This window comes from Gordonia rhizosphera NBRC 16068, assembly GCF_000298195.1.
Lineage (GTDB): Bacteria > Actinomycetota > Actinomycetes > Mycobacteriales > Mycobacteriaceae > Gordonia > Gordonia rhizosphera.
Genome location: NZ_BAHC01000115.1, coordinates 1 through 95,492, shown reverse-complemented (window position 1 = coordinate 95,492; position 95,492 = coordinate 1). Strand labels below are relative to the sequence as shown.

The window sequence follows — 95,492 nt, the reverse complement described above, 5'->3', positions numbered from 1 at the left end:
CTCCGACGAGGTGCTCGGTGCGATCGTCTCGACGCTTCGGCTCAACGACGAAGAGACAGCGCACCTCTTCGATCTGGTTCGGGCAGCGACCACGAAGCGGAGTCCGCGTCGATCTCGGCCCCGGAGCGGGCGCATGATGCCCGCGGGTGTTCAGGCGCTGATGGATGCCATGGTGACCGCACCGGCGATCGTCATCAACGGTCACCTCGACATCATCGGGGCCAACGCACTGGGTCGCGCCGTGTACGGCCCGCTCTACACGAGAACCGGTTCGACGACACCCAACATCGCCCGATTCACCTTCCTGGACCCACGAGCGGACGAGGTCTTCCCCGACTGGCGACGATCGGCCGACGACGCGGTCGCATTGCTGCGTGTCGAGGCCGCGCGATCACCGGACTCGACGGCGGTGACCGGTCTGATCGGCGAACTGGCCACCAGAAGCGACGAGTTCCGGGTTCGATGGGCGGCACAGCAGGTCAAAGCACACCGCCGCGGTGTCAAGCGATTCATCCACCCCGACGTCGGCGAGCTGACGCTTCGGTTCGAGGTACTCGACCTCACCAGCGCGGCCGGGCTCGCCATGATCGGCTACACCGCCGAGCCCGGATCGACGTCGGAGCAATCACTCCAACTGCTGTCGAGCCTGATCGTGACCGAGCAGAACCGGCACATCGGGTCGGAAACCGATCAGCGGCGACCCGCCGACCAAAAAGCTGACACCCCGTAGGGGATTCGGGAGAATCTGAGCTCATGGAGTCCAGCGAAAGCCCGCCTTCGATGATGACGCCCGGCCTACAGTACTACCGGCACGGGTTGCGCCGGATGACCGGCCGGGACATCGATGAACGTCATCGCGGCGCAAGTGTTCTCGAACTCTTCTTCGACCTTACCTTCGTCTTGGCGTTCGCGGTCGCCGGTTCACAACTCGCACACGGGATCGCCGATGACCACACCGGCTCGGCGACAACGGCATTCGCGATCGCCATGCTCGCCATCCTCTGGGCGTGGACCAGCTACACCTGGTTCGCTTCCGCGTTCGACAACGACGACTGGCTGTTTCGCGTCCTGACGCTCGTCCAGATGGCGGGCGTGATCATCCTCGCCATCGGGATACCGGACATGTTCGCCTCGATCGAAGAGGGCGAACAATTCACCGGCGGCGTCATGGTCGCCGGTTACGTCGTCATGCGGATCGCGGTGGTCGGGCAATGGTTGCGGGTCGCCGCAGATGATCCGGACCACCGGGTCCTTGCGCTGGCCAATGCGATCACCGTCGCCATCGCCCAATGCGGCTGGGTCGCATTCATTCTGCTGCCGCTGTCGCTGCGGGCCGCGCTTGTGTTCATCGTCATCTTCTGGGTGATCGATCTCGCCGGGCCCGTGACGGCCGAAGGTGTCGGAGCTCGCCGCGGAGCCGGAGGCACCCCCTGGCACCCCCACCACATCGCCGAACGATACGGGCTGATGGCCATCATCTCGATCGGCGAGACCGTGACCGGCACCCTCGCCGCCGCAGACGTCATCGCCGAGCAGCGCGGCTGGGCCATCGACTCCATCGTCGTGATCGGTGCCGGCATCCTCACCTCGTTCGCACTGTGGTGGATCTACTTCCTCCTGCCCTCCGGGCCGGTGCTGGCCGTGAACCGTGGCAAGGTGATCCCGTGGGCATACGGTCACATCGTCCTGTTCGCGGCGATCGCCGCGGTCGGTGCGGGCCTGCACGTCATCGGATATGTCTTCGACGAGCACTATCACCTGAGCACGCTGACCGCGATCCTGTCGATCAGCATCCCAGTGCTGATCTTCATGGCCGGCGTGTGGGCAATCCACACCTGGCTGGTCGGCAGCGCGTCCCGCAATCCCGCGCACGCGGTCGCGTTCGGTGCCCCCGTGGTCGCTCCGATCCTCGCCGAGGTGGGTTGGCCGCTGTGGGCCTGCCTTCTGGTGGTGCTCGCCTCACCGGTATCGATCATCGTCTCCTACGAACTCGGCGAATGGCGTTCGCTCGCCCGGCAACTCGACACCGCACTCGACGCCTCCGATGACGGGTGAGAACGTTGATGGTGATCTTCGTGGTGGTGGTGGTGCTCGCCCTCATCACGTTCTGGTTGCACCGCCGGTTGGTCCGCGCCACACGAATGCCGCGTCCCTGGTCGACCGTCGCTGACGTCGCGCTGGTGATCCTCTGTGCCCTCGCGGTCATCGGCGCCGGCAGCGGCATTCTGCTCGATCCTGCCTGGGCACGTGCGCCCGCCTTCGCCGGGTGGGTGTGGCTCGGCGTCGTTTTCTACCTTGCTCTCGGGCTCGTCGTCGTCGGTCTGGTGTCATTGGTATTGCGCACGGTCGGCCAAATCCGTGGCGAAGACCGGCGTGCGGCGTCTGACGCGGTCCGCCTCCGGGTGGTTCGAATCGGCTCGGCGATCGTTGTGGTGACCGCAGTCGCGACTGTCGGCTATGGCGTGGCCGAGGCGGCCCGACCGCGAGTCACCCAGACCGAGATCCCAATGGCACGCCTGCCCCAGCAGTTCGACGGCACGCGGGTCGCCCTGATCTCCGACCTCCATGTCGGGCCCTCCCGGGGACGTGAATTCGTCCAGGGCGTGGTCGACAAGGTCAACGAGCAGAAGCCCGACCTCATCGTGGTCGCCGGCGACTCGATCGACGGCACGGTCGCACACGTGGCCGACGACCTCGCTCCCCTCGCCGACCTCTCGGCACCGCTGGGGGTGTTCGGCGTCAGCGGCAACCACGAGTTCTATGCCGACGACGGCGGCAAATGGCTCGACGTGTGGGACCGCTTGGGCGTCAAGTCGTTACGGAATGAACGGGTGGAACTCACACGGGACGGGGCCACCGTAGACCTCGCCGGCATCCACGACGCGACGGCACCCGAGCCGTACGAACCAGATCTCGATGCGGCACTGGCGGGTCGCGATCCGAGTCGTTTCGTGCTGCCGCTCGCCCATGAGCCGTTGCAGGCGTTCGACGCGTCCGATGCTGGTGTCGACCTGCAGTTGTCCGGACACACCCACGGGGGCCAGATGTGGCCGGTCCGCTATCTCGTGACACTGCAACAGCCGACGCTGCAGGGGCTCGACCGGGTCGAGAACACCACGATCTACACGACCCGCGGCGCGGGCGAGTGGGGACCGCCGGTACGCGTCGGCGCAGCGCCGGAGATCAGCATCCTGACGTTGACCCGCGCGTAGACCACGCCGCTACTCAGGCGTCGACCTCGCTGGCGAAGACCTCGTCCAAGAACCCGATCGATGGTGTGGGCACACTGTCATCCCACCGGCCATCCAGCAGATCCGCCCGAATCTCTTCGACGAGACGCCGGAACCGAGGCCCGCCGTCGAGCGGATAGCGGACCATCCCCACCTCCTCGCACCGCACGAGCATGTGTGCCGCGTGCCGCCTGGCTTCCTCGGTCCGGCCGGCGGCCGACAAGCAAGCCGCCAGAAGTCGCTCGGCGCGCAGCTTCGCCCGTTCCCGGCCGGTACCGGCCAGCTGATCAACCCATTCCTGCGCCCATTTGCAGGCCATATCGCGCTGCGCCGAGGCGTCGTCACCGTCGGCGGCGTCTGCGTTCTCGATCAGCTGTCGAATCGCAATCCCGGAATCGAGTTGCGCCACGATCGCTGCAACGCCGATGGTCGGATGCGGTCGAGTGGCGAAATCCAACCGGGGCCGGAGTGGGCGCTTGGGCGGTAGCGCCTGGACCGAGTACTCCGCCTCGACGAAGGCACGCAGCCGCGGCGAGTCGAGTCGGTCGGCGATATCGATCGCCTCATCGAGAAGGTCGACGGCAGCCTCACGATCGCCGCGTATCAACGCAAGACGTGCGCCGATGATGAAACGCACCTTGATCATGTCGATGACACCTTCGGTCGCACCGATTTGGTAACTCTCGTCGAGCAGCCGGCTCGATTCGTCGATGCGACCCCGTTCGTACAAGACATCCGCCAAGACCGCGCACGCCAGGCGGGCGCCCTGCGACTTGGTGGCCGCTCCTGCGACGACCGACACCCGCAGGGCGTTGCGGAAGCACTCCTCGGCGCGATCGAGGTCAAGTTGCTCGAAGTAGGCGATGCCGTCGAGCGCGCTGCCATACATGACCGCAAAGGGCCCGGTGTTCTGCTGGTGGTACGGAGCCGCCCAATCCTGCCAGCGGTGGGCCTCGTCGAAGTCGAAGTGGAACGTCGCATCGATCGTCGCGATGTTCGCCGCGACCGAGGCCACGAAGGGCGGCAACCCCTCCGGACGCGCAGCCGTGGCCGCGATGAGCTCGTGGAGTCGCTCGTGCCGATCAGAGGTCGCCCGGATACTCGCCTCGGCCACCTCTGCCTCCAGCCGGAGCGCCTCCACCGAGGTGTCGGTTTCCGGCACCTCCGCCAATACCGCCGACGCTCGCTTGACGGCCGCTTCCGCCGTCTCGATCCGGTGCAGAAGGATATTCGCCCACGCGAGTAGCAACTGCAGCCGCACACTGGAGACCACGGAGACCGGAGGCAACTTGTTGACCAGACAGAGCAGCGTGGACACGTGTGCATGCTCGATGAGCTTTTGCCCGTCCCTTTCGACCAGATCCACAGCACGACTCGTGTCGCCGGCGGCCACCGCGTGGTTGACGGCCTCGGCCAGCATGCCGTGCGCGGTGAACCACTCCGACGCCGTGGCGTGGAGCGCGGTGATCGAATCGGGTTGATCTCGCTCCAGCCGGCGGCGCAGGAACTCGAGGAAGAGATGATGGAAACTGAACCAGTCGCCGTCCTGATCCACCCTGCGGAGGAACAGATCTCGCGCCTCGATGTCCTCGAGCAGGGCCTGACCGCGGGGTTCGCCGCTCAATGCGGTCGCCAGGCCCGCACAGATCCGCTCGGGCACCGACACGGTGAGCAGAAAGTGCAGCATCTCGGGTTCGAGAGTCGACAGCACGTTCTCGGCCAGGAAATCGCCGATCGCATGGTGACGGCCGGAGATGTGACTGATCAACTCCGCAGGCGTATCCGAGCCACGTAGGGACACCGACGCCAATTGCAGTGCCGCCACCCAGCCCTCCGTCGAGTTGCGCAGATCGGCCACCTCATCTTTGCGCAGGTCGAGGCCCGCGCAGTCGTGCAGGAACGAGCGCGCCTCGGCGGCATCGAAACACAGTCCGGCGATGTCGATCTCGACGAGTTCGTCCTGCACGCGCATCCGGCTGATCGGCAATCCCGACTGCGACCGACTCGTGATGATCACCTGCAGGTGATGACAGCCGCGCTCGAGCAAGAAGTCCATCGCCCTGATCGATGCGGCGTTCGTGACGCGGTGCCAGTCGTCGACAATGACGGCGAACCGTTCGTGGCGTGCATGGATCTCGTTGATCAACGACGTCAGGACGAACTGCTCGGCCTTGGCGCCATGCTCTTCGACGACCTCGGCCAGGTCGCCGACCACGCCCGGATAGGCCCGTCGGATCGCCTCGACCAGGTTGGCGAGGAATCGCGCGAGGTCGTTGTCGTCGTCGTCGACCGCCAGCCACGCCACGATGACACCGTTGCGCATGAGTTCCTCGCCCCACTGGGCGGCCACCGTCGTTTTGCCGTAGCCGGCGGGCGCGTGGATCAGGATGAGTCGGCGTTTCCCACCCTCCCGGAGAATCTCCATCAAGCGGGGTCGGGGAACCTGCGCGCGGGGACGCAGCGGCGGATGGAACTTGGTCGACGCCGTCGGCGGCGCGGTGTTGAACGATGACCGCTGCCGGCGGTCGGTGCTGCCGAGGCGCCGGCGGTCGGTGTCACCCAGGACCGGGGCGTCCGAGCTCTCGAGCGGCAGCGCCATCTCGTCGACCGCCACACCCAACCGGCGCTGAACCTCACGCAACTCCTCGCCATACTCTGCAGCTGACATGGGCCGATCGGCGGGGTCGCGCGCCATCGCATGTTCGATCGCCTCCGACAACGCGTCGGGCAGCCCCACCGCCCGCAGGTCGGGAACCGGTTCGGCGGCAACCCGCAGGAAGTGCGCCACGACCTGTTCGCCGCTGCGCCGCTCGAAGGCGGCATGCCCGGTCAGCGCGCAGAACAGCGTCGCACCCAAACCATAGACGTCAGAAACCACCGTCGGCGCCGACCCCGTCAGCAACTCGGGAGCGGTGAACGCCGGCGAACCGGTGACCATATCCGCCGACGTCTCGAAACCACCCGAGATCCGGGCGATACCGAAATCGGTCAGCTGCGGCTCGCCGTAGTCGGTGAGCAGGATGTTTCCCGGCTTGACGTCACGGTGCAGAGTGCCGGACCGGTGCGCGGTCTCCAGCGCGCCGGCGACCTTGATCCCCAGCCGCAGCACGTCCGGCCAGGCGAGCGGTCCATGCTTGCGAATCCGCGCGTCGAGCGAGTCATGCGGGTGATACTGCATGACGATGAACGGGAACCCGCCCGGAGTACTGCCCACCTCGAAGAGGTTGACGATGTTCGGATGCCCCGACAGCCGCCCCATCGCACGTTGCTCGCGCACGAACCGCTCGAGATTCTCCTCGTCGAGGTGGTCGGTGAGCACCTTCACCGCCACCGTGCGATCCAAGTCCGGCTGTGTACAGCGATAAACGGCACCGAATCCACCGTGCCCGATCGGCACCGGATCGGCGAAGCCGGCATCCACGAGATCTCCGGCGACGTCGGGTACGACATCGCGCCGGGTCATCTGCGGATCGTACTCGGCCATAACGCTGCCCTCGATCACACTCAACGCCTTCGTCGGTGCCTATCCAGCCTAGCGCGGCGGCAGCACCCGATCGAGGAGCTCTGCCGAGACGCGCTCCACCGACGGATCCGCTTGTCCGGAGGCAATATCCGAACGGATGTCGGCAAGTACCCGAAGGACGCGTTCTCCCCCGTCCATCGGGTAGCGGATCATCCCCACCTCCGCACACCGCACGACCAGGTCCGCGGCGTGGCGCCTGGCCTCATCGGTCCGGCCGGCCGCCGCCAGGCATGCGGTGAGCAGCCGCTCGGCACGCAATTTCGAACGCTCACGTCCGGTATCCGCCAGCTGATCGACCCACTCCTGGGCCCAACGACAGGCGATGTCGCGGTCTGCGGCGGCACTCGCATCCTCTTCGGCATCGGCCTGCGCGAGCATCAGGCGAACCGCTATCCCCGCCTCCATCTGCGCCACGATCGCGGGAACACCGATCGTCGGAAATGTCCGCGTGGCGTATTCCACACGAGGCCGGACCGGTCGCCGCGCTGGAAGTCCCTGGACCACCTGCTCGGCCTCGACGAATGCACGCAACCATGCGGAGTCGCGTCGGTCCGCGATGTCGGCGGCGTCGTCGAGCAGGGTCGCCGCGGCGCCGCGATCACCGCGTATCACCGCGACGCGTGCACCGATGACGAAGCGCGCCTTGATCATCTCGACCGCGCCCTCCTCCGCGCCCAGTTTGAAACTCTCCTCGAGAAATCTGCTCGATTCGTCAACCTGACCACGCTCGTACAAGATGTCCGCGAGGACGGCGGATGCCATGCGTGCAGCCTGCGATTTGGTGGCCGATCCGGTTTTGATGGACACGCGCAGCGCAGCACGGAAACGCTCTTCGGCGCGGTCGAGGTCCAGCTGCTCGAAGTAGGCGATCCCGTCGAACGCGTACCCGTACATGACCGCGTACGAACCGGTGTTCTGCTGGTGATATGGGATCGCCCACTCCTGCCAGCGATGGGCTTCGTCGAAGTCGAAGCGATTCGTCGCATCTCTGGTCGCGACGTTGGCCGCCACCGAGACCACGAACGGCGGCAGCGTATCCACACTCGTGCCTGACTCGGCGATGAGCTCGGCAAGGCGCTGGTCACAATCGGCGCTCACATGGACACACACCTCGGCCACCCTGGCCTCCAGGCGCAGTGCCGCCACCGAGCTGTCGGTATCCGGCATCGCTGAGAGGACCGCGGAGGCCCGCTTGAGAGCCGCTGCTGCCGTATCAATCTTGGCAAGGAAGATGTTCGTCCACACCAGCAGCAGTTGCAGCCGCGGACTGGAGACCACCGATGCCGGCGGCAGCTTCTCCACCAGCCTGAGCAGGGTGGCCATGTGTGCGTCCTGGATCAGGGTCAGTCCGTCGTTCTCGACAAGTGCCACAGCGCGACTCGTGTCGCCGGCGGCGACCGCATGGTTGACGGCCTCGGCCAGCATGCCGTGCGCGGTGAACCACTTCGACGCCGTGGCGTGGAGCGCGGTGATCGAATCGGGCTCATCGCGTTCGAGCCGGCGGCGCAGGAATTCGAGGAAGAGATGATGGAAACTGAACCAGTCGCCGTCCTGATCCACCCTGCGGAGGAACAGATCTCGCGCCTCGATGTCCTCGAGCAGGGCCTGACCGCGGGGTTCGCCGCTCAATGCGGTCGCCAGGCCCGCACAGATCTTCTCGGGCACCGACACGGTGAGCAGAAAGTGCAGCATCTCGGGTTCGAGAGTCGACAGCACGTTCTCGGCCAGGAAATCGCCGATCGCATGGTGACGGCCGGAGATGTGACTGATCAGTTCGGCCGGCTTGTCCGAGCCGCGCAGGGACACCGACGCCAATTGCAGTGCCGCCACCCAGCCCTCCGTCGAGTTGCGCAGCGAGGCCACTTCGTCGTTGCGGAGTTCGAGGCCCGCGCAGTCATGCAGGAACGACTGTGCTTCGGCCGCGTCGAAACACAGCCCGGCGATGTCGATCTCGACGAGTTCGTCCTGGACCCGCATCCGGCTGATCGGCAGGCCCGACCGCGACCGACTGGTGACGACGACCTGCAGGTGATGGCAGCCGCGTTCGAGTAGGAAGTCCATCGCACCGATGCATGCGGCGTTCGTGACGCGGTGCCAGTCGTCGACGATCAGCGTGAAGCGTTCGTGGCGTGCATGGATCTCGTTGATCAGCGACGTCAGGACATAGTGCTCGGCCTTCGCGCCATGTTCCTCGATGACGTCGGCGAGATCACCGACCACCGACGGGTAGACACGTCGGATCGCCTCGACCAGGTTGGCGAGAAATCGCGCGAAGTCATTGTCGTCGTCATCGACCGTCAGCCACGCCGCGATGACGCCGTCGCGCATGAGTTCCTCACCCCACTGCGAGGCGACGGTCGTCTTCCCATAGCCCGCGGGGGCGTGGATCAGGACGAGCCTGCGTTTGCCGCCCTCCCGGAGAATCTCCATCAAGCGGTCGCGCGGGACCTGCGCGCGGGGCCGCAGCGGCGGATGGAACTTGGTCGACGCCGTCGGCGGCGCGGTGGTGATCGATGACCGCTGCCGGCGGTCGGTGCTGCCGAGGCGCCGGCGGTCGGTGTCACCCAGGACCGGGGCGTCCGAGCTCTCGAGCGGCAGCGCCATCTCGTCGACCGCCACACCCAACCGGCGCTGAACCTCACGCAACTCCTCGCCGTACTCTGCAGCTGACATGGGCCGATCGGCGGGGTCGCGCGCCATCGCATGTTCGATCGCCTCCGACAACGCGTCGGGCAGCCCCACCGCCCGCAGGTCGGGAACCGGTTCGGCGGCAACCCGCAGGAAGTGCGCCACGACCTGTTCGCCGCTGCGCCGCTCGAAGGCGGCATGCCCGGTCAGCGCGCAGAACAGCGTCGCACCCAACCCGTAGACGTCAGAAGCCACCGTCGGCGCCGACCCCGTCAGCAACTCGGGAGCGGTGAACGCCGGCGAACCGGTGACCATATCCGCCGACGTCTCGAAACCACCCGAGATCCGGGCGATACCGAAATCGGTCAGCTGCGGCTCGCCGTAGTCGGTGAGCAGGATGTTTCCCGGCTTGACGTCACGGTGCAGAGTGCCGGACCGGTGCGCGGTCTCCAGCGCGCCGGCGACCTTGATCCCCAGCCGCAGCACGTCCGGCCAGGCGAGCGGTCCATGCTTGCGAATCCGCGCGTCGAGCGAGTCATGCGGGTGATACTGCATGACGATGTAGGGAAACCCACCGGGTGTTGCGCCCACCTCATGGATGTTGACGATGTTCGGGTGCCCGGACAGGCGGCCCATGGCACGCTGCTCACGCACGAATCTTTGAAGGTTCTCCTCGTCGAGGTGGTCGGTCAACACCTTGACCGCCACCGTACGGTCCAGTTCATGCTGCGTGCATCGATAGACCGCACCGAATCCGCCGCTACCGATCAGGAGCGGATCAGAGAAGCCCGCGGCCACGAGGTCTCCGGCGATGTCGGGAACGACATCGCGCCGGGTCGTCAGCGGATCGTACTCGGCCATTGGTGCTGCCCTCGATCACACGTTCACACGATTGTCAGTTCATTCTCAGCCTAACTCCGAGTCCCGGGCATCCGATGCGATTCGCTGCTTCGCATGTGCGGTCGGGAACGGGCACCTCCTCGAGGAGCCCCGTCACGGATACCGCCTGTCAAGACGTCAGTACGCCGCGACCCGCCCGTCCTTCGACGCCCGGTACATCGTCCAGAGGAATCGGGGGACGGATCTGATCGGCAACGGGCGCGGCCAGTCTCGTGTACGGATGAGCGCATCGGTGCCACCGTCGACGACGATGACACTGCCGACCAGTGAATCCGCGGCGGGTGACAGCATCATCGCGATCCACTCCGCGATCTGCTCCGGTGTCCCGTAGCGGCGAGCCGGGAGCGGGAAGGCACGGACCTGCGCGCCGTTTGGGCTGTCGAGTTGGGAGCGCAGAAATGGGGTCATCACGGGGCCAGGTGCGATCACGTTGAGCCGGATGCCCACACCCGCCCAGTCGTCGGCCACGGCGCGCTGTCGACACCAGTGCGTGACCGCGATTTTGGACGCCGCATACGCGACCGGTCCCGTGACGCCCATCCGCCGACGAATCCGCCGGACCGCCACATCGACGTCACCGTCGAGGAGCGCGTGCACCGCACCGCGCGGGACCAGCGGGGTCGTCGTCGCGGAATTCGATCCGAGGACCACGACCTTGGCATCACCGGCTGCCGCCAGCGCCGGGCGCCAGGAGTCCAACAGATCGGTGACGCCGAGGACGTTCACCTCGGTGACCATCCGTTCTCGACCCTTGCCCGGTCCGAGTCCGGCCGCGAGCACAGCACCGTCGAGCCGTCCGGCGGCGCGCTCGAGGACGCCGCTCACTGCGGCACTCCGCCCTGCGGCCGACGAGAGGTCGGCGGTCACGTCGCTGTCGTTGCGGTCGACACCGATCACATGGTGTCCGTCGCGCCGCAGCCGTTCCGCGGTGGCCGCCCCGATCCCGGAGGCCGCGCCGGTGACGGCATAGGTTCCCATCGGGCGCCGTCAGGCCTGCGCGCGGCGGGCCGCGTGCTCGTCCTGGTGGGCCAGGGTCCGGTCGTAGGCGTCGTTGAACGCGCGCAGTTCGTGCAACAACGCCTCCGGCGTGCCCGGTGCGAGGTCGGAGAACACGCGGTTGAGGCGCTGCGCGCGCAACCGGCCGTCGTGTTCGAACGCCTCGGCACCCTCGGCGGTGGGACGGATACGTCGGCTGAGCTGTCCCTCGACGGCGAACCGTTCGAGGTAGCCGTGCTTGATGGCGGCATTGACCTGCCGGTTCACGGTGGATTGTTCGAGCCCGAGACCCTCGCTGAGTTCACGCAGGGTGCGGGGGGTGCCGTCGGAGAGAACCCACAGGATCGCGAACGCCGACGTCTCGAGGATCGCACCCGGGGTCACGTTGGTCCGGCGCCGACTGTTGCGCAGCAGCTCCTCGGCCAGCTCAAGGTAGACGGGCGATTCCCACACCGATTCGTCGCCGCCGTACGGCATGACTATGTCCTCCCTGTCCGACCACTGGCCAGAGTACCCACGAGTTGTCTTGTGCATCATACATATGTACCGTACACATCGACAAGGAGGATTCCCCATGCCCACTTCGCCTGCGAGCGGCTCATCTGCGTCGGGTCACGACGACACCGGTTCCGTCGACGCTGTGCACGTCGACGCCCTGCACGTCGACCCAGAACTCACCGACGGCAGGCACACCAACGCCGCGATCGCCGTCGTCGCCGTGCTCTGCTTCGGCGGCCTCGTCGCGTCGCTGATGCAGACGCTGATCATCCCGATCCAGCCGGAGCTACCGCACCTGCTGCACACCTCGATCTCGAACGCCTCGTGGGTGATCACCGCGACCCTGTTGGCCGCCGCGGTGGCCATGCCGATCGCCGGCCGTCTGGGCGACATGTTCGGCAAGCAGCGCGTCATGCTGGTCAGCGCGGCGCTGTTGGTTGTCGGCTCGCTGGTGTGCGCGCTGAGCGCGTCACTGGTCCCGATGGTGGTCGGCCGGGCCATCCAGGGCCTCGCGATGGGCTTCATCCCCGTCGGCATCAGCCTGATGCGCGAGGTCACCCCGCCGCGCATCACGTCAATGGCGGTGGCCGCGATGAGCGCCACCCTCGGTGTGGGCGGCGCGATCGGCCTCCCGCTCTCGGCATGGGTTGCGCAGCAATGGGACTGGCGCGCGCTCTTCTGGGTGGCCGCCGGCCTCGCGGTGATCGTGACCGCGCTGGTCGCCTTGCTCGTCCCGCACCTCGATGACGGCAACGGCGGCCACTTCGACGTCGTCGGCGCCATCGGCCTGGCCCTCGGTCTGTCCGGGTTGCTGATCGCCATCTCGAAGGGCAACGACTGGGGCTGGGGCTCACCCACCACGCTCGGGCTCCTCGCGGGCGGCCTGGCGATCCTGGTGATCTGGGGCGCCTTCGAACTCCGGCATGCCGATCCACTGGTCGATCTTCGGGCCACCGCCCGTCCCGCCGTGTTGCTGACCAACATCGCCGCCATCGCGATCGGGTTCGGCATGATGGCGCAGGCGATCGTGGTGCCGCAGATCCTCGAAATGCCCACGGCAACCGGCGGCCTGGGTCAGACCCTGCTTGCCGCCGGTCTGTGGATGGCGCCCGGTGGACTGATGATGCTGGTCTTCGCACCCGTCAGCGGCACCCTGATCAACACGATCGGCGCCAAGCTGACCCTCGCGATCGGTGCGACGGTGCTCGGCCTCGGGTACCTCAGTGCGTTCTTCCTGATGAACGCTCCGTGGCAGCTCGCGCTCGCATCAGTGATCTGTTCGGCCGGTGTGGGGATCGGCTACGCCGCGATGCCGACCCTGATCATGGGCGCGGTCCCGATCTCCGAGGCCGGCGCGGCCGTGGGGCTGAACGGTCTGATGCGGTCGATCGGCACGACGAGTGCCTCCGCCGTGATGGCGCTGGTCCTCACCAGTTCGACGGTCACCTACGGTTCGGTCGACGTGCCAAGCCATTCCGCATTCCGGTGGTGCTTCCTGATCGGGGCAATTGCCGCCTTCGTCGGGGTCGCGATCACGATGTTGGTGCCCGCTGCTCGACGCAAGGCCGCCTCGGCACCGACGGTGACCGACGAGCGGCCGGTGGCCGCACAGGCCTGATATGTCTTTCGGCGCGACATCCCCGACAATCCCGGGGATGTCGCGCCGAACGCACTCCTGGCCGAGAGGGTCAGCGGTGTGCCAGATGATCCGGTCGCGGCCGCGCCGCCGCGAACGGCTCGGTCAGAGTATTCGACTTCGCATTGAACACAACGAAGAGGTTGCTGCGCGGGTAGGGCGTGATGTTGCCCGACGACGCGTGCATGCAGTTGGAGTCGAAGTAGAGCGCCGATCCGGCCGGGCCCGTGACGGTGTCGATGCCGAACTCGTCGGCGAGCGCTGTGACGTCGTTTTCCTCCGGTGTTCCGACCGGTGGACGGTAGGAGACCAGCGATTCCCGATGGTAGGCGTCGGGTGTGGCACCGACACAGCCGACGAACCGCTTGTGTGACCCCGGGATGATCATCAGCGCACCGTTGTGGGAGTAGTTCGGTGTCAACGCAATCGACACGCTGAGGGCGCGCGGCGCCGGCATCCCGTCCTCCGCGTGCCACGTTTCGAAGTCGGAGTGCCAATAAAAGGGGCCGCCCGCGAAACCCGGCTTCAGGTTGATCCGGCTCTGGTGGATGTACACGTCGTCGTCGAGGATCTGCCGGGCGACTCCGGCGATGTCGTCGCGCGCGACGATCTCGGCCACCACGTCACTGAGGTGATGGACGGCGAACAGCGATCGCACGTCACCGTTCGACGATTCGCGGACCACCCGCTCGTCGACGCCGAGCCGATCGGTGATCGCACGGACCTCATCGAGGCATCTCCCGACGTCCTCGTCACCGAGGACCGACCGGTCGGTGTGATAGCCCCGCTCGTCATACCTCCGGAGTTCCGGTGTGGACAGCGGTCCGGGATTGCTCATGCTCCCCCACACCACCGGATGGGGGCGCGGCTCGATCTGGTTGTGCTGCGACAGCCGTGTGCGATAGACATCGACGGGTCGAGTTGCTGTTTGAGTTGTCACGATCTGCGTTGATCCTTTCCCTCAATCGGCATCTTGCGGCCGGGAATGTTCACTTGTCATGACGCCATGGCGGCGCCCATCCGAGGCTCGCAGCTATGGCGGAGGGAAGCAAACCGCGCCCGAGTTCCGCGCGCACCCGTCACGGTCACGCGCATGTCGCGACGTGCGCGTTCACCAACTCGGCGCGCGTGATCGTCGGCCTTACTCGCAGACCTTGTCCAGAAACTCGAGGCTCAATCCGGGCACGGCCTCGCCGCGACCAGATGCGAGGGCGTCGTCGCGGATCTGTTCGGTAAGCGCCCGGAACTCGTCGCCACCGTCGAGAGGGTAGCGAACCATACCGGCCGCGGCGCATCGCGCGAGCACCGACCGCGCATGGTGTTTCGCTTCATCGTCACGGCCCGCGACCCTCAAGCAGATCGCGAGCAGGCGCTCGGCCCGAACCCATGCCCGGTCCCGCCCGGTGTCGGCGAGTCCGTCGACCCATTCCTGCGCCCACCGGCACGCGGTGTCGATGTCGTCTTCATCGTGCGGGTCCTCGAGCAGCAACCGGATCGCGACCTCTTCGTCGAGCTGCGCCACCACCGATTCGATCCCGGTTGTCGTGTGGCTCCGATGGGTGAAGTCGACCCGCGGTTGCACAGTTCGGCGCGCCGGAAGTCCGAGGATCACCTGCTCGATCTCGACGAAACCGCGTAGTCGCCGCGACCCGAGACGCTCGGCGATGTCGGCGGCGTCATCGAGGTACTGCGCGCCTGCCACGTCGTTTCCGCGTAGAACGGCCAGGCGGGCACCGACGATGTAGCGCGCCTTGATCATGTCGATGACACCTTCCTCGGCTTCGAGATGGAAGCTCTCGTCGAGGAGGTGCGTTGCCTCGTCGAGGTGCCCGCGTTCATAGAGCAGCTCGGCGAGAAGGGCACAGGCCAGTCGCGCATGTTGGGAATGCACGGCCCCGGTTTCCGTGGACACGGCCAGAGCTGCGCGGAAACAATCTTCGGCGCGGTCGAGGTCCAGTTGTCCGACCGCCGCGAGACCGTCGAGGGCATGGCCGTACATCACGGCGTAGGGACCCGCGTTCTGCTTGTGGTACGGGGCCGCCCATCGCTGCCACCGGTGGGCGGCGCTGTAGTCCGAGCGGAATGTCGCGCTGATCGTGGCCACGTTCGCGGCTGCGGAAACCACGAAGGGCGGCAAGGTGTCCGCGTGAGCCAGACATCCGGCAATCAACTCGTCGACTCCCTCGACCTCGTCGCCGGTCGCCCGCCGACATGCCTCCACGACCTGCGCCTCGGTCCGCAGATCGGCGACCTCGTCGGAGTGCGGCATTTCGGCGAGGGCCCGACCGGCCCGGTTGAGCGCGGTGCGCGTGGCGTCGAGACGATGCAGCAGCATGTTGGTCCAGGCAACGAGTAGCTGCACCCGCGGACTGGACACCACCGCGCCGGGTGGGAGTTTCTCGACGAGGCTCAGCAGCATGGCCAACTGCGAATGTTCGATCAGTGCGCGCCCGTCCATCTCGACGAGTTCGATCGCGCGCCCGGCATCACCGGCGGCCAGGGCGTGGTTGACCGCATCGACGAGCATTCCGTGCTGGGTGAACCACTCCGACGCGACGCGATGCAGCGACGGAAGCGACTCGGGCTCGTTCCGTTCCAGCCGGCGCCGCAGGAACTCCAGGAACAGTGGGTGGAAGCGGAACCAGTCCCCGTCCTGGTCGACTCTGCGCAGGAACAGGTCCCTCGACTCGACCTCCTCGAGGAGTGCCTGACCGCGGGGCCGACCGCTGAGCGCGGAGGCCAGCCCCGCGCAGATCCGTTCCGGCACCGAGATGGTGAGGAGAAAGTGGAGCATATCCGGTTCGAGGGAACCCAGGACGTTCTCCGCCAGGAAGTCACCGATCGCGTGATGCCGACCGGAGATATGGCTGATCAGCTCTGCGGGCGCATCCGAGTTCCGCAACGAGAGGCAGGCGAGTTGTAGCGCGGCCACCCAACCATCGGTGGAGTTCCAGAGGTCGTTCACATCCTCGGAGCGGAGGTCGAGCTTCGCGATGTCGAGGAGGAATGACCGCGCCTCAGCCGCATCGAAGCACAGCCCGGCGATGTCGATCTCGACGAGTTCGTCCGAGACGCGCATGCGACTGATCGGAAGTCCCGATCGCGACCGGCTGGTGATGATGACCTGCAGGTGATGGCACCCGTGTTCGAGAAGGAAGCCCATCGCTGCGATTGCCGCCGGGTCGGTGACGCGATGCCAGTCGTCGATGATGACCGCGACTTGCTGACCACGCTCGTGGATCTCGTTGATCAACGAGGTCAGCACGTATTGTTCGGCCTTCGCGCCGTGCTCCTCGATCACCTCGGCCAGTTCGTCGACGACCGCGGGACTGGCGCGGCCGATCGCCTCCACCAGGTTGGCCAGGAACCGTGCGACGTTGTTGTCGTCGTCGTCGACGGTCAGCCATCCGACCAGGACGCCGTTGTTCGTCAGTTCCTCGCCCCACTGGGTGGCGACGGTGGTTTTGCCGTAGCCCGCGGGCGCGTGGATCAGGGTGAGCCGCCTACGCTCACCGGATCGGAGGATCTCCATCAGCCGCGCCCGGGGTACCTGGGCGCGCGGGCGCAACGGTGGGCGGAACTTCGTCGACGGTGTGGGTGGTGCCGTCGTGAAACCGGGCCGGATGCGCCGCCCCGGTCCGCTGGTGACCGGCGTCTCGGTGGGTGCGATGGGCAGGGCCATGTCGTCCACGCCGAGACCCAATCGCCGTTGCACCTCGCGCAAGTGCTGGCCGTACTCGGCGACCGACGATGGGCGGTCCTCGGGTTCGCGTGCCATCGCCCACTCGACGGCCTGCGACATCGGTGCCGGAATTCCCGCCTCACGCAGGTCGGGCACCGGCTCGTTGGCGACGCGCAGGAAATGTGCCACCACCTGTTCGCCGCTGCGCCGTTCGAAGGCCGCGTGCCCGGTCAGTGCGCAGAACAGGGTCGCGCCCAGGCCGTAGATGTCGGAGGCCACCGAGGGGTCCGATCCGCTGAGCAGTTCGGGGGCAGTGAATGCCGGTGACCCGGTGACGATGTCCGAGCCGGTCTCGAATCCGCCGGAGATGCGGGCGATGCCGAAGTCGGTGAGTTGCGGTTCGCCGTACTCGGTGAACAGGATGTTGCCCGGCTTGACGTCGCGGTGCAGCGTCCCGGACCGGTGTGCGGTCTCCAGCGCGCCGGCGATCTTGATGCCCAACGTCAGCACCTCGCGCCAGTCGAGAGGGCCGGTCTTGCGGATTCGCGCGTCGAGCGAGTCGTGCGGGTGATACTGCATCACGATGAACGGGTGTCCGCCCGGCGTACCGCCCGCCTCGAGGATGTTCACGATGTTCGGGTGCCCGGACAGGCGACCCATCGCGCGTTGTTCCCGGACGAACCGTTCCAGATTCGCCTCGTCGAGGTGATCGGTGAGCACCTTCACCGCCACCTCGCGGTCGAGCGCAGGTTGGGTACACCGGTACACGACGCCGAACCCGCCGTGACCGATCAGGGCCGGATCGGTGAAACCGGCCGCGACGAGTTCGCCGGCGATGTCGGGAACGACATCCCGTTGCGTTGCCTGCGGATCGTAATCGACCATATGGCTACCTCGATCACACCCGATGACGTCTCGAGTGCCCGAATTCCAGCCTAACCTCATTCCGCCCTGTCACGTCGGGGATCGAGCGACGGACTTCGCCCGGCTCGCCGCGCGCACGGACACCCGCAGGTGGAGCGCACCAGACCTCGATGACGAGGCCTGCGGGGCTGGTGATAGACACGATGGGAGATCCGTCGCCGAACCCGTGAGGTGTATCGACACATGCCCGACCTATCCACACCGCTGCAGTTGACCCACGGACCGCAGTGGTCCAACCGTGTCGCGCTGGCCCCGATGACCAACCTGCAAAGCAACCCCGACGGCACGCTGAACGACGACGAGTACCGATGGCTGATGCGCCGTGCCGAGGGCGGATTCGGTCTGGTCATGACGTGTGCGGCGCATGTGAGCCGGGCCGGTCAGTCCTTCCCCGGCCAACTCGGCATCTTCGACGACACGCACCTCCCAGGTCTCACCCGACTCGCCGACGGCCTTCGTGCGGCCGGCACCGTGTCGTCGGTCCAGCTGCAGCACGGTGGACGGCGGGCCGACTCCCAACTGTCGGACCGGCCGGTGGTCGCGCCGTTCGACGACGCGGCGAAGGGCGCCACGGCCCTGACCACCTCCGAGGTCGAACAGGTCATCGGAGACTTCGTCGCGGCCGCGGTCCGTGCCGAAACGGCCGGTTTCGACGGCGTCGAAATCCACGGCGCGCACGGTTACCTGCTGACTCAATTCCTCGATGCCCGCAACAACCGCCGCACCGACCGGTACGGCGGCTCACGGGAGAACCGGTTCCGAATCATCCACGAGATCATCGCCGGAGTCCGTGCCGCCACCTCCGAGAACCTTCAGCTCGGGCTGCGTCTGTCGCCCGAGCGGTACGGGATCGTGCTCGACGAGGCGCGTGCCCTGGCGGGCGAGGTCCTCGCCGACGGTCAGTTGGACTACCTGGACCTGTCGCTGTGGGATGCATTCAAGGAGCCCCACGACGAGGATCATCGTGACCGGCGTCTGATCGACTACTTCATGGACCTGCCCCGTGGCAGCACCCGCGTCGGTGTCGCGGGCAAGATCCTCGATGCCGCGGGTGCGCGCGAATGCCTGCAGCGCGGTGCCGATTTCGTCCTCGTCGGGACCGCCGGCATCCTGCACCACGATTTCGCGCGGCAGGTCATCGCCGATCCGACCTACCGGTCCGTGCCGCATCCGGTGCCCGCCGATCATCTCGTCGCCGAGTCGGTGGGTCCGCGCTTCCTGGAGTATCTGTCCACGAACTGGGACGACTTCGTCGCCTGAGCACGCAGTCGGAGTCGGACGGGCTGCTTGGCGTGCTCGAGGATCACGTCGACGGCGCGCGCCGCACTCTGACAGGCACCCTCCATCGTCGTCGTCCAGTCGGTGCGGGTCCAGTCGCCCGCCAGCGCCAGGCCGCGTACCGCGGTCCGCTGATCGGGTCGGATCCCCGCGGTCCCCGGTCGCTGCGCGAACGTCGACCTCGGCATCCGCACGACGTGGCTGTGGACCACCTCGGCGTGCGAGGCCTCCGGGTAATAGCGGCGCAGCATCGCCATCTGAATGTCGGTGATCTCGGCGTTCGACTTTCCGGTGAGCTCGTAGGCGGCCGACACCGTCGTCGAGTAGAAGTGGTTGCGCGACGCGTCGCGGCCGTGCATGCGCTGCCGATCCCACACCTGTTCCAGCACGCCCTCGCCGCCGTAGAGGATCTCGCCCCAGTCGGTCATGCCGATCGAGCGGTCGAGGTACAGGTTCACACTCACGATCGGCACCGGGGTCAACTGCTCGACCGCGGCATAGATCTGCTCGTGGCCGGGAACCTGATCGAGCAAACCCCTGACATTCCAGACCGGGACTGCACAGACCACAGCATCCGCGGCGATGCGTTCACCATCGGCGAGGGTCACCCCGATGACCGCGTCGTCGGCCACGTCGATCGAGCGCACCACCGCCCGATGTCGTACCTGCACACCCAGATCCGCGAACGCCTTCTGCGCGCCGTCGATGAACAACGTGTCGAGGTCGACGGTGGGGTAGCCGATCGAAACCGGGGTCCGGGTCGCCCGCGCGCGCCGGATGCCGGTCACGAGGAGATCGGCCGGCACCTTCGCCGACGAGATGTCGGGTTTGTCGCCGGTCAGCCCGATCACAATGCCATCCCACAGCGCATCACGTGCCGACTGTGGCATGCCGATACGCCGGAACCACTCGTCGGCGGTGATGTCGTCGAGCCACCCGGGCTGCCGTAGTGCCTGCCGGATCAGCGTCGCCTGGGCACGTGCCGTGCGGAGGCGGTCCAGACCGGTCACACCGGGTAGGTCACCGAGTGCGGTGCGCAGGCCGGTGAGGCCGCCGAACGACGATTCCCGAGTCGCACCGCCGGGCATCCGCATCGTCATGTGCCCGGGGAAGGCGACATGCTCGCGGGTTCCAACACTGTCCAGGTAGCGCATCAGATGCTCGTACCCGCTCGCGAAGACGTGCTGGCCGTTGTCGGGCACATCGTCGACCGCCGTCAGCGGCATCGCGATCGTCCGCCCGCCGAGCGAGCCGCGACGTTCGAGCAACGTCACCTGCTGTCCGGCTTCTGCCAGCCATACCGCCGAGGCCAGCCCGGCCAGTCCCCCACCCACGACCACGCAATGCATGCGACGAGATTAGCGGTCAGCGCTGACCGACGCGCGGCCGATCGAGAACCCCGACGCCGACCCGGCACGAACCGCGGAGCAGATCCCGGTGGCTTCCGGCGCCCGCGGGCAGACACACCCGCGCCGCCGACGAGCCCACACGCAAGGCCGCACCGGTGTTTGAATATCGCCATGCCGCACCCCGCCCAGTCCCTGGTCTTGCGCGCCGTGTTTGTTCTCGGCATCCTCCTCGGTCCAGCGATGCTGTCGATACCTCCTGTCGCCCTGGCCCATCCGGGACTCCGATCGCCGCTGCCATCCGCCGACCCGTTCTACCGGTACAGCGGTTCACTCGCCGATGTCGCGCCGGGTAGCGTGCTGCGTTCCCGGCCGATGACGTTCCGGACACCGTCGCTGACCACGCCCATCACCGGCCACCAGGTGCTGTATCGGACCACCGACCAGTCCGGCAGAGGTGTCGCAACCGTGGCGACGGTCCTGCGGCCATTGATCCCGGGTCCGACGAGGCTGATCTCCTACCACACCGCCTACGACGCCCTCAGTTCTCAATGTGATCCCTCGTACACGCTGAGCGGCGGTTATGCCGGCCGGACCGCTCTCGCCGAGCAGGGTGTCATCGCCGGCTACCTCGCCGCCGGCTACACCGTGGTCGTCCCCGACTACGAGGGCGAGGAACTCGAATGGTCCATAGGCCGCCAGTCCGGGAACGCCGCGCTCGACGGTGTGCGCGCGGCCCAGCACTTCCTGACTTTGCCGCGGACCACACCGGTAGGCCTCGCCGGATACTCCGGTGGCTCCATCCCGACCCAGTGGGGTGCCGAGATCGCACCGAAATACGCGCCAGAACTCAACATCGTCGGCGCGGCGGCCGGGGGCCTACCGGTCGATCCCGCCCACAACCTCTCCTACATCGACGGCAGCGCCGAGTGGGCCGGCGTGATCCCCGCACTCGTCGTCGCCTACCAACGCACCTATGCCCTGGACACCAGCCAGTTCCTGTCGGCCCGCGGTCAGCAGGCGGCCAATCAGGTTAGCTCCCAATGCATTTCGCAATTCGCAGGAAGCTTCCCGGGACTCACCAGCGCCGACATGGTCAAGGCACCGTACACCGGCCTGCTCGACGTCGGGTCGGTGGTCCGGGTGGTCAACGACAACATCATGGGCAGTCAGGGCACGCCCCGCGCACCGCTGCTGCTCGCCGTCGGCCACTCCGACGCCATCGGCGACACCCTCATGGTCACCGACGACGTCGTCGGCCTGGCGCACGAATACTGCACCCGTGGTGTCGATGTCACGTACGCCCAGTACAACGGACTCACCCACACGCAGGCGTTCGCGGCTTTCGAGCCAGAGGCGTTCGCGTACCTCGCGGAACGTTTCGCCAACGCTCCGACCCGCAGCAACTGCGCGTCGATCCCGGCGGGCAACAGTCTCGCGCCGACACCGATGCCGTGACGCCGAATCGGCGCCCATCCCTTCTGGAGAGATGGGCGCCGCGTCATCGAGCGATCAGCGGGTCGTCGCCTCATCCCGCTTCGGCAGCACCCACCCCGCCCGCGGGAAGTGGCAGGTGTAGCCGGCGGGAAACCGCTGCAGGTAGTCCTGGTGCTCGGGCTCGGCCTCCCAGAACGGTCCGGCGGGCTCGATGGTCGTGACCGCCTTGCCCGGCCACAGCCCCGACGCGTCGACGTCGGCGATGGTGTCCCGCGCAACCTGCTCCTGTTCCGGAGTCAGTGGGAAGATCGCCGACCGATAGCTCGTCCCGACGTCGTTCCCCTGCCGGTTGCGGGTGGTCGGATCGTGGATCTGGAAGAAGAACGCCAGGATGTCGCGGTAGGTCGTCTGCGTCGGGTCGAACACGATCTCGACCGCCTCGGCATGACCGGGATGGTTGCGGTAGGTGGCGTGGTCGTTGCTCCCGCCGGTGTATCCCACCCGGGTGTCGAGGACACCCGGCTGGCGACGGATGAGGTCTTCCACACCCCAGAAACAGCCGCCCGCGAGGACCGCCGTCTCGGTGCCGGGGCGGAGGGTGATCTGGCCGGTGTCGTTGGTCATGATGCGTCCTTGCCTGTGGTGGTCGGGTCGGCGGTGTCGGCGGATTGCTCGAACAGCTCGAGGTAGTCGCCGTAGCCCTCCTTCTCGAGGTCGGCGACCGGGATGAACCGCAGTGCGGCCGAATTCATGCAGTACCGCTGGCCTCCGGCCGCCCGCGGACCGTCGTCGAAGACGTGACCGAGGTGACTGTCCGCGCCCGACGACCGCACCTCGGTGCGGCGCATCCACAGGGTGCGATCGGACTTGGTGGTCACCGCGTCGTCGCCGATCGGCTTGGTGAAGCTCGGCCATCCGGTTCCGCTGTCGTACTTGTCGGTCGAGGAGAAGAGGGGTTGTCCGGAGACGACATCGACGTAGATGCCGGGCTCGTGGTTGTCCCAGTACTCGTTGTGGAAGGCCGGCTCGGTGCCGTCCCGTTGGGTGACGCGATACTGCGCGTCGGTGAGGTGGTTCAGCGCCTCGGTGGTCTTGCGGTACTCGGGTGTCATGCGATGCTGGTTGGTCACAGTGCTCCTTCTGGCGTCGCTGGCTGCGGCGACACCATGCACAACAACCACCATCCGGAATTTGGTCCCGACCGCCGCGTTCTGATCCCCGCATTTTGCACGCCGCCCGCATACACGTGTGATGAATCTGACTTCAGAACCACTTGCTGAGCACCAATCACCGAAACTACTTTGTATAACTAAATACTTCGTGCGGTACACCCCGAGTCGCGCGTCACCCCCAGCAAGGAGTCCCCACGATGTCCCTACCGACACAGGCGTTGGTCCAGCGCATCGAACACCTCGCCACCCCGATCCTGGAATCGATTGTGGAGAACGAGGGTGTCGAGATCGGTCTCGGCCTCGCGCAGCGGGCCGGTGGCACGTTCAGCCGAACCGTCGAGCGCGGTTCCCGCCGGATCATGCACGCTCTCAACTTGCCTGCGGCCAGCGACATCAACCGGATCCTGACGCAGGTCGCCTCCCTGGAACGCACGGTCCGCGCACTCGACAACCGCGTCAACGACGTTCTCGCGGAGCAGCAGCGATGAAGGTCTCCCTGCCCGTCGTCGGGGACGTCGAAGAACGGATCCGCGAGATCGGGGCGGGTCTCGACTCGGCCGGTGGATACGTCCGGAATGCGCTACTGCACTTCAGTGGCGTCGAGGAGGCGGCTGTGGCCACCACGCCGGCCGAGCTCGTCTGGAGTCGCGACAAGGCGCAGCTGTTCCGGTACGCACCTGACCAGCGTCGCCACACCACCCCGGTGCTGCTGGTGATGAGCCTGGTGACCAGGCCCACGGTCTTCGACCTGACGCCGCGCCACAGCCTGGTGCGCGCGCTGGTGGAACAGGGCCACGACGTCTATCTGCTCGACTGGGGCATTCCTGACGCCGTCGAGTCGGCCAACACGCTCGAGACCTACAGCGACGAGTACCTCCCGCGTGCGATCGCGCGGTGCATCGAGGTCTCCGAGAGTTCGGAGGTCGCGCTGTTCGGCTACTGCCTCGGAGGTGTCTTGGCGTTGCTGACCGCCGCGGCCCATCCGGAGCTGCCGATCGCGTCGATGCTGCTGCTGGCCACCCCGGTGGATTTCAAGGAGCTGGGACCGGCCGTGCGGATGCTGGCGAACGGCCGGGTCGACGTCGACGACCTGGTCGACGTCACCGGGAACGTGCCGCCTGACACTCTGCTCGCCGGATTCAAATTGGTCCAGCCCGCGGGCGATATCGCGACCTACAACTCGCTCTGGCACAGTTTCCGCGACCGGCGCGCGCTGCACGCTCATCAGGCCATCGTGGGCTGGTCGACGGGAAACATCCCGTTCCCGGGTGCGACGATGCGCCAGATCCAGGAACAGTTCCTCCGAGACGGCGAGTTGGCCAACGGCAAGGTCACCTTCGCCGGCCGCACCGTCGAACTTGCCTCGTTGACGATGCCGATCCTGATCATGACCGGGACGCGGGACAAGCTCGTTCCGACCGCGGCCAGCCGCGCGTTGCCGGGACTGCTCTCCGGGGCCGAGGTCGAGGCCCTCGAGTTCGACACCGGGCATGTGGGGCTGCTTCACGGCCGCGCGGCAGTCAAGCACGGGGTGCCCAAGATGTGCGCATGGTTCGCCGGCGATCGCACGGGCGCGTCTGGCATGTCCTCCACCGCGGCTGAGAGTTCTCCGAGCTGACGCGGGGCGACCCGCACCTCATTCACCTACATAGTTGAGGTTTATGCGGCAAGGTCCCCGGGTTTCCCGAGTGGTGTCCACCCGACAAACGAACGCGGCGTGCGAACCTTCCGACGATCAACGTCTCAAGGTTTGCACGCCGCGTCCGCATCTGTCCGCGCCCCGGACCACCGGGCGGTGGCGATTTCGGAGCCGACAGATGCTTCTGCTGCGGTCATGCTCTGCCAGCTCCTGACAGTTCTGGAATTTGGATCAGGACGTACGAGAGCGTCCTGATCGCACGATCGTCAACAACGCGTCTCCGTCCTCGTAGGGCACCAGATGCCCGACGCCGACCAACTCGACGTAGCGGGCGTCGGGAATGAGGCGGGAGAGCTTCATCCCGTTGCCGACCGCCATCAGCGGATCCTCGGTGCCGTGCACCACGGTGGTGGGCATGGCCAGGTTGGCGAGCCGCTCCGGACCGTGCCATCCGGCGATGGCACGCACCTGGTCGAGCACCCGCTGACGCGGTGTCACCCGCCGCGCGATCTGGGTGACCAACTCGTCGATCACGTCGGGGTGCTCGGGGCCGAAGTCCGGACACGCGAACGTCGTCCACATCTCGGCGATGTACTCACGCGTGTCCTGCCCGTCGGCCGGGGGACGCAGCGCGCCGAGGAGCAACGTGGGATCGGAATCGATCTGTGCGGGTCCGGGCGGCCGGGTGCCGACGAGGATGAGTTGGTCGACGAGGTCGGGATGGCGCATCGCCAACTCCTGGGCGATCATGCCTCCCATCGACAGACCCAGCACGGTGGCCCCCTCGACACCGCACGCCCGCAGCACATCGGCAGCGTCGTCGGCGAGATCGGCCATCGTGAAGGGCGCCGGCGCGCACCGTGACCAGCCGGTACCGCGGTTGTCGATACGGATCACGCGGTAACTCTTTTCCAGTTCGGCCACCCACGACAGCGGCCAGACGAGTCCGCTGGCCGTCCAACCGTTGAGCAGCAGCAGCGCCGGTCCGCGGCCACCCTCGTGCCAGTGCACCGCCGGCGTACCACGACCGGTCGTCCCGGGCGCAACCGCGACCATCGGGCGCAGGCCGCGTGCGTCATCGTGTTCCTTCCGACGACGCTGCTCGCTGCGAGTCTTCTTGCCCACCAGGGCCGTTGCGATGCCGGCTTCGGCCTCGAGAACTCGTCGCCATAATGCTTCGTAGCGGATACCCGCTTCGACAGCGACGCTGAATGACCGCGAATTGGCGGCCGGCAAGACCGCTCGGATCAGCTGTTCGGTCACAGCAGGACTCTGTTGATCGGTCGTCATGATCACACCAGCTCTCGTCGGAGTACTTTGCCTGTCGCGGTTCGCGGCAGATCGTCGAGGAACTCGATGGTTCGCGGCACCTTGAACCGTGCCAACCGAGCGGTGACGTACTTCTTCACCTCGTCGGTGTCGAGTGTCGTGCCCGGCCGGCACACGACGAACGCCTTCAGCGCCTGACCGAAGTTAGGGTCGGCCACGCCGACAACGATGGCCTCGTGAATGTCCTTGTGGTGGTTGAGTAATTCCTCCACCTCGCGGGGGTAGACGTTCTCACCGCCGGAGACGATCATGTCATCCTCTCGGCCGTCGATGAACAATCGGCCGGATTCGTCGAAGTGTCCCCGGTCGCCGGAGGACAACAGGCCGTCGATGGCTTCTTTGGTGCCACCGTCGGTATAACCGTCGAATCGTGCCCCGCTCCCGACGAACACGCGGCCGACGGTCGAGTCCGTGACACGGACACCCTCGGCGTCGAGAATCTCGACCCGGACACCGGCGGCCGGGCGTCCGGCGGTGGTCGGTGCCTTGCGCAAGTCGGCGGGTGTGGCGATGGTTGCGGCGGCCACCTCGGTGGAGCCGTAGATGTTGTAGAGCACTGGACCGAACCGGTCGAGCACTTCCCGCGCCAGCCGACCTGGCATCGCGGACCCACTCGCCGCAATGATCTGCAGTGAGTCGACATCGGCCGCCGCGAGGCGTTCCGGCGGCAGCGCGCAGATCCGGGCGAGCATGGTCGGCACTACAGCGAGGGTGCGGGCCCGGTGCTGCGCGACGAAGTCGAGAGTGGCCGCGGCATCGAAATCGGGACTGGTGATGATCGTCGACGACAAGCCCAGGCCGATCATCAGATTCGCCAGTCCCCACGCATGGAAGAACGGTGCCGGGACGACCATGGAATCTCGGGCGCGCAGGGGAATCCGGTCCAGGAGGGCCAGCGCGCCGTCGGCGGACTGACCGTCGGATCCGCGGGCGGCGCCCTTGGGCCGGCCGGTCGTGCCCGAGGTCAGCACGACCAAGCGGCTCGCCTTCTTCGGACGCGGGAGGCTCCGCCGCTGAGCCGGGTCGCTGACGATGGCGGCGATCGCCTCGCTGTCCAAACCCGGGCGGCCCCCCAGCGCATCGGCAAACTCGGAGTCGTAGAGCACGAAGTCGAGCGACTCACCCCGAATGGTGTCGCTGAGCTGTTCCGGACCGTGGCCGGTGTTCAGGAAGACGAGGTCAGCACCGAGTCGAGCACCGGCGAGCAGAGCGATCACAAAGGTGGGGGAATTCCGGCACAGAATGCCGATCCGGCTGTCGGACCCGATGCCGGCATCGGCGGCCATTGCCCCGGCCACCGCGGCCGAGCCGGTCCAGAGCTCGCGATAAGTGATCGAATGCGTCGGCGACACGATTGCGGTCGCCTGTGGATACCGCGCCACCGAGGCGGCCACCGCGCCGAGCATCCCGGTCCCGTATGTGGCGGTGGCCAGCAGCGCCCGCGGAAGTCGGTCCGGTCGCTCGGGCAGCACCGTGTTCGCTTTCATGAGCGTTCTCGCGGCGTGCGCGGTGCGCATCATCCGTGTTGTCGCTACGGGTCGTATCAGCTGACCAGGGGTCACATCTGCCTCCTGAGTGAAACGGCGAATTCGATTGTGCGAGAGATGGAATTGCGGTCGCGTCGATTGATTGCCGAGGCACGGTGGATCGGGGTACGCGACTCCTTGATGATACGTCTAGACACACTGTTAAAGTCAATAGCACCGCGGCGCTCGGAATAGACTGCGATCCTGGCCGGAGAGATTCGGGAAGGAGGACGCGATGGCAACCATCACGCGCAAACAGCAGGCTTCGCGCGCCGAGCGACGCGCCGCGATCGAGGCGTCGCTCCTCGCCGCGACGGGCCGACTGATGGCTGCCGGCGAGTCATTCACCGAGGTGAGCGTGGAGCGACTCGCGGTCGAGGCCGGCATCTCCCGCCCGACGTTCTATGTCTACTTCGAAGACAAGGGCGACCTGCTTCGACGCCTTGGCGAGAAGATCTTCGCCGAACTCGCCGATCCGGCCCGGTCGTGGTGGGAGGTCGCCGACCGCTATGACCGCGACAAGGTGTTCGCCGCCATGTCGGGAATGGTCGCGGCGCATCGGCGGCACCGGGTCTTGATCGCCGCCATCGTCGAGATGGCCGCCTACGACGAGGGTGTCGGCACACGCTATCGACAATTGTTCGACATCGGGATCGAGAATTTGGCGACGGTGATCAAACGCGGCGTCGACGCCGGCACGGTCCGCGCGGTGCATCCGCGCGAGACGGCGTCGGCCCTGACCTGGCTCACCGAGCGATACATCTACCAGAGCTTTTCCACTCCGCGACCGCCGGACGAGGATGACATCGCCCGAACCCTCACCGACATCATCTGCGCGACACTGTATCCCGACCCACCGGAAACACCCGACCCAGACTAGGAATGTACTCCAGTTCCCTCTACGTATGTCTACTGCTTCTCCCAAGCCAGGATGTAGCGCCGTGGATGGACGAAGCGCGAAAGGTCTCGCCGAAGGTCGCACGGCGGAATGGTGGGAGCGAAGCCGGGGTTACGGCGACGTCGACGTCTGACTATTGGCCTAACCGAGTCATTGTGGTCCAAGCAACATTTTGACCCCTTGGCAAATACCCCCTGGGGTATGTAGTGTGGTGGGCGCAAGCAGGTGGAGATGCTCTTGTCGCCACGTGCCGCTCGACCCAATGTTTGATGAACGCCGTAGCCGATCCGGACATGGACACCGCGTCTTTGCCCGATCGACATGGCCAGGAGGAGTAACCATGTGTCAGCAAGCCACCTGTCGTAAGTGCGGAAAGACCACCTGGCGCGGCTGCGGCCAGCACGTCGACCAGGTGATGCGCGGGGTGCCCAAGTCGCAGCGGTGCGCCGGCCATCAAGGTGAGCCGGGCTTCCTGTCACGCCTGTTCGGCGGCCGCTGACCTCTGACCTCGCACAGGACTGCCGCCCGGCCGGTTCTCGACCCGAAACCGGCTGGGGCTGGACCCGCAATGCCGGCTGAAAGCCCGGCTGAAGTGCGAGGCGTCCCGAAAACCCAACTGCACTCCGATCTCGACAACACCGAGATCGGAGTGCAGTAGCAAATTCCGGGCCCGATCGAAGCGCCGTGCGTAGAGCCACGCCCGCGGCGTGGTTCCGGCGGCGCTGAACAGCTTGTGGATGTAGCGCACCGACATCCCGAGCTCGGCCCCGACATCGGCGATCCTGCGGTCGGGTTCACCGATGTCACGCAGCATCACCTGCTGCACGGTGCGCAGATCGTCGGCGTGCGCACGGTCGGTAAGCGAGATGGCGTCGACCTGGTGATTGACCGCCGCGGACACCACGTCGAGCACCGCGGACGACACCGCGAACAGTGAGCCGGCGCAGAAGTCGTCGTGGGTGGCGAGATCCACCAGCAGATTCGACGCCACGCGTCCCACACCGGAGCCACCCGAGATAGATTGTCCGACTGCGTCCTGGAGCACCGTCTGCCCGATTCGGGAGGAGACGAGCGCGCGCGGTGTGCGCAGCACGATCTGTTCGAAGGGCGTGACCCCGTTGACGATGAACGGGCGCGACGAGTCGACGAACCCGAACGCGCCGTCGCACAGCACGGCCTCATGGGTTCCCTGCGAGATCGTCGCCGACCCCTTGGTGATGAGACACAGCAGGTAATCGTCGCCGGGGTCGGACTCGATCATCGCCGCGGTACGGACCACCGCATGCGGGTCGGCCCGCACCATGCTCAGCGAGAGGTCCCCCACCGGCCGCGCGATGATGTCGGCGCCGAACGACGACTGGGTCGCCGGCCAGTCGACGGCCATCTCGCAATACGTCGAGTCCAACGTCTCCGCCCACAGCGCGCGGCCCTCCGCCGACGTCAGGTCACGCGTGCTCAGCGCTACCGCACCGTTGCTGCGCGCGGTGCACTCGGGGTCAACCATCGGTGCACTCTCGGTCATTCAATCACCTCGTCTCCGCCCATAGTGTTCCAGATCACACGGGATCGCCACACACGGCGACGGCATCTTCGAACGGTCCCCGTCCCACACGCCGACTGTTTCGGATATCACGACGGAGGTATCACGGTGACCACCACGCAACCGCTCACGCCCAGCTGGATCGCAGACGTCACGATGGAGGAGCTCGAAGCCGACCCTCATCCCTTCTACGAGCGGCTACGCAGGGAGGCACCGGTTGCCTTCGTCCCGCAGCTCGGCTTACACATCGTGTCCACCCGGGATCTCTGCTTGGAGATCGCGAAGGACTCGGCCCATTGGCCGGCCGTCATCTCCCCCGCTGGTGGCCGCACCTTCGGGCACGGCGCGATCCTGAACACCAATGGACCCGAGCACACCGAGCTGCGCGGGATGGTCGAGCCGCATCTGCAGCCGTCGGCGGTCGACAAGTACATTGATCCTCTGGTGCGCCCGTTCGCCCGCGAACGGCTCGCCGCGATCGAGGACAACGGAGCCGCCGACATCGTCGCCGAGTACTTCGAACCGGTCAGTGTCCGCGCCCTCGGCGACCTCCTCGGGCTCGACGACGTGAGCACCGACAAGCTCCGCGAGTGGTTCCACAAGCTCAGCGTCTCGTTCACCAATGCGGACATGACCCCCGACGGCGAGTTCGCCAACCCGGACGGATTCATCCCCGGTGACGAGGCAAAGGCGGAGATCATCGCGCATGTCGACCCCAAGATCGACCACTGGATCACCCACCCCGACCACACCGCGATCTCCCACTGGTTGCACGACGGCATGCCCGAAGGACAGACCCGCAGCCGTGACGTGATCTACCCCAATCTGTATGTGTTCCTGTTGGGTGCGATGCAGGAGCCCGGGCACGCCATGGGCACGACGCTGGCCGGGTTGTTCAGCCGCCCTGAGCAACTCGAGCGTGTGATCGATGATCCGACACTCATTCCACGGGCGGTCGGCGAGGGTATGCGATGGGTGGCGCCGATCTGGTCGGCCGCGGTCAAGGTGGCCACCAGTGAGGTCACCGTCGGCGGGGTCACCCTGGGAGAAGGTTCGCTGGTGATGCTCTCCTACGGATCGGCCAACAACGACGAGAACGCCTACGACGCACCGACCACCTACGATCTGGATCGTCCGGTCATCCCCAATCTGACCTTCGGTGGCGGTGTCCACGCTTGCGCCGGAACATATTTCGCGAGCGCGGTGGTCCGGATCGCGCTGGAGGAACTGTTCGAGACGATCCCGAACATCGAACTGGACCCGGCCCACGAGGTGAACTTCTGGGGCTGGGGGTTCCGGGGACCCAAGGCGCTCAACGTCACCTGGGAGGTGTGAGGTGACGGTCGCGATCACATCGGACAATCTCGGTGAGGACATCATGCCCGACACACACCGGGTCACGATCGGCACGGACACGAAGCTGCATGTCGCAGAAGGCCAGTCGATCCTCGACGCCGCACTTCGCGCGAACGCATGGATGCCGCACTCCTGCACGCAGGGCACCTGCGGAACCTGCAAGCTCAAGGTGCTGCGCGGGGAGGTCGACCACGGGGCATCCCCCGAGTACACGCTGACCACCGCCGAGCGCGCCGACGGACTGGCGTTGGGCTGCATGGCGACCCCGAGATCGGATCTGATCGTGGAGACCCTCGGCGTCGTCGACGACGGTGTCCCGCATCACCCGTTGCGGGACTACACCGCAACGGTGACCGAACTGGCGGACATCGCCGCTAACACCCGGCGCCTCGTCGTCGAACTCGACGACGATCTGACCTTCAACGCCGGCCAGTACTGCGAATTGCTCATTCCCGGAACGACTGTGGGCCGCCAGTACTCGATGGCCAGTCCACCCTGCGACGCCCGCCAACTGGAGTTCCACGTCAAACTGACCCCGGGCGGCCTGGCCACCGACGGATGGATCTTCTCGTCGCTGAAGGTCGGGGATGCCATCTCCCTGCGCGGACCGCTGGGGCAGTTCAACCTCGTCCACGAGCAGACCGAACCGGCGATACTGATCGGCGGTGGCACGGGGCTTGCTCCGTTGAAGTCGATCGTGCGTCACGCCCTCGAGCACGCTCTCGTGCCGGAACTGTTCCTGTATCACGGCGGACGACGGCAGGAAGACCTGTACGACGTGGAGTACTTCACCGAATTATCCCAGCAGCACAACAACTTCCACTACCGACCGGCACTGAGCGAAGAAGCATGGGAGGGTGCGACCGGCATGGTGACCGACGTCGTCGTCGCCGACTTCACCTCGTGCAAGGGAATGAGCGCTTACCTGTGCGGTCCGCCGGCGATGGTCGAGGCAGCGGTCAAATCCCTCAAACGCCGCCGTATGGCGCCACGGAAGATCTTCCGCGAGGAATTCACCGTCGCCGCGAAACCCCTCTGAGACCGAGCTACCCGAGACCCCCGAAACAGGAGAAGCACACCATGTACCTGGTCACCATCGTCTACAACCAGCCGTCCGATCCGGAGGCTTTTGACGACTACTACGCGGCCAAGCACCGCCCACTGGTGGACGCGATCCCGGACGTCCAGCAGTTCACGATGGCCAAATGCGACCCGCTCGACGGCAATCCACCCGCGGCCTACGCACTGGCGCAGTTGGCATTCGAGTCGAAAGAACAGGCGGGACAGGCGTTGGCGTCAGGACCCGGACAGGCGGCCGCGGCCGATGTGGCGAATTTCGCCACCGGCGGCATCACCCTGCTGTTCTCGGCGGCATAGCCGGCGGCAGGGCGTGGTTCGGGGCGCGAAACCGCCCCGGACTGATGCCCGCCAAGCGGCGGAACACCCGGCCGAAATGGGACACGTCCCGGAACCCCACCTGCTCGCTGATCGTCGCGACCGACAGGTCCGTGGTCAGCAGCAACGACTTCGCACGCTCGACCCGGGCCTCGTACAGCCATGCGCTCGGAGTACGTCCGGTCGTCTTGACCAGCTTCTGCACGTTGCGCAACGACATACCGCTCATGCTCGCGACATCCGAGAGGGTCAGTTCCGCGTCGTGCAGGTTCTCTCCGATCACGCGTTTGATGCGCGCGAGGTCCTGGGCGTGGAACGACTCGGCCTCGGCATCCTCCCGTGCGTCGTCGATAATCGTCGCCGACAGCATCTCGATCGCCGACAACGAGAAAGACGATGCCGCCGCAGCGGACACCGGGGTCGCCGCCAGGTCGGTCAGCAGCCGGCCGACGATGGCCGAGGCCCCGGTGGCCGGACCGAACGATCGGCCGGTCGCGAGATGCGAGTACGCACCCGGCAGCCGCGCCGCCATCGCGCTCCCCGGTATCCGGACGACGACCTGCCCGAAGGTCGCACGAGAATGAAAGACGAAGGGTGCCCCGAGATCGAGCAAGGCGAAGGAGCCACGTTCGAGTTGTGCGGTTCGTCCGGATTGGCGGACTTCGACATGTCCGCCGGTGACGAGGCAGACCAGGTAGTCCGCGCTCGCGTCGGACCGGATCATCTCCGGACTGCGGACCACGGTCTGTGCGTCGCAGCGGATCGTGCTGATGTGCAGGTCGCCGAGTGGTCGCCCACCCCACTCGGCGTCCAGTCCGCTGCGGCTCTCCGGCCACGCCACATCCATCTCCGCATACAGATGCCCCAGAGTGCTCCGCCATTCGCTGCGCCCCTCGTCGACATCCAGCTCGGATGTCCGGAGCGCGACAACAGCAGCAGTCTCCGGCTCGGTTCGCGGAGAGTCATGTGACTGTTCGTTCTCGGTCATGGTCGGCCACACCTCAAGCTCTTAGTGTTCTACGTCACAGGGACGTGGCCGCCACGATATACCGAGATCCACCTCCCTGGCGAGTGGCGACCAATCGCCATGCGCGACAACACAACATCTTCGCAAGACTCCGTTCGGAGCCGGAAATCCCCACCATCAGGAGGAAGAACCGATGACCGCAGCACCGATGACGACGCCGGAGACGAGCACCGTCAACGACGTCCGGCCCATGACCGGCGCCGAATACCTCGAGTCGCTCCGCGACGGCCGGGAGATCTATTTCCGCGGCGAGCGCGTCGACGACGTCACCACGCACCCGGCATTCCGGAACTCGGCCCGGTCGGTGGCCCGGATGTACGACGCGCTGCACGAACCCGACGCCGCCGGGGTGCTGGCCGTCCCCACCGACACCGGCAACGGAGGCTTCACCCATCCGTTCTTCAAGACCGCCCACAGCGCCAACGACCTTCTCCAGGCCCGCGACGCCATCGTCGCCTGGCAGCGGGAGGTCTACGGGTGGCTGGGCCGTTCACCCGACTACAAGGCGTCCTTCCTCGGCACGCTCGGCGCGAACGCCGACTTCTATGGCGAGTACAAGCAGAACGCGCTCGACTGGTACAAGAAGTCGCAGGAGCGGGTCTTGTACCTGAACCACGCCATCGTGAACCCGCCGATCGACCGCGACAAGCCGGCCGACGAGACCGCCGACGTCTGCGTCCACGTGGTCGATGAGACCGATGCCGGCCTCATCGTCTCCGGCGCCAAGGTGGTGGCCACCGGATCGGCCATCACCAACGCGAACTTCATCGCCCACTACGGACTCCCCCTGCGCAAGAAGGAATTCGGGCTGATCTTCACCGTCCCGATGGACTCCCCGGGTCTCAAGCTGCTGTGCCGCACCTCGTATGAGATGAACGCCGCGGTGATGGGCACCCCGTTCGACTATCCCCTGTCGAGCCGGTTCGACGAGAACGACGCCATCATGGTGTTCGACCGGGTGCTGGTGCCGTGGGAGAACGTGTTCGCCTACGACGCGGAGACGACCAACGGTTTCGTCATGAAATCGGGCTTCCTGAACCGCTTCATGTTCCACGGCTGCGCGCGGCTCGCGGTCAAACTCGACTTCATCGCCGGGTGCGTGATGAAGGGCGTGGAGATGACCGGATCAGCCGGCTTCCGCGGTGTGCAGATGCAGATCGGTGAGATCCTCAATTGGCGCGACGTGTTCTGGGGTCTCTCGGACGCGATGGCCAAGTCGCCCGATGAGTGGGTGAACGGCGCGGTGCAGCCCAATCTCAACTACGGCCTCGCCTATCGGACCTTCATGGGCGTCGGTTACCCGCGGATCAAGGAGATCATCCAGCAGGTTCTCGGCAGCGGCCTGATCTACCTGAACTCCCACGCCGACGACTGGAAGAACCCGGATATCGAGCCCTATCTCAACCAGTACGTCCGCGGATCGAACGGGATCGCCGCCATCGACCGGGTGCAGCTGCTCAAGCTGCTGTGGGACGCCGTCGGCACCGAGTTCGGCGGACGCCACGAACTGTACGAGCGCAACTACGGCGGCGACCACGAGGCCGTCCGCTTCCAGACGCTGTTCGCCTACCAGGCGACCGGTCAGGATCTTGCACTCAAGGGCTTCGCCGAGCAGTGCATGTCGGAATACAACGTCGACGGATGGACCCGACCCGACCTCATCAACAACGACGACCTGCAGATCGTCCGGAACCGACGGTGAGCACGATGACCCGGCCAACCGACGTGACAGATCTGGAACCGTCGCCACTCCGGATGCGAAAAGCGCTGGGCCGGTTCGCGAGTGGTGTGACCATCGTGACGACAGCCGAGAGCGAGGACGAGGCGTCGGTGCACGGCATGACCGCGAACGCCTTCACCTCGGTGTCCCTCGACCCACCACTGGTGCTGGTGTCGATCGCGAACCGGGCGAAGATGAACGCCAAGATCGGCGAGACCGGCCGCTACGGGGTCTCGATCCTCGCGGGCGATCAGGAACCGCTGTCGCTGCATTTCGCGGGCGCCACGAGTGAACCCGACCTCGTCCGGTTCACCTGGCGCAAAGGCGTGCCGCTCCTCGACGGTGCGCTTGTGCACCTGTCGTGTACGGTCACCGATTCGCATCTGGCCGGTGACCACACCCTGCATGTCGGTCGGGTGGAGGAACTCTGGTACGACGACGGTCGCCCACTGCTCTTCTACACGGGCAGTTTCCGGGCCCTGGATCTCCAGGGAGGAGACGAGCACTGGGGGTTTTGACCCGGTGATGTGGCGCGCTGCCGGGCGCGACGACGTCGAGGCCCGGCAGCGTGTGCCGCTCAGCGGTACAGATCGTTGGACAGTTTCGAAAACGGGGCACATAGTGGCAGCCAATTCGCCGCCCCGTGGGAGCAAGGAAGGTTGGTCATGGCAGCACTGCAGACCGTTCAGAAGATAGGACCGGTCCTGGATCTGTTCACGGTGGCCCGTCCGGAGTGGGGTGTGTCGGAGGTGGCAACAGAGATCGGGGTGCCGCGCTCGAGTGCCCACGCCCTGTTGTCCTCGCTGGTCGACATCGGCCTGCTGCAGTGCCGTTCACGGGGCCGCTATCGCATCGGCTGGCGGATCGTGGAACTGAATCAGACGCTGCAGGGCACGGTCGACGTGAAGACCTGTGCGGCGCCGATCCTGCAGTCGCTGTCCGAGCAGTACGGCGAGACCACGCATCTGGCGATCATGGAGCGCTACCAGGTCATGTACGTCGACAAGGTGCTCGGCAATCACGTGATCAACGTGTCCGGCGCCCGGATCGGCTCACGCCTCGACGCCCATTGCAGCGCGGTCGGGAAGGCCATGTTGGCCTACCGCGACCCCAGCGAGATCGATCGCAATGTCACCAACAAACCGTTGCGGCGCTTCACCTCGTCGACGATCACCGACCCCGATGCGCTGTCGCGCGAGCTGCAGGCGGTGCTGCGCCAAGGCTGTGCGGTCGACGCCGGCGAGGCGGTGCCCGAGGTGCACTGTGTCGCCGCGCCGATCCGCGACGAGATGGGCGTGGTCGTCGCGGCGATCTCGATCACGGCGCCGGCCAGCAGGTTCATGGCCGCTCAGCACGAGTTCCGCCGAGCGGTGATCGCCGCCGCCGGCGCGGTCACCAAGTCTCTGAGCGCCTCGCTGCCCGCCCTCGCCCAGGTGGAGATCGACAGCCCGACGCTGCATGCGGTGGCGGGGTGATCGATCAGTGGTCGGCGAGCTGACGCGACAGGCCGAGCGCCGCGGTCCGGACGGCCGCGGCCGCTTGGTCGAGATTGATGCGGTTGTGCCACCCCGACACCGAGATCCCGGCGACGACCTCACCGTCACCCCCAACCACAGGACTCGCGACACAGACCACGCCGGGCCGGGACTCCTCGAGGTCGTAGCTGACGCCACGCTCCCGGATGCGCGCCAGTTCCGACCGGAACAACCCCGGGTTGGTGATGGTCCGTTCGCTCAGTCGCTTCAATCCCCCCGCGAGGATCTCGTCGACGACGCCGGACGGGGAGAACGCGAGGATCGCCTTGCCGACCCCCGTCCCGTGTGCCGGCCACCGGCCGCCGGCGCGGGTGGGCAGCGGCGGGGCCAGTGGACTGCGCAGAACGTCGAGATAGACCACCGAGGGGCCGTCGAGGACCGCCAGGTGCACCGAGTGGCCGGTCGCCTCGCGCAGATCGCTCATATAGGGCACCGCCGCGTCGCGCAGATCCCGACGTCGGGGAACCCGCTGCCCAAGCTCGAACAGGCGCAGCCCCAAGCGATAACGCGTGCCCTGGCGTTCCAGCAGCCCGTTCTCGGCGAGCTCACCGCAGATCCGTTGCGCACTGGACTTGGAGATCTCTGCGCGGCGGGCGATCTCCGAGACTCCGAGACCGAGTTCGGCGGCGCCGACCACGTCAAGAATTCTGACCACACGAGCAACCGAGCCAAGTTCATTATTGTGCCGCTGTGCGGCACGTTCCTCTTGCATGATTGCCTATCGTGCCGCACCCTGACCGCCGAGCACAACGCATCATCGCCCATCGCTGTGCTCCCCGAAGAGAAAGCAGATCCCATCAATGGCTGATCACGTTCGGGCCGCCGCCGAGGCTCTTCTCGGCGCCTATCGCTCGATGACCCCGATCGACCCGCTCACCCCGCAATTCGCCGACGCGCCATTGTCGGTGGCATACGAGATCGCCCTCGCCCAGGTGGAGGACTGGGAGAAGAACGGTGACACCGTCAAGGGCCACAAGGTGGGGCTGGCATCGCGGGCCATGCAACGCCAGGCGGGCGTCGACCAACCAGACTTCGGCCACCTCACCGCGAGCATGTTCCACCTCGAGCACGCACCGATTCCCAGCGGCAGCTTCATTCAGCCCCGCATCGAACCGGAGTTCGCGTTCGTGCTCGGCAAGCCGCTCCAAGGGCCCGGTGTCACGGTCGCCGAGGCCGCGGCCGCCGTCGACTTCGTCCTTCCGGCCCTGGAGATCGTCGATTCCCGTATCCGGGACTGGAAGATCGGAATCTTCGACACCGTCGCCGACAACGCGTCGTCGGGCGGTGTGGTGCTGGGCTCGCGCCCGTCACGGCTGTCGGATGTGGACCTGCGCTTGGCCGGATGCAATCTGCATGTCAACGGCGAGCTGATCGCCACCGGCGCCGGCGGTGCCGTACTCGGGTCACCTCTCAACGCCCTTGTGTGGCTGGCGAACACCGTCGGTCCGTTGGGTGTCACGTTGGAACCGGGTCACGTCGTGCTGCCGGGATCGATGACCAGGGCGGTACCGATCGCGCCGGGCGACACGGTGGTTGCCACCGTCGCCGGGCTGGGCAGTGTGACCGCAGTGATGGAAGGTGAGACGAAATGACCGAGCAGACCGACACCGAGTGGAATGCGGCACGAGTCGCCGACATCCTGCTGACCGCTGAACGATCACGGACCGCACGCACCTCGATCCAGCACGAATGGCCCGGGCTGACGCTTGACGTCGCCTATGCCGCACAAGACATCGCTCTCGCCGACCGGCGCTCGCGGGGCGAGACGGTCACCGGCATCAAACTCGGCCTGACCTCACGCGCCAAGCAGCAGCAGATGGGTGTCGAAGAGCCGAGCGTCGCGTGGCTCACCGACGCGATGGTCCTGCCCACGGGCCTGCCGGTCCCCCGCGACCGTCTCATCCACCCGCGGGCCGAACCGGAGATCGCCTTCGTCCTGGGCCGGCCGCTGACCGGTCCGGGAATCACTGCCGCACAGGCGATGGCGGCCGTTGACTACGTGACGTCGGCGATCGAGATCATCGACAGCCGCTACTCCGGCTTCAAGTTCACGCTCGCCGACGCGGTCGCGGATAACAACTCGTCGGGCGTGTACGTCACCGGACCTGTGCTGCGTCGGGTCGACGAGATCGACCTGAGCCTCGAGGCCTGCCTCCTGGAGGTCGACGGCGACATCGTCGACTCCGCCACCGGATCGGCCGTCCTTGGTCACCCGGCGGAGGCACTGGCGTTCGCCGCCAACACGTTCGGTGCCCGCGGCGTGACGCTGGAGGCGGGCTGGGTGGTGCTCACCGGCGGCATGACCGATGCGGTCGCGGTCGAGCAGGGCAGCCGGGTTTCGGCACACTTCACCTCGTTGGGTTCGATCACCGTGGCAGGTGGCTGACGACGATGCCCTTCATCGACGTGACCATCGCGCAAGGCCGTACCCCGGAACAGATCCGCGCGCTCATGCACGAACTCACCGAGGCGGCACACCGCGCGATCGGTGCGCCCATCCCGAACATCCGCGTCGTGGTTCGGGAGGTCCCCACCACGCACTGGGCGGCCGGGGATGTGACGATCGCCGAGCGCCAGGCCGCCGAATCCGCCTGAGGAGCGAGGCGCCGGCCGAGCATCACCACCTGATCCCGAAGGATCCCTGAGGAGCGAGGCGCCAGCCGTGCGTCATGAAGGGCCGCCGGCCACACAAACCTGTCGGTGCCGGGTTGTAGGTTGTTGTCAGCAGGAAGAGCAGAGCAATGAGGGGCCGCGACACCCGCTGTACCGGGTGGTCGCACATCAGAGATGAACGTGGGTGTCCTGCAGCCGTGTCCGGATCTCTGGAAGGTCGCTCGTGCCCTCGTCTGTTGGCTCGTCCGCCGAAACGCCGTTGTGGCGTGGCCTGCCGGCCGACTACGTGGGCGATATCGACCTCGATCAGGCCGATGACGCCGACATCAACGATCTGCTGCTGGGGATGACCGACATCGACCGCGGGCACTCGTATCTGTCGTATACGGACTATCGATACGCCGCAGTCCTGTTCGATCATCTCGTCGCCACCCGCGAGCACACCGACGGTTACGTCGTCGACGGTTTCGCCGATGCCGCCACCCGCATTGCACAGCTGCGCACGATGACCCGCCATCAGGCCGAGGTCCTGCTCGATGAGGCCATCACGTTGCGCGACCGGCTCCCGAACGTGTTGGAGTGCCTGGGTGACGGGGTGATCACCCAACGGCAGGCCCGCACGATCATCACCGGCACCGACCTGATCGACGGCCAGGACTACGCACCCCTGGTCGACGCGCAGATCGCCGCACGCCTGCGCGCCGGATCGTACTCGGCGCAACGCCTGCGCGACATGGTCGACCGCATCATCTTCCGCCAGGACCCCGACGCCGTGCGGCAGCGTCGCAAAGATGCCCTCGACCGCCGGGGCGTGTGGCTGGACAACCGACGCGACGGAACCGCCGAGTTGACCGGGGTGATGTCGGCGGAGAACGCGCGGATCGCGTACGCGAACATCGAGACGGTGGCCGCCCGGGTGTGCGCGCATGACGGTCGCACCAAGAATCAGCGGCTGTCGGATGCCGAGTTCGCGCTGCTGTCCGGTAGCGACTTCACCTGCGAATGTGGCCGCGACGACTGCCCGATCACCGCCGCGACCCTCGATCTCGACACCAACCCCGACACCGACTCCGACGGTGACGGCGAGCGTGGCTCGGCCGGGTCGACCGCCGTGGTGGCGGTGGCGGCGAAGGTGGTCATCCACGTGGTCACCGACGAGGCCACCCTGGCGGGCCGGGCGGACAATCCCGGCTACATGGACGGGCACGGCGTCATCGACGGCGCCCACGTCCGTGAACTCGCCGCCCGCCCCGACGCACGGATCGCTCACCTGATCCCGCCGGGTACCCCGATGAACCCCGACGGCACCTTCACCCTGCCCGGGTCGTTGCCGTCGGACCCGTACCGGCCGACGACCGCGCTGGACACGTTCATCCGCATCCGCCACGGCTACTGCAGCGAACCCGGCTGCGGCAAAAGTGCGTGGGAGTGCGACGGCGAGCACGTCGGCGAATACAACCACGACAACCCGGCCGCCGGTGGGCAAACCACCTCGGAGAACATGAACCCGAAATGCCGTCCCTGGCACCTGCTGAAAACCTTCGGCGGGTGGCTCGATGACATGTGGCGTGACGCCAGCGGACGGCTCCGGACCCAGAGCATCACGCCGGAGGGTCTGGTCATCGACGGGGAAGCCGAAACCCTCGAAGACCTCTTCCCCGGGCTGCGGCGCATGCGGTTCACCGCCCCACCGCACGCCCCACCACCCGACAGCAGCCACAACCCGCAACGCCCGACCCGCACCCGCAGTCGGACGGCGAACAAACACGCCCGACGCCGGGCAGAAAGGAACCGAAACCGCAAACGCAACAACGAGGGCCCACCACCACCCTTCTGACACGACCACCAGCCTTGCGAGTCAGCCGGGCGCCGCGGCACGCGCCGAGATCTCGTCAGCTCGTGCACCGCTCGCCGGGACACCCGCAATACCCCAGTTCTCCGGGGCCACTTCGATGATTTGACCGCGGACCTGTGCCCGGTCGACGTCGAGGACGTCGACGATCAGATCTGTGAATGCGCGCAGCAACTCGTGGCGCTGAGACGCCGGGCGACCCACGAGAACGATCGCGGTGAAGTACGGAGCCACCGCCCCGCCGTCGGCGACGATCCTACCGGCCACCGCGATCGAGGCGGGGTCGTAGTGCACGACGAATGCACGCACGCGCTCGATCGGGGATTCCAGCACCCGTGAATACGCCGCGCTCGCCTCGAGGAGCAGCCTTCGCTCCTGGTCGGGTGTGGCGTATCCGGACGGAAGGTGAAAATGGGCGATGGGCATTGAGTATTCCTCTGTCTCAACCTATTCCGTGGCGGGTGCCACCGTCCGCGGCGAGCACGCTCCCGTGCAGCACGGACGCCTCGGGTGCGAGCAGCATCTCGACGAGCCAGGCGATCTCCTCGAGTGTGGGGAGCCGGCCCAGTGAGGTCTTCGACCGGTACCGCTCCCAGATCTCATCCATCGGCCGGCCCGTTTGGGCCGATTCCGTCTCGACGAACGCACGCAACCGTGGAGTGTCGATCGGACCGGGTGCGATCGTGTGGGTGGTGACCCCCCTGGGCCCGTACAGGGCGCTGATCTGGCGCATCAGGTTGAGCAGTGCGGCATTCGCGGTTCCGGGTCCGGCGTCGAGCGGACCGGGTTCCAGGCCCAGTGATCCGGCGATGGCCACGAACCTCGAACCCTCGACGAAGTGGTCACGCACGGCGTGCAGCAGACGGACCGGTCCGGCGACCTTGATGTTGGCCGCCGTCGCCAGGGCGGAGGGTTCGATGTTGTCCGCCGAACCCTTCACGGGCAGGCCGGCCGCGAACACCGCCAACCGGACCGGTCCCTCGAGATGGGCCCGGATCCGCTCGACGGCGTCGTCGCTGCCGATATCGGCGGGGCAAGCTGTGATGAGTTCACTTGTCGTCGAGAGCTTTTCCAGATCCTCCAGCGATCTCCCGACGGCGACCACGCGGTAGCCACGGCCGACGAGACGGTCGGTGATCACCGATCCCATCGCGCCGGTCGCGCCGACCACCACGCATGTTTCGACTGTCATGGTCACTCTCAGTGTCGGAGCCGGATGGTCACCGCACGCGGCTCGGTGAAGAAGTCGCGCGAGTACTGACCACCCTCCCGACCGAGGCCGCTGATGCCCTCGCCGCCGAACGGCAGACGCAGATCGCGCTCGAAGAACGTGTTGATCCACACCGTGCCGGCCTTCCACCGTGCTGCCATGCGGTGGGCACGATTGAGGTTCTGGGTGAACAGCATTCCGGCGAGCCCGTAGGGCGAGTCGTTGGTGATGCGGAGCGCCTCCTCTTCGGTGCCGAAACCGAGGACGGTCTCGACGGGACCGAAGATCTCTTCGCGTGCGGTCCGCGACTCGTTGGTCAGGCCGGCGATGACGGTGGGCGGATAGTAGAAGCCGCCGGCGTGGTCGGCATCGCGGAGTCGTTCACCGCCGGTGATGATCTTGCCACCCTCCTCCTGCGCCAGCTCCACGTAGCCATGCACCTTGTCCAGGTGGCGTTGCTCGATGAGCGGCCCCATGAAGGTGCCGGGATCCTTGGGGTCGCCGACGGTGAGCTTGCGGGCCTCGTCGGCGAATCGTTCGAGGAACTCGTCGCGGATGGAGTTCTGCACGAGCAGCCGCGAACCCGACAGGCACACCTGGCCGTTGCCGCCGAAGATCGCACGGATCGACATGGGGACGGCGATGTCGAGGTCTGCGTCGGCGAACACGATGTTGGCCGACTTGCCGCCCATCTCCGCCGACACCGGGGTGTGGTTGGCCGCGGCGGCCTGCAGGATCTTGACACCGGTGGCGCTCGAGCCGGTGAACGTGATGCGGTCCACCCGCGGGTCCGAGGTGAGCGGTCCGGCGACGGCCTCACCGCCGAAGCCGTGCACGACGTTGAGCACACCCGCCGGCAACCCGGCCTCGAGGGCGATCTCGGCGAAACGGTTGGCGGTCAACGGCGTCTGCGGCGCCGGTTTGAGCACCGCGGTGTTGCCGAAGGCCAAGGCGGGCGCGATCTTCCACGTCGCGAGCATCAGTGGCGCGTTCCACGGGCTGATCGCCGACACCACACCCGCGGGTGGGTAGAGCACATAGGACAGGAGATCACCGTCGGGGTAGGCCTCGTTGGCCGCCATCGCCACATAGTCGGCGAAGAACCGGAAGTTGTGTGCGACGCGCGGGATCTCGGCGTGCAGCGACTGCGTGATGGTCTTGCCGCCGTCTCGGGTTTCCATCTGCGCCAGTTCTTCCCGATGATCGTCGACAGCGTCGGCGACCGCGTGCAGGATCTTGGCGCGTTCCTTGGGTGGCATCTGTGGCCACGGCCCGTCGTCGAACGCCTTGCGCGCGACGTCGATGGCCGCGGCGCCGTCGTCGGCGGTGCCGCGCGCCACGGTGGCCAGCAGAGCGCCGTCGTGCGGGTCGCGGGATTCGAAGGTGGCCCCGTCGGAAGCGGCCTTCCATTGGTCGCCGATGAGATGGCGGACCTCGATGGGCGTGCTCGTCGTCATGTTTGCTGTGTCCACATCTGTCGCGGTCATACCGACGCCACCGCCGGCGTCTCGTAGGTGCGACCCGCGAGTTCGGACGCGACGTCGATGATCATGTCCTCCTGCCCACCGATCACACCACGACGGCCGAGTTCGAGGAGGATTTCCCGGGTCGAGATCCCGAACTTCTTCGCTGCGCGCTTGGTCGGGTGGAAGAAGGTCGAGTAGACGCCCGCATAGCCGAGGACGAGCGCGGTCTCGTCGACGATCTGCGGTTCCTTCATCAGCGGGGCCACGACATGCTCGGCGGTGTCGATGAGCGGGAACAGGTCAACGCCGGTGTGCCAGCCGGCCCGCTCGAAGGCGGCGGCGAGGACCTCGGTTTGTGCGTTGCCGGCGCTCGCACCCAGCCCGCGCAGCGAGCCGTCGATGAAGGTGGCGCCGTTCTCGGCTGCCGTCAATGCGTTGGCGATCCCCACGCCGAGGTTGTTGTGGGCGTGGAAGCCGATGTCGGCGCCGATCGCAGACCGCAGCGCGGCGACCCGGGCGCCGGCCTGCTGCGGCACCATGGCGCCCGCCGAGTCGACGACATAGACGACGTCGGCGCCATAGGAGTCGAGTTTCGCCGCCTGTTCGGCGAGTGGTTCGGGGGCGAGTTTGTGGCTCATCATCAGGAAGGTCATGACGGTGAGGCCCTTGTCCTTGGCCCATTCGACGGGCTGCTGGGCGCAGTCGGCCTCGGTGCAGTGCACCGCGACGCGCACCGTCTTGATGCCCGCGTCGATCGCACCCTGCAGTTCGTTCAGGGTGGCGATACCGGGGACGTAGAGGGCGGCGATGTCGGCGTTCTCGACCGCCCCGACGGCGGCTCGCACGTACTCGGGGTCGGTGGCGGCGGCGAAACCGTACTGGATCGACGACGCCCCCAGTCCGATGCCGTGGGCGACCTCGATCGTCGGGATGCCCGCGCGATCGAGGCCGGCGGCGATGGCCGCGACGTTCTCGGTGGTGAACTGATGCGACACACTCGACATGCCGTCGCGCAGGGTGGTGTCGACGAGCGTGACCTTACGGTCCGGGTTCGCCGCGGCGGTGCCGTTGGTATGGGTGGCGCTCACTGTGCTGCTCCTGTCACGAGGTTCTGCTGGGCCATCACGTCGGCGACGCGCACGGCGGCGGCGGTGATGATGTCGAGGTTGCCCGCGTAGGCGGGCAGGAAGTCGCCGGCACCGACGACCTCGAGCATGACGGTCACGAGGTCGCCCTCGACGTCGACGAGCTTCAGCGTGTAGCCAGGGACGTACTCGGCCACCTTGGCGACCATGTCGATGACCGCGCGCTCGATGGCAGCGGCATCGGGGTTGCGAACCTTGGCGTACACCGTGTCGCGCATGTTCATCGGCGGTTCGGCGGGGTTGATGACGGAGATCGCCTTGGCGCGGTCTGCGCCGGCGACTTGCGCCAGCGCACGGCCGGTCTTCTCACTGAACTCGCTGAGATTCTGCCGGGTGCCCGGGCCGGCGCTCTTGGAGGCGATCGCGGCGACGATCTCGCCGTACGAGGCGTCGGCGACCTCGTTGATCGCGTACAGGATCGGGATGGTGGCCTGCCCGGCACAGCTCACCATGTTCACGTTCGGTGCGCGCAGATGCTCCTCGAGATTGACGGCGGGGACGACATAGGGTCCCACCGATGCCGGCGTGAGGTCGATGGCGGTGATGCCGGCCTCGGCGTAGCGCGGCGCGGCGGCGGCGTGAATCTTCGCCGACGTCGCCTCGAAGACCAGATCCGGCAGATTCGGTTGTGCAAGAAGCCAATCCACACCCTCGGCCGAGGTTGTCAACCCCGATTGCCGGGCGCGCTGCAGGCCTTCGCTCTCCGGATCGATACCGACCATGTACACCGGGTCGACATGCTCGGATCGCAGCAGCTTGTACATCAGGTCTGTCCCGATGTTGCCCGACCCGACTATGGCGGCGGTCAACCGACTCATCTCGTTCTCCTTTACTCGCTGACGCGTTGGGACCGACCGTAGGTACTTCGTCCCCGGTGCCGGGTCGGTGCACGGGGTGCCCGGATCGAAGGAACCGATCTGATCGAGTTGTTCAGCAATGCCGAACACGGGTGACTGGGGTCACAGGAGGCGGCCATGCTCGTGTCACCACACATGGAAGGCACCATCGACCCGGTGCCGAACGATTCACCACAGGAGAACCGATGAGCGAGAACCTTGACCGCTTCGAGATCGCGCACCTGGCGCGGGTCGAACTGTTCAGCCCGAAGCCGCAGGAGACCCTGGACTTCTTCACGAGGTTCCTCGGGATGTACGTGACGCAGCGCGAGGGCCAGTCGGTCTACCTGCGGGGATACGAGGATCCTTACCCGTGGAGCCTCAAGATCACCGAGTCCGATCAGCCCGGAATGGGCCACGCCGCGCTGCGTACCAGCTCACCCGAGGCACTCGAGCGTCGTGCGCGGTCACTCAAGGACGCGAACGTCGACGGCACCTGGACCGACGATCAGTTCGGCTACGGCAAGACCTACGAGTACCAGACCCCCGACGGCCACAACATCTCGCTGCTGTGGGAGGCGGAGAAGTACGTCGCCCCGCCGGAGCTGCAGTCGAAGATCCTCAGCCGGCCGTCGAAGAAGCCGCTGCAGGGCGTTCCGGTCAAGCGCATCGATCACCTCAACCTGATGGCCTCCGACGTCACGGCGGTGAAGAAGTCGTTCGAGCGGCACCTCGGCTTCCGGACCACCGAGCGGGTCGTCGACGGCGAGGTGGAGATCGGCGCATGGATGAGCTCGAACATCCTGGGCCACGAGGTCGCCTGCATGCGCGACATGACCGGTCCGGGCGGGCGCCTGCACCACGTCGCGTTCTACTACGGCACCGGCCAGCACAACGTGGACGCCGCAGAGATGTTCCGCGACTATGACATCCAGATCGAGGCGGGCCCGGACCGGCACGGGATCACGCAGGGGCAGTTCCTCTACGTGTTCGAGCCGGGTGGCAACCGGATCGAGCTGTTCGGCGAACCCGGCTTCCTGCACCTTGATCCGTCGGCCGAGACCAAGACGTGGGAGATGTCCGACATCGACACCGGACTCGCGATCGGCGGGGCGAAGCTGCCCTGGGAGACCTACTTCACCTACGGCACCCCCAACCCACTCGCGCTGGACCGGCACATCGAGGAGTACGCCCACTTCGGCCCGGGCGCGGCTCCGGCCCCGGAGGCCGCCGACACGGACGAACCCGCCCCCGTCGGCGCGGGCGCACCGGCCTGACGCTGAGTTCTCTCCCCTGGCGCACCACCGCGGGCATCGGCCCACGGTGGTGCGTCGGTACGTCAGGCAACAACGTCTCCCGTCGACCGTGCGCACCCCCTCGTCCATCGTGCACACCCGCGCGTCCATCGTGCATCCAATTCCATTGAACGCGTTCCGAATTCCAGTGGTTGTGCACACCATCGGGGTTGGGCGTCATCCCTCTTCGACGATCACCGCCGCGTCGTCATCGTCGAGCAGCAAGCTCGATGTGGGGACTGTCGCAGGAGTCACCTCACTACCCGCGACTTAGGTCTCTAGCACGCTTGCCGCTGACGTGGAAGGGTCAGCAGTACCAGCGGAAAGGAGCGTCAGAGATGAACGTCGAGGAGTTGTACGCCGCCGCAAAGGACACGATGACGGTGAAACGGGTGTACGCCGAGCCGATAGAGCGCGACGGCCTGACCCTCATCCCCGCCGCGGCCGTCGCCGGTGGCGCGGGGAGCGGCAGCGGGCACGACAAGGACGGCGGTGAAGGTTCCGGCGGCGGATTCGGCACCGGCGCCAAACCGGCCGGCATGTACATCATCAAGGATGGTCAGGTTCGCTGGCAGCCGGCGGTGGATGCCAACAGGGTGATCACCGTCGCCGGCGTCATCGTCGTCACCGCACTGATTGTCGGCGCCCGGTTGGCCCGACTGATCCGCGACTCCGGATAGCGACACCACACCTGCACCTGCACGATCGACGTCGGGGTGCGCACGATCGAGATCGACGCCGGGGTGCGCACAGTCGACGTCGGGGTGCGCACGATGGACGTCGGGGTGCGCACGATCGACGCTGAAGCAGGTCAGTAGCGCTCGGCGAGCCACCCGTCGATCTCGGCGGCGGCCAGGCTTGCGCCGGTCGGCGCACCCTTGCGGATCGGCCCGCCGAAATGTGTTCCGGCAACCCGTGCCCGCGTGACGTCCGAAGCGCCGAGCGCCTCCGTCATCGCGTCGGCGTCGCGTGGGAAGCACGCCTGATCCCCGGTGAGTTCGATGAACAACGACGGTGCACGCACTCCGGGGGCGCACCGTAGGAAGTCGGCGTTGGTGCTCAGCCCCGACCATGTCGAGAGCCAGGCGTCCGGGGTGGCGAACCGGCCGAACCCGACGAGTCCGTAGTTCGTGAGGTCGGGCCGCCGACCGAACAGGGAACCGTAGGGCCGTTCGTTGCGGTCCAGGGACAAGTCGGTGAACCGGAGGTCGGCGTCGGTGCGGTATACGGTGAGCACGCGTGGCGCGAGCACGGCACGACGGTCGGCGGGGTCCGCCGATGTCGCGAAACGCTTCCGCGCCGCCGCCGCCTCGGCCACCCGTTCACGGGCGATCGCATCGATGCGTTCGACTCTGGCCAGCTGCGCGGCCCGGTACCGGTCGACGAATTCATCTGTATACGAGGATGATTCGGGTGGATCGGAGAATCCGTTCACCGGGTCGAACGCGTTCAGAACCGGGTCGACCGACAGCGGGTCGGACTCGTCGACCACCGACGGATCGATCAGGCGCATCAACAGCGCCCCTTGACCGGGGTGCGGGGCGAGGAAGATCGCCCCGTCGGGCACCGGCATATCCGTGCCGGCCAGATCCACCGGCCGGCCGGCGGGTGTTGCCGTGAGACGTTCCGAGGGCGCCAGCCCCGCCTGCTCGTGGTAGAACGCGAACAGCGTCCCCCCGCCGGAATGCCCGAGGGTGAGCACGCTCTCGAATCCCTTCTCGCGCAAGAAGACCTGCCCGGCAGCGACGTCGATCAGGGCTTGTTCGTGGAGGAGTGTCAGGTCGTTGTTCGGCGACCGACTCCCCTGCGTCCACACCGCGCATCCACGGGCGAGCAACTCCGGGACCAGTGCGTGGTGTGTGACGTCCTGCTTGGGATGCATGATCGCGACGACGGTCCGCGCATCCGGCACGGTGCGCAGCACTCCGGAGACCTTCGCCCCGTCGGAGGTGGCCAGTTCGTGGACCGACGTGACCGTCGATGTCGGTGCCGCGGCAGCCTCGATGTAGCGCCCGGCCCCCAGCCGGGTCACACCCGCGGTCACCGGGGCTCGATTCGCAGCGCGTCTTTGTCCCACTGGGTGATCCGGGAGCTCTGCAACCCGGCGATACTGCTGTACCACACCGCATGTCGCACGCCGGTCGCGCGCCGGTCGATGACGATCGGGAGATCGGAGGTCAGCCGGTAGTACGGGCCGACGCGGTCGATGCTCACCGTGGGGTCGTCGTCGGCGACCTTCGCGATCGTGGTGTTCTCCGGAACGTCGAGGATGAATACAGTGGTCATCGCGCGATCACCTCCGCGCCGGTCCGCGCGGAGTGCTGCCAGTCGGCGGCCCGCTCGACGATGAGCTCCGCCTTGCGCGCCAGCAGCGCGTCCATGCTGGGCGCCGGTCCGACGACCACGTCGAGCAGGGCGTCGATGGTCAGGTTGGCATCGAGGTCCTCCTGGGGAGTAACCGGCCGCAGCGCCCGGGTGATCTCGATCATGTAGCCGTTCGGGTCGTGGGTGTAGATCGACTCGATGGTCTCGTGCTGGATCTGCATCTCCACCGGCCACTCGCTGCCGTCGAGCCGGCGCCGGTACTCCATCAGTTCGTCCTCGCCGTCGACGTGGATGGCGAGGTGACGAGACCGGATGAAAAAGAGGGGAACATCCTCGGCGAACCGCGAATACGAATCGCCCTGCGGACCACCTTCGACGAACGGCTCGAGCCCGAAATAGTAGAAGAACGCCAGCCGGTCACCGTTGCCGATGTCGAAGAAGAAGTGGATGAAGTCGGGATGGCGCTCCGGTCCCCAGCCGGCCGCGCAGATCGAGTGCACGACCGGGAAGCCGAGGACGTCGCGGTAGAACCGGACGGTGCCCGCCGGGTCGAATGTCGGGTAGGCGACGTGGTCGACGCCGCGCGCGATATGCGGTAGATCGTTCATGGTTGAGTGCCTCCGTGGCTATGTTTTGACGACGACGCGGTGCGGTTCAGGCCGGCACGGATTCGGTTGCCGGTGGGGTGTCGCCGACGGCGGGTGCCATGTCGGCGCGTAGCAGGCTGCCCGCGCCCGGGATGGTGACCGGGAGGTGCAGCGCACGCAGGATGCTGTAGGCCCCAGACGTCGCCGCGGAGAGCACGGGTAGTCCGAACTCCTGCTCGGCGGTCTCGACCAACGAGAGCGACGGCATCTGGACGCAGGCGGAGATGACGAGGGCGTCGGCACCGCTGAGATCCAGCGACCGCGCCGCGGCCATCACCCGATCGGGCGCGATACACCCGACATCACAGTTGTCGGCGACCTCGAGTGCGCACCACGCGGTCACCTCGAAGCCCTCGGCGGCGATGTAGTCCACCACCTGCTGTGCGAGCGGGCGCATGTACGGGGTCACCAGCGCGATGCGTTCGGCACCGAGGGCGGTGAGACCCTCGACGAGTGCGCCCGCGCTCGACCGGATCATCGCGTCGGATCCCCCGGTCGCCAATTGCTCGGCGACCGCGGACTCGACCCGACGATGCTCGCCCGGCCCGCCGACCATGATCGCCACCAGGCAGGCGTAGAGGATGGCGTCGGGCGAGGCATCGGCGATCTCCAGAATGCAGCGCTCACGCTGCGCGTTCATCGCCCGCAGTTGTTCCGGCGAGACGGTGTGCATCCGCATCCGCGTCGAGTGGAACGAGAACGTCGCACCCGGATGACGCCCGAGGATCTGCGGCATCTCCGTCTCGACGGTCACGTTCGAACTGGGCACGACGAGCCCGATCCGATGGTCCACGGTCGTACGCTCCGAGCCCTGTTCCGTCATTTCTGCACCTTCCTGTCGAATTATTGACGTGTACGACAATTATTTGACGACTGCGAAGATTCGTCAACCCCCCTGGTAGAAGGGCCAAGGACCCACGTGGAGAGGCAGAATTGAGTGACACTGTTCACAGATCAGCCTTGACTTATCACCGTCATCGTCAAATAATCGACGCCAGCGTAAGCACCACGGTGACCGAACCCCAAGGAGTCAACACGCAATGGCATACGTGATCGGAGTGGACGTCGGTGGCACGTTCACAGATGCAGTTCTCGACGACGGCGACGGCCAGATCATCGCCGGCAAATCCCCGTCTACGCCACCGGACTACTCCCAGGGCGTCATGGACGTCCTGAACGTCCTTGCCGACCAACTCGGACGGCCCCTCGACGACATGCTCGCCGACACCCACCACATCGCCCACGGCACGACGAGTTCCCTCAATGCCCTGGTCATGGGCCAGGTGCCCGAGGTCGGATTCCTGACCACCAAGGGGCACCGCGACTCGATCTACATCATGAACGTCGAGGGCCGCTACCTCGGCCGCTCACCCGAACAGCTGCAGAATGTCCTCGCGCAGAGCAAGTCCCACGGGCTGGTCGACAAGCGGCACGCGCTCGAGGTCACCGAGCGCGTCGACCGCGACGGCCGAGTCGTCGTCGCCCTCGACGAGGACGAGGTACGTGCAACGGTCCGCCGCCTGCTCGACGACGGGATCTCCGCCATCGCCGTCTCGCTCCTGTGGTCCTTCCGCAATCCCGCCCACGAACAGCGGATCCGCGAGATCGTGCACGAGATCGACAGTTCGGTGTTCGTGTCCCTCTCCAGCGAGGTCAGCCCACGCATCCGCGAGTTCGCACGCAACGCGACCACCATCATGAGCACCCAGATCGGACCGGGTCTGCGCAGCTACCTCGGCCACCTCGAATCGACCCTGCGTGAGCACCGGCTCGCCGGCCCGCTGCTGGTGATGCAGAGCAACGGCGGCGCGGTCGCCGCAGCCGAGGCACCCTCGAACGCGATCTCAACCGTCGGCTCGGTCCTGACCGGCGGTGTCGTCGGATCGGTCTCGCTCGGCAAGCAGCTCGGCCACCGCAACATCATCGCCACCGACGCCGGCGGGACCACCTTCCTCGCCGGCCTCATCGTCGACGGTGAGCCGGTCCGATCGTCCACGACGATCATCAACCATCACCCCATCAACGTGCCGACCCTCGAGGTCCACGCAATCGGATCGGGTGGCGGCGCGATCGCGTGGCTCGACGCCGGCGGCAACCTACAGATCGGTCCGCACAGTGCCCAGGCCGTACCCGGACCGGCCTGCTACGGCCAGGGCGGCACCGAGCCGACGAACACCGACGCCAACCTCGTCCTCGGCATTCTCCCCGAGCGAGGGCTGCTCGGCGGCCGCAAGGCCCTCGATGTGAACCTGGCCCGCGAGGCGATCCGCACCCGGATCGCCGAACCGCTCGGCCTGTCCGTGGAAGACGCGGCCGCCGCCATCTACGAGGTGCAGAACGCACAGACCGGAGACCTGTTGCGTAAGACCGTGGTCGAGGCCGGCCATGACCCGCGTGATTTCATCGTCTACGCCTTCGGCGGCTCCGGCCCCGCGCACTGCGGTCGGTACGCTCAGGAGATCGGGGTCACCGACGTCGTCGTGCCACTCGGCCCGGTCGCCTCCGCCTTCTCCGCTTACGGCCTCGCGTCGTCGGATATCGTTCTGGCGAAGGAACTCTCGGACCCGGCGGCCATGCCACTCGATCCGGCGCGCGTCGAGGAGAACTTCCGCCTCCTCGAAGATCAGGTCCGCGAGATGCTCGGACGTCAGGGCCTGACATTCTCGCGCATCGACATCGAACGCGAGATCGACATGCGCTACACCATGCAGCTCGCCGAGGTGGCCACCCCGGTGCCCGACGGATCACTGAGCGCAACCGAGATGGCCCAGGTGTCCGATGCGTTCGAGCAGCGCTACGCCGACCTCTACGGCAAGGACAGCGGATTCCGCGAGGCCGGCATCCAGGCCATCACCTATCGGGTGCGGGGCACCGGCGTCCTGCCGTTCACCCCGGAGCTGCCCGAGTTGAAGAGTGCCGAATCGCGCGATGCCCACTCCGCCCGCAGTGCCGTACGCAAGGTGTGCCTCGACGGCAGGCGCGGCTACGTCGACACCGACATCTACGACTACGCGAAACTACGCTCGGGACACGTCATCCCCGGACCGGCCGTCATCGAGGTCCCCACCACGACGGTCGTCGTCCCGGCCGGAACCACAGGCACCATCGACCATCTCGGCAATCTGACCATCTCCGTCGACCAGACCAACGCCCAGGAGCGCTGATCATGACCGCACCCATTCCCGGCTCCGAAGGCTTCTCCAGCCGTCCGATCGACCCGGCGGTGCTACACCGCTCGCTGCCGCCGACGCTGCCGGTCCACACCGTCACCCAAGAGCAGATCGACGCCGTCGACCCGCTCACCTACGAGGTGATCCGCCACCGCCTGTGGTCGGTGACCGACGAGATGGGCGAAGCCCTCAAACGGATGTCCGGCTCACCCATCGTCACCGACGCCAACGACTTCGACTTCGCCATCAGCGACGAAGTGGGACAAGAGGTTCAGGTCGGCCTGTACAACACGATGCTGGTCGGCGCGGTCGACCTGGCCGTCTACTGGACTCTGCAGAACCGGGCGACGAACCCCGGTATCACCGAGGGCGACATGTTCCTCTGCAACGATCCGTGGGTCGGCGGGGGCCTGCACCAGAGCGACGTCATCGTGTTCCAGCCCGTATTCTACGACGGCAAGCTGTTCGCCTGGACCAGCGCGATCTGCCACGAACCCGACCTGGGCGGTTCGGGTCTCGGCTCGTTCGACCCCGGCGCGTCGGATGTGTTCTCCGAATCGGTCCCGACCCCGCCGATCAAGGTGGTGCGTGACTTCGAGCTCCAGCGCGACGTGGCCGACGTGTGGGTCCGGCGGTCCCGCGTACCCATGCTCGTCGGGTTGGACCTGCGCGCGAAGATCGGCGCCAACACCGTCGGCCGCAACCGGCTAGTCGCGGTGATCGAGCAGTACGGCGCGGATACCGTCAAGGCGGTCATGAAGCGCATGATGAACGACGCCGAATCTCGTTTGCGCACAAAGCTGTCGGCGCTGCCCGACGGCACCTGGAAGGCCACCGGTTATCAGGATCAGGCGCAGACCGGGGACCGTGGCGTACACAAGATCACCGTCGCGATGACCAAGCACGACGACCGACTGAGCTTCGACTTCACCGGCACCGACCCGCAGACCGGCGTGATCAACTGCACCTACGCGGGCATGCGCGGGGGCGTGATGCTCGCCCTGCTGCCGATCCTGGCCGGTGACATCCCGTGGTCGGCGGGTGGGCTGATGCGGTGTTTCGACCTGATCTCCGAGGAGGGCACGATCAACAACGCGACCTTCCCAGCGGCGGTGAGCCGCGGGCCGATCGGACCCGCCTGGCTGACCGGAAACCTTGTCGCGGAATGCCTGTCGCAGATGCTCGACCGGTCGGTGGATCTCGGCAAGAGCGTGCAGGCGGCGTGCTGCGGCACCTGGGACACCGCGGTGGTTGCCGGGCTCGACGAGCGCGGCGAACTGCCCGCACCGTTCCTGAACATCCTGATGGAACCGATGGCCGGCGGCTACGGCGGACGGCCCGTCGCCGACGGCATGGACACCGGCGGCCTTTTCTGCATCCCGATGGGCCGGATCCCCGACACCGAGATGACCGAGTTCCTCTATCCGCTGCTCACCCTCTGGCGCCGCGAGGAGCCCGATTCCGGTGGGCCCGGACGGCATCGGGGTGGGGTCAGCGCCTCGCTGGCGGTCACCCCCTACGGGACAAGCCTGCCCATGGGTCTGGTGTTCGCATCTGCGGGCAAGGCGGTCGCACAGAACTCGGGTTTGGCCGGCGGCTATCCCGGCAACACCGGCCTCGAGATCCTCGCCCGCGAGGCGGGGGTGGACGAGTTGCTTCGTTCCGGAACGATTCCCGGCTCCATCGAGGAGCTCGGCGGCACCAAGGAGATCGGCGCCTGCTACGCGGAGAGCTATCTCGCGCCGGGCGAGGTGCTGTACATGCACTGGCAGGGCGGCGGCGGCTACGGCGATCCGCTGCTGCGGGAACCGGCGGCGGTGGCCGCGGACGTGCGCAATGGCAAGGTCACCCCTGAGGGCGCGCGCGCCGGCTACGGCGTGCTGGTGACCGGCGGAGTCCTCGACGAGGACGCGACCCGGCGCACGCGGGACACCATGCGGGAGGAGCGCCGAAACCGTTCGACGACATCGGGTTCCGAGGCCGTCATGCTCGACCTGTCGCTCGCGCGGCGCCTCGACGACAACCTCGTCGAGGTGACAGTCGACGGTGACCATCTCGTCGGGTGCGCACATTGTGGCCGGAAGCTCGGGGACGCCCGCACCGGCGAACTCGACCTCGCCCGATTCGAGGGACCCTCGACAGCGGCCGGTCCACAGGTGACCTCCGATCCGGCCCAGTATGTCGACACCCCGGTCGTCTTCCGCCAGCAGTGCTGTCCCGGTTGCTGGACCGCGGTGTACTCGGGCATCGTCCCCGCCGATCACCCCGACCATCTCGCCGACCTGACCCGCCTGCTCCCAGCGGTGGCCGCCCGATGACGTCGACCGACACGCACCTTCCCGGCGCCGGGCACGGCGCCCTGTCGGACGGGGACGGGCGACTCGTCCGGTACCCGCCCGACCGGGTGGCGACCTACCTCGCCGACGGCGCCTGGCGTCGGGAGCCGCTCGGACGCAGCTTCCACAACATCGCCACGCGGTTCCCCGACCGTCCCGCGGTGATCACCGCACACGCGGCGATGACCTACGCCGAACTCGACGCCCGCACCGATCGAGTGGCCGCCGGCCTGATCGGGCTCGGCCTCGAGGTTGGCGACCCAGTGATCTTCCAGCTCACCAACCGACTCGACACCGTGGTGGCGTGGTATGGGTGCGTCAAGGCAGGACTGATCCCGGTCGCGACACTCGCCGCGCATCGCCGCCACGAGATCTCCGACATCAGCCGCAAGATCGGCGCGGTTGCGCACATCGTCGAGGCCGGTGGCAGTTTCGATCTGATCGGCTTCGCGCTCGGTCACGGTGTCGGCCATCCGACCATGCGGCACGTCATCACGGTCGGCGCACCCGCGCCGGAAGCATTGTCGATCACCGGGACCGGCGGCGGAGCAGCACCGGCGGAGAGCCGACTCGAGTCCCTGGGCGTCGATGTCGGGGATTCGGTGGCGCGCCAACTCGTCGAACAGATCGAACGCCACATCACACCGACCGATGTGGTCGCTTTCCAGCTGTCCGGCGGTACGACCGGCACTCCCAAGGTGATCCCCCGGTTGCACGGCGAGTACTGGAATAACGCGCTCTGGTACGCGCAGAGCCTCGGCTGGACCGAGGACACCCGGGTGGCCCACCTGATCCCGATCATCCACAACGCGGGTATCAGCTGCGGACTGCACGCCGCGCATTCGGTCGGGGCCTGTCTGGTGCTGGCGACCGCCGACGCGCGGTCGGCGTTCGCACTGATGGACCGGAGCCGGGCCACCGACGTCCTGATCGGCCACGGGCATTATCAGGCACTTGAGTTGCCCGAATTCGACAGGGCACGAGTACATCTGCGCACCGTGGTGCTGTCGGGCGCGAAGGTGGGAGCGGAACTGTTCGCGCGGGCCGACTCCGGTGACGGGCGGCGCGCGGTACAGCTGTTCGGTATGTCCGAGGGGCTCTTCACGGTGACACCTCGCGACGCACCGGCGCGGGCCCGGCAGACCACCGTCGGCACCCCCATAGCCGACGACGACGAGATCCGCATCCTCGAACCCGGATCGGAGACGCCGGTACCGGACGAGCAGATCGGCGAATTGTGTTGCCGGGGCCCGTATACGATCCGCGGCTATTTCGACGCCGCAGACCACAACGCGATCGCCTTCACCTCAGAGGGCTTTTACCGGACCGGCGACCTCGCCAAGATGACCGTCATCGACGGTGTGCGCTACCTGAGCATCGAGGGGCGCATCAAGGACGTCATCAACCGAGGCGGCGAGAAGGTGAACGCCGGCGAGATCGAACTGCTCCTGGTTCGTCATCCCGCGGTGGCCACCGCCGCGGTGGTGGCCATGCCCGACGTGCGGCTGGGCGAGAAGGCCTGCGCATACCTCGTGCCCACCGACAATGAGCGACTCACGTTGCGCGACATACAAGATCATCTCGCAGGCCTCGGCGTCGCGAAGTACAAGTGGCCCGAACGCATCGAGTGGCTATCCGAATTGCCCCAGACGAACGTGGGGAAGGTCGACAAGAAGCGGCTACGTCGGGACATCGAGACCAAGGTCATCGACGAGAACGTGGCCCTGACAGACGAAGATCGGACATCATGAAACTCACCCGCATCGCGGTCCTCGGCGGCGGACCCGGCGGCCTGTACGCGGCCCGCCTGCTCAAACTCCGCCACCCCGACGCGAACGTCGTCGTCTACGAACAGAGTTCCCCGGACACCACCTTCGGTTTCGGCGTCGGCCTCGCCTCACGGACCCAACGCAACCTCCGGGACGCGGACTCCGCATCGCTCGACGAGATAGTGGACGCCTCCTGGCCACACGAGATGTCGATGCAGGTGAACGGGAACGTGGCGCGGATCTCGCATGGCGAGTTGCTCGCCATCGGCCGCACCGACCTGCTCGCCGTGCTGCAGAAACACGCGCGGCACGCGGGCGTCGAGTTGCGCTTCGGGGAACGCCGCCGGCCGGCCGAGGTCGACGCGGACCTGGTGATCGCCGCCGACGGTATCAACAGCGCCGCCCGGCAGGATCTCATCGACGACTTCCGTCCCCACATCGACACCGGCGCCGGCCTCTACCTCTGGTGCGGAACGGATTTCGCGTTGCCCAGCGCGGTGTTCACCCCCGTCACCACCGAACACGGCACCTTCGTGGCCCACGCGTATCCGTACGCATCCGACCGCAGCACCTTCCTGATCGAAACCGACGAGACCACCTGGCGCAATGCGGGATTCGACGTCACGACCGATCAGACGGCGCCGCAGGACAGCGATGAGAAGTCCCTGAAGTACCTGCAGGACGCGTTCGTCGAGGCCCTCGACGGGCATCCGCTCATCGGCAACCGCACGCGGTGGATGCGATTCCGCACGGTGTCGTGCGAGCGGTGGCACACCGGGAACGTGGTCCTGCTCGGCGACTCCGCCCATACCGCGCACTATTCGATCGGCTCGGGCACCAAGCTCGCGATGGAGGATGCGATCGCGCTCGACCGCGCGATCGCCTCGGCCGCCACGCTCGAGGACGCCCTCGACACCTACGAGCGCGTGCGGCGTCCCGATGTCGAGTACCTGCAGGAGATCGCGGTGCGCAGCGAGCTGTGGTGGGAGTCGTTCCCGGCACGCACCGACCTTCCGGTCGAGCAGCTCATGCTGGCCTACATGACCCGCGCCGGGAAGGTTTCTGTCGAGCACTTCCTCGAGTACGCACCGGACGTCGCCCGACGGGGACTCGCGGCCTACGCGGGCGTGTCGGCAGAGGAGGTCCCAGGCGCCAACGGAATCGAGGCGTGGGTTCTGCGGCAGCCCCTCGACCACCGCGGGCAGCAATTCGCATCGCGTCGCGCCCAGCCCACGCTGCACGACGATCCGGAGACGCAGATCGTCGACGTGCGCATGGGGTCCGCCTGGTCGCCGGACGCCGACGCGCTCGTGGCCGACCCACCGGAGTGCCGCGCCATCTGGCTCACCGGCGACGACACCCGGACCGCGGTGCTGACCCGGCTCGATCTCGCCGAACGGCTGACCCACACTACAGATGCGCTCATCATCGTCGAGGCTCCACATGCGAACCACTCGGACCTGGTGGCCGGCCTCGTGAGCGCCCGCACCCATCTCGTTTCGCTCACGACGGCCACGTCTCGATGACCCGACCATGCCTCACCGCTATCCTTCGCCTATGGCGTCAGAGGAGACCGGTGGTGCGGCCCCGGGCGCGGCAGCGCCCCGCGGCGAGAAGTCCTCGACGGTGCGTCAGGGTGCGACCGGACGAAGCAATCCGCGTCGCGAGCTCGTGGAGAAGGAGATCATGGAGCAGGCCACCCGCCTGTTCGCCGAGCGCGGTTTCGCCAGCACCACCCTGCAGGACATCGCCGATGCCACCGGCCTCACCCGACCAGCGCTCTATCACTACGTCGCCAACAAGGACGAGCTGTTCGAACGGCTCGTCAGTGAGATCGCCGAGGGCCCAGCCAATCTCCTGCACACGATCAACGAACGCAGTGGGATGACACCGACCGCGAAGCTGCGAGAGATGGCCACGTCGATCGCGCTGCATCAGATGGAGACCCGCGACCGGTTCCGAGTCCTCATCAGGTCGGAGGCCGAGCTGCCCGAATCGCTGGCCGAGTCCTACACACAGAGTCGACGGCAGGTGCTCAGGGAGTTCCGCAGCGTGATCGACGCGGGGATCGACGCGGGTGAGATGCGGCCGACCGACTCTCGCACGGCCGCACTCGGCATCATCGGCATGCTCAACTGGATCGCGTGGTGGCACCGGCCGGGCACGCCCGGCAGCGACACCACGGCGTCCGAACTCGCCGACATGGCGGTGCGCTCGGTCGCGGCCGAGACCATCCCGGACGGCGGCGAGGGACCTGCGCACGCCATCGAGATGGTGCGCCAGAATCTCGACTACCTGGAGCGTTTCATCACTCGGCCCGACCGGGACGCCTGATCGATCCGGCGCCATGTCGCCGAGTCCTGTTGCCGAACAGTAACTCCCACCCCGCATCCGGGCATTCGGCGCACCTCACGCAGGCAGCAGGGTTCGGCCGGACGCCGTGCCACGGAGAGTCTTCGCCGCCACCGTCGCCCAGGCACCGATGAGCAGGACGTAGAGGAGGATCGCCAGGACCCGGACCGGCCCACTGCCCAGCGCGGCCCCCAGAGCACTCATCCCGGTGACGCACGTACCCACGGGGAACGTGAAGCTCCACCACGTCAGTGCGAACGGCATGCCTCGACGAACGGCTCGGACGGTGATCGACGTAGCGAGCGCGAACATCGCGACACCGAACCCACCCATGGCGAGCCCGTAGACGATCCCGAACACGTGCAGCCCGAGAGCGATATAGGCCTCGTCGCCGGTGAACACCGTGGCGGACTGCACCGCCAGCACATTGACCGCGGTGACCGACTGCCCGATCATGCCCAGCGTGATCCACACCGTGGGTGCGGTCTGCGCGACCGGCGCACCGCCGTGTACGAGCCGGGAGTAGATCAGTGTCATGGTGATCATGCCCAGGAACAGGCTCAGCCCGAAGAGCGCATAGCAGGCCGACAACAGCCCGAGTCGCCACTGCCCCTCCGGCACGTGGGGGATCAGGAACGCACCCGTGGTCGCCGACACCATCGGAGGGACAATCGGCATCAGCCACGCCGGCAGGGCGATCACGTCCTCGCGCGAATGCGAGGTCATCATGGTGTAGGGCACCCACACACTCGTGAAGAGGCCCAGCGCGGTGCCTGCACACCACAGGAATCCGTCGATGGCGACCGCCGCACCGGTTCCCACGACGTCGACCCCGATGAGCATCGTGCCCGCCCCCACGGTCAGCAGCGCCATCGCCGGGGCGCCATAGAACTGGGACATGACCGGGTGCGCCGCGTACATCTTCGCGGTCTGCGGATGCCGCAGCCAATGCACCGCGAACGCAACGGTCAACAGCACCAGGGCGACGGATGCGAACAACCACAGGGCGGTGGCGAACAGACGCAAACCGGGCGGCTGCACCGGCAACGACGCCGCGGCCGTCGCCACGATACCGGTCCCCATCACCGAGGCGAACCAGTTGGGCGTGATGTGCTCGAAGACCTGCCCGGGACGATCGAGTTCTGCGAGTAGACGCCGTCGCGGGCCTTGCCGCTCAGCGATCGGCGAGTGCAGACCGCGACCGGTGGGCCCGGGGTGTTCTGTCGTCAAGACCATGCATCCGAGGGTGCGCTCAACCGCCCCGCCCGGGAAGACGCGTTGCCCTTGTGGGGTCACAAGGACAACTTGTGACCCGCGGTCGGTTCAGTTCAGCCGTACTGGTCCGCGGCGCCCTGGTCGGCCGTGTCGCCTTGCTCGTCGGTGACCAGTCGGAAAATCGGTGGAACCCGGCCGAGTCGCTCCTGGTAGCGGTCGTAGTCCGGTGCGATGCCCAGCATCCACTGCCAGCGCTCGGCCGCCTCGCGCTCCGGGAGCAACTCGGCCCGCAACCGCAGTGGGCGCCCGTCGAGTTCCGCCGTGAGGTGCGGGTCGGCCCGAAGGTTGAAATACCAGGCTGGAGGCTTCGGCAGTCCGCTGTTCGCCGCCACGACGTACAGATCGGGGGCGTCTTCGAAGACCTGGACCACCACGTTGCGTAAACGCCCGGACCGCCGGCCGGTGGTGGTGAGAACGATGGCGCGGCGGTGCCACAGCCGAGTGATCTTGCCACGCGTCCGTCGGAGGAGCCAGACACCGAAGGAGACGGATCTCGTGTCGATCTCGTGTTCGATCCGGGTCCTCAGTTCCTCCGACATCAGGCGACCAGTCATATCTCCATGGCACCGCAGACGCGCTCGGAACACCAGAGGCGATCGTCCCACCCTGCGGGGCAGCGGACCTTCGGCCCACCCGTTCAACGGCCATGTTCCCTGGCCGCAGGACCTCCTCCGAGGTTGACTCAAGGGTGGAGTATCGACGAGTTCGGGAGTTGAGATGCGCATACTGGTGGCCACGGCGAGCAGGCACGGTGCCACACGCGAGATCGGGAGACAGATCGGGTCGACGATCACCGAGACGTTGCGGGCAGACGGCATCGACCACCAGGTCGACGTGGTCGACGCCGCGGACATCGACAGCATCGACGGCTATGACGCCGCGATCATCGGGAGTGCGGTCTATTTCGGCCGATGGCTCGCGAGCGCCCGTCGGCTGATCGGCGGCGCCGAGCACCATCTTCACGCCATTCCCGTGTGGCTCTTCTCCAGCGGACCGGTCGACACCGACGAGTCCGTCCGCGAAAGCGCACGTTCGCCGGTGACCGCTCCGTGGGCACGCGAGCATCGCACCTTTCCGGGCAGACTCGACCGATCGTCGCTGGGCCTGTTCGAAAAGCTCGTCGCCGCAGCCCTGAGGGTCCCCGACCGGGACGGCCGTGACCCCGAGGCCATCGACGCCTGGGCACGCGAGATCGCCGCCACTCTGGCCACTTCCGCCTCAACCGCCTAGCGGGGTCGGACCGTCGGGCTACCCACCGGTGCCCCGCGATAAGTTTGACGGGTCGTAAACCCGTCCAGGAAGAAGTGTTTCCAGCGTGGTGCAACTGCACGATTTCGCTCTGATCGCGGTCATCCTGTCGATCGCGGCGCTCGCGGGTCTGATCGCCACCAAGCTCCGGCAACCGATGATCGTCGCGTTCATCGGCGTCGGTATCGTCGTCGGCCCGACCGGCGCCGGGTGGGTGGTCACCAACGACACGATCGAACTGCTCGCCCGACTGGGCATCGCCATCCTGTTGTTCCTCGTCGGCCTGCGGCTGGACATGAATCTCATCCGCACCACCGGGCCGGTCGCCCTGATCACCGGTATCGGGCAGGTGGTGGCCACGGCGGTTCTCGGGTTCCTGCTGGCGCTCGGGTTCGGCACCAGCGCGGTCGCGGCGCTCTACATCGGGCTGGCGGTGACCTTCTCGTCGACGATCATCATCGTCAAGTTGCTGTCCGACACCCGCGAGATCGAGCAACTCCACGGCCGGATCGCGGTCGGCATCCTGATCGTGCAGGACCTGGTGGTGGTGATCGTGATGATCGCGATCAACGCTTTCGGTCAGGAGACCGACGATTCGATGGCGGTCGCCGTCGCCTTGGTGTTCGTGAAAGGGATAGCGCTGCTGGCCGGGGTCGGCATCCTGATGCGGTTCATCCTTCCGTGGCTGCTGCATCATGTCGCCCGGTCACAGGAACTGCTCGTGCTGTTCGCCGTCGCGTACGCGATCGCGGCGGCCGCGGTGACCGAGAGCCTCGGGTTCAGTTCGGAGGTCGGCGCGTTCCTCGCGGGGATATCGCTGGCGGCCACTCCGTACCGTGATGCGCTCGGTGCCCGTCTGGTGAGCCTGCGCGACTTCCTGCTGCTGTTCTTCTTCCTCGATCTCGGCGCCGGACTCGACTTCGCCGACGCCTCCGGGCACATCATCGAAGTGGTCGTCTTCTCACTGTTCGTCCTGATTGCGAAACCGCTGATCATCATGCTGCTGATGACCGTGCAGCGCTATCCCCCGCAGGTCTCCTTCATGACCGGCGTGCCGTTGGGTCAGATCTCCGAGTTCTCGCTGATCCTCGCCGCGATCGGTGTAGGGCTGGGCCACATCACCAACACCACCTCGAGCCTCATCACGATGGTCGCGCTGATCACCATCGGCGGATCGGCGTACCTCATCCCGTTCTCGCATCGGCTCTACCAACGCCTCGAGCGGTTCCTGGGCGTCCTCGACCGGACGTCGGCCCGGAGCAGGGAACTCACCGAATCCGAGCGCGACGTCGATGCGATCCTCTACGGCCTCGGCCGGTTCGGCCGCCACATCGCCGATCAGTGCAGTTCCGGGGGCCGTCGGATCCTCGCGGTCGACTTCGATCCGCATCGGTTGGCGTCCAATGCGCGCCCCGGGATCACCGCCGTCTACGGCAGTGCGACAGACATCCACTTCCTGGAGTCGTTGCCGCTGGCGCGCGCCAGCTTCATCATCAGCACGATTCCCGCGATGGATGCCAATCTCACCCTGCTCCACGCGCTGAAGCACCATCGATACCAGGGGCACATCGTCATGACGGCCCACCATCCCCACGACGCGGAGAGGCTCCGTGCGGCCGGCGCGGACACGGTACTCGAGCCGTTCTCGCTCGCTGCGGAGGCGACCACCGAGGTGCTCGACCGGCTCATCGGGGACGATCACGACCACGGTCGGGACAACGGGCCGGTACGGTAGACGCCGCCGACTCCAGGGGGGCCGATCGGTTCGCGACTCCGACGAGTTCGACATCTCAGACGGCCACCGGACAGGTCCTCACGTGACTGCGGGTTCCTCCCCCACCCCGAACGTATTGACCGCAGTGGCCAACAATCCGTAGCAGCCGACGACGAAGACGAGATCCATTCGTTGCCTCTCGTCAAGCCACTTCTCAAGCGCATCCCAGGTGCCTGTGGAGATCTGCGCCCGGTCCAGGAGTTCGTCGGTCGCCGTGATCACCAGCCGGTCGGCCGTCGCGGGCATGTGCCCTGTCGCGATGTCCGCCAGATCGTCCATGGTCAACCCTGCAGACTGGGCGATCGGCACGTGGTGTGTCCACAGGTAGCCACACCGCTGCCGGTGGACGACTCGCAGAACCGCGATCTCCCGATAACGAGCAGAGAGCGTCGACTGCCGCAGCAGGTATGCGTTGAACGTCAGATATGCCTCTGCCAGAGGGGGATTGCGTACCAGAGTCGCAAGCAACTCGCCCGCGTCGCGCGGGTTGATCCGCTCGGGAGACAGCAGCACGGCCATGGCCGTGCGCACGCTGTCATCCCATTCCTCGACCGGGAGCGGCGCGAGTCGTGTCGACGTACTCAGCGTGACGCCTCACTGATCAGGTCGAGGTACCGCATGATCGCGGGCGTGTCGGTATCCACGGCGACCGGCGGTGACATCCGTCCCGACTGAAAGGCCGCTTTGAGGTTGGCCTTGGCCGTCTCCACGTCGGTGTCGATCTCATAGAGGGTGATGAACGTGTCGGTACCGTCGGGTTGCCATCGACGCGCCGACACGAATCCGTCGATCTCGAGCATCTCGGGGATGTGCACGTCGTCATGCCACTTGTGGTAATCACTCACCTGCTCGGCAGAGGCAGGCTTGGTTTCGACGAAGAGCAGGGAACGAGACATACGATTCTCCTGTTTGTTTACGTGCGGAGGTGGATCGTTGACGTGTTATTGGATCGGTTCGTCGCCGAGGACAGTCGTGCGGAGCATTTCTCGGGGTGAATCGGGTTCATAGGGAGCCGCTCGGTGAAGCACACCGCGGTTGTCCCAGATGACGGTGTCCCCCACGGACCACTCATGGCTGTACACCTTGTCGCGGGTGGTCGCCTGCTCCAGGAGTTCGGCGAGCAGGGCTCGGCCTTCCTCGAGGTCCATTCCGACGATGTGGTCGGTCGACGCTCCGAGTACCAGCGACTTTCGGCCGCTCCGGTGTTGCCACACCAGCGGATGCTCATGCGTCGGGCGGGCACGCCATCGAGCCAGCAGTTCCGGGCTGGGATCGGGCGTGACCCTGCGCTGGGAGGCCTCGAGCGAGTGCACCACCCGGAGGTCGTCGACGCGGGCTTTGTCGGCGTCGCTGAGCGATTCATACGCGCCGTATGCGCTGGCGAACTCGGTTTCGCCGCCTTGTCGTGCCACGTGCACCGCGGTCAGTACGGTGGCACGTTGCGGGAACTCGCCGTTGGCGGGGGTGCAGCCGTCGATATGCCAATCGAACGTCGCCTTGAGGTAGGAGGCGCTGGAGGTCTTGTTGGGGTCCAGGGAGATCCGGTAGATGCCGGGCACGGGGTGGTGACCGTCGGCGCTGTGGTCGACGTCGCCGAGCCGGCGGCAGAACGCGACTTGGGCTTCCGGCTCCAGGTTCAGACCACGGAACACGAGAACTCCGTTGTCTTCCAGGGCTTCCAGGATGGCGTCACCGATCGAGTCGTCGCCGGCGAGCCGATCGGAGTCGATCCCCGACACCTCGGCTCCCACGGTGTCGGTGAGTTTGTTGATGGTGATCAGACTCATCGTTGGGCGTCCTTTCTTACGGTTGATCAAGGCGAAACACGAGACTGTGCGCTCATGGCATGGGCGCCGAGATGCGGTCCATGACCGCATCTGCAGCGTCAACCGGTGCCGGCTGATGCATGATCTCGACCGACATGGCGACCATCACCACCGAATAGATGAGGCGGAGCAGGTTGAGGGCGTCGTCGGGGAGGTCATCCAACGCGAACTTGTCGCAGTGGTCGATCGCCTCCTCCAGACGGGGGAACGCCGCGTCATAGAACGTCTGCATTTCGGGCATGGTGCTCGAGATCCGCTTGTCCCAGCGTTCGGCTTCGGTTGCCAGGCACCACTGCGGCGCGAACTCCTCCAACTCTGCGAAAGCAGAGGGCAGCATGGTCTCGGTCATGCGCGGACCCCCGCGGTCGCGCTTTCCTGCCGGTATTCGGTCACCCAGTCCACGGTGACCTTGTGCAGATGGCGTACCAGGACTTCCTGGTCGCTGAGGGGATAGTCGTCGACGATGTCCGTTTCCAGCGCAACCTGTGTGCCGCCCAACATGCCGGCATCTTGGAGCGCGAACTCCTTCAGGACCACGGAGGCGACCTCGTGTTCGACCCGCTCGCGCACTGTACGGGCAGGATGAAAGAAGGTGTAGGCCTCGAAGCGATGGGTGTTGTAGGACGTCGGCCAGTATCGGTAGAGCAGATACCACCCGCCGTAGATGAGGATCTCGGTGTTGGGGAAGATCTGGAAGTTGCTGATACCCCATGGTTCGATCCCGCCGGGATTCAGGCCCGGCGGGAGCGGCCCCAGATCTGGTGTGTGCCAGGGCCCGACGAGTCCGCTGTGCGTTGCCAGTTCGATGGGATACATGTACTCGGGCGGTAGGAGCCAGCGACGCGTCCCGGCCGTGGAGACCAGGCGGTGTGGACCGTCGATCTGAAAGTGTCCGCACTCGAACTCCGCGTTCGGAACACGGACCGCCGGCGGAACCTGCTGGGAGTGCAGCGACGGGACGTGGTAGTACTCCTGGAAGGCGTCGGCGAAGATCTTCCAGTTGCTGTTGTTGTGGGCGACCCACTCATAGCGTTCGGTGAGTTTGTCGAACGGGTAGTCGTCGAGAGCGGTGATCATCGGACCGAGGAAGTCTCGCAGCCCCTGCTTCGGCTGCGGATCGAAGTTGATGAAGACGAAGCCGTTCCAGATATCGCACGCCACCGGACTCAACGCATAGTCTGCCGGCGCGAATGCGGGACCCGTGGTTGCGTCGGGAATGTGTGCGAGGGATCCGTCGAGCGACCAGCTCCAGCCACATCTGCGGCAGGTCAGTTGGTCGCACCGACCGGACACTTCCCTGTCGGGGAAATCGTTCCACATCAACTGGTTACCCATGTGCCGACAGATGTTGTAGAACGCGTGAATTCGTTTGTCTTCGCCTCGGACCAGGAGAACCGATGCGGCAGCCACTTCAATCTCCTTGGTCGCGTAGCTGCCGGGTTCAGGCACCTCCTCGACCCGTGCCACATTCAGCCATGCCCGCTTGAAAATGGCCTCACGTTCGAGATCGTAGAACTCCTTCGATATCGAGTCACGAAAGGACACCGGACCCGTCCCCAGTTCGGGGTAGTGCTCGGTCCATGACCCCTCCGGGGGTTTTGGCCATCGTCCCACGAGAACCTCCTCGTCAATCCACGCTCTTGCCGTATGGTCGGCAGCCGATGTCGGTCACAGAATCGACCCCCCGTTCACACCCAGAACCTGTCCGGTGATGTAGCCCGCCTCGTCCGACGCGAGAAACCCGACAGCAGCGGCGATGTCGTCACCGGTGCCGAGATGACCGACCGGGATGTTCGCGGCCATCGTCTCGTTCGACGGCAGATGTCCTGCCTCCTGCGAGCGATGCTGCATGGGCGTCTCGATACCCGAGGGCGGAATGTTGTTGACGGTGATCCCCTGGAGCGCGAACTCACGCGCCAACGACTTGGTCAGACTGATCACGCCGCCCTTGGCGGCGGCGTAGTGCGCCATGCCCGGCGATCCTCGCTGTGCGCTCGACGACGAGATCATGACGATCCGGCCCCAGTTTGCGTCGACCATGTCCGGCAGCGCTGCCTGGCAGCAGTGAAATGTACCCGTCAGGTTCACGTCGAGGAGTCGCGTCCATGCATCGGTGGTGAGTTCGAGAAACGGCGCGAAACCGACGAGACCCGCGCTGGTGACCAGAATGCCGACGGGGCCGAGTTCGCTGCGCACCTTGGCGAATGCCTCGTCGACCGAGGGTCGCTTCGTCACATCGGCGGCGATTCCGATCGACGTGACACCCTGTGCCCGGAGGTCTTCGGCGACTCGCTGGGCACCGCTCTCGTCGATGTCGAGAACCGCGACACGGTGGCCGCGACGTCCCAGTTCGTGACAGGTGGCTTCCCCCATTCCCGACGCTCCGCCGGTCACCACGGCAACCTTCATCATCGCGTCCACCTCGCCGATGTCATGGGCAACACTCCTATTCGTAAACCACGCTGATGGTCGGGCTGGTCGGCACCGACTGACAGGTCAAGATGTAGCCTTCCGCGACCTCGTCGTCGTCGAGCGCATCGTTGTTCAGCATCCGCACGCTGCCCTCGATGACCCGCGCCATACATGTTGCACACGAACCTGTTTCACAGGAGGACGGTGCGCGCAGTCCGGCCGAACGAGCGGACTGCAGCAGGGTGTGTCCCGTCCGATACGGAACTGTGGTCGTTCGCCGATCGAGCCGGATCGTCACCTCGGTCGTCGTGGACCCGAAGACATCGGAGTCGGCATCGAATGCCGGCACGGCAGCGGAGAATCGCTCCAGATGTATCCGGTCAGTGGATGTTCCGACTGCGGCGAGGGTCGACTCCGCGGTGTCCATGAAGGCGGATGGACCACAGATGTAGTGATCGGCGTCGGTGCCGACATCAGCCAGAAAGGAAGTGATCGCATCCCCCGTCACCAGACCGGAATCCTCGTCGAAGTGGTGGTGGATCACGAGTCTGCCGGGATGGCGGACGGCCAGATCATCGAGTGCGTCACCGAAGATCACCGAATCCCGGCTGCGATTGGCATAGAAGAGGCGCACGGTGCGCGTGGTGCCCTGCAGTGCCGCGGAGATCAGTGAGAACACCGGCGTCACACCACTCCCGCCCGCGAAGGCCACCAGGTCGGCAGCGGTCTCGGCCAGCACGAACCGTCCCGATGGCCGCGCAGCCCAGATCTGGTCGCCGACTTGGACGTGATCGTTGATCCAATTGGACACCACACCATCGCGATCACGTTTGACGGTGATGCGGAGGTCCTTCCCGACGAGCGGTGACGACGACATCGAATAACACCGCAAGTACTCGCAACCGCCTACCTCGACATTGATTGTGATGAATTGACCTGCCCGGTAACGGAATTGCATCGTGTCGGTGGCGGGTACGTCGAGAACGAGCGACACGGCATCGGACGTCTCACACACAACACCTTTGACGCGCAGGGCCCGGAAGCGGTCGCCGTTCTGTCGGGACACCCGATCGGCACCCGCGAGTGTGGTTTCGACCTCGTGGGCAGGCGTTTCCTGCGCGGTTACGTGCGTCATGTCGCCTCCCGTCTCCGACTACGCAAACCACAGTATCAAGTACTTGCGACATGTATCAAGTACTTGTCACTCGGCTTGCGGGTGAGTCTGGCGATATCAACAGGTCGATTGTCAGGTCACATGGTCGGCCCGAAAGGTCTGGCCGGTTCCCTGTTCCACAACGCGGGAGAGCAGTTCGCGCAGTGTCTTCTGCTCGTCGGTGGTCAGGACTCCGAACACCTTCGCATGCGCTTCCAGCGCATCGGCAACGACCTTTTTCGCGACCTTGCGCCCCTCCTTGGTCAGGTAAGACTGCAGGATGCGGGCGTGATGAGGATCTTGTCGGCGCTCGACGAGTCCCCGACGCTCCAGCGCGGTGAGCGCAACCTGCACGCCCTGCGGGGTGATCAACAGGCGTCGGGCGAGTTCGGCTGCCGACAGCCCCGGCTCCTCGCTCAGCTGGCGGAGGACACCGATCTGCGCGGTCGTGACACCGTCTTGACTGACGGCCTCGTTGACGCTGGTCAGCGAGTAGTAGAAGGCCTGTTTGAGGAGCCAGAGGATGTTCTCTGTCAGTTCCATGCGCGCCTCCGTCGTCGGCCGTGTCACTTGTTCTCAAGTTCGACGGTAGCTCACAGCAAGCACGCGACCGCTATGGCCGGCGATGAACCTTCCCATCCTTCATCACGAAGCGCACGTCCAGTGTCGACCCGATATCGGCCGACACATCACCGGGCACGGCGATGATGTCGGCGAAGTACCCGGGGGCCAGACGACCCAGCTCATGGTCGGCCTCGATCAGCTCGGCACTCGTCACGGTTGCTGCCCGAATGGCCTGCATCGGCGTCATGCCACGTTTGACCAGCGCGCAGAGTTCCTTGGCGTTCTGGCCGTGCGGGATGGCCGGCGCATCGCTGCCGCACGCTATGCGAACACCTGCGGCAATCGCCTTGGGCAACATCGACTTCGCGCGCGGGAAGACCTCTTCGGCCTTGCGCCGGAGTTCAGGTGCGATGCGATCCACTGCCATCTCGTCGGTCAGACTCGTCGTCGACACGAGGAATGTTCCGTGATCTGCCATCATCTGGATCGTGTCATCGCTGGCCAGAAATCCGTGCTCGATGCAGTCGATCCCCGCGCGGATGCATGCTCGGATGGCGCTGTCTCCGACCGCATGAGCCGCCACTCGCAGGCCGGCGCGATGGGCCTCGTCGGCGATGGCCTCGAACTCCGCGTCGGAATACTGTTGCGAGCCCGGCGACGTGCTGTGCGACATCACCCCACCCGACGCGGACACCTTGATCACCTTGGCACCGTGCCTGATCTGGTAGCGCACACATGCCTGCACATCCGGCACTCCATTGGCGATACCTTCACCGACGCTCAGCGGCATGACGCCCGGCGCCATCCTCTGGAACACCGTCGGATCCAGGTGCCCCCCGTAGGGCGTGACGGCGTGCCCGGCCGGAACGATACGTGGCCCGGGATACCAGCCCTGGTCGATCGCGCGCTGCAGCGCGACGTCGAGGAGGTATCCGCCGGTCTTCACCATCAGACCGAGATTGCGAACCGTGGTGAATCCCGCCTCCAGTGTGGATCGGGCATTGATCCCACCGCGCAGCGTCCGGTATGCCGGGTCGTCCTGAACCCCGTGCATCGGCGACGGCAGGCCATCGGGACCGCCGGGACCGCCGATGAGCAGGTTCAGTTCCATGTCCATCAGACCCGGCAGCAGCGTCACATCGCCGAGGTCGATGGTGGTGGCCGTATCAGGCAGCGGCCCCGAAGGATTCACCGCTGTGATGCGGTCGCTCTCGACCACCACGACCGCGTCGCGACGAACCACTCCGGCGTCGACGTCGGCCCACCGCTGGGCCGTGACGATCGTGGGAGGGTTCGTCACGGCACCGGTTCGGCGTCGCACTCGAGCCAGGTCGCGCCCGAATCAGGTACCCGGGGTTGTGCCCAGGACTCCACGGCGAAGGACACCGTGACCATCGAGTACAGCATGTGCATGAGGTTGAGCACGTCGTCCGGAAGATCGTCGAGCGGGAATTTGTCGCAATAGCTCAGGGCTTCCTCGGCGCGTGCAGTGATCACGTCGTAGAAGGCCTGTATTTCGACCATCGTCGAGGCGAGCCGTTTGGCGTAACGTTCGCTCTCGGTCTCGAGACACCAGTCGGAGAATTGCTCGAGGTCCTCGAACTCGGGTGGCAGCAAAGTAGTCATCATCAAACCGCCTTTTCCGCTGTGCGCTGATAGTCCGCGATCCACTCCGCCGTTTCTTTGTGCAGGTGTCGAATGAGGATCTCCTGATCGCAGAGGAGGTACTTGTCGAGGATGCGGGTCTCGAGCATCGACTGCGTGGCCTCGAGCGTGTTGGCGTCCTGGAGTCCGTACTCCTTGAACGACGCCGCGGCCAGTTCTTGGCCGACTCGTTCGCGGGGGGTTCGTGCCTGCGGGAAGTAGAGCGTGCCCTCGAAGATGTGGGTGTTGTAGGACGTCGGCCAGTAGTGATAGGTGAGGTACCACCCCTGCCCCCAGAACAGGATCGTGAAGTTGGGGAACAGCTGGAATGAATCCAGGCCCCATGGATCACATCTCGCCGGATTGAGCCCAGTCGGCATCGGCCCCAGATCTGGCTTCTCCCATGGCCCGAAAAGCCCACTCTGACATATGTCTTCGATCGGCTTACGCATGGAGGCGTCCAACTCCCAGGCACGGATACCAGAGGTGCTCACCAGACGATGTGGGCCTTGGATCCGATAGTGCGGGGCTTCGAATCCCGCTTCGGCGGCGGCCTTGGAGAAAGCGGTCGGCGTCTGGTTCGCATGCAATACCGGGGCGTGGTAGAACTCCTGGAACGCGTCCATGTAGAGCTTCCAGTTCGCCTTGACCTCGGACCGATAGTGCCAGCGTGAGGTCATCTTGTCGAAGGGGTAGCCGGCCAGGTCGGTGATCATGGGCCCGAGGAAGTCCGTCAGCGATTGCTCGGGTTCCTTGGCGAAGTTGACGAAGATGAAGCCTTCCCACACCTCACAGTGCACCGGCACCAGGCCGTACCGGGACCTGTCGAGATCGAAGAACTCGCCCTCCTGCTGGACGAACGTCAGGTCACCGTCGAGGTTGTACCGCCACGCGTGGTACTTGCAGGTGAATTGTCGACACGTCCCGCTGGTCTCCTCCTGCGGCATGTCGTCCCAGACCAACTTGTTGCCGCGGTGCCGGCACACGTTGTGAAATGCCTTGACCTCGTCGCCGCGGGTGCGGACCACGATGATCGAGGTGTTGACCGCGGCGACTTCCTTGGTGAAATAACTACCCTTGCGCGGGATCTGTTCGACGCGACCGACATTGAGCCATGCGCGTTTGAAGATCGCCGTACGTTCCAGCTCGTAGATCTCCGGATTGACCGAATCCTCGTACGACACCGGGGCGGTGCCCAACTCGGGATAATGCTCGGTCCAGCTTCCTTCTGGCGGCTTGGGAAATCGTGCCATGACGCTACTCCTGATGGCCTCGGGCCGAAGACGGCAACGTGGTGAACCGTAGCCAACCGGCTCCGAACCGACCCGAAATGGCACCGCTTCCGGTCGTCGGCTGACTGGGATCTGCTCCGCTGACGGTATATGCTCCAGATCACAATCGCAAGTAGTTGATATTCATTCCAGGTCGGCACAGGAGGAGCACACGTGCAGCACGAAACCGAGTTGTTCATCGGCGGAACCTGGACGGCACCGAGCCTCGATGACGAGATCGAGGTGATCTGCCCGCACACCGAAGCCTGCGTCGCACGCGTCGCCGTCGCCGGACCAGCAGATGTGGACGCGGCGGTCGCGGCGGCCCGGGCCTCGTTCGAGAAAGGCGATTGGTCGCAGGCGGACCCCTCCGAAAGAGTCAGTGCGATAAAACGTTTGGTCGAGGTCTATGCTGCGCGCCAATCCGAGATGGCCGAGACGATCACCAGCGAGATCGGGGCGCCGATCTCCTTCTCCCGGCGAGCTCAGGTCGCCTTTCCGCTCGCGATGATGAGTGCATTCGCCGCACTTGCCGAAAGCCTCACGTGGCGTGAGACCCGACACGGGTTCTTCGGCCCCGACGTCCATGTGCGCAAGGAGCCGGTCGGCGTGGTGGCCGCAATCGTGCCGTGGAACATGCCGCAGTTCCTGATCACGACCAAGTTGATACCGGCTCTGCTCGCCGGGTGCAGCGTTGTTCTCAAACCCGCAGCCGAGTCGCCGCTCGACGCCCTGCTGCTGGCCCGGATCATCGACGAGGCCGACCTGCCACCGGGAATCGTCAGCGTCGTACCGGGAGATGCCGCGGTCGGCGAGCACCTTGTCTCCCATCCCGGGGTCGACAAGGTGTCCTTCACGGGATCCACGGCCGCGGGCCGCCGCATCGCCGGCGTGTGCGGAGCAGACCTACGCCCCGTCAGCCTCGAGCTGGGGGGCAAATCGGCCGCCATCGTCCTCGCAGACGCCGACCCGGCCACCGTCTCGGCCGGCGTCCGCACCGCGAGCCTGTCCAACAGCGGCCAGATCTGCAACGCCCTCACCCGCGTCCTCGTTCCCACCGACCGGGCCGGCGAGTTCGTCGATGCGCTGGCCGCAGAGATGGGTCGGATGGTCATCGGCGATCCACGCGATCCCGACACCCAGGTCGGTCCCCTGGTGTCCCGACGCCAACAGGAACGAGTACGCGGCTACATCGAATCGGGAAAACGTGAAGGCGCCCAACTGATTCTGGGTGGTCCGGAGATGCCGGACGGCATCGACAGGGGCTGGTATGTGCAACCCACGCTGTTCAGCGGAGCTCACAACTCGATGCAGATTGCGCGCGAGGAGATCTTCGGCCCGGTCATCACGGTCATCACCTATGGCAGCGAAGAGGAGGCCATCAGCATCGCCAACGATTCGGAGTACGGGCTCGCGGGGTCCGTTTGGACCGAGGATGTCGATCATGGACTGGCCATCGCCGCCCAGATCCGCACCGGCACATTTGGCGTCAATCAGGGATACGCGATGGACCCCGTCGCACCTTTCGGCGGTGTCAAGTGCAGCGGATACGGACGCGAACTCGGTCGCGAAGGGATCGAGGAGTACCTGATCACGAAGTCGATCTCGGTGACATCGACTCGGCCGGCGTAGACGAGCGGGTCAGCGCGAGGCACTCGGGGACTCGTGCGCGTCTCGTCGACGTCGATCGCACCGACGACGATCGGTGACCACCAGAGTTCGCGCGATCTGGTGGCGCGGCGCAGGGCGAGGATCTGAGTTCACGCGTGGTCGCGGAGCACGTGTGTGAGCACCTTGCCGGTCGTGTTGCGCGGAATCTCATCGAGGATGCGGAGTTCTCGTGGCAGTTTGTGACGGTTCCGACATCGTCGGAGAAGGCCTCGGCCGGTTCGGGCGGGCACATCGCCGACCAGTGCAGTTCCGGGGGACGTCGGATCCTCGCGGTCGACTTCGACCCACATCGGTTGGCGTCGAATCAGCGCCCCGGGATCACCGCGGTCTACGGCAGCGCGACGGATCTCCACTTCCTGGAATCGTTGCCCGTTGTCGCGCGCGACGTTCATCATCAGCACGATCCCCGCGATGGACGCCAACCTCACCCTGCTCCACGCGCTCAAACACCACCACTACCAGGGCCACATCGCCATGACGGCCCACCATCCCGACGACGCGTTGCGGCTCCGCGCGGCAGTGCGGACACGGTACTCGAACCCTTCTCTCTTGCCGCGGAGGCGACGACCGAGGTGCTCGATCGGCTCATCGGAGACGATCACGACCACGATCGGTAGTCAGCCGCACCGTCGTCAATCCGCGCAGCTCACCGGACACCCGATGGACTGACGCTGGTCACCTTGTCCGCAACGATCTCACCGGCAGCGATCTGGTCGCGGATCTTGAACTTCTGGATCTTGCCCGACGGAGTCATCGGAAACGAGTCCACGAAAAACCACATCGACGGAACCTTGTGCGCGGAAATCCTCTCGCGGCACCACGCCTTGAGGTCGTCGGGATCGATGTGCCGGGACGGATCGTGCAGGCAGATCACTGCACCGATTTGTTCACCCCAGTAGTCGTCGGGCACACCGACGACCACCACGTCGTGCACGTCGGGATGCTCGAAGAGCATGTCCTCGATCTCGCGCGGGTAGATGTTGACGCCGCCGCGGATGATCATCTCCTTCAGCCGACCGGTGATCTTCAGGAATCCACGCTCGTCCATCGTCGCGAGGTCACCCATGTGCAACCACCCGTCCGCGTCGATCGTCGCAGCAGTCTCCTCCGGCATGTCGAAGTAGCCCAGCATGTTCTGATAACCGCGACAACAAATCTCACCCTGCTCGCCAAGGGCCACAACAGCGCCGGTGATCGGATCGACCAACCGGACCTCCAGCTCGGGCAGCGGCCGACCGACGGTCCGCGCCTGGTCCTCTGCACTGTCGGTGACCTTCGTCTGGCTGATCACGCCGTGCATCTCGGTCTGGCCGAAGAGAATCGAGAAATTGCAGCCCCACTCCTCCGTGACCCGATGCACAAGCGCCTCGGGTACCGTCGCTGCCCCCGACAAGACCGTCTGCATGCTCGAGAGGTCGCGGGTCGCACTGTCCGGGTGGTCCAGCAGAGCGATCAGCATCGTGGGCACGAGAAGGCCATGCGTGCCTCGATATGTCTCATACGCCTCGAGAACCCCTGCCGGATCGAATCCCGGCAACACGACATAGGTCCCGTGGGCCGAGAGGGTGCCGAGCTCGGTGACCGCTCCGCCACCGATGTGATACATCGGCATCGCATTGACGCAGACGCCACCATCTGCCATTCCCGCACGTTCGAAGACGAAGGTGGCCTCGTTGACAATTCCCTTGTGGTGCAACAGCGCACCCTTCGGGAACCCGGTCGTCCCCGACGTGTACTGGATCTGAACCGGGTCCATCGGTGCGACATCGGGCAGGCCGACCCCGGGGTCACTCTGCTCCGCGTACTGCCACCACTCGTCATCGGGTACGGCCATGCGCACCGTACCGACGTCCGCGCGGGCGGCATCAACGATGGCGTTCAGGTCCGCACCCCGGTAGGAGCGCTGATAGAAGATCGCGACGGCCCCAGAATGACGCAGAACGTAGGCCAGCTCATCTCGGCGATACGCGGGATTGGCTGCTACCACGACCATTCCGGCCATGGCGATGGCTTGCTGCAGGATCACCCAGTCGCCGCTGTTGGCGGCAAAGACCGCGATGCGGTCCCCGGGCGCGAAGTCGGCGAGAAGCGCCCGCGCATAACGTTCCGTGTCACGAAGAAGCTCCGCGTACGTCCACGACCGACGTTCCGACGGCTCGGGTACCGCATCGACCAGCGCCACCCGGTCGGGCGCCACGGCGGCACCTTCCCGGAGGAGTCCGGGCAACGTGATGTCCCGAACACCAGAACTCGGTACGGCCGGCCAATACGAGGTGCTGAGCTCCATGATGTCTCCTGTCAGAATTCACCTGAGCCACCATGACGGTCCGCGGTGGGACCACGATCGTGGCGAGTGCTGTTCGTCATATTTTAAAGGTCGTACCATTCGAACACAACCCTATTCCTGAACCGAATCTCGACGCAGGACTCGTCGAATATGTTGTCCTGCAGTATATTTGACAAAGTCAGAGAGCCTTGTTCCATCGCTCCCCAATTCCCCGCTGCACCGACTCAAAAGGCGGAGATACCGCCGTTGACGCTGACCGTCTGCCCCGTCAACCGGGCCGACCCGGGGCCGCCGAGAAAGACGATCAGCGAGGCGAGATCGTCCGGTTCGGCCACGCCCAGATGAGCCTGTGTGGCAGCCTTCTCGAACAGCGATCGACTGAACCCGTCACTCAGCACGTTGTCGGCAGTACGGGTGCCTTTGATGAGGGATGGCGTCACGGCGTTGACCCGCACACCGTTGCGCTTGGCCTCCACCGCCGCGACCCGCGTGAACATGACGATCGCGGCCATCGCCGCACCCAGAACACTCTCACCGGGAGTGGGAACCTTGGCGGCGTCCGAGGCGATGTTGACGATGCTCCCGCCCCCCTGTTCTTGCATCAGCGGAAGGACTGCGCGTGTCATCAGCATCGGCGGCAGCGACTGACCCGTGAGTATGTCGGAGAATGAGGCAGCGGGCGTCCGATGCAACAACTCCGGCCTGTAGGCAGTCGTGGTCGAGTTCACGCAGATGTCAACCGAACCCATCGCGTCGTGAGCCGCCGAAACGGTCCGCTCGACGACGGCGTTGTCCGATGCGTCCGCGGCGATGAAGTGAATTTCGACGTCGGGACACCGGTCCAGTACGGTCTGCCGGGCCTCGCTTCCCCGATGCTCGTCGCGGCCGACGAGCACCATACGCCTCACACCGGCGTCGGCGAACCCGAGAGCAGTAGCGAGCCCGACACCCGATGTGCCACCGACGATGATGGCACCGGACTCCTCGTAATTTCGGACCAGCGGGGACTGTGACATCTACTCACCTTTCATCGACGACCTCGAAGACGCCCAGAGCCGGGCGCTCGGGTCGAGGCGTTCTGCGATCTCGGAGATGCCGTGGCGATTTCCGGACCCTCAGCAACGTTTTACACTATAGACTACTTTCTATCTAGTCTTGTATCGTATGAAAGCACGTCGGGCACCGCCGATGCCCGGTGCGCTGGCCGGGTTCGCCCTTTGCGCCCAGCGGTGGCCGTGCCGACGATCTGTCAGCAAACCCTTCTTTCCCACACTCCCGGAGGTCAACGTGAACCCCATCGTCAACCGCTACACCGAACTCGTCGGGATCGATCATCCGATCGTGCAGGAAGGGCTCGGACCATTCCGGACACCCAAACTCGCTGCCGCGGTGTCGAACGCAGGAGGGCTGGGCACGGTCTCGATGCCGGGAATGCCTGCCGACCTGGCCGAGGGTGCCCGGGTGTTCCGCGACCACATCGAGGAATGTCGATCGCTGACAGACCGACCATTCGCCGTGAACATCCCGGTCGGCGTCGACGGCAACGGGGTTGTGCTGCCGTTCACCGATGTCTACATCCGCATGGTGCTCGATGCCCGTCGCGCCGATCCAGATCTGGCGCGACACCTGACCGTGCTCACGACCTCGGCGGGTTTCCCCGGCGAGTACATCGCGATGATCAAGGACGCCGGCATGATTCATCAGCACAAGGTCGGCTCCACCCGGCAGGCCGTCAAGGCGGCCGAGGCCGGTGTCGACGTCATCATCGCCGCCGGTTTCGAGATGGGCGGACACGCTCCGAGCAAAGCCGTTCACTCCTACGTTCTCGTGCCCAGCGTCACCGAAGCGGTCGACGTTCCAGTGCTCCTCACCGGCGGCGCCAGGGATGCCCGCGGCCTGGCCGCCGCTCTCGCGATGGGCGCACATGGCGTCGCGATGGGCACCCGATTCATCACCAGCACGGCCAACACGGACTGGCACCCGGCCTACCTTCAGGCACTGATCGACGCGCAGGAAGGAGACGACGTCGCCTTCGACGGCGTGTACGGACCATGCCGGGGGCTCAGGAACGCGGCATCCGCCAGACTCACAGAACACATCGGACACACGTCGAGCGACATCGTCGACGCCGTCGAGCTGACTCGATGGAAGATCGAGTCGATGCAACGCGCGCAGACCGCCGGAGACGTCCGCGATGGACTCGTCCTGGCCGGTCAGGTGGCATCGGCAATCGACGACATCATCGAGATCGCCGAATTCGTCCCGAACACCGCCGCCGGCGCTGCGCAGATCCTGCGTCGACTCGCGTCATCGCTTCCGATCCCGACTGCTTCCGCGTGACCGCCGCGACCCACGGAGACCGCCGCTGGTTACCATGTCGCTCATGTCCGATCGCGCCGGCGCGCCGACGGGTGACCCCGCAACCTCGATCGGGAGCGCTCGATCCGCCCTGATCTCGATTCTCGGCGAACTCGTAGCTCCGTACCACCAGCCGGTGCGCACCGCTGCTCTCCTCTATGCACTCACCGGGGTGGGTTTCGGCGAGTCGGCGAGTCGGCAGGCGATCGCGCGCGCGGGTGCCTCCGGTCTGATCTCCGCCGAGCGCAACGGCCGTGAGACGAAATGGGCGGTCACCGAGCGTTCGTACGAGCTCTTTCGCGAAGGTGCCGTTCGAGTGTTCCCGGACGCGTCCTCCGCCGGCCGCTGGGACGGTCGCTGGCTCGTCATCATCGTGCCGATTCCCGAATCACATCGCGCGACGCGCAAGAAGCTCTACGGCGCTCTTCGATGGGCCGGTTTCGGCAATCCCACCGCCGGAATCTGGGTCACCCCCCATGTCGATCGTCTGCCCGAAGCCCAGGCGGCGATCGAATCACTCGAATTGACCTCGAACACGATCTCGTTCGTCGGAACACCCGCTGCCGTCGGTATCCCCGAGGCCGAGCTCGTGAATCGCTCGTGGGACCTCGACAAGGTCTCGGCCGCATATGACGACCTCCGCGATCGATTCGACAACGACGAGCACCTCACCGGCAAAGACGCCCTCGTCGCCCACATCGAGCTGGTCGACGCCCTCCGGCACACGCCGTACATGGATCCGCAACTCCCTCGCGAGCTACTCCCCGACTGGCCCGGCTTCGGAGTTGTGAGCCGCCTGCAGGCACTCCGCGCCGAGCGAGCACCCGCCGCGCACGCCCATTGGCTGTCGATCGCCCGGCTCGACTGACCACCACGCCTCGACTTCAGGACACCACCAGACGGTTCTGACGTTCTACACTTCTAGACATGACCGCGCCCGAAATGTATTATTCTATGGACGCCCCGATGAGCTACGCCCTCATCCACCGCCTCCGCGTCTCCCCAGCCGAAGGACAATCGTGAGCGAACTCCATGCACCCTCGATGGCATTGCTACAAGCGGTCGCCGACGACCCGATCTCGTACGCGCAAGAATGGAAGGCCTCCCACGACCGTCTGGTGATCGGCTCGTTCCCGATGAATTTCCCGGTCGAACTCGTCCATGCGGCGCGGGCACTGCCGGTCACAATCCAGGAGAGCCGAACACCGATCACCGAAGGTCGGAGCATGCTCGCCGAGTTCTACTGCGGGTACACCCGCAGCGTCGCCGACCAGGCAGCCGTCGGCGAACTCGATGTGTTCGATGCCTTCGTGGCCGCCGACCACTGCGTCCAGTTGCTGGGGGCAGTGGATGTCATTCGATACGCGCGACCGGACACGCCAGTCCACTTCGCCCAGTTCACGAGCGCCATGGACGATGCGTGGACAAGGCCGCGGGTGGACGGCCTGATTTCGGAAGTGAGAACGCAGATCGAAACCGTGACCGGCACGACCATCGGTGATGCCGAGCTGTCGGCAAGCATCAAGGCGTACAACGGAAACCGGCAGCTCCTTCGCCACTTCTACGAACTGCGGCGGTCGGGCCGGGTCCGTATCACCGCGAGCGAGATGCAGTTGCTCGTCAAATCGAGCATGGTGATGGACATCGGCGAACACACGTCGACCCTGCAGACCATACTCGCCGAACTGTCGGTCCCGGTCGAAGAACCGAGCGACGTCGTCCGACTCCACATCTCGGGTCACTTCTGTCATGCACCTCGGCCCGAGATCCTCGACGTCATCGAGGAATCCGGAGCCATCGTCGTCGACGACGACCTCTACACCGGATATCGATACATCTCGACAGATGTCCCCGAGACGTCCGACCCGGTCACCGACCTCTCCGCGTGGTACCTCGCCCGTAATCTCAACGCTCCGTGTCCCACTCGGGTGACGAGTGAGGTCGACTGGGACACATACCTTCTGGACTCCATCGAGTCCAGTGGTGCATCGGGGGTGGTGATCCTGATGGCCAAGTTCTGCGAGCCGCACATGTTGTACTACCCCGAGCTGCGCAACGCGCTCGATAGCCGCGAGATCCCGTCCCTGCTCATCGAGACCGAACACGAAGGAATCCCGAGCGAGAAGTTGCGCACGCAGATGGAGACTTTCGTCGAGCGTATCCGCCGCCGTTCCGCCTCGGTGGCGGTCTGAACCAAGGAGAACATCGTGCAACCCGAACTGTTCCAGAGGGACAAGACCAACAAACTGACGAGCACCCGCGTCGGCGGCAAGATGACCGCGGACTACTGGGAGAACATCTTCACCGCGAAAGAGCGTGGCAAACACGTCGTCTGGTACAACGGCGCGGCCCTGAATCCGTTGTTCCAGGCTGCCGGACTGGAATGGTGTCACGGCGAAGCGTTCGCAGCCCGATTGGCGGCTCAGCATCTCGAGGAGCCCGCACAGGCCGCCGGCGCCGAATACGGCTACATCAGCGAACTGTGCTCCTACGCGCGAACGCATCTGGGGTGTGCCGTGTTGACACAGCAGAACGTCAGTGAGCGGAAATCCGGCGTGGTCGGTCTGCTGGACCAGCAGGAACTCGCCGCAAAGCTACCGGCACCGGACTTCTTCGTCAACGGCTACGCCGGCTGTAGCACCGGGCAGCAGTGGGACGCCATGACGTACCGTGTCTTCGACCGACAGCTCCCGGTCTTCAATGTCTCGCTACCGATGCTCTGGGGTAACAAGCCCGATGCCGGGTACATGCGTGGCGAGGAATGGGAGGAGGTGAGCACGTACGCCGAGGGCCAGCTTCGTGAGCTCGTCACCTTCCTGGAACATCAGACGGGCCGTCGTTTCGACTGGGATCTCCTGAGTGAGAGCATGTCCTACATCAAGAAGGCCTCGGAGCTGCGGCTGGAGGGGATGCGACTGTGCACCCAGGCCCCGACGCCCGCCACGTATTGGGATTGGGTGGCCAGTATCGCACCGATCAACTTCCTACCCGGTAATCAGGCACTGGTCGACTACTTCGCCGGAGTGAAGGCCGAGATAGAGCAGCGGCTCGCCGACAGCGTGTCCGCGGTCGCCAACGAGCGCTACCGCGTCTACTTCGACGGCATCATGAATTGGAACAAGCTCGGCTTCCTGACACGAAAGTTCGCGGAGTACGACGTCGCGGTCGTGGCAGGGCGTTACACGCACGAATCATTTTGGCAAGAACCACAACTCATAGATGTCGACAACCCGCTTCGCGGTATGGCACAGCACTACCTGCTGTGCCCGCTGAACCACGGACTGAAGAATTTGCAGGAGCTGTTGTTGCGGCGTCTCGACGAATACGCCATCGACGGGATCGCGTTTCATTCCACGCGGACCTGCCGAGCCATGACGAATCCACAGACCATGCTGGCCAGGACCGCCGAGCGCGAACGCGGTGTCAAGTCATTCTTCTTCGAAGGAGATGTCGCCGACGCCTCCTTCTACAATGACGAGCTCTTCGACAGTCGCCTCGAGGCGATGCTCGAGGCGATCGATGTGCAACGCACGAGGACTCTGGCCTGATGTCCTGGTACGTGATGGGTGTCGATCTCGGGTCGACGACCGCCAAGGCCGCCGTCGTCGACGAGGACGGTGCGCTCGTCGGATCGAGTGTCGTCCAGATGGGCGCGGTCAGTCGCGAAGCGGTTGCTCGAGCCATGGATGGCGCACTGGCTGCTGCGCGCGTGGAGACGCGCGAAATCAGACGCACGATCAGCACCGGATACGGACGCAAGCTCGTCCCGGGCGCCGACCGTTCGTTCACCGAGATCACCTGTCATGCACGCGGAGCGGCCGCCATGCATCCCGGAGTGCGGCTGGTGATCGACATCGGCGGGCAGGACAGCAAGGTCATCGCGGTCGACGATGACGGGCTCGTGGACCGTTTCGCCATGAACGATCGGTGTGCGAGCGGGACCGGACGCTTCTTCGATGTCCTCGCACGTGCGCTGGAGGTTGATGTCGACGATGTCGGCCGTCTGGCCATGTCCGGGACCGACGGTCTCGAGGTGAGCAGCATGTGTGCGACTTTCGCCGAGACGGAGGTCATCTCGATGCTGGCACAGGGGCGGGCGAAGGCCGATATCGCCGCATCCGTACACAAGGCCGTGGCCGCTCGAACGCTGGGTCTCGTGGCACAGGTGGGCAAGGCGACACCCACCGTGATGACCGGTGGGGTTGCCCGCAACGAAGCCGCCCGTCACTACATCGAAAAGGCGCTTCGCCACTCGATCGAGCTGTTGCCGCAGCCACAGATCGCCGGCGCATATGGCGCGGGACTGCTGGCACGCGACGAGTACCAGGGCTCGGTCGGCCATTCGGTCGTGCGGGACTCGGCGGCGAAAAGTCAACTCACCGATCGCGCATCCACTGGTGTCCCGCGGTGCGAGGGCTTCGACGGCAGCCACGAACACCACCACGAACCCGTTCGGTTGACGCTACGGAATCCTGCGTGAAGCCCATCGGTCTCGAGGATTCCACGGTCTTCGTCGTGGCAGGCGACACCGCAATCGGCCGGCTGGTCGCTCTCCATTTCGTTCGGGCCGGTTCACAGAGGATCGGCATCCTTGGTTCTGATGCCACCCGGGCCGAGGCTGCGGCGCAAGCGGTCTTCGCCGCCGCGTCGGGAATGTGGGCTGTCGCGGCGGCCGGCGACCTGTCGTCGCACTCCGATGCTCAACGCATGGTTGCCGAACTCTCCGCCGCACTCGGTGACGCCGACGTCGTGGTCAATTGTCAGCCGGATTCGAACGAGGTGGTCGGCGATGTTGTCAGGCGGGCGATGGTGGACCGAGGCGACGCGGTTCTTGTCGCGGTGGGCTCTCGGGACACCGAACCGACCGTTGAAGATGCCCGAATCCGCACGGTGGCACGGGAAGCCGGATGCCCACCGGAGGAACTGGCCGCAGCCATGGTGAAGGCTGCACGCGAGGCGCGCGAATACATCACCGCGAGGAGCAATTCGTCGCATGCGGATTCGGATCAACCGTCCTGAACCTGGGCTCGCGGTCAGTGGCTCCTCGGGCCGGTCCGGCCCTTTGATTTGGCCGCGTTCATCATGTGGGCCCACCGCAACGAGGACTGGACCAAGCAGCAGAAAGCCCGAGTGGACCGACACTGTGCGATGTCGCTATAGGCGCTCCTTTCATACTCTGCACGCGATATCGGCCGCAACGGTCCAGAGGGCGTCGACTCGCCACCAAACCCCGCCATCCGGTGATCACATTGCACCAAAAGCGCCTTCTCAGAGCACCACATGCGTGATGATTGTTGCTATGTCACGGCCTATCCACGTGGTCGTTCTCGGCGCCGGGTCGTGGGGAACGACCGTGGCATCGCTCGCTGCTCGCAACACACCGACACTGCTGTGGGCCAGAGATTCGGACACCGTTGCCGAGATCAACCAGAATCGTCGAAACAGTCGTTACCTCGGCGACGTTGAACTTGCCCCGGCGCTCCGGGCCAGCAACGACATCCACGAGGCCGCGCACTCCGCCGATGTCCTCGTGGTGGGCGTGCCGTCGGTGGCGGTGCGCGAAACACTCGCCACCATTGCCGAGGATCTGCGCGCGTGGGTGCCCGTAGTGTCCCTGGCCAAGGGGCTGGAGCCGGGCACCAGAATGCGCCCCACCCAGGTTGTCACCGACGCACTTCCGGGCCACCCTGTTGCGCTACTCGCCGGCCCCAACATCGCCGGTGAGATTGCGCGGGGATACGCCGCGGCCGCCGTGGTCGCCACCGAAGACGAGAACATCGCCACGGCCCTACACCCTCTCTTCGCGTCCGGAGTCTTCCGCCTGTACAACAACGACGATGTGTTGGGCTGCGAGTTGGGCGGGATCCTCAAGAACATCATCGCCATCGCGTCCGGGATGGCCGACGGACTCGGTGTCGGAGACAACACGCGTGCGATGGTCCTGACACGTGGGCTCGCCGAGATAACGAGGTTGGGTGTGGCGATGGGCGCCGACCCGCGCACCTTTGCCGGACTCACCGGTGTGGGCGATCTGATGGCGACCTGCATGAGTCCGCGGTCGCGCAATCGCCGAGCCGGCGAACTACTCGCGTCGGGAAAGACCCCTGCGCAGGCGGCTGAGTTGTTGGGGCAGGTCGCCGAAGGCATCAAGACCGCACCAATCGTGATGGAGCTGGCGCGAGAGTTCGACGTGGCCATGCCGATCTGCTCCGAGGTCGACTCCGTCGTCGCAGAACGCAGCAGCGCGACCGACGCCTACCGTGGCCTCCATCGGATGCTGCCCGACGGTGGCCACGAGGCGCACTGATCAGTTTGCCGCAGAACCGATTCGATCGGTGACCCACTCGATGAGATCCGCGATCACCTGTTGGCGATTGGTCTCGTTGAGAATCTCGTGCCGCGCGTCGGGATAAACACGGGTGGTGACGTCGGTGACCCCTGCTGCTCGCAGACGCTCCACCAGCGGATGGAACAGCGCCAGCCCTCCATTCACCGGATCCTTGTCTCCGACGGCAAGATAGAACGGCAGTTCCGGGCGTATCCCGGCGACGACCTCGGCATCACCCAGGGCCCGAGATCCGACGAACATGCTGCGCGCCGCTCCGGTATCGAGGCCGAAGCCACACAGTGGGTCCTCGATATACGCATCGACCATCGAGTCATCGCGGCTGAGCCAGTCGTAGTCCGTGCGCGGAGGTTGGAACCCGGCGTTGAACATCGCCAGATCCAGAGGCGCGTCGAGATCGAGCGCCGGCTCCAGAAGGTCGAGCGCGGCCGTACCGGTCAGCGCGATGGCGTCGTGACTCGTGCTGTCTTTCAGCAAGTATTGCAGAGAGGCGAAGGAACCCATGCTGTGCCCGACGAGAACGAGTTTGCGGCCGGGTTCGTGTTGGCGCACCAGTCGAGCGAAGTCCCCGATGTCGTCAACCAGGTCCCCCCAACCGTCCTCGCCGATCTCGCCGGGCGTACCTGTTCCGATGCTGCGACCGTGTCCGCGCTGGTCGTAGCCGTAGACGACAAGGCCGGCCGAGGTGAAGGCGTCGATGACGTGTTGATAGCGGCCCAGATGCTCCCCCATGCCATGCATGAGTTGCACCGCGGCTACTGGCTGTCCCGTGGGCTCCCATTTCTGTGCGGCGAGTTCGACCCCCGCGTGGTCGGTGAAGGTGAACCGTGTGGTGGTCAAGCTCATTCACGTCCTAACTTGTTGAGGTAGGTGATGTTCGCGTCTACTGGTTGGCACACGACCGAACCGTCCGAGGGTGCGCCGAGAACTCGCTCGCCGAGTCGGCCGATTCGCTCGCGCACCAGCCGGACCTCCTCATCGAAGTCGTGTCGTCGCTGAGCGAGATCGCCCGCAGGCGAATAGAACAGACCACGACGGCGAGCGAGTTTGATAGCGGTGCGGAACATTTCGGTCGACGTCGACTCTTCACTGAGGTTCCGACGCTGCAGCGCCCACTGTCTCGAACGAACCAAACACCTTTCGATGAACCAACTTTCGTCGATCTCGGAGGCGTCTCCGAGATCGACAAGCTGGCTGGCCACCACTGCGTACGCCTCGATGAACGGACGAAGCACAAGCGGTGCGAGCAGAAGATCGGCGCTCGCCAGCGCTGCCGAGGCGGTATCGCTGTCGAGTGTCGCCAGTTTCGCCCCATCGGCACCCGGCAGAATCTCCAACTCGCGCTGGAGCGACTCGACGAACTTATCGCGCCCAGCGAAGAAGAACTCGAACTTCAGCATGTCGCGCAACCCAAGCGCGCAATCGATCACACTCGAGTCGGACTGTTCACTGAGCGCCTGGAGCGCAACCTCGAGGATCGCGCGCTCGACCAGAGCGTGGATGGCACTGTTACGGTATATCGCCGCGACAAGGTGCTGGGATGGCTCGATCGACCACACGGTGGTGTCACCTTGGAAACTCGTCAGCACAGCCGAACGATCCAGATCTTGGAGCGCCCGCCGGACGGTCGAACGATCTGTCAGATTGGCGGCACCGGCCGTCGGCCAGTTCCGGGCGGCGAGATAGTTCGCCAGGGGAGCGACGGTACGGATGACCTCGTCGAGAGTCAGCGCGCGGTCTGCGGCCAGCAGCGCGATGCACACAGCTGCGGTCGGTGTGATCGGAGTGGCGGTGTTGATGTTGTGCGACACCTCGACAGCAACCCGCTCGATCGCGGTGGACTCCGCGGACTCGTCCCTCAGCTGATGCAGCCGGGTACCGAGCTCGATCGGCTCTCCGATGTCGATATAGATGCGTCCCAGTCGATCTCGGAGACCGCGGAGATATCCGACGAACCAGGACAGGTCTTCTGGGGTCTTTCCCTGGCCGCGCGCCTCGGCGGTCATCAGCTCCGCCTCGTGTGCCGGCAACTGATCGTAGAGAAGGGATACGGGGACCAACAGGACGTCGGACGACCCTTCCTGCATATCCACCGCGTCGGCCACGTATCGAAGCAGACCCAGTCGCGGGGGTCGCAGTTTGCCCGTCCGGGACCGACCGCCCTCGATCGACCAGATCATGTTGGCCCGGTCCGCGACCAGCTGCCGCATGAAGCGCCGCAACGCCAACTTGTACACGGGCGCATCCGACGTGGTTCGGCGGATGTGCACGATCCCGGTTCGACGCGCAATCGTGCCGAGTGGGAAGAAGTTGAGGTTGGCACCGGCGAATCCGAACGGAGCGCGCACCCCGAGTTCGGTCAACGCGCTCGGGAATGCCCACTCATCCAAGTAGGACCGATGCGAGATCAGGAACACCAGGGAGTGTTCACGATCGAGCGCCCGCAGGTTGGCGATGGCCTCCTCGTCGACGAGTCGGTCGAATCCGCGCAGCATCCACCGTCCCAGCCGATGCCATTGGGTGAGCACCGCGTCACTGTGACTCGCCGCCATCTCGCCCAGGTGCTCATGGACCTCGCTGAGGACCTCCTCGAGTGGAACATTCAGGCGCGCAGCGAGTTCAGCGGCCTCATTGTTGAAATCCGAATCGTCGAGAACGGCGCGAACAATCGGCGGATCAGCGCGGCGGCCCGTCAGGTTGCCGACGATCTTCCTGAATGGGATCGAGGTGCGTGTCATTGAGCCTTGGCCCCCGTCTGCGTCAGAGCGACAGTCGTCGCGGCGGTGCCATCCTCAGGCCAGTTCTCGAGGGTCTCGACATAGAGATCATGAACCTCACGGACGGTGCGATCGATATCCGACTTCTGAAAGCCCACCGTCGGGATCGGCTCGTGAACGACAACCTGAACCGTTCCGTTGCGGGTCGTCTTGGCGTTGCGCCACATCAGTTCACCCGCATTGCGGATCACCACCGGCACAATCGGGACCCCAGCCTGCGAGGCGAGGTGAAACGCACCCTTCTTGAACTCACCGACCTGGGGAGTGAGCGACCGGGTTCCCTCGGGGGAGATCACGATCGACACGCCGTCATCGAGACGCCGCTTCGCCTCGGCCATCGCGTCCCTCGCCCGTTCCGAATCACCCCGATCCACGAAGGCGAACTCGGCCATCGTCAAGATCTGACCCAGCACTGGAACATCAGCGAGTTCGCGCTTGGCGACAGCGGTGAAACCTCCCCGCAACAGCCACGTCGTGACCAACAGATCGATCAGCGAGCTCTGATGGTTGATCAGGAACACGGCGGGCCGGTGCGACCACGCGTTCTTCTCTCCGATCACCTCGACGTCGACGTCGCCCAGAGCTGAGGCCAATTGCGCAAACAGTGAAGTGGCAAAGTCAATTCCGCGTCGTCGGCGGCCGGTGAGCACGCCGATCGCTACACCTGCCACACTCGATCCGACCAGCGCGCCGTACATCGCGGCCGTCCTCACCGCTGGCAACGGATTCAATCGGCCAGTACCCCTACGCATTTCAATGGTGGGCCAGTCACGCTCATTGGCGACCCGCGCAAGATCATCCTGCGGGTTCACCACCCGTGCCTTGCCGACCGCCGCGAGGAACGGCACATCTTCGTCCCCGTTTGCGTACGCGTAGGACTTGGCGAGGTTGATCCCGGCGTTCTGGGCAAATTCTTTCACCGCGTCGGCCTTGCCCTCACCCCACGGTGGCCGACCTGCCACCCGACCGGTGAGCACGCCGTCGTGTTCCTCCAACTCGGTGCACAACACGTGATCGACGCCGATTTCTCGGGCCAGCGGAGCAACCTGAAGCCTTGTGGCCGACGTCGCGATCACAATAGTGTGACCGCGGCGTTGGTGCGCCTTCACCAATCGCCATGCTTCGTGGAACAACTGGCCCGCGATTCCTTGCGCGAAGAGACGCTCGCCGAGTTCCTCGATGTCGGAGGCCTGTCGTCCCTCCCACCCGGCCACGCCCGTGCTGAGTAGCCGGCCGAACTGCTCCTCGGACATCGTGGGACCGAGCATGGTTCTGACAGTGGACACCAGTTCGGGCACACCCACCTCGAAGTTCCGCAACCTCTCCGAATAGAGCGCCTCAGCCGAGTAGCCATCGATCAGCGTGCCGTCGAAGTCAAAGAAGGCCGCGACCTTGGGTCCGGCCGGAGATCGGCGGATTTCTTGGAGCTCGTCATCGAGCGTCATGCTGGTCTCGCTTTCGTGCGGGGCTCGAAAATGCTCCCGCGTGCATATCGTCTTGCTATATTTGGTCCAACCATACTATTTGGAGACCTTAGATGGAACATTTTCGCGAAGTGAGTGACGAAGCCAACGACTGGGGTGGTCCCGCGCAGATGTCGGCGTGGGAGGCCCTGATGTGGCGCGCCGAGACGGATCGTCGGACCAGGTCCACCGGCATGCTGCTCGAGACGCTCGACAGCGAACCCGATTGGCACAGGTTCAGGGAGGCCGTCGCGCGAACCGCGCAGAGAATCCCGCGGCTGCGGGACCGGGTGGTCGAACCGAGTATCCCGGTGGTCCAGCCAGTATGGTCACCGTACGCGGCATTCGACGTCGCCGATCATGTCCGTCGGGTTCCGATCTCGGCGCCGGGCACGCATCGCCAGCTGCTCGAGCAATGCGAAGTCGAATGGGACCGGGTCATGGATCGCTCGAAGCCGCCGTGGGAGGTCATCCTCTTCACCGGCCTCGAAGACGGCAAAGCGGCCATGGGATTCCGCTGTCATCACAGTCTGTCCGACGGTATGGGCCTGATCCAACTCCTACGACTCGCCCATGTCAGTGGCGGGCGAACCGCACCCGCGGCGCAACACCCTCGACGGGGGTTCACCACCGGCGGACTGATGGTCGACGCCGCACGGTCGGCGTTGAACCCGGCCAACGCACTCAAGCTCACGCGCACCGGGGTGGGCACAGCGGTCCACACCGCAGCCAATCCCATCGAGTCGATCGGGAGCGCGTCACGCTATGTCCGCTCGCTTACCCGAATGCTGCAGAATCCCGAGGGAGATGTCTCCGCGGTCCTGTCGACCCGGAGCTCGGGGCACCGATTGTCCACGCTCGACATACCACTGCACGAACTGAAGGCCGCGAGCGCAGCAGTCGGCGGGTCGGTCAACGACGCGTTTGTCGCCGCCATCCTCGGAGGCGTTCGCCGATACCACGAACTCGTCGGCGAGGTCGCCTCCGAGCGTGTCGTGGTCGCGATGCCCGTGAGCCTGCGTCGTGAGAACGATCCGCTCGGCGGAAACAGATTCGCGGGCATCCGTTTCGCCGCTCCGGGAGCCGAGCACGACCCGGCCGTGCGGATACACACCGTCCGCGAACACGTCCTGCGGGCGCGTGAAGAACCCGCCATCGGCTTTCTGGATCAACTGTCCCCCGCACTGACCAGGCTCCCGACCCCACTCATCATTGAACTCTCGGCAAATCTGACCGCCAGTTCCGACGTGCAGATCTCCAACATCCGAGGACTGACGGAGTCGGTGAGCTTGGCCGGCGCACAGGTGACCCGCACCTATCCGCTCGGACCCCGTCCAGGTGTGGCGATGATGGTCGCGATGATCACCTACGGTGATGTGTGCTGCTTGGGAATCAACGTTGACCCGCAGTGCTTTCCAGACGCGGATACCTTCGAGAAGGCACTCACCGAAGGATTCGACGAAGTGCTGGCCCTGACCGCGGAGGACTCCCGATGACGAGAACAGATCCCGAATCCGCCAACGTCGACGAGCGAATTCGAGTTGCCGAGGGCGTCGCATATCGTGCGTACGGCGCGTCAGGTCGGGACCGCTACATCACGGTCGATGGCGGAGTCGGCCACCTCCGTGTCCGGGTCAGGGAATTCGGTCCAGTGGACGACCCGATCCCGGTACTGCTGCTGCACGGCATAGCGTCCGCGAACGTTCTCGCGGCGCCCCTGCTCCCCTATCTGGCGGATCGGCGCGTCATCGCGCTCGACTGGCCCGGCCATGGCTTATCCGACGCGCACGTCTTGTCCAAGACGATTGCCCTGCGCGCGCACGTGTACGCGGTGATCGACTCCGCGCTCGACGCTCTCGACGTCGAGCAGGTCGACATCGTCGGCCACTCGCTCGGTGGACAGTTCTCGCTCTACTCCGCGCTGGACAACCCGGCACGTATTCGCCGGGTCGCGCTGCTCGGTGCGCCTGGCGCCTCGCTCGGTGGGGTGACCCCGATCCCGACGATGCGCATTCTGGCCGTGCCTCGAGTGGGGCCGAAACTGTTGTCGATGCCGATGTCGGACAGGGCCTTCCAACGCAACAATGATCTCACCCTGGGAGCGGGGGCACTCCGCGAGGCCGCCCCAGAACTTGTCACAGCCTTGCGCTCGATCGCGGATCGCACCGCCAACGCGGCGAGCATCGCGAGCTACTTCCGCGCACTCATCCGGTGGTCGGTGCGATCCGAGGTGCAGTTGAGGGGTACCGACCTATCCCGGATTCAGCAGAAGGTTCTGATGATCTGGGGCGAAGGAGACATCTTCCTCACGCCCGGTGCCGCCGCCAACTCGATAGTCGCCGTCCCGGACAATCGACTCGTGACGATCACCGGCGCCGGACACGCGCCGTGGTTGCAGGCGCTCGAGACGGCCGGCACCGCCCTGACCGAGCATCTCGGTGGCCCTACAGGGACTGCGGTCGACAGCGACTGAAATTTTCCATACACCGGGTCTGTCGACGTGACTCACCACTCACGCGTTGTCGCGCAGAACGTGCTTGAGCACCTTGCCGGTTGTGTTGCGCGGAAGCTCGTCGAGGATTCGGAGTTCTCGCGGCAGTTTGTATCGGGCCAACTTCGCCGTCAAGAAATCGCGCATCTCATCGAGTTCGATGCGCGCGTCCGGCTCCGGCACCACCACGGCGACGACCCGCTCACCCCACTCGTCATCGGGTACCCCGATGACGGCGACCTCACGCACTCCCGGATGCCCATACAGTGCGTTCTCCACCTCGGCCGGATAGACGTTCTCACCGCCGCTGATCACCATGTCCTTGAGACGATCGCAGATGTAGAAAAACCCTTCGGGGTCCCGGTAAGCGACATCACCTGTCCGCAGCCACCCACCCGGAAGGTGGGCGTCGGCTGTCGCCTCCGGAAGATTCCAGTAGCCGGGGGATACAGTGTCTCCCCGAACGCACAACTCTCCCGGCACATCCACGTCCTCGAGATCGTTGCCGTCGAAATCGATCAGCTTGACCTCATTGAGCATGCCGGCCGTTCCGCAGGAACCGAGTTTGTCGAGTGCACGCTCTGTCCCCAGGAAGGTCGCGCCCGTCGCCGCCTCGGTGAGGCCCCAGCACTGACTGACGGGCACATGACGATCTTGAAAGGTTCGCAGCAGGTGTTCGGGAACGGGAGCCGCTCCGGCGACGATGATCTCGATCGTCGACAGGTCGCTGCGCGCGAAATCGCAGTGTTGGGTGAGGTAGAGCATCATCGTCGGAACCAGGAAAAGCGATGTCACACTGTACTTCTCCACGTCGCGCAACAGGTGCGCCGCATCGAACTGTGCGTGCAAAATGATGTGGCCACCGGCCATCAGCACCGGGAGCGTCATGACGCACATCCCGCCGGAGTGGAACAGCGGTGCGGACGTGAGCGCGACGTGGCCACCGTGGTAGCCGACGCTGAGCATCCAGTTCACGTTGTTGGTCCAGAAGTTCCGGTGGGTCAAGATCGCCCCCTTGGGGCGGCCGGTGGTACCTGACGTGTAGAGAATGGCGGCCGGCGAATCCGGGTCGACGACGACCTCGTCCGCGTTGTCGCGTGGGTGCGCATCAAGGTCGCAGAAATCCCACCCACTCCGCATCTCGGTGAGAGTGATGCGAGCCTTCACCGACAACTCTCCCGAGATAGTGTCGACCAGATCGAGGTGTTCCGCGCCGGAAATGATCACCGAACTCCCGGAATCGCTCATCTGATAGGCGATTTCGTCTCCAGACAAGCGGAAGTTGAGAGGCACGAACACCGCACCCAGCCGAGCGGTGGCGAACAGCGACACCAGGAATGACGGATGGTTGAAGCCGAGATAGGCGACACGGTCGCCCACACCGACACCTCGAGATCGAAGAAAAGTTGCGAGCCGCTCAACACGGGACTGAAGGTCGGCGTATGTCCAGGTGGTGCCGTCGAACGTGATCGCAGGGCGCTGCGGATCTCGTGTCGCGCGTCGATGCAGCCAGGTCGCCAAAGCCTGTGCGTCCAATGGTCCTCCAGATCAACTACATTGTCGGTGGCTCAGTTGACGGAATCAACGAGCGCGAGTACGCGCTGCGCCTGCTTCAGGTGCGGTAGGTCCAGCATCTTGCCGTCCAGCGCGACGGTTCCGACATCGCCGGAGAAGGCCTCGACGACGCGGTGGGCGAACTCCACCTCGTCGGCGGACGGCGTGAACGCGGCGTTGATCGTGTCGACTTGCGCGGGGTGGATCGCGATACGTCCGCTGAAGCCCTCCACCCGTGCCCGACGCGATGACTCGGCGAGCCCGTTGTCGTCGCGGATGTCGACATACAAGGTCTCGACCGCCTCGGCGTTCGCCGCGCGCGCTGCCATCAGCGTCAGCGACCGCACCATCTGGTAGGTCGAGGCCCATTCACCGGACGGCGCGACGTTCGTTGATGCACCCAGTGCCGCGCTGAGATCTTCTGCACCCCAGGTCAGTCCGTACAGTCGGGAGATCGCCGCATCGGCGAAGTCACCGAGCCGGAACGGGGCGATGGGGGTCTCGGTGGCCACGGGAAGAACACGGATACTGTCTGCAGCGATTCCGTTCGCGGATTCGAGCGCCTCCAAATAGTGATGCACACGCCGCACATCCGCAGGACCGTCGATCTTCGGAATCATGATGCCCGCCGGCACCGCGGGCACCACCGCCGCCAGATCGGCGAGTGCATGCTCGGTGCCGAGCGGATTGACGCGCACCCACAATTGCGGGCACCGGGTTTCACCGAGCTGGGCGACGATGAACTCCGACACCAGTTGCCGCGCCAACGGCTTGCGGCCGCCACTCACCGCGTCTTCGAGATCGAGGATCACCGCATCCGCCGTGGACTCGGCGACCTTGCCGAGCTTCTTCTCACTGTCACCGGGAACGAACAGAAAGGATCTGATCGGCGCGGTCATTCCTGCGGCCTCTTCCGCTGGAGTCCGGTTCGCTTACACGAGGCGACCAACTCCTCGTCCTGGTTGAACGCCTGGTGCAGGAACGTCACGATCCCCTGGTCGGGACGCGACTTCGACTCGCGCAACTCCAGCACCTCCGTGACCACGTGGATGGTGTCCCCGTGGAACAGCGGCTTCGGGAATCTGACCTCGTCCCATCCCAGATTCGCCACTGCGGTGCCCAACGTCGTATCACCCACGGAGATGCC

At 65.8% G+C, this 95,492-nt stretch carries 86 protein-coding genes; 41 read left to right on the top strand and 45 right to left on the bottom strand.

Annotated features, from left to right (window positions below):
• From GORHZ_RS13205 to GORHZ_RS13195, 3 genes are all read left to right on the top strand, one after another.
• Window positions 1–730: MmyB family transcriptional regulator (locus GORHZ_RS13205; protein WP_006333765.1), on the top strand; the 730-nt coding region annotated here is incomplete at its 5' end.
• A gap of 23 nt (window positions 731–753) precedes the next feature.
• Window positions 754–2,055 carry a low temperature requirement protein A gene (locus GORHZ_RS13200; protein WP_083877289.1) on the top strand — a complete coding sequence of 434 codons (1,302 nt, stop codon included), beginning with the start codon at window positions 754–756 and terminating at the stop codon, window positions 2,053–2,055.
• 8 nt (window positions 2,056–2,063) lie between these two features.
• On the top strand, window positions 2,064–3,212 hold the full coding sequence (locus GORHZ_RS13195; protein WP_006333763.1) for a metallophosphoesterase: 1,149 nt from the start codon (window positions 2,064–2,066) through the stop codon (window positions 3,210–3,212).
• A 13-nt stretch (window positions 3,213–3,225) separates the two neighbouring features.
• On the opposite strand, the gene GORHZ_RS13190 is transcribed toward GORHZ_RS13195, so the two are convergent.
• The 4 genes from GORHZ_RS13190 to GORHZ_RS13175 all read right to left on the bottom strand — a co-directional run bounded on the left by GORHZ_RS13190 (window position 3,226) and on the right by GORHZ_RS13175 (window position 11,754).
• Window positions 3,226–6,714 carry a serine/threonine-protein kinase gene (locus GORHZ_RS13190; protein ID WP_040531754.1) on the bottom strand — a complete coding sequence of 1,163 codons (3,489 nt, stop codon included), beginning with the start codon at window positions 6,712–6,714 and terminating at the stop codon, window positions 3,226–3,228.
• 48 nt (window positions 6,715–6,762) lie between these two features.
• Entirely contained in the window at window positions 6,763–10,242 is a 3,480-nt protein-coding gene (locus tag GORHZ_RS13185) for a serine/threonine-protein kinase (RefSeq protein ID WP_006333761.1), read from the bottom strand.
• Window positions 10,243–10,398: 156 nt separating this feature from the next.
• Window positions 10,399–11,259, bottom strand: a complete 861-nt coding sequence (locus GORHZ_RS13180) for an SDR family oxidoreductase (protein ID WP_006333760.1) — start codon at window positions 11,257–11,259, stop codon at window positions 10,399–10,401.
• A 9-nt stretch (window positions 11,260–11,268) separates the two neighbouring features.
• Complete coding sequence (locus GORHZ_RS13175) at window positions 11,269–11,754, bottom strand: MarR family winged helix-turn-helix transcriptional regulator (RefSeq protein ID WP_006333759.1); 486 nt, start codon at window positions 11,752–11,754, stop codon at window positions 11,269–11,271.
• A gap of 97 nt (window positions 11,755–11,851) precedes the next feature.
• Between GORHZ_RS13175 and GORHZ_RS13170 the strand changes: the two genes are divergently transcribed.
• Complete coding sequence (locus tag GORHZ_RS13170) at window positions 11,852–13,393, top strand: MFS transporter (RefSeq protein ID WP_006333758.1); 1,542 nt, start codon at window positions 11,852–11,854, stop codon at window positions 13,391–13,393.
• 70 nt (window positions 13,394–13,463) lie between these two features.
• Here the strand turns inward: GORHZ_RS13170 and thpD are convergent, their stop codons facing one another.
• The gene (thpD, locus tag GORHZ_RS13165; RefSeq protein WP_006333757.1) at window positions 13,464–14,351 is read right to left on the bottom strand and encodes an ectoine hydroxylase; all 888 of its coding nucleotides are present in this window, start codon (window positions 14,349–14,351) and stop codon (window positions 13,464–13,466) included.
• 201 nt (window positions 14,352–14,552) lie between these two features.
• The gene (locus GORHZ_RS13160) at window positions 14,553–17,978 is read right to left on the bottom strand and encodes a serine/threonine-protein kinase (protein ID WP_006333756.1); all 3,426 of its coding nucleotides are present in this window, start codon (window positions 17,976–17,978) and stop codon (window positions 14,553–14,555) included.
• A gap of 222 nt (window positions 17,979–18,200) precedes the next feature.
• Between GORHZ_RS13160 and GORHZ_RS13155 the strand changes: the two genes are divergently transcribed.
• Window positions 18,201–19,277, top strand: coding sequence for an NADH:flavin oxidoreductase (locus tag GORHZ_RS13155; protein WP_006333755.1), 1,077 nt, complete (start codon window positions 18,201–18,203; stop codon window positions 19,275–19,277).
• On the opposite strand, the gene GORHZ_RS13150 is transcribed toward GORHZ_RS13155, so the two are convergent.
• Window positions 19,202–20,644, bottom strand: coding sequence for a hydroxysqualene dehydroxylase (locus tag GORHZ_RS13150; RefSeq protein WP_006333754.1), 1,443 nt, complete (start codon window positions 20,642–20,644; stop codon window positions 19,202–19,204). The two genes, GORHZ_RS13155 and GORHZ_RS13150, sit on opposite strands and share 76 nt — an antisense overlap.
• A 171-nt stretch (window positions 20,645–20,815) precedes the next feature.
• Between GORHZ_RS13150 and GORHZ_RS13145 the strand changes: the two genes are divergently transcribed.
• Window positions 20,816–22,099 carry a lipase family protein gene (locus GORHZ_RS13145; RefSeq protein WP_006333753.1) on the top strand — a complete coding sequence of 428 codons (1,284 nt, stop codon included), beginning with the start codon at window positions 20,816–20,818 and terminating at the stop codon, window positions 22,097–22,099.
• Between the two features lie 54 nt (window positions 22,100–22,153).
• Here GORHZ_RS13145 and msrA read toward each other — a convergent pair whose 3' ends face one another.
• Together msrA and msrB are read right to left on the bottom strand one after the other, a co-directional pair.
• On the bottom strand, window positions 22,154–22,702 hold the full coding sequence (gene msrA / locus GORHZ_RS13140) for a peptide-methionine (S)-S-oxide reductase MsrA (RefSeq protein ID WP_006333752.1): 549 nt from the start codon (window positions 22,700–22,702) through the stop codon (window positions 22,154–22,156).
• On the bottom strand, window positions 22,699–23,190 hold the full coding sequence (gene msrB, locus GORHZ_RS13135) for a peptide-methionine (R)-S-oxide reductase MsrB (RefSeq protein ID WP_040531795.1): 492 nt from the start codon (window positions 23,188–23,190) through the stop codon (window positions 22,699–22,701). The genes msrA and msrB overlap by 4 nt, the downstream gene beginning before the upstream one ends.
• Before the next feature lie 257 nt (window positions 23,191–23,447).
• On the opposite strand from msrB, the gene GORHZ_RS30840 reads away from it, so the two are divergent.
• A complete protein-coding gene (locus tag GORHZ_RS30840) occupies window positions 23,448–23,738 on the top strand; it encodes a hypothetical protein (protein WP_006333750.1) in 291 nt (96 codons plus the stop codon).
• The gene (locus GORHZ_RS13125) at window positions 23,735–24,868 is read left to right on the top strand and encodes an alpha/beta fold hydrolase (RefSeq protein WP_006333749.1); all 1,134 of its coding nucleotides are present in this window, start codon (window positions 23,735–23,737) and stop codon (window positions 24,866–24,868) included. Before GORHZ_RS30840 ends, GORHZ_RS13125 begins: the two co-directional genes overlap by 4 nt.
• Before the next feature lie 252 nt (window positions 24,869–25,120).
• On the opposite strand, the gene GORHZ_RS13120 is transcribed toward GORHZ_RS13125, so the two are convergent.
• Both GORHZ_RS13120 and GORHZ_RS13115 read right to left on the bottom strand, forming a co-directional pair.
• Complete coding sequence (locus tag GORHZ_RS13120) at window positions 25,121–26,152, bottom strand: alpha/beta fold hydrolase (protein ID WP_217998324.1); 1,032 nt, start codon at window positions 26,150–26,152, stop codon at window positions 25,121–25,123.
• Window positions 26,153–26,181: 29 nt separating this feature from the next.
• On the bottom strand, window positions 26,182–27,705 hold the full coding sequence (locus tag GORHZ_RS13115; RefSeq protein ID WP_245551411.1) for an AMP-binding protein: 1,524 nt from the start codon (window positions 27,703–27,705) through the stop codon (window positions 26,182–26,184).
• A 274-nt stretch (window positions 27,706–27,979) separates the two neighbouring features.
• On the opposite strand from GORHZ_RS13115, the gene GORHZ_RS13110 reads away from it, so the two are divergent.
• The gene (locus tag GORHZ_RS13110) at window positions 27,980–28,624 is read left to right on the top strand and encodes a TetR/AcrR family transcriptional regulator (protein WP_006333746.1); all 645 of its coding nucleotides are present in this window, start codon (window positions 27,980–27,982) and stop codon (window positions 28,622–28,624) included.
• A gap of 358 nt (window positions 28,625–28,982) precedes the next feature.
• A complete protein-coding gene (locus tag GORHZ_RS30555) occupies window positions 28,983–29,141 on the top strand; it encodes a DUF8730 family Cys-rich protein (protein ID WP_085948706.1) in 159 nt (52 codons plus the stop codon).
• Here GORHZ_RS30555 and GORHZ_RS13105 read toward each other — a convergent pair.
• Window positions 29,118–30,164 carry a helix-turn-helix transcriptional regulator gene (locus GORHZ_RS13105; RefSeq protein WP_006333745.1) on the bottom strand — a complete coding sequence of 349 codons (1,047 nt, stop codon included), beginning with the start codon at window positions 30,162–30,164 and terminating at the stop codon, window positions 29,118–29,120. The two genes, GORHZ_RS30555 and GORHZ_RS13105, sit on opposite strands and share 24 nt — an antisense overlap.
• A 174-nt stretch (window positions 30,165–30,338) precedes the next feature.
• Between GORHZ_RS13105 and GORHZ_RS13100 the strand changes: the two genes are divergently transcribed.
• From GORHZ_RS13100 to GORHZ_RS13090, 3 genes are read left to right on the top strand one after another with little or no spacing between them, the layout of a single operon-like run.
• Entirely contained in the window at window positions 30,339–31,517 is a 1,179-nt protein-coding gene (locus GORHZ_RS13100; protein WP_051998876.1) for a cytochrome P450, read from the top strand.
• 43 nt (window positions 31,518–31,560) lie between these two features.
• Window positions 31,561–32,577, top strand: a complete 1,017-nt coding sequence (locus GORHZ_RS13095) for an NADH:ubiquinone reductase (Na(+)-transporting) subunit F (RefSeq protein ID WP_040531786.1) — start codon at window positions 31,561–31,563, stop codon at window positions 32,575–32,577.
• A 41-nt stretch (window positions 32,578–32,618) separates the two neighbouring features.
• Window positions 32,619–32,915 carry an EthD family reductase gene (locus GORHZ_RS13090; protein WP_006333742.1) on the top strand — a complete coding sequence of 99 codons (297 nt, stop codon included), beginning with the start codon at window positions 32,619–32,621 and terminating at the stop codon, window positions 32,913–32,915.
• Here the strand turns inward: GORHZ_RS13090 and GORHZ_RS13085 are convergent.
• Entirely contained in the window at window positions 32,890–33,921 is a 1,032-nt protein-coding gene (locus tag GORHZ_RS13085; protein WP_051998867.1) for a helix-turn-helix transcriptional regulator, read from the bottom strand. The genes GORHZ_RS13090 and GORHZ_RS13085 overlap by 26 nt on opposite strands.
• 172 nt (window positions 33,922–34,093) lie before the next feature.
• Between GORHZ_RS13085 and GORHZ_RS13080 the strand changes: the two genes are divergently transcribed.
• The 3 genes from GORHZ_RS13080 to GORHZ_RS13070 all read left to right on the top strand — a co-directional run bounded on the left by GORHZ_RS13080 (window position 34,094) and on the right by GORHZ_RS13070 (window position 37,155).
• Window positions 34,094–35,662, top strand: coding sequence for a 4-hydroxyphenylacetate 3-hydroxylase family protein (locus tag GORHZ_RS13080; protein WP_006333740.1), 1,569 nt, complete (start codon window positions 34,094–34,096; stop codon window positions 35,660–35,662).
• A gap of 5 nt (window positions 35,663–35,667) precedes the next feature.
• Window positions 35,668–36,198 carry a flavin reductase family protein gene (locus GORHZ_RS13075; protein ID WP_006333739.1) on the top strand — a complete coding sequence of 177 codons (531 nt, stop codon included), beginning with the start codon at window positions 35,668–35,670 and terminating at the stop codon, window positions 36,196–36,198.
• A gap of 147 nt (window positions 36,199–36,345) precedes the next feature.
• Entirely contained in the window at window positions 36,346–37,155 is an 810-nt protein-coding gene (locus GORHZ_RS13070) for an IclR family transcriptional regulator (RefSeq protein WP_006333738.1), read from the top strand.
• 4 nt (window positions 37,156–37,159) lie between these two features.
• Here the strand turns inward: GORHZ_RS13070 and GORHZ_RS13065 are convergent, their stop codons facing one another.
• A complete protein-coding gene (locus GORHZ_RS13065) occupies window positions 37,160–37,927 on the bottom strand; it encodes an IclR family transcriptional regulator (protein ID WP_006333737.1) in 768 nt (255 codons plus the stop codon).
• Window positions 37,928–38,015: 88 nt separating this feature from the next.
• On the opposite strand from GORHZ_RS13065, the gene GORHZ_RS13060 reads away from it, so the two are divergent.
• From GORHZ_RS13060 to GORHZ_RS13045, 4 genes are all read left to right on the top strand, one after another.
• Window positions 38,016–38,807, top strand: coding sequence for a 2-keto-4-pentenoate hydratase (locus GORHZ_RS13060; RefSeq protein ID WP_006333736.1), 792 nt, complete (start codon window positions 38,016–38,018; stop codon window positions 38,805–38,807).
• Entirely contained in the window at window positions 38,804–39,601 is a 798-nt protein-coding gene (locus GORHZ_RS13055) for a 2-keto-4-pentenoate hydratase (RefSeq protein WP_006333735.1), read from the top strand. Before GORHZ_RS13060 ends, GORHZ_RS13055 begins: the two co-directional genes overlap by 4 nt.
• A gap of 5 nt (window positions 39,602–39,606) precedes the next feature.
• Window positions 39,607–39,810: a tautomerase family protein gene (locus GORHZ_RS13050; RefSeq protein ID WP_006333734.1), complete on the top strand. Its 204-nt coding sequence runs from the start codon at window positions 39,607–39,609 to the stop codon at window positions 39,808–39,810.
• A gap of 241 nt (window positions 39,811–40,051) precedes the next feature.
• A complete protein-coding gene (locus tag GORHZ_RS13045) occupies window positions 40,052–41,665 on the top strand; it encodes a DUF222 domain-containing protein (protein ID WP_006333733.1) in 1,614 nt (537 codons plus the stop codon).
• Between the two features lie 21 nt (window positions 41,666–41,686).
• Here GORHZ_RS13045 and GORHZ_RS13040 read toward each other — a convergent pair whose 3' ends face one another.
• The 5 genes from GORHZ_RS13040 to GORHZ_RS13020 are packed head-to-tail and all read right to left on the bottom strand — an operon-like array spanning window position 41,687 to window position 46,319.
• Entirely contained in the window at window positions 41,687–42,106 is a 420-nt protein-coding gene (locus GORHZ_RS13040) for a tautomerase family protein (RefSeq protein WP_006333731.1), read from the bottom strand.
• Window positions 42,107–42,122: 16 nt separating this feature from the next.
• Window positions 42,123–42,872: an SDR family NAD(P)-dependent oxidoreductase gene (locus tag GORHZ_RS13035; protein ID WP_006333729.1), complete on the bottom strand. Its 750-nt coding sequence runs from the start codon at window positions 42,870–42,872 to the stop codon at window positions 42,123–42,125.
• An 8-nt stretch (window positions 42,873–42,880) separates the two neighbouring features.
• The gene (locus GORHZ_RS13030; protein WP_040531751.1) at window positions 42,881–44,347 is read right to left on the bottom strand and encodes an aldehyde dehydrogenase; all 1,467 of its coding nucleotides are present in this window, start codon (window positions 44,345–44,347) and stop codon (window positions 42,881–42,883) included.
• Between the two features lie 26 nt (window positions 44,348–44,373).
• Complete coding sequence (dmpG, locus tag GORHZ_RS13025; protein ID WP_006333721.1) at window positions 44,374–45,444, bottom strand: 4-hydroxy-2-oxovalerate aldolase; 1,071 nt, start codon at window positions 45,442–45,444, stop codon at window positions 44,374–44,376.
• Window positions 45,441–46,319: an acetaldehyde dehydrogenase (acetylating) gene (locus tag GORHZ_RS13020; RefSeq protein ID WP_006333720.1), complete on the bottom strand. Its 879-nt coding sequence runs from the start codon at window positions 46,317–46,319 to the stop codon at window positions 45,441–45,443. Before GORHZ_RS13020 ends, dmpG begins: the two co-directional genes overlap by 4 nt.
• A gap of 224 nt (window positions 46,320–46,543) precedes the next feature.
• Between GORHZ_RS13020 and GORHZ_RS13015 the strand changes: the two genes are divergently transcribed.
• Window positions 46,544–47,614, top strand: a complete 1,071-nt coding sequence (locus GORHZ_RS13015) for a VOC family protein (protein WP_006333719.1) — start codon at window positions 46,544–46,546, stop codon at window positions 47,612–47,614.
• Window positions 47,615–47,970: 356 nt separating this feature from the next.
• Window positions 47,971–48,312, top strand: coding sequence for a spore germination protein GerW family protein (locus GORHZ_RS13010; RefSeq protein ID WP_006333718.1), 342 nt, complete (start codon window positions 47,971–47,973; stop codon window positions 48,310–48,312).
• Between the two features lie 131 nt (window positions 48,313–48,443).
• Here the strand turns inward: GORHZ_RS13010 and GORHZ_RS13005 are convergent, their stop codons facing one another.
• The 4 genes from GORHZ_RS13005 to GORHZ_RS12990 are packed head-to-tail and all read right to left on the bottom strand — an operon-like array spanning window position 48,444 to window position 51,427.
• Window positions 48,444–49,676: a hypothetical protein gene (locus GORHZ_RS13005; protein WP_006333717.1), complete on the bottom strand. Its 1,233-nt coding sequence runs from the start codon at window positions 49,674–49,676 to the stop codon at window positions 48,444–48,446.
• Entirely contained in the window at window positions 49,673–49,918 is a 246-nt protein-coding gene (locus GORHZ_RS13000) for a hypothetical protein (protein ID WP_006333716.1), read from the bottom strand. Before GORHZ_RS13000 ends, GORHZ_RS13005 begins: the two co-directional genes overlap by 4 nt.
• Window positions 49,915–50,565: a VOC family protein gene (locus GORHZ_RS12995; RefSeq protein WP_006333715.1), complete on the bottom strand. Its 651-nt coding sequence runs from the start codon at window positions 50,563–50,565 to the stop codon at window positions 49,915–49,917. The genes GORHZ_RS13000 and GORHZ_RS12995 overlap by 4 nt, the downstream gene beginning before the upstream one ends.
• 46 nt (window positions 50,566–50,611) lie before the next feature.
• Complete coding sequence (locus tag GORHZ_RS12990) at window positions 50,612–51,427, bottom strand: maleate cis-trans isomerase family protein (protein ID WP_006333714.1); 816 nt, start codon at window positions 51,425–51,427, stop codon at window positions 50,612–50,614.
• Between the two features lie 217 nt (window positions 51,428–51,644).
• Between GORHZ_RS12990 and GORHZ_RS12985 the strand changes: the two genes are divergently transcribed.
• The 5 genes from GORHZ_RS12985 to GORHZ_RS12965 are packed head-to-tail and all read left to right on the top strand — an operon-like array spanning window position 51,645 to window position 60,213.
• Complete coding sequence (locus GORHZ_RS12985; protein ID WP_006333706.1) at window positions 51,645–53,768, top strand: hydantoinase/oxoprolinase family protein; 2,124 nt, start codon at window positions 51,645–51,647, stop codon at window positions 53,766–53,768.
• Window positions 53,769–53,770: 2 nt separating this feature from the next.
• Window positions 53,771–56,092: a hydantoinase B/oxoprolinase family protein gene (locus GORHZ_RS12980; RefSeq protein WP_006333698.1), complete on the top strand. Its 2,322-nt coding sequence runs from the start codon at window positions 53,771–53,773 to the stop codon at window positions 56,090–56,092.
• A complete protein-coding gene (locus tag GORHZ_RS12975; protein ID WP_006333696.1) occupies window positions 56,089–57,861 on the top strand; it encodes a (2,3-dihydroxybenzoyl)adenylate synthase in 1,773 nt (590 codons plus the stop codon). Before GORHZ_RS12980 ends, GORHZ_RS12975 begins: the two co-directional genes overlap by 4 nt.
• Window positions 57,858–59,405 (top strand): FAD-dependent monooxygenase, encoded by a 1,548-nt coding sequence (locus GORHZ_RS12970; RefSeq protein ID WP_006333694.1) that lies wholly within the window; start codon window positions 57,858–57,860, stop codon window positions 59,403–59,405. The genes GORHZ_RS12975 and GORHZ_RS12970 overlap by 4 nt, the downstream gene beginning before the upstream one ends.
• A 31-nt stretch (window positions 59,406–59,436) precedes the next feature.
• Window positions 59,437–60,213, top strand: a complete 777-nt coding sequence (locus GORHZ_RS12965) for a TetR/AcrR family transcriptional regulator (RefSeq protein WP_006333692.1) — start codon at window positions 59,437–59,439, stop codon at window positions 60,211–60,213.
• A gap of 75 nt (window positions 60,214–60,288) precedes the next feature.
• Here GORHZ_RS12965 and GORHZ_RS12960 read toward each other — a convergent pair whose 3' ends face one another.
• Together GORHZ_RS12960 and GORHZ_RS12955 are read right to left on the bottom strand one after the other, a co-directional pair.
• Window positions 60,289–61,467 (bottom strand): TDT family transporter, encoded by a 1,179-nt coding sequence (locus GORHZ_RS12960; protein WP_083877287.1) that lies wholly within the window; start codon window positions 61,465–61,467, stop codon window positions 60,289–60,291.
• A 92-nt stretch (window positions 61,468–61,559) separates the two neighbouring features.
• A complete protein-coding gene (locus tag GORHZ_RS12955; RefSeq protein ID WP_051998865.1) occupies window positions 61,560–62,060 on the bottom strand; it encodes a nitroreductase/quinone reductase family protein in 501 nt (166 codons plus the stop codon).
• Window positions 62,061–62,223: 163 nt separating this feature from the next.
• On the opposite strand from GORHZ_RS12955, the gene GORHZ_RS12950 reads away from it, so the two are divergent.
• Entirely contained in the window at window positions 62,224–62,736 is a 513-nt protein-coding gene (locus GORHZ_RS12950; RefSeq protein ID WP_006333689.1) for a flavodoxin domain-containing protein, read from the top strand.
• A gap of 85 nt (window positions 62,737–62,821) precedes the next feature.
• Entirely contained in the window at window positions 62,822–64,489 is a 1,668-nt protein-coding gene (locus tag GORHZ_RS12945; protein ID WP_006333688.1) for a cation:proton antiporter, read from the top strand.
• A gap of 78 nt (window positions 64,490–64,567) precedes the next feature.
• On the opposite strand, the gene GORHZ_RS12940 is transcribed toward GORHZ_RS12945, so the two are convergent.
• The 11 genes from GORHZ_RS12940 to GORHZ_RS12890 all read right to left on the bottom strand — a co-directional run bounded on the left by GORHZ_RS12940 (window position 64,568) and on the right by GORHZ_RS12890 (window position 73,380).
• Complete coding sequence (locus GORHZ_RS12940; RefSeq protein ID WP_051998864.1) at window positions 64,568–65,047, bottom strand: carboxymuconolactone decarboxylase family protein; 480 nt, start codon at window positions 65,045–65,047, stop codon at window positions 64,568–64,570.
• 62 nt (window positions 65,048–65,109) lie between these two features.
• Window positions 65,110–65,424: a hypothetical protein gene (locus GORHZ_RS12935; RefSeq protein WP_006333683.1), complete on the bottom strand. Its 315-nt coding sequence runs from the start codon at window positions 65,422–65,424 to the stop codon at window positions 65,110–65,112.
• Between the two features lie 45 nt (window positions 65,425–65,469).
• Window positions 65,470–66,315, bottom strand: coding sequence for a TauD/TfdA dioxygenase family protein (locus tag GORHZ_RS12930; protein WP_006333681.1), 846 nt, complete (start codon window positions 66,313–66,315; stop codon window positions 65,470–65,472).
• A gap of 52 nt (window positions 66,316–66,367) precedes the next feature.
• Window positions 66,368–66,703: a hypothetical protein gene (locus GORHZ_RS12925; RefSeq protein WP_006333678.1), complete on the bottom strand. Its 336-nt coding sequence runs from the start codon at window positions 66,701–66,703 to the stop codon at window positions 66,368–66,370.
• Window positions 66,700–67,968, bottom strand: coding sequence for an aromatic ring-hydroxylating oxygenase subunit alpha (locus GORHZ_RS12920; protein WP_006333676.1), 1,269 nt, complete (start codon window positions 67,966–67,968; stop codon window positions 66,700–66,702). Before GORHZ_RS12920 ends, GORHZ_RS12925 begins: the two co-directional genes overlap by 4 nt.
• A gap of 54 nt (window positions 67,969–68,022) precedes the next feature.
• A complete protein-coding gene (locus GORHZ_RS12915) occupies window positions 68,023–68,763 on the bottom strand; it encodes an SDR family NAD(P)-dependent oxidoreductase (protein WP_174347206.1) in 741 nt (246 codons plus the stop codon).
• A gap of 37 nt (window positions 68,764–68,800) precedes the next feature.
• Window positions 68,801–69,901 (bottom strand): ferredoxin--NADP reductase, encoded by a 1,101-nt coding sequence (locus GORHZ_RS12910; protein WP_006333671.1) that lies wholly within the window; start codon window positions 69,899–69,901, stop codon window positions 68,801–68,803.
• 111 nt (window positions 69,902–70,012) lie between these two features.
• The gene (locus GORHZ_RS12905; RefSeq protein ID WP_006333667.1) at window positions 70,013–70,462 is read right to left on the bottom strand and encodes a MarR family winged helix-turn-helix transcriptional regulator; all 450 of its coding nucleotides are present in this window, start codon (window positions 70,460–70,462) and stop codon (window positions 70,013–70,015) included.
• Between the two features lie 70 nt (window positions 70,463–70,532).
• Entirely contained in the window at window positions 70,533–71,783 is a 1,251-nt protein-coding gene (locus GORHZ_RS12900) for a metal-dependent hydrolase family protein (RefSeq protein WP_006333664.1), read from the bottom strand.
• Window positions 71,780–72,109, bottom strand: a complete 330-nt coding sequence (locus GORHZ_RS12895; protein WP_006333662.1) for a hypothetical protein — start codon at window positions 72,107–72,109, stop codon at window positions 71,780–71,782. Before GORHZ_RS12895 ends, GORHZ_RS12900 begins: the two co-directional genes overlap by 4 nt.
• Before the next feature lie 2 nt (window positions 72,110–72,111).
• Window positions 72,112–73,380 (bottom strand): aromatic ring-hydroxylating oxygenase subunit alpha, encoded by a 1,269-nt coding sequence (locus GORHZ_RS12890; protein WP_006333661.1) that lies wholly within the window; start codon window positions 73,378–73,380, stop codon window positions 72,112–72,114.
• Window positions 73,381–73,572: 192 nt separating this feature from the next.
• On the opposite strand from GORHZ_RS12890, the gene GORHZ_RS12885 reads away from it, so the two are divergent.
• Window positions 73,573–75,030 (top strand): aldehyde dehydrogenase, encoded by a 1,458-nt coding sequence (locus GORHZ_RS12885; protein ID WP_006333660.1) that lies wholly within the window; start codon window positions 73,573–73,575, stop codon window positions 75,028–75,030.
• 128 nt (window positions 75,031–75,158) lie between these two features.
• Here the strand turns inward: GORHZ_RS12885 and GORHZ_RS31600 are convergent, their stop codons facing one another.
• On the bottom strand, window positions 75,159–75,422 hold the full coding sequence (locus tag GORHZ_RS31600) for a hypothetical protein (protein WP_373279602.1): 264 nt from the start codon (window positions 75,420–75,422) through the stop codon (window positions 75,159–75,161).
• On the opposite strand from GORHZ_RS31600, the gene GORHZ_RS32225 reads away from it, so the two are divergent.
• Window positions 75,333–75,686: a hypothetical protein gene (locus GORHZ_RS32225; protein ID WP_373279601.1), complete on the top strand. Its 354-nt coding sequence runs from the start codon at window positions 75,333–75,335 to the stop codon at window positions 75,684–75,686. The genes GORHZ_RS31600 and GORHZ_RS32225 overlap by 90 nt on opposite strands.
• Before the next feature lie 29 nt (window positions 75,687–75,715).
• Here GORHZ_RS32225 and GORHZ_RS12875 read toward each other — a convergent pair whose 3' ends face one another.
• Together GORHZ_RS12875 and GORHZ_RS12870 are read right to left on the bottom strand one after the other, a co-directional pair.
• On the bottom strand, window positions 75,716–77,356 hold the full coding sequence (locus GORHZ_RS12875; protein WP_006333658.1) for an AMP-binding protein: 1,641 nt from the start codon (window positions 77,354–77,356) through the stop codon (window positions 75,716–75,718).
• Between the two features lie 224 nt (window positions 77,357–77,580).
• Window positions 77,581–78,372 carry an SDR family NAD(P)-dependent oxidoreductase gene (locus GORHZ_RS12870; protein ID WP_006333657.1) on the bottom strand — a complete coding sequence of 264 codons (792 nt, stop codon included), beginning with the start codon at window positions 78,370–78,372 and terminating at the stop codon, window positions 77,581–77,583.
• A 148-nt stretch (window positions 78,373–78,520) separates the two neighbouring features.
• Here GORHZ_RS12870 and GORHZ_RS12865 point away from each other — a divergent pair, with 148 nt between their 5' ends.
• The 7 genes from GORHZ_RS12865 to GORHZ_RS12835 all read left to right on the top strand — a co-directional run bounded on the left by GORHZ_RS12865 (window position 78,521) and on the right by GORHZ_RS12835 (window position 86,021).
• A complete protein-coding gene (locus GORHZ_RS12865) occupies window positions 78,521–79,696 on the top strand; it encodes an NAD(P)H-dependent flavin oxidoreductase (RefSeq protein WP_245551408.1) in 1,176 nt (391 codons plus the stop codon).
• A gap of 34 nt (window positions 79,697–79,730) precedes the next feature.
• On the top strand, window positions 79,731–80,582 hold the full coding sequence (locus tag GORHZ_RS12860) for a PaaX family transcriptional regulator (RefSeq protein ID WP_006333655.1): 852 nt from the start codon (window positions 79,731–79,733) through the stop codon (window positions 80,580–80,582).
• A 151-nt stretch (window positions 80,583–80,733) separates the two neighbouring features.
• Complete coding sequence (locus tag GORHZ_RS12855) at window positions 80,734–81,906, top strand: 2-hydroxyacyl-CoA dehydratase subunit D (protein WP_006333654.1); 1,173 nt, start codon at window positions 80,734–80,736, stop codon at window positions 81,904–81,906.
• A 15-nt stretch (window positions 81,907–81,921) separates the two neighbouring features.
• Complete coding sequence (locus GORHZ_RS12850) at window positions 81,922–83,262, top strand: 2-hydroxyacyl-CoA dehydratase subunit D (protein ID WP_006333649.1); 1,341 nt, start codon at window positions 81,922–81,924, stop codon at window positions 83,260–83,262.
• Window positions 83,262–84,194, top strand: a complete 933-nt coding sequence (locus GORHZ_RS12845) for an acyl-CoA dehydratase activase (RefSeq protein ID WP_006333647.1) — start codon at window positions 83,262–83,264, stop codon at window positions 84,192–84,194. Before GORHZ_RS12850 ends, GORHZ_RS12845 begins: the two co-directional genes overlap by 1 nt.
• On the top strand, window positions 84,191–84,733 hold the full coding sequence (locus GORHZ_RS29510) for an SDR family NAD(P)-dependent oxidoreductase (protein ID WP_006333645.1): 543 nt from the start codon (window positions 84,191–84,193) through the stop codon (window positions 84,731–84,733). Before GORHZ_RS12845 ends, GORHZ_RS29510 begins: the two co-directional genes overlap by 4 nt.
• Before the next feature lie 280 nt (window positions 84,734–85,013).
• Window positions 85,014–86,021 carry an NAD(P)H-dependent glycerol-3-phosphate dehydrogenase gene (locus GORHZ_RS12835; RefSeq protein WP_006333641.1) on the top strand — a complete coding sequence of 336 codons (1,008 nt, stop codon included), beginning with the start codon at window positions 85,014–85,016 and terminating at the stop codon, window positions 86,019–86,021.
• Here the strand turns inward: GORHZ_RS12835 and GORHZ_RS12830 are convergent, their stop codons facing one another.
• Both GORHZ_RS12830 and GORHZ_RS12825 read right to left on the bottom strand, forming a co-directional pair.
• Window positions 86,022–86,906 carry an alpha/beta fold hydrolase gene (locus tag GORHZ_RS12830; RefSeq protein WP_006333632.1) on the bottom strand — a complete coding sequence of 295 codons (885 nt, stop codon included), beginning with the start codon at window positions 86,904–86,906 and terminating at the stop codon, window positions 86,022–86,024.
• The gene (locus GORHZ_RS12825; RefSeq protein ID WP_157205161.1) at window positions 86,903–88,612 is read right to left on the bottom strand and encodes a 1-acyl-sn-glycerol-3-phosphate acyltransferase; all 1,710 of its coding nucleotides are present in this window, start codon (window positions 88,610–88,612) and stop codon (window positions 86,903–86,905) included. Before GORHZ_RS12825 ends, GORHZ_RS12830 begins: the two co-directional genes overlap by 4 nt.
• A gap of 15 nt (window positions 88,613–88,627) precedes the next feature.
• Between GORHZ_RS12825 and GORHZ_RS30825 the strand changes: the two genes are divergently transcribed.
• Window positions 88,628–88,801: a hypothetical protein gene (locus GORHZ_RS30825; protein WP_157205160.1), complete on the top strand. Its 174-nt coding sequence runs from the start codon at window positions 88,628–88,630 to the stop codon at window positions 88,799–88,801.
• Here GORHZ_RS30825 and GORHZ_RS12820 read toward each other — a convergent pair.
• Window positions 88,795–90,282 carry an HAD-IB family hydrolase gene (locus tag GORHZ_RS12820; RefSeq protein ID WP_006333629.1) on the bottom strand — a complete coding sequence of 496 codons (1,488 nt, stop codon included), beginning with the start codon at window positions 90,280–90,282 and terminating at the stop codon, window positions 88,795–88,797. The genes GORHZ_RS30825 and GORHZ_RS12820 overlap by 7 nt on opposite strands.
• A gap of 110 nt (window positions 90,283–90,392) precedes the next feature.
• Between GORHZ_RS12820 and GORHZ_RS12815 the strand changes: the two genes are divergently transcribed.
• Both GORHZ_RS12815 and GORHZ_RS29505 read left to right on the top strand, forming a co-directional pair.
• Entirely contained in the window at window positions 90,393–91,796 is a 1,404-nt protein-coding gene (locus GORHZ_RS12815) for a wax ester/triacylglycerol synthase domain-containing protein (protein WP_169330668.1), read from the top strand.
• Window positions 91,793–92,773, top strand: coding sequence for an alpha/beta fold hydrolase (locus GORHZ_RS29505; RefSeq protein ID WP_006333627.1), 981 nt, complete (start codon window positions 91,793–91,795; stop codon window positions 92,771–92,773). The genes GORHZ_RS12815 and GORHZ_RS29505 overlap by 4 nt, the downstream gene beginning before the upstream one ends.
• Window positions 92,774–92,812: 39 nt before the next feature.
• Here GORHZ_RS29505 and GORHZ_RS12805 read toward each other — a convergent pair whose 3' ends face one another.
• The 3 genes from GORHZ_RS12805 to GORHZ_RS12795 all read right to left on the bottom strand — a co-directional run.
• Window positions 92,813–94,312, bottom strand: coding sequence for an acyl-CoA synthetase (locus GORHZ_RS12805; RefSeq protein WP_245551412.1), 1,500 nt, complete (start codon window positions 94,310–94,312; stop codon window positions 92,813–92,815).
• Between the two features lie 47 nt (window positions 94,313–94,359).
• Window positions 94,360–95,244 (bottom strand): HpcH/HpaI aldolase/citrate lyase family protein, encoded by an 885-nt coding sequence (locus GORHZ_RS12800; protein ID WP_006333622.1) that lies wholly within the window; start codon window positions 95,242–95,244, stop codon window positions 94,360–94,362.
• On the bottom strand, window positions 95,241–95,492 hold a 252-nt coding region (locus GORHZ_RS12795), incomplete at its 5' end, for a MaoC family dehydratase (protein WP_006333621.1). The genes GORHZ_RS12795 and GORHZ_RS12800, both read right to left, overlap by 4 nt.

What these genes read in the sequence shown, in the direction of transcription:
- GORHZ_RS12975 (WP_006333696.1), top strand. Translation starts at nt 56,089, where the DNA reads ATGACGTCGACCGACACGCACCTTCCCGGCGCCGGGCACGGCGCCCTG.
- GORHZ_RS12865 (WP_245551408.1), top strand. Translation starts at nt 78,521, where the DNA reads ATGAAAGCACGTCGGGCACCGCCGATGCCCGGTGCGCTGGCCGGGTTC.
- GORHZ_RS13065 (WP_006333737.1), bottom strand. Translation starts at nt 37,927, where the DNA reads ATGCAAGAGGAACGTGCCGCACAGCGGCACAATAATGAACTTGGCTCG.
- GORHZ_RS29505 (WP_006333627.1), top strand. Translation starts at nt 91,793, where the DNA reads ATGACGAGAACAGATCCCGAATCCGCCAACGTCGACGAGCGAATTCGA.
- GORHZ_RS13050 (WP_006333734.1), top strand. Translation starts at nt 39,607, where the DNA reads ATGCCCTTCATCGACGTGACCATCGCGCAAGGCCGTACCCCGGAACAG.
- GORHZ_RS12955 (WP_051998865.1), bottom strand. Translation starts at nt 62,060, where the DNA reads ATGACTGGTCGCCTGATGTCGGAGGAACTGAGGACCCGGATCGAACAC.
- GORHZ_RS12940 (WP_051998864.1), bottom strand. Translation starts at nt 65,047, where the DNA reads ATGGCCGTGCTGCTGTCTCCCGAGCGGATCAACCCGCGCGACGCGGGC.
- GORHZ_RS12980 (WP_006333698.1), top strand. Translation starts at nt 53,771, where the DNA reads ATGACCGCACCCATTCCCGGCTCCGAAGGCTTCTCCAGCCGTCCGATC.
- GORHZ_RS13070 (WP_006333738.1), top strand. Translation starts at nt 36,346, where the DNA reads ATGGCAGCACTGCAGACCGTTCAGAAGATAGGACCGGTCCTGGATCTG.
- GORHZ_RS13160 (WP_006333756.1), bottom strand. Translation starts at nt 17,978, where the DNA reads ATGGTCGATTACGATCCGCAGGCAACGCAACGGGATGTCGTTCCCGAC.
- GORHZ_RS13110 (WP_006333746.1), top strand. Translation starts at nt 27,980, where the DNA reads ATGGCAACCATCACGCGCAAACAGCAGGCTTCGCGCGCCGAGCGACGC.
- GORHZ_RS13010 (WP_006333718.1), top strand. Translation starts at nt 47,971, where the DNA reads ATGAACGTCGAGGAGTTGTACGCCGCCGCAAAGGACACGATGACGGTG.
- GORHZ_RS12965 (WP_006333692.1), top strand. Translation starts at nt 59,437, where the DNA reads ATGGCGTCAGAGGAGACCGGTGGTGCGGCCCCGGGCGCGGCAGCGCCC.
- GORHZ_RS13185 (WP_006333761.1), bottom strand. Translation starts at nt 10,242, where the DNA reads ATGGCCGAGTACGATCCGCTGACGACCCGGCGCGATGTCGTTCCCGAC.
- GORHZ_RS13090 (WP_006333742.1), top strand. Translation starts at nt 32,619, where the DNA reads ATGTACCTGGTCACCATCGTCTACAACCAGCCGTCCGATCCGGAGGCT.
- GORHZ_RS13150 (WP_006333754.1), bottom strand. Translation starts at nt 20,644, where the DNA reads ATGCATTGCGTGGTCGTGGGTGGGGGACTGGCCGGGCTGGCCTCGGCG.
- GORHZ_RS12995 (WP_006333715.1), bottom strand. Translation starts at nt 50,565, where the DNA reads ATGAACGATCTACCGCATATCGCGCGCGGCGTCGACCACGTCGCCTAC.
- msrA (WP_006333752.1), bottom strand. Translation starts at nt 22,702, where the DNA reads ATGACCAACGACACCGGCCAGATCACCCTCCGCCCCGGCACCGAGACG.
- GORHZ_RS12875 (WP_006333658.1), bottom strand. Translation starts at nt 77,356, where the DNA reads ATGGAGCTCAGCACCTCGTATTGGCCGGCCGTACCGAGTTCTGGTGTT.
- GORHZ_RS12905 (WP_006333667.1), bottom strand. Translation starts at nt 70,462, where the DNA reads ATGGAACTGACAGAGAACATCCTCTGGCTCCTCAAACAGGCCTTCTAC.
- GORHZ_RS13125 (WP_006333749.1), top strand. Translation starts at nt 23,735, where the DNA reads ATGAAGGTCTCCCTGCCCGTCGTCGGGGACGTCGAAGAACGGATCCGC.
- GORHZ_RS12915 (WP_174347206.1), bottom strand. Translation starts at nt 68,763, where the DNA reads ATGAAGGTTGCCGTGGTGACCGGCGGAGCGTCGGGAATGGGGGAAGCC.
- GORHZ_RS12845 (WP_006333647.1), top strand. Translation starts at nt 83,262, where the DNA reads ATGTCCTGGTACGTGATGGGTGTCGATCTCGGGTCGACGACCGCCAAG.
- GORHZ_RS13195 (WP_006333763.1), top strand. Translation starts at nt 2,064, where the DNA reads ATGGTGATCTTCGTGGTGGTGGTGGTGCTCGCCCTCATCACGTTCTGG.
- GORHZ_RS13145 (WP_006333753.1), top strand. Translation starts at nt 20,816, where the DNA reads ATGCCGCACCCCGCCCAGTCCCTGGTCTTGCGCGCCGTGTTTGTTCTC.
- GORHZ_RS12820 (WP_006333629.1), bottom strand. Translation starts at nt 90,282, where the DNA reads ATGACGCTCGATGACGAGCTCCAAGAAATCCGCCGATCTCCGGCCGGA.
- GORHZ_RS12970 (WP_006333694.1), top strand. Translation starts at nt 57,858, where the DNA reads ATGAAACTCACCCGCATCGCGGTCCTCGGCGGCGGACCCGGCGGCCTG.
- GORHZ_RS12985 (WP_006333706.1), top strand. Translation starts at nt 51,645, where the DNA reads ATGGCATACGTGATCGGAGTGGACGTCGGTGGCACGTTCACAGATGCA.
- GORHZ_RS30825 (WP_157205160.1), top strand. Translation starts at nt 88,628, where the DNA reads ATGGACCTCGCTGAGGACCTCCTCGAGTGGAACATTCAGGCGCGCAGC.
- GORHZ_RS12925 (WP_006333678.1), bottom strand. Translation starts at nt 66,703, where the DNA reads ATGACCGAGACCATGCTGCCCTCTGCTTTCGCAGAGTTGGAGGAGTTC.
- GORHZ_RS12835 (WP_006333641.1), top strand. Translation starts at nt 85,014, where the DNA reads ATGTCACGGCCTATCCACGTGGTCGTTCTCGGCGCCGGGTCGTGGGGA.
- GORHZ_RS13105 (WP_006333745.1), bottom strand. Translation starts at nt 30,164, where the DNA reads ATGACCGAGAGTGCACCGATGGTTGACCCCGAGTGCACCGCGCGCAGC.
- GORHZ_RS13080 (WP_006333740.1), top strand. Translation starts at nt 34,094, where the DNA reads ATGACCGCAGCACCGATGACGACGCCGGAGACGAGCACCGTCAACGAC.
- GORHZ_RS13180 (WP_006333760.1), bottom strand. Translation starts at nt 11,259, where the DNA reads ATGGGAACCTATGCCGTCACCGGCGCGGCCTCCGGGATCGGGGCGGCC.
- GORHZ_RS13035 (WP_006333729.1), bottom strand. Translation starts at nt 42,872, where the DNA reads ATGACAGTCGAAACATGCGTGGTGGTCGGCGCGACCGGCGCGATGGGA.
- GORHZ_RS13170 (WP_006333758.1), top strand. Translation starts at nt 11,852, where the DNA reads ATGCCCACTTCGCCTGCGAGCGGCTCATCTGCGTCGGGTCACGACGAC.
- GORHZ_RS13200 (WP_083877289.1), top strand. Translation starts at nt 754, where the DNA reads ATGGAGTCCAGCGAAAGCCCGCCTTCGATGATGACGCCCGGCCTACAG.
- GORHZ_RS13100 (WP_051998876.1), top strand. Translation starts at nt 30,339, where the DNA reads ATGGAGGAGCTCGAAGCCGACCCTCATCCCTTCTACGAGCGGCTACGC.
- GORHZ_RS12825 (WP_157205161.1), bottom strand. Translation starts at nt 88,612, where the DNA reads ATGGCGGCGAGTCACAGTGACGCGGTGCTCACCCAATGGCATCGGCTG.
- GORHZ_RS12860 (WP_006333655.1), top strand. Translation starts at nt 79,731, where the DNA reads ATGTCGCTCATGTCCGATCGCGCCGGCGCGCCGACGGGTGACCCCGCA.
- GORHZ_RS13000 (WP_006333716.1), bottom strand. Translation starts at nt 49,918, where the DNA reads ATGACCACTGTATTCATCCTCGACGTTCCGGAGAACACCACGATCGCG.
- GORHZ_RS13060 (WP_006333736.1), top strand. Translation starts at nt 38,016, where the DNA reads ATGGCTGATCACGTTCGGGCCGCCGCCGAGGCTCTTCTCGGCGCCTAT.
- GORHZ_RS12950 (WP_006333689.1), top strand. Translation starts at nt 62,224, where the DNA reads ATGCGCATACTGGTGGCCACGGCGAGCAGGCACGGTGCCACACGCGAG.
- GORHZ_RS30555 (WP_085948706.1), top strand. Translation starts at nt 28,983, where the DNA reads ATGTGTCAGCAAGCCACCTGTCGTAAGTGCGGAAAGACCACCTGGCGC.
- GORHZ_RS12890 (WP_006333661.1), bottom strand. Translation starts at nt 73,380, where the DNA reads ATGGCACGATTTCCCAAGCCGCCAGAAGGAAGCTGGACCGAGCATTAT.
- GORHZ_RS12930 (WP_006333681.1), bottom strand. Translation starts at nt 66,315, where the DNA reads ATGAGTCTGATCACCATCAACAAACTCACCGACACCGTGGGAGCCGAG.
- GORHZ_RS12870 (WP_006333657.1), bottom strand. Translation starts at nt 78,372, where the DNA reads ATGTCACAGTCCCCGCTGGTCCGAAATTACGAGGAGTCCGGTGCCATC.
- GORHZ_RS12800 (WP_006333622.1), bottom strand. Translation starts at nt 95,244, where the DNA reads ATGACCGCGCCGATCAGATCCTTTCTGTTCGTTCCCGGTGACAGTGAG.
- GORHZ_RS13175 (WP_006333759.1), bottom strand. Translation starts at nt 11,754, where the DNA reads ATGCCGTACGGCGGCGACGAATCGGTGTGGGAATCGCCCGTCTACCTT.
- GORHZ_RS13020 (WP_006333720.1), bottom strand. Translation starts at nt 46,319, where the DNA reads ATGAGTCGGTTGACCGCCGCCATAGTCGGGTCGGGCAACATCGGGACA.
- GORHZ_RS13190 (WP_040531754.1), bottom strand. Translation starts at nt 6,714, where the DNA reads ATGGCCGAGTACGATCCGCAGATGACCCGGCGCGATGTCGTACCCGAC.
- GORHZ_RS12935 (WP_006333683.1), bottom strand. Translation starts at nt 65,424, where the DNA reads ATGTCTCGTTCCCTGCTCTTCGTCGAAACCAAGCCTGCCTCTGCCGAG.
- GORHZ_RS13040 (WP_006333731.1), bottom strand. Translation starts at nt 42,106, where the DNA reads ATGCCCATCGCCCATTTTCACCTTCCGTCCGGATACGCCACACCCGAC.
- GORHZ_RS12910 (WP_006333671.1), bottom strand. Translation starts at nt 69,901, where the DNA reads ATGACGCACGTAACCGCGCAGGAAACGCCTGCCCACGAGGTCGAAACC.
- GORHZ_RS30840 (WP_006333750.1), top strand. Translation starts at nt 23,448, where the DNA reads ATGTCCCTACCGACACAGGCGTTGGTCCAGCGCATCGAACACCTCGCC.
- GORHZ_RS13055 (WP_006333735.1), top strand. Translation starts at nt 38,804, where the DNA reads ATGACCGAGCAGACCGACACCGAGTGGAATGCGGCACGAGTCGCCGAC.
- GORHZ_RS13155 (WP_006333755.1), top strand. Translation starts at nt 18,201, where the DNA reads ATGCCCGACCTATCCACACCGCTGCAGTTGACCCACGGACCGCAGTGG.
- GORHZ_RS12830 (WP_006333632.1), bottom strand. Translation starts at nt 86,906, where the DNA reads ATGAGCTTGACCACCACACGGTTCACCTTCACCGACCACGCGGGGGTC.
- GORHZ_RS13085 (WP_051998867.1), bottom strand. Translation starts at nt 33,921, where the DNA reads ATGACCGAGAACGAACAGTCACATGACTCTCCGCGAACCGAGCCGGAG.
- GORHZ_RS13075 (WP_006333739.1), top strand. Translation starts at nt 35,668, where the DNA reads ATGACCCGGCCAACCGACGTGACAGATCTGGAACCGTCGCCACTCCGG.
- GORHZ_RS12895 (WP_006333662.1), bottom strand. Translation starts at nt 72,109, where the DNA reads ATGACTACTTTGCTGCCACCCGAGTTCGAGGACCTCGAGCAATTCTCC.
- GORHZ_RS13095 (WP_040531786.1), top strand. Translation starts at nt 31,561, where the DNA reads ATGCCCGACACACACCGGGTCACGATCGGCACGGACACGAAGCTGCAT.
- GORHZ_RS13015 (WP_006333719.1), top strand. Translation starts at nt 46,544, where the DNA reads ATGAGCGAGAACCTTGACCGCTTCGAGATCGCGCACCTGGCGCGGGTC.
- GORHZ_RS12960 (WP_083877287.1), bottom strand. Translation starts at nt 61,467, where the DNA reads ATGGTCTTGACGACAGAACACCCCGGGCCCACCGGTCGCGGTCTGCAC.
- GORHZ_RS13115 (WP_245551411.1), bottom strand. Translation starts at nt 27,705, where the DNA reads ATGAAAGCGAACACGGTGCTGCCCGAGCGACCGGACCGACTTCCGCGG.
- GORHZ_RS13030 (WP_040531751.1), bottom strand. Translation starts at nt 44,347, where the DNA reads ATGACGACGAGCACGCCCATCGAGGTCCGCCATCTCATCGGCGACCAA.
- msrB (WP_040531795.1), bottom strand. Translation starts at nt 23,190, where the DNA reads ATGACACCCGAGTACCGCAAGACCACCGAGGCGCTGAACCACCTCACC.
- GORHZ_RS12990 (WP_006333714.1), bottom strand. Translation starts at nt 51,427, where the DNA reads ATGACGGAACAGGGCTCGGAGCGTACGACCGTGGACCATCGGATCGGG.